At 66.9% G+C, this 110784-nt stretch carries 113 protein-coding genes, 1 tRNA gene, 1 pseudogene and 1 riboswitch (2 of these 116 running past the window's edge); of the genes and pseudogenes, 66 read left to right on the top strand and 49 right to left on the bottom strand.

Annotation, left to right across the window (positions count from 1 at the left end; all coding sequences use genetic code 11):
- The 6 genes from KB874_RS10980 to KB874_RS10955 all read left to right on the top strand — a co-directional run.
- Positions 1–1118, top strand: partial view of a 1-acyl-sn-glycerol-3-phosphate acyltransferase gene (locus KB874_RS10980; RefSeq protein WP_212536627.1) — the 3' portion only. It extends 229 nt beyond the left edge of the window; only the last 1118 of its 1347 coding nucleotides appear in the window; the start codon falls outside the window, past its left edge; its stop codon occupies positions 1116–1118.
- Positions 1119–1282: 164 nt separating this feature from the next.
- Positions 1283–2569: a crotonyl-CoA carboxylase/reductase gene (gene ccrA / locus KB874_RS10975; RefSeq protein WP_212536626.1), complete on the top strand. Its 1287-nt coding sequence runs from the start codon at positions 1283–1285 to the stop codon at positions 2567–2569.
- Positions 2570–2944: 375 nt separating this feature from the next.
- The gene (locus KB874_RS10970) at positions 2945–3664 is read left to right on the top strand and encodes a helix-turn-helix transcriptional regulator (RefSeq protein WP_428849246.1); all 720 of its coding nucleotides are present in this window, start codon (positions 2945–2947) and stop codon (positions 3662–3664) included.
- Positions 3665–3770: 106 nt separating this feature from the next.
- The gene (locus KB874_RS10965; protein WP_212536624.1) at positions 3771–4418 is read left to right on the top strand and encodes an acyl-homoserine-lactone synthase; all 648 of its coding nucleotides are present in this window, start codon (positions 3771–3773) and stop codon (positions 4416–4418) included.
- A gap of 181 nt (positions 4419–4599) precedes the next feature.
- Positions 4600–6126 (top strand): ATP-dependent DNA helicase, encoded by a 1527-nt coding sequence (locus KB874_RS10960; RefSeq protein ID WP_212536623.1) that lies wholly within the window; start codon positions 4600–4602, stop codon positions 6124–6126.
- Complete coding sequence (locus KB874_RS10955) at positions 6123–6848, top strand: SDR family oxidoreductase (RefSeq protein ID WP_212536622.1); 726 nt, start codon at positions 6123–6125, stop codon at positions 6846–6848. Before KB874_RS10960 ends, KB874_RS10955 begins: the two co-directional genes overlap by 4 nt.
- A 6-nt stretch (positions 6849–6854) precedes the next feature.
- Here the strand turns inward: KB874_RS10955 and KB874_RS10950 are convergent, their stop codons facing one another.
- Complete coding sequence (locus KB874_RS10950) at positions 6855–7895, bottom strand: aldo/keto reductase (protein ID WP_212536621.1); 1041 nt, start codon at positions 7893–7895, stop codon at positions 6855–6857.
- Between the two features lie 109 nt (positions 7896–8004).
- On the opposite strand from KB874_RS10950, the gene KB874_RS10945 reads away from it, so the two are divergent.
- The gene (locus KB874_RS10945) at positions 8005–8634 is read left to right on the top strand and encodes an ImuA family protein (RefSeq protein ID WP_212536620.1); all 630 of its coding nucleotides are present in this window, start codon (positions 8005–8007) and stop codon (positions 8632–8634) included.
- A 9-nt stretch (positions 8635–8643) separates the two neighbouring features.
- Here the strand turns inward: KB874_RS10945 and KB874_RS10940 are convergent, their stop codons facing one another.
- The 4 genes from KB874_RS10940 to KB874_RS10925 all read right to left on the bottom strand — a co-directional run bounded on the left by KB874_RS10940 (position 8644) and on the right by KB874_RS10925 (position 14826).
- The gene (locus KB874_RS10940) at positions 8644–9873 is read right to left on the bottom strand and encodes an MFS transporter (protein WP_212536619.1); all 1230 of its coding nucleotides are present in this window, start codon (positions 9871–9873) and stop codon (positions 8644–8646) included.
- A gap of 76 nt (positions 9874–9949) precedes the next feature.
- Complete coding sequence (locus tag KB874_RS10935; RefSeq protein ID WP_212536618.1) at positions 9950–11410, bottom strand: calcium-binding protein; 1461 nt, start codon at positions 11408–11410, stop codon at positions 9950–9952.
- 27 nt (positions 11411–11437) lie between these two features.
- Entirely contained in the window at positions 11438–12994 is a 1557-nt protein-coding gene (locus KB874_RS23150; RefSeq protein WP_212536617.1) for a calcium-binding protein, read from the bottom strand.
- Between the two features lie 185 nt (positions 12995–13179).
- Positions 13180–14826 (bottom strand): calcium-binding protein, encoded by a 1647-nt coding sequence (locus KB874_RS10925; protein WP_212536616.1) that lies wholly within the window; start codon positions 14824–14826, stop codon positions 13180–13182.
- Positions 14827–15089: 263 nt separating this feature from the next.
- On the opposite strand from KB874_RS10925, the gene metG reads away from it, so the two are divergent.
- Entirely contained in the window at positions 15090–16799 is a 1710-nt protein-coding gene (metG, locus tag KB874_RS10920) for a methionine--tRNA ligase (RefSeq protein WP_212536615.1), read from the top strand.
- A 305-nt stretch (positions 16800–17104) separates the two neighbouring features.
- On the opposite strand, the gene KB874_RS10915 is transcribed toward metG, so the two are convergent.
- The gene (locus tag KB874_RS10915; RefSeq protein WP_212536614.1) at positions 17105–17962 is read right to left on the bottom strand and encodes a helix-turn-helix domain-containing protein; all 858 of its coding nucleotides are present in this window, start codon (positions 17960–17962) and stop codon (positions 17105–17107) included.
- A gap of 98 nt (positions 17963–18060) precedes the next feature.
- On the opposite strand from KB874_RS10915, the gene KB874_RS10910 reads away from it, so the two are divergent.
- The gene (locus tag KB874_RS10910; RefSeq protein WP_212536613.1) at positions 18061–18975 is read left to right on the top strand and encodes a fatty acid desaturase; all 915 of its coding nucleotides are present in this window, start codon (positions 18061–18063) and stop codon (positions 18973–18975) included.
- A gap of 123 nt (positions 18976–19098) precedes the next feature.
- Entirely contained in the window at positions 19099–19998 is a 900-nt protein-coding gene (locus KB874_RS10905) for a DMT family transporter (RefSeq protein ID WP_212536612.1), read from the top strand.
- 24 nt (positions 19999–20022) lie between these two features.
- Here the strand turns inward: KB874_RS10905 and KB874_RS10900 are convergent, their stop codons facing one another.
- The gene (locus KB874_RS10900; protein ID WP_212536611.1) at positions 20023–20439 is read right to left on the bottom strand and encodes a (R)-mandelonitrile lyase; all 417 of its coding nucleotides are present in this window, start codon (positions 20437–20439) and stop codon (positions 20023–20025) included.
- Positions 20440–20597: 158 nt separating this feature from the next.
- Between KB874_RS10900 and KB874_RS10895 the strand changes: the two genes are divergently transcribed.
- Both KB874_RS10895 and KB874_RS10890 read left to right on the top strand, forming a co-directional pair.
- Positions 20598–22556 (top strand): bifunctional 2',3'-cyclic-nucleotide 2'-phosphodiesterase/3'-nucleotidase, encoded by a 1959-nt coding sequence (locus KB874_RS10895; RefSeq protein ID WP_212536610.1) that lies wholly within the window; start codon positions 20598–20600, stop codon positions 22554–22556.
- Between the two features lie 124 nt (positions 22557–22680).
- The gene (locus tag KB874_RS10890) at positions 22681–23484 is read left to right on the top strand and encodes a lipid II flippase family protein (RefSeq protein ID WP_212536609.1); all 804 of its coding nucleotides are present in this window, start codon (positions 22681–22683) and stop codon (positions 23482–23484) included.
- An 18-nt stretch (positions 23485–23502) separates the two neighbouring features.
- Here KB874_RS10890 and KB874_RS10885 read toward each other — a convergent pair whose 3' ends face one another.
- The 3 genes from KB874_RS10885 to KB874_RS10875 all read right to left on the bottom strand — a co-directional run bounded on the left by KB874_RS10885 (position 23503) and on the right by KB874_RS10875 (position 25995).
- Positions 23503–24474: an MBL fold metallo-hydrolase gene (locus KB874_RS10885; RefSeq protein ID WP_212536608.1), complete on the bottom strand. Its 972-nt coding sequence runs from the start codon at positions 24472–24474 to the stop codon at positions 23503–23505.
- Positions 24475–24640: 166 nt separating this feature from the next.
- The gene (locus KB874_RS10880; RefSeq protein ID WP_212536607.1) at positions 24641–25243 is read right to left on the bottom strand and encodes an MlaC/ttg2D family ABC transporter substrate-binding protein; all 603 of its coding nucleotides are present in this window, start codon (positions 25241–25243) and stop codon (positions 24641–24643) included.
- Positions 25243–25995, bottom strand: coding sequence for an MlaA family lipoprotein (locus KB874_RS10875; RefSeq protein ID WP_212536606.1), 753 nt, complete (start codon positions 25993–25995; stop codon positions 25243–25245). The genes KB874_RS10880 and KB874_RS10875 overlap by 1 nt, the downstream gene beginning before the upstream one ends.
- Before the next feature lie 236 nt (positions 25996–26231).
- On the opposite strand from KB874_RS10875, the gene KB874_RS10870 reads away from it, so the two are divergent.
- The 6 genes from KB874_RS10870 to KB874_RS10845 all read left to right on the top strand — a co-directional run bounded on the left by KB874_RS10870 (position 26232) and on the right by KB874_RS10845 (position 32176).
- Complete coding sequence (locus KB874_RS10870; RefSeq protein WP_212536605.1) at positions 26232–27965, top strand: type I secretion system permease/ATPase; 1734 nt, start codon at positions 26232–26234, stop codon at positions 27963–27965.
- Positions 27962–29266, top strand: a complete 1305-nt coding sequence (locus KB874_RS10865) for an HlyD family type I secretion periplasmic adaptor subunit (RefSeq protein WP_212536604.1) — start codon at positions 27962–27964, stop codon at positions 29264–29266. Before KB874_RS10870 ends, KB874_RS10865 begins: the two co-directional genes overlap by 4 nt.
- Positions 29267–29447: 181 nt before the next feature.
- Positions 29448–29912, top strand: coding sequence for a RidA family protein (locus KB874_RS10860; RefSeq protein WP_212536603.1), 465 nt, complete (start codon positions 29448–29450; stop codon positions 29910–29912).
- The gene (locus KB874_RS10855) at positions 29912–30655 is read left to right on the top strand and encodes a glycerophosphodiester phosphodiesterase family protein (RefSeq protein WP_212536602.1); all 744 of its coding nucleotides are present in this window, start codon (positions 29912–29914) and stop codon (positions 30653–30655) included. The genes KB874_RS10860 and KB874_RS10855 overlap by 1 nt, the downstream gene beginning before the upstream one ends.
- Before the next feature lie 34 nt (positions 30656–30689).
- Positions 30690–31889: a GNAT family N-acetyltransferase gene (locus KB874_RS10850; protein WP_212536601.1), complete on the top strand. Its 1200-nt coding sequence runs from the start codon at positions 30690–30692 to the stop codon at positions 31887–31889.
- Entirely contained in the window at positions 31886–32176 is a 291-nt protein-coding gene (locus tag KB874_RS10845) for a 4a-hydroxytetrahydrobiopterin dehydratase (protein WP_212536600.1), read from the top strand. Before KB874_RS10850 ends, KB874_RS10845 begins: the two co-directional genes overlap by 4 nt.
- 136 nt (positions 32177–32312) lie before the next feature.
- Here KB874_RS10845 and KB874_RS10840 read toward each other — a convergent pair whose 3' ends face one another.
- Complete coding sequence (locus KB874_RS10840) at positions 32313–32804, bottom strand: peroxiredoxin (protein WP_212536599.1); 492 nt, start codon at positions 32802–32804, stop codon at positions 32313–32315.
- Positions 32805–32886: 82 nt separating this feature from the next.
- Here KB874_RS10840 and KB874_RS10835 point away from each other — a divergent pair, with 82 nt between their 5' ends.
- The 6 genes from KB874_RS10835 to ppk2 all read left to right on the top strand — a co-directional run bounded on the left by KB874_RS10835 (position 32887) and on the right by ppk2 (position 39837).
- Positions 32887–34095: an NAD(P)/FAD-dependent oxidoreductase gene (locus KB874_RS10835; protein ID WP_212536598.1), complete on the top strand. Its 1209-nt coding sequence runs from the start codon at positions 32887–32889 to the stop codon at positions 34093–34095.
- A gap of 10 nt (positions 34096–34105) precedes the next feature.
- Positions 34106–34663 (top strand): 16S rRNA (guanine(966)-N(2))-methyltransferase RsmD, encoded by a 558-nt coding sequence (rsmD, locus tag KB874_RS10830; protein ID WP_212536597.1) that lies wholly within the window; start codon positions 34106–34108, stop codon positions 34661–34663.
- 89 nt (positions 34664–34752) lie between these two features.
- Entirely contained in the window at positions 34753–35562 is an 810-nt protein-coding gene (gene map / locus KB874_RS10825; protein WP_212536596.1) for a type I methionyl aminopeptidase, read from the top strand.
- Positions 35563–35681: 119 nt separating this feature from the next.
- Entirely contained in the window at positions 35682–36851 is a 1170-nt protein-coding gene (locus KB874_RS10820) for an MFS transporter (protein ID WP_212536595.1), read from the top strand.
- 134 nt (positions 36852–36985) lie between these two features.
- Positions 36986–38650: a peptidoglycan-binding domain-containing protein gene (locus KB874_RS10815; RefSeq protein ID WP_212536594.1), complete on the top strand. Its 1665-nt coding sequence runs from the start codon at positions 36986–36988 to the stop codon at positions 38648–38650.
- Between the two features lie 197 nt (positions 38651–38847).
- A complete protein-coding gene (gene ppk2 / locus KB874_RS10810) occupies positions 38848–39837 on the top strand; it encodes a polyphosphate kinase 2 (protein ID WP_212536593.1) in 990 nt (329 codons plus the stop codon).
- 57 nt (positions 39838–39894) lie between these two features.
- Here ppk2 and KB874_RS10805 read toward each other — a convergent pair whose 3' ends face one another.
- Positions 39895–40536 (bottom strand): TIGR02453 family protein, encoded by a 642-nt coding sequence (locus KB874_RS10805; protein WP_212536592.1) that lies wholly within the window; start codon positions 40534–40536, stop codon positions 39895–39897.
- A 120-nt stretch (positions 40537–40656) separates the two neighbouring features.
- On the opposite strand from KB874_RS10805, the gene KB874_RS10800 reads away from it, so the two are divergent.
- From KB874_RS10800 to argF, 11 genes are all read left to right on the top strand, one after another.
- Positions 40657–41280 carry a DUF1007 family protein gene (locus KB874_RS10800; RefSeq protein WP_212536591.1) on the top strand — a complete coding sequence of 208 codons (624 nt, stop codon included), beginning with the start codon at positions 40657–40659 and terminating at the stop codon, positions 41278–41280.
- Positions 41265–42179, top strand: coding sequence for a nickel/cobalt transporter (locus KB874_RS10795; protein ID WP_212536590.1), 915 nt, complete (start codon positions 41265–41267; stop codon positions 42177–42179). The genes KB874_RS10800 and KB874_RS10795 overlap by 16 nt, the downstream gene beginning before the upstream one ends.
- A 169-nt stretch (positions 42180–42348) precedes the next feature.
- Positions 42349–43716: an MATE family efflux transporter gene (locus KB874_RS10790; RefSeq protein ID WP_212536589.1), complete on the top strand. Its 1368-nt coding sequence runs from the start codon at positions 42349–42351 to the stop codon at positions 43714–43716.
- Between the two features lie 58 nt (positions 43717–43774).
- Positions 43775–44872 (top strand): redox-regulated ATPase YchF, encoded by a 1098-nt coding sequence (gene ychF / locus KB874_RS10785; protein ID WP_212536588.1) that lies wholly within the window; start codon positions 43775–43777, stop codon positions 44870–44872.
- Between the two features lie 386 nt (positions 44873–45258).
- Entirely contained in the window at positions 45259–46542 is a 1284-nt protein-coding gene (urtA, locus tag KB874_RS10780) for an urea ABC transporter substrate-binding protein (RefSeq protein ID WP_212536587.1), read from the top strand.
- A gap of 96 nt (positions 46543–46638) precedes the next feature.
- Positions 46639–48585, top strand: coding sequence for an urea ABC transporter permease subunit UrtB (urtB, locus tag KB874_RS10775; protein WP_212536586.1), 1947 nt, complete (start codon positions 46639–46641; stop codon positions 48583–48585).
- A 3-nt stretch (positions 48586–48588) separates the two neighbouring features.
- Positions 48589–49866 (top strand): ABC transporter permease subunit, encoded by a 1278-nt coding sequence (locus KB874_RS10770; protein ID WP_212536585.1) that lies wholly within the window; start codon positions 48589–48591, stop codon positions 49864–49866.
- Positions 49863–50603 (top strand): urea ABC transporter ATP-binding protein UrtD, encoded by a 741-nt coding sequence (gene urtD / locus KB874_RS10765; protein WP_212536584.1) that lies wholly within the window; start codon positions 49863–49865, stop codon positions 50601–50603. The genes KB874_RS10770 and urtD overlap by 4 nt, the downstream gene beginning before the upstream one ends.
- A gap of 1 nt (position 50604) precedes the next feature.
- Positions 50605–51300 carry an urea ABC transporter ATP-binding subunit UrtE gene (urtE, locus tag KB874_RS10760; protein ID WP_212536583.1) on the top strand — a complete coding sequence of 232 codons (696 nt, stop codon included), beginning with the start codon at positions 50605–50607 and terminating at the stop codon, positions 51298–51300.
- A 190-nt stretch (positions 51301–51490) separates the two neighbouring features.
- Positions 51491–52672 (top strand): aspartate aminotransferase family protein, encoded by a 1182-nt coding sequence (locus KB874_RS10755; RefSeq protein WP_212536582.1) that lies wholly within the window; start codon positions 51491–51493, stop codon positions 52670–52672.
- Between the two features lie 75 nt (positions 52673–52747).
- Positions 52748–53674 (top strand): ornithine carbamoyltransferase, encoded by a 927-nt coding sequence (gene argF, locus KB874_RS10750; RefSeq protein WP_212536581.1) that lies wholly within the window; start codon positions 52748–52750, stop codon positions 53672–53674.
- Between the two features lie 70 nt (positions 53675–53744).
- Here argF and hrpB read toward each other — a convergent pair whose 3' ends face one another.
- Complete coding sequence (gene hrpB, locus KB874_RS10745) at positions 53745–56189, bottom strand: ATP-dependent helicase HrpB (protein WP_212536580.1); 2445 nt, start codon at positions 56187–56189, stop codon at positions 53745–53747.
- 322 nt (positions 56190–56511) lie between these two features.
- Between hrpB and KB874_RS10740 the strand changes: the two genes are divergently transcribed.
- From KB874_RS10740 to KB874_RS10720, 5 genes are all read left to right on the top strand, one after another.
- Positions 56512–57267 (top strand): VPLPA-CTERM sorting domain-containing protein, encoded by a 756-nt coding sequence (locus KB874_RS10740; protein ID WP_212536579.1) that lies wholly within the window; start codon positions 56512–56514, stop codon positions 57265–57267.
- 85 nt (positions 57268–57352) lie between these two features.
- The gene (gene meaB, locus KB874_RS10735; RefSeq protein ID WP_212536578.1) at positions 57353–58354 is read left to right on the top strand and encodes a methylmalonyl Co-A mutase-associated GTPase MeaB; all 1002 of its coding nucleotides are present in this window, start codon (positions 57353–57355) and stop codon (positions 58352–58354) included.
- 118 nt (positions 58355–58472) lie between these two features.
- Positions 58473–58760, top strand: coding sequence for a 50S ribosomal protein L28 (rpmB, locus tag KB874_RS10730; RefSeq protein ID WP_212536577.1), 288 nt, complete (start codon positions 58473–58475; stop codon positions 58758–58760).
- A gap of 104 nt (positions 58761–58864) precedes the next feature.
- A complete protein-coding gene (locus tag KB874_RS10725; RefSeq protein WP_212536576.1) occupies positions 58865–59215 on the top strand; it encodes a hypothetical protein in 351 nt (116 codons plus the stop codon).
- Positions 59216–59257: 42 nt separating this feature from the next.
- Positions 59258–59743, top strand: a complete 486-nt coding sequence (locus KB874_RS10720) for a copper chaperone PCu(A)C (protein WP_212536575.1) — start codon at positions 59258–59260, stop codon at positions 59741–59743.
- A 20-nt stretch (positions 59744–59763) separates the two neighbouring features.
- Here KB874_RS10720 and KB874_RS10715 read toward each other — a convergent pair whose 3' ends face one another.
- Entirely contained in the window at positions 59764–60465 is a 702-nt protein-coding gene (locus KB874_RS10715; RefSeq protein ID WP_212536574.1) for an NAD-dependent deacylase, read from the bottom strand.
- Positions 60466–60504: 39 nt separating this feature from the next.
- Here KB874_RS10715 and KB874_RS10710 point away from each other — a divergent pair, with 39 nt between their 5' ends.
- Positions 60505–60957 carry a low molecular weight protein-tyrosine-phosphatase gene (locus KB874_RS10710; protein ID WP_212536573.1) on the top strand — a complete coding sequence of 151 codons (453 nt, stop codon included), beginning with the start codon at positions 60505–60507 and terminating at the stop codon, positions 60955–60957.
- Here KB874_RS10710 and KB874_RS10705 read toward each other — a convergent pair.
- The gene (locus KB874_RS10705; RefSeq protein WP_212536572.1) at positions 60942–61127 is read right to left on the bottom strand and encodes a CTP synthetase; all 186 of its coding nucleotides are present in this window, start codon (positions 61125–61127) and stop codon (positions 60942–60944) included. The genes KB874_RS10710 and KB874_RS10705 overlap by 16 nt on opposite strands.
- A 74-nt stretch (positions 61128–61201) precedes the next feature.
- Positions 61202–61687, bottom strand: coding sequence for a cytochrome b (locus tag KB874_RS10700; RefSeq protein ID WP_212536571.1), 486 nt, complete (start codon positions 61685–61687; stop codon positions 61202–61204).
- A gap of 116 nt (positions 61688–61803) precedes the next feature.
- Between KB874_RS10700 and KB874_RS10695 the strand changes: the two genes are divergently transcribed.
- The 5 genes from KB874_RS10695 (at position 61804) to KB874_RS10675 (ending at position 65919) form a co-directional block, all read left to right on the top strand.
- Positions 61804–62691, top strand: coding sequence for a DUF1353 domain-containing protein (locus tag KB874_RS10695; RefSeq protein ID WP_212536570.1), 888 nt, complete (start codon positions 61804–61806; stop codon positions 62689–62691).
- Between the two features lie 73 nt (positions 62692–62764).
- Positions 62765–64570, top strand: coding sequence for a translation elongation factor 4 (gene lepA / locus KB874_RS10690; RefSeq protein ID WP_212536569.1), 1806 nt, complete (start codon positions 62765–62767; stop codon positions 64568–64570).
- Positions 64571–64696: 126 nt separating this feature from the next.
- The gene (locus KB874_RS10685; RefSeq protein WP_212536568.1) at positions 64697–64939 is read left to right on the top strand and encodes a DUF4160 domain-containing protein; all 243 of its coding nucleotides are present in this window, start codon (positions 64697–64699) and stop codon (positions 64937–64939) included.
- Positions 64920–65153 carry a DUF2442 domain-containing protein gene (locus KB874_RS10680; RefSeq protein ID WP_212536567.1) on the top strand — a complete coding sequence of 78 codons (234 nt, stop codon included), beginning with the start codon at positions 64920–64922 and terminating at the stop codon, positions 65151–65153. Before KB874_RS10685 ends, KB874_RS10680 begins: the two co-directional genes overlap by 20 nt.
- 22 nt (positions 65154–65175) lie before the next feature.
- On the top strand, positions 65176–65919 hold the full coding sequence (locus KB874_RS10675) for a hypothetical protein (protein WP_212536566.1): 744 nt from the start codon (positions 65176–65178) through the stop codon (positions 65917–65919).
- Between the two features lie 35 nt (positions 65920–65954).
- Here the strand turns inward: KB874_RS10675 and KB874_RS10670 are convergent, their stop codons facing one another.
- The 3 genes from KB874_RS10670 to putA all read right to left on the bottom strand — a co-directional run bounded on the left by KB874_RS10670 (position 65955) and on the right by putA (position 70553).
- Positions 65955–66230: a hypothetical protein gene (locus KB874_RS10670; RefSeq protein ID WP_212536565.1), complete on the bottom strand. Its 276-nt coding sequence runs from the start codon at positions 66228–66230 to the stop codon at positions 65955–65957.
- A 74-nt stretch (positions 66231–66304) separates the two neighbouring features.
- Positions 66305–67045, bottom strand: a complete 741-nt coding sequence (locus tag KB874_RS10665; RefSeq protein WP_212536564.1) for a rhomboid family intramembrane serine protease — start codon at positions 67043–67045, stop codon at positions 66305–66307.
- A gap of 79 nt (positions 67046–67124) precedes the next feature.
- The gene (gene putA, locus KB874_RS10660; RefSeq protein WP_212536563.1) at positions 67125–70553 is read right to left on the bottom strand and encodes a bifunctional proline dehydrogenase/L-glutamate gamma-semialdehyde dehydrogenase PutA; all 3429 of its coding nucleotides are present in this window, start codon (positions 70551–70553) and stop codon (positions 67125–67127) included.
- Between the two features lie 110 nt (positions 70554–70663).
- On the opposite strand from putA, the gene KB874_RS10655 reads away from it, so the two are divergent.
- The 3 genes from KB874_RS10655 to KB874_RS10645 all read left to right on the top strand — a co-directional run bounded on the left by KB874_RS10655 (position 70664) and on the right by KB874_RS10645 (position 71849).
- Complete coding sequence (locus KB874_RS10655; protein WP_249200415.1) at positions 70664–71134, top strand: Lrp/AsnC family transcriptional regulator; 471 nt, start codon at positions 70664–70666, stop codon at positions 71132–71134.
- A 39-nt stretch (positions 71135–71173) separates the two neighbouring features.
- Positions 71174–71719, top strand: coding sequence for a tetratricopeptide repeat protein (locus KB874_RS10650; RefSeq protein ID WP_212536561.1), 546 nt, complete (start codon positions 71174–71176; stop codon positions 71717–71719).
- Positions 71720–71763: 44 nt separating this feature from the next.
- Positions 71764–71849: transfer RNA gene (locus KB874_RS10645), tRNA-Leu, on the top strand.
- Between the two features lie 328 nt (positions 71850–72177).
- On the opposite strand, the pseudogene KB874_RS10640 reads toward KB874_RS10645, so the two are convergent.
- The 3 genes and pseudogenes from KB874_RS10640 to KB874_RS10630 form a co-directional block, all read right to left on the bottom strand.
- Positions 72178–72899: pseudogene (locus KB874_RS10640) on the bottom strand (IS5 family transposase); the annotation flags it as partial.
- Between the two features lie 428 nt (positions 72900–73327).
- Positions 73328–73630: a hypothetical protein gene (locus tag KB874_RS10635; RefSeq protein WP_212536560.1), complete on the bottom strand. Its 303-nt coding sequence runs from the start codon at positions 73628–73630 to the stop codon at positions 73328–73330.
- A gap of 11 nt (positions 73631–73641) precedes the next feature.
- Positions 73642–74229, bottom strand: coding sequence for an OmpA family protein (locus KB874_RS10630; RefSeq protein WP_212536559.1), 588 nt, complete (start codon positions 74227–74229; stop codon positions 73642–73644).
- A 391-nt stretch (positions 74230–74620) separates the two neighbouring features.
- On the opposite strand from KB874_RS10630, the gene KB874_RS10625 reads away from it, so the two are divergent.
- Positions 74621–74974, top strand: coding sequence for a hypothetical protein (locus tag KB874_RS10625; RefSeq protein WP_212536558.1), 354 nt, complete (start codon positions 74621–74623; stop codon positions 74972–74974).
- Positions 74975–74996: 22 nt separating this feature from the next.
- Here the strand turns inward: KB874_RS10625 and miaB are convergent, their stop codons facing one another.
- A complete protein-coding gene (gene miaB, locus KB874_RS10620; protein WP_212536557.1) occupies positions 74997–76304 on the bottom strand; it encodes a tRNA (N6-isopentenyl adenosine(37)-C2)-methylthiotransferase MiaB in 1308 nt (435 codons plus the stop codon).
- A 120-nt stretch (positions 76305–76424) separates the two neighbouring features.
- On the opposite strand from miaB, the gene KB874_RS10615 reads away from it, so the two are divergent.
- Positions 76425–77294 carry a glycosyltransferase family protein gene (locus KB874_RS10615; RefSeq protein ID WP_212536556.1) on the top strand — a complete coding sequence of 290 codons (870 nt, stop codon included), beginning with the start codon at positions 76425–76427 and terminating at the stop codon, positions 77292–77294.
- A 6-nt stretch (positions 77295–77300) separates the two neighbouring features.
- Here the strand turns inward: KB874_RS10615 and KB874_RS10610 are convergent, their stop codons facing one another.
- The 6 genes from KB874_RS10610 to fabB all read right to left on the bottom strand — a co-directional run bounded on the left by KB874_RS10610 (position 77301) and on the right by fabB (position 81797).
- Positions 77301–77903 (bottom strand): DedA family protein, encoded by a 603-nt coding sequence (locus KB874_RS10610; RefSeq protein WP_212536555.1) that lies wholly within the window; start codon positions 77901–77903, stop codon positions 77301–77303.
- Positions 77900–78244 carry a hypothetical protein gene (locus KB874_RS10605; protein ID WP_212536554.1) on the bottom strand — a complete coding sequence of 115 codons (345 nt, stop codon included), beginning with the start codon at positions 78242–78244 and terminating at the stop codon, positions 77900–77902. Before KB874_RS10605 ends, KB874_RS10610 begins: the two co-directional genes overlap by 4 nt.
- Positions 78245–78302: 58 nt before the next feature.
- A complete protein-coding gene (locus KB874_RS10600) occupies positions 78303–78611 on the bottom strand; it encodes a hypothetical protein (protein WP_212536553.1) in 309 nt (102 codons plus the stop codon).
- Positions 78612–78619: 8 nt separating this feature from the next.
- A complete protein-coding gene (locus KB874_RS10595; RefSeq protein ID WP_212536552.1) occupies positions 78620–79411 on the bottom strand; it encodes an enoyl-ACP reductase FabI in 792 nt (263 codons plus the stop codon).
- 177 nt (positions 79412–79588) lie between these two features.
- A complete protein-coding gene (locus KB874_RS10590) occupies positions 79589–80407 on the bottom strand; it encodes an isocitrate lyase/PEP mutase family protein (protein WP_212536551.1) in 819 nt (272 codons plus the stop codon).
- Positions 80408–80567: 160 nt separating this feature from the next.
- Positions 80568–81797 carry a beta-ketoacyl-ACP synthase I gene (gene fabB / locus KB874_RS10585; protein WP_212536550.1) on the bottom strand — a complete coding sequence of 410 codons (1230 nt, stop codon included), beginning with the start codon at positions 81795–81797 and terminating at the stop codon, positions 80568–80570.
- Between the two features lie 223 nt (positions 81798–82020).
- Here fabB and KB874_RS10580 point away from each other — a divergent pair, with 223 nt between their 5' ends.
- Complete coding sequence (locus KB874_RS10580; RefSeq protein WP_212536549.1) at positions 82021–82182, top strand: hypothetical protein; 162 nt, start codon at positions 82021–82023, stop codon at positions 82180–82182.
- A gap of 18 nt (positions 82183–82200) precedes the next feature.
- Here the strand turns inward: KB874_RS10580 and fabA are convergent, their stop codons facing one another.
- Positions 82201–82710 carry a bifunctional 3-hydroxydecanoyl-ACP dehydratase/trans-2-decenoyl-ACP isomerase gene (fabA, locus tag KB874_RS10575; RefSeq protein WP_212536548.1) on the bottom strand — a complete coding sequence of 170 codons (510 nt, stop codon included), beginning with the start codon at positions 82708–82710 and terminating at the stop codon, positions 82201–82203.
- Positions 82711–82879: 169 nt separating this feature from the next.
- Between fabA and irr the strand changes: the two genes are divergently transcribed.
- Complete coding sequence (irr, locus tag KB874_RS10570) at positions 82880–83302, top strand: Fur family transcriptional regulator Irr (protein WP_212536547.1); 423 nt, start codon at positions 82880–82882, stop codon at positions 83300–83302.
- A gap of 132 nt (positions 83303–83434) precedes the next feature.
- On the opposite strand, the gene KB874_RS10565 is transcribed toward irr, so the two are convergent.
- The gene (locus KB874_RS10565) at positions 83435–83710 is read right to left on the bottom strand and encodes an adenylyltransferase/cytidyltransferase family protein (protein WP_212536546.1); all 276 of its coding nucleotides are present in this window, start codon (positions 83708–83710) and stop codon (positions 83435–83437) included.
- Positions 83711–83718: 8 nt separating this feature from the next.
- Positions 83719–84093, bottom strand: coding sequence for a hypothetical protein (locus tag KB874_RS10560; protein ID WP_212536545.1), 375 nt, complete (start codon positions 84091–84093; stop codon positions 83719–83721).
- A 60-nt stretch (positions 84094–84153) separates the two neighbouring features.
- Between KB874_RS10560 and KB874_RS10555 the strand changes: the two genes are divergently transcribed.
- The gene (locus KB874_RS10555; protein WP_212536544.1) at positions 84154–84807 is read left to right on the top strand and encodes a LicD family protein; all 654 of its coding nucleotides are present in this window, start codon (positions 84154–84156) and stop codon (positions 84805–84807) included.
- Here the strand turns inward: KB874_RS10555 and KB874_RS10550 are convergent.
- Both KB874_RS10550 and KB874_RS10545 read right to left on the bottom strand, forming a co-directional pair.
- Positions 84789–85064 (bottom strand): PqqD family protein, encoded by a 276-nt coding sequence (locus tag KB874_RS10550; RefSeq protein ID WP_212536543.1) that lies wholly within the window; start codon positions 85062–85064, stop codon positions 84789–84791. The genes KB874_RS10555 and KB874_RS10550 overlap by 19 nt on opposite strands.
- Entirely contained in the window at positions 85057–85644 is a 588-nt protein-coding gene (locus KB874_RS10545) for a hypothetical protein (protein ID WP_212536542.1), read from the bottom strand. Before KB874_RS10545 ends, KB874_RS10550 begins: the two co-directional genes overlap by 8 nt.
- A 191-nt stretch (positions 85645–85835) precedes the next feature.
- On the opposite strand from KB874_RS10545, the gene KB874_RS10540 reads away from it, so the two are divergent.
- The 6 genes from KB874_RS10540 (at position 85836) to metK (ending at position 92757) form a co-directional block, all read left to right on the top strand.
- The gene (locus KB874_RS10540) at positions 85836–86804 is read left to right on the top strand and encodes a PhoH family protein (RefSeq protein WP_212536541.1); all 969 of its coding nucleotides are present in this window, start codon (positions 85836–85838) and stop codon (positions 86802–86804) included.
- Between the two features lie 142 nt (positions 86805–86946).
- Positions 86947–88416 carry a PIG-L family deacetylase gene (locus KB874_RS10535; RefSeq protein ID WP_212536540.1) on the top strand — a complete coding sequence of 490 codons (1470 nt, stop codon included), beginning with the start codon at positions 86947–86949 and terminating at the stop codon, positions 88414–88416.
- A gap of 43 nt (positions 88417–88459) precedes the next feature.
- The gene (gene ybeY, locus KB874_RS10530) at positions 88460–88966 is read left to right on the top strand and encodes an rRNA maturation RNase YbeY (protein ID WP_212536539.1); all 507 of its coding nucleotides are present in this window, start codon (positions 88460–88462) and stop codon (positions 88964–88966) included.
- 226 nt (positions 88967–89192) lie between these two features.
- Positions 89193–89996 (top strand): hemolysin family protein, encoded by an 804-nt coding sequence (locus tag KB874_RS10525; protein WP_428849241.1) that lies wholly within the window; start codon positions 89193–89195, stop codon positions 89994–89996.
- Between the two features lie 73 nt (positions 89997–90069).
- Positions 90070–91500 carry an apolipoprotein N-acyltransferase gene (lnt, locus tag KB874_RS10520; protein ID WP_212536926.1) on the top strand — a complete coding sequence of 477 codons (1431 nt, stop codon included), beginning with the start codon at positions 90070–90072 and terminating at the stop codon, positions 91498–91500.
- Between the two features lie 39 nt (positions 91501–91539).
- A riboswitch (SAM-SAH riboswitch) is annotated at positions 91540–91587 on the top strand.
- Positions 91588–91590: 3 nt separating this feature from the next.
- Complete coding sequence (metK, locus tag KB874_RS10515; RefSeq protein ID WP_212536537.1) at positions 91591–92757, top strand: methionine adenosyltransferase; 1167 nt, start codon at positions 91591–91593, stop codon at positions 92755–92757.
- A gap of 66 nt (positions 92758–92823) precedes the next feature.
- Here the strand turns inward: metK and KB874_RS10510 are convergent, their stop codons facing one another.
- The 4 genes from KB874_RS10510 to rpsA form a co-directional block, all read right to left on the bottom strand.
- Positions 92824–93492, bottom strand: a complete 669-nt coding sequence (locus KB874_RS10510) for a phosphoribosylanthranilate isomerase (protein WP_212536536.1) — start codon at positions 93490–93492, stop codon at positions 92824–92826.
- An 85-nt stretch (positions 93493–93577) separates the two neighbouring features.
- Positions 93578–93937: a lipopolysaccharide assembly protein LapA domain-containing protein gene (locus KB874_RS10505; protein WP_212536535.1), complete on the bottom strand. Its 360-nt coding sequence runs from the start codon at positions 93935–93937 to the stop codon at positions 93578–93580.
- A 1-nt stretch (position 93938) separates the two neighbouring features.
- Complete coding sequence (gene ihfB / locus KB874_RS10500; protein WP_212536925.1) at positions 93939–94223, bottom strand: integration host factor subunit beta; 285 nt, start codon at positions 94221–94223, stop codon at positions 93939–93941.
- A gap of 1601 nt (positions 94224–95824) precedes the next feature.
- Positions 95825–97510, bottom strand: coding sequence for a 30S ribosomal protein S1 (gene rpsA, locus KB874_RS10495; protein WP_346346545.1), 1686 nt, complete (start codon positions 97508–97510; stop codon positions 95825–95827).
- Positions 97511–97788: 278 nt separating this feature from the next.
- Between rpsA and KB874_RS10490 the strand changes: the two genes are divergently transcribed.
- Positions 97789–98388: a hypothetical protein gene (locus KB874_RS10490; protein WP_212536533.1), complete on the top strand. Its 600-nt coding sequence runs from the start codon at positions 97789–97791 to the stop codon at positions 98386–98388.
- A 6-nt stretch (positions 98389–98394) separates the two neighbouring features.
- On the opposite strand, the gene KB874_RS10485 is transcribed toward KB874_RS10490, so the two are convergent.
- From KB874_RS10485 to aroA, 3 genes are all read right to left on the bottom strand, one after another.
- Positions 98395–99390, bottom strand: coding sequence for an aldo/keto reductase (locus KB874_RS10485; protein ID WP_212536532.1), 996 nt, complete (start codon positions 99388–99390; stop codon positions 98395–98397).
- Positions 99391–99444: 54 nt separating this feature from the next.
- Positions 99445–100053, bottom strand: coding sequence for a (d)CMP kinase (locus KB874_RS10480; protein ID WP_212536531.1), 609 nt, complete (start codon positions 100051–100053; stop codon positions 99445–99447).
- A gap of 64 nt (positions 100054–100117) precedes the next feature.
- Complete coding sequence (gene aroA / locus KB874_RS10475; RefSeq protein WP_212536530.1) at positions 100118–101467, bottom strand: 3-phosphoshikimate 1-carboxyvinyltransferase; 1350 nt, start codon at positions 101465–101467, stop codon at positions 100118–100120.
- Positions 101468–101664: 197 nt separating this feature from the next.
- Between aroA and KB874_RS10470 the strand changes: the two genes are divergently transcribed.
- Positions 101665–101976: a CBU_0592 family membrane protein gene (locus KB874_RS10470; protein WP_212536529.1), complete on the top strand. Its 312-nt coding sequence runs from the start codon at positions 101665–101667 to the stop codon at positions 101974–101976.
- Positions 101977–101985: 9 nt separating this feature from the next.
- On the opposite strand, the gene trmB is transcribed toward KB874_RS10470, so the two are convergent.
- From trmB to KB874_RS10435, 7 genes are read right to left on the bottom strand one after another with little or no spacing between them, the layout of a single operon-like run.
- A complete protein-coding gene (gene trmB, locus KB874_RS10465) occupies positions 101986–102699 on the bottom strand; it encodes a tRNA (guanine(46)-N(7))-methyltransferase TrmB (protein WP_212536528.1) in 714 nt (237 codons plus the stop codon).
- 42 nt (positions 102700–102741) lie between these two features.
- On the bottom strand, positions 102742–103284 hold the full coding sequence (locus KB874_RS10460) for a histidine phosphatase family protein (protein ID WP_249200413.1): 543 nt from the start codon (positions 103282–103284) through the stop codon (positions 102742–102744).
- Positions 103281–104027, bottom strand: coding sequence for a dienelactone hydrolase family protein (locus KB874_RS10455; RefSeq protein WP_212536527.1), 747 nt, complete (start codon positions 104025–104027; stop codon positions 103281–103283). Before KB874_RS10455 ends, KB874_RS10460 begins: the two co-directional genes overlap by 4 nt.
- A 60-nt stretch (positions 104028–104087) precedes the next feature.
- Positions 104088–104426: an arsenate reductase (glutaredoxin) gene (gene arsC / locus KB874_RS10450; protein ID WP_428849245.1), complete on the bottom strand. Its 339-nt coding sequence runs from the start codon at positions 104424–104426 to the stop codon at positions 104088–104090.
- Entirely contained in the window at positions 104423–105481 is a 1059-nt protein-coding gene (locus KB874_RS10445) for a quinone-dependent dihydroorotate dehydrogenase (protein WP_212536525.1), read from the bottom strand. The genes arsC and KB874_RS10445 overlap by 4 nt, the downstream gene beginning before the upstream one ends.
- Positions 105478–105906, bottom strand: a complete 429-nt coding sequence (locus KB874_RS10440; protein WP_212536524.1) for a DUF1330 domain-containing protein — start codon at positions 105904–105906, stop codon at positions 105478–105480. Before KB874_RS10440 ends, KB874_RS10445 begins: the two co-directional genes overlap by 4 nt.
- Positions 105903–106241 carry a DUF952 domain-containing protein gene (locus KB874_RS10435; RefSeq protein ID WP_212536523.1) on the bottom strand — a complete coding sequence of 113 codons (339 nt, stop codon included), beginning with the start codon at positions 106239–106241 and terminating at the stop codon, positions 105903–105905. The genes KB874_RS10440 and KB874_RS10435 overlap by 4 nt, the downstream gene beginning before the upstream one ends.
- Positions 106242–106396: 155 nt before the next feature.
- On the opposite strand from KB874_RS10435, the gene KB874_RS10430 reads away from it, so the two are divergent.
- The 4 genes from KB874_RS10430 (at position 106397) to KB874_RS10415 (ending at position 110285) form a co-directional block, all read left to right on the top strand.
- A complete protein-coding gene (locus tag KB874_RS10430; protein WP_249200411.1) occupies positions 106397–107953 on the top strand; it encodes a bifunctional metallophosphatase/5'-nucleotidase in 1557 nt (518 codons plus the stop codon).
- Between the two features lie 145 nt (positions 107954–108098).
- Positions 108099–108398 (top strand): DnaJ family domain-containing protein, encoded by a 300-nt coding sequence (locus KB874_RS10425; protein ID WP_212536522.1) that lies wholly within the window; start codon positions 108099–108101, stop codon positions 108396–108398.
- Between the two features lie 31 nt (positions 108399–108429).
- Complete coding sequence (locus KB874_RS10420) at positions 108430–109626, top strand: class I SAM-dependent methyltransferase (protein ID WP_212536521.1); 1197 nt, start codon at positions 108430–108432, stop codon at positions 109624–109626.
- Positions 109626–110285, top strand: coding sequence for an SOS response-associated peptidase (locus KB874_RS10415; RefSeq protein WP_212536520.1), 660 nt, complete (start codon positions 109626–109628; stop codon positions 110283–110285). The genes KB874_RS10420 and KB874_RS10415 overlap by 1 nt, the downstream gene beginning before the upstream one ends.
- A 149-nt stretch (positions 110286–110434) precedes the next feature.
- Here the strand turns inward: KB874_RS10415 and KB874_RS10410 are convergent, their stop codons facing one another.
- Positions 110435–110784, bottom strand: the 3' portion of a protein-coding gene (locus KB874_RS10410) for an NHL repeat-containing protein (RefSeq protein WP_212536519.1). 421 nt of this gene lie beyond the right edge of the window; 350 of the gene's 771 nt are visible here — the last part of the coding sequence; the start codon falls outside the window, past its right edge; it ends in the stop codon at positions 110435–110437.

The following is a 110784-nucleotide window of genomic DNA, read 5'->3' as shown; positions in this document are numbered from 1 at the left end:
CGCGCGCCATCGTCGACCATGCCCGCGAGACCGGCGTGCGAGAGGACGTCGCCTTTCAGCGGGCCCGGCGTTATGCGCGCGAGATCGTGCCCTCCTTCTCGGCCTATGCCTATTTCTCCTGGGGGGTCTGGGCCTCTCGGAAACTGTCGAACGCCCTCTATCGCGTGCGGCTGGGCCATCACTCGGCCGACCTCGAAGGGATCGACAAGACGGCGACCGTTGTCTTTGTCATGAACCATCGCTCGAACATGGATTACGTGCTGGTCACGCACCTGGCTGCCGATCGCTCGGCGCTGAGCTATGCGGTCGGGGAATGGGCGCATGTCTGGCCGCTGTCGCGGCTTATCCGGTCGATGGGGGCCTACTTCATCCGCCGCCGCTATGGTGGGAGTCTCTATCGCCGGGTGCTGCGCCGCTACGTGCAGATGGCCACCAGCGGCGGCGTCACGCAGGCGATCTTTCCCGAGGGCAGGCTCAGCCTTGACGGGGCGCTGGCGCCGGCGAAACTCGGCCTGCTCAGCTACATGACAGAGGCTTTCGACCCGTCGGTGCGCGACGTTGTCTTTGTCCCCGTGGCGATCAACTATGACCGCGTGCTCGAGGACAGCGTGCTGGTGGCGGCGGGGCAATCGGGTGGGCGACGGTTCGACGCGCGCATCAGCCATGTCATGGCGGCGGTCCTTCGGCAGGCCTGGCTGCGCGTGACGGGCCGGTTCCATCGCTTTGGCTATGCCGCGGTCAGCTTTGGCAAACCGCTGTCGTTGCGCGAACATCCTCGCCTGGTCGAAGATCCCGAGTCGCTGGCCGACGCGCTGATGGCGCGGATCGCGGTTGTCGTGCCGGTGCTGCCGGTGCCACTGGTCGCCTGGCTGCTGGTGCAGGGCGACGGCGCGCAGGACCGCGCAACGCTGGAACGCGGCTTTTCCGCCGCGCTTGACCGACTGGACGGCGCCCATGTGCACCTGGCCCGCAACAGCCGCGACTACTCGGTCGAGGTCGGCCTGCGCACGCTGACCGAACGCGGGCTGGTGACCGAGGGGCCGGATGGCTTTGCCATCGCGCCGAACCACGAGGCGCTGGTCGGCTATTACGCGAACTCGATCCGCCATCTTCTGTGACTTTGCGGCCGCAGCGAGGGTTTCTGCGGGCGCTCGGTTATAAAATTTCAAAACACTGCGCAATCCGGTTGCAATGTTACCGAAAGCCGCGTAATTCGAGGGTCAGACCCGCCGATGCTGCGATGCAGAGCGGGAATCGTGACCCTCAAGATGCGGAGGCCATCATGGCACTGGACCAGCAGACGGGCATCGCCCAATACGACGCGCCGGAGAAAGACCTCTACGAAATCGGCGAGATGCCGCCCCTCGGCTACGTGCCGAAGAAGATGTATGCTTGGGCAATCCGCCGCGAGCGTCATGGCGAGCCCGAGACCTCGTTCCAGGTCGAGGTGGTCGACACCTGGGAGATCGACAGCCACGAGGTGCTGGTCCTCGTGATGGCGGCAGGCGTCAACTACAACGGCGTCTGGGCGGGTCTGGGCAAGCCGATCAGCCCCTTCGACGGTCATGGGGCGCCCTATCATATTGCCGGGTCCGACGCTTCCGGGATCGTCTGGAAGGTGGGTGACAAGGTCAAGCGCTGGAAGGTCGGCGACGAGGTCGTCATCCACTGCAACCAGGACGATGGCGACGACGAGGAATGCAACGGCGGCGACCCGATGTTCTCGCCCACCCAGCGGATCTGGGGCTACGAGACGCCGGACGGCTCCTTTGCGCAGTTCACCCGCGTGCAGGCGCAGCAGCTGATGCCGCGCCCCAAGCACCTGACCTGGGAAGAGGCCGCGTGCTACACGCTGACGCTGGCCACCGCCTACCGGATGCTGTTCGGCCACCACCCGCACGAACTCAAGCCCGGCCAGAACGTGCTGGTCTGGGGCGCCTCGGGCGGCCTCGGCTCCTACGCGATCCAGCTGGCCAATACAGCCGGCGCCAACGCGATCGGCGTCATCTCGGATGAGAGCAAGCGCCAGTTCGTGCTGGACCAGGGCGCCAAGGGCGTCATCAACCGCAAGGACTTCAACTGCTGGGGGCAGATGCCAACGGTTAACAGCCCCGAGTATAACGAATGGCTGAAAGAGGCCCGCAAGTTCGGCAAGGCGATCTGGGACATCACCGGCAAGGGCGTCAGCGTCGACATGGTGTTCGAGCATCCCGGCGAGGCAACCTTTCCGGTCTCGACCCTGGTGGTCAAGAAGGGCGGGATCGTCGTGATCTGCGCCGGCACCAGCGGCTTCAACTGCACCTTCGACGTCCGTTACATGTGGATGCACCAGAAGCGTCTCCAGGGGTCGCACTTCGCCAACCTGAAGCAGGCGGCCTCGGCCAACCGGCTGATGATCGAGCGTCGTCTCGACCCCTGCATGTCCGAGGTCTTTCCCTGGGCCGAGATCCCGGCCGCACATACCAAGATGCTGCGCAACGAACACAAGCCCGGCAACATGGCCGTGCTGGTGCAGGCGCCGCGCACCGGCCTGCGGACCTTCGAGGACGCGCTCGAGGCCCGCGGCTGATCCCTGCGGCCCGCCCGGACCGACTTCCTTCCGACGCCCGCGAATCGGCCTGCCGCCGTCGCGGGCGTCGTCACGTCAGCCCCGTACCGTTGCGCAACGGGGGGTTGCAAAATCTGCCCTCGCTATTTCTGGGGAGTTAAAACACGTGAATATCGGAGCCTCATCGATGCGTGCTAGAGTTGTTTTAACGATGCATTAACCACTCTTAAGCGAGGTTGACGATGGGACATGACTGGATACTGGACGTACTGGCCGACCTGCAGACCTTCGCGCGTGCCAACGGGATGCCGACCCTGGCCGCGCAGCTGAGCGACGCGTCCTTCGTCGCGCGGGCGGAAATCGCGTCCAAGGCCGAGGGTGACGGTTTTGGGATATTTGGCGCAGGCGCCGCAGCTGGACGGGCTGATCGAACATTTGGAATCCGCTGAGGGGCTGGGCGACCTGCAAGCCGCCATCACCGGATTGCGTGACCAGTATGGCGTGAACCACATCGTCTATCACTGGGTCAACGCCGCCGGGGATCAATACGGATGCGGCACCTACGACCAGGTCTGGGTCGATCGCTATCTCGAAAAGGGATACCTGCGCATCGATCCGGTCATCCAGGGCTGTTACCAGCGCTTTCACCCGGTTGACTGGAAACGCCTCGACTGGAGCAGCAAGGCCGCGCGGGCCTTCTTGCAGGACGCGATCGACCACGGGGTCGGGAACCAGGGGTTTTCGATTCCGATCCGGGGGCCGAACGGGCAGTTCGCACTGTTCACGGTCAGCCACAACGCCACCGACGAGGAATGGGAGGACTTTGCCGAAGCCAATCGCCGCGACCTGATCCTCGTGGCGCACTACTTCAACCAGAAGGCGCTAGAACTGGAACCGGGGCGCAAACCCGAAACGGCCCAGTCGCTTTCCCCGCGAGAGATCGAGGCGATGACGCTGCTGGCCATCGGCTACAGCAGGGCCCAGGCGGCAGAGACGCTGGCGATCTCGGAACACACGCTGCGGGTCTATGTCGAAAGCGCGCGGTTCAAGCTGGGAGCGCTGAACACCACCCACGCCGTCGCCCGGGCGATCAGCCGGGGGCTGGTCGTGGTGTAAATTCGGTAAACGTGTTCTGAACGGGTCGCGCGACCCGCGCAGAACGCGTTAACCGTCGTGGCGTCACCTTGAGTGCATCAAGACTTGCACACGAGGGATGACCACCATGATCCGCTTCATCTACGGCCACGACCTGCACAAGTTCCCCCGCCTTGCGGACTCGATGTTCCGCGACCGCGCCGACCAGTTCAAGACCCGCCTCGGCTGGGCCGTGACGGTGGACGCGCAGGGCTACGAGCGCGACGAATACGACGCCGAGAACCCGCTTTATGTCATCTGGGAAAACGCCGACGGCACGCATGGCGGCTCTATGCGGTTGCTGCCCACGACCGGGCGCACCATGGTGAACGACCATTTCATCCACCTGACCGACGGCGTGCGCATCCAGTCGCCTCTGATCTGGGAATGCACCCGCTTCTGCCTGTCCCGCGAAGCCAAGCCCGGCGTCGCCGCCGCACTGATGCTGGCGGGCGGCGAGGTGATGCGCCAGTTCGGGGTCGAGCATTATGTCGGCGTCTTCGATGCGCGCATGGTCCGCATCTACAACCGCATCGGCTCCTGCCCCGAGATCCTGGGAAGCCAGGGCGAAGGCCGCGAGCGGATCAGCGTCGGCCTGTGGGAATTCAATGCCGAGGCCCAGGCGCGTGTCGCCAAGGCCGCAGGCATCGCGGCTGAGATGTCGGCGCGCTGGTTCGCGCTGTCCTTTGACCGCACCCAGCCCTTCGCCGCCGCCCCCGAGGCCGTGGCCGCCTGAGCGCGTTTTCGGGTTTCGGGCCGCCTGCGCGGCCCGACCCGCGCGGCCCTGCCGGCCGCGGAAAAGGGCTCTGCCCCTCGCTTGGCCCGTCAGCCAATTCACTCCCCGGGACATTTTCGGTCAGAAGAAACAGATCCTGTTTGCGCTGGAAGCTCGTCGGTCGCGCGTCTAGTCTGCGCGCATGAACGCGCCCGCCCTGACATTCTCCGACGACCAGGCCACCGCCTATGACACGGTGGCCGAGCTGTTGCGCGGTGCGGGTGTCGACCTTGAAGAGGGCCTGTGCCTGCCTGCCTCCGAGGGCGTAAGCCGCGTGATGGCGCTGATGGGCAAGGCCGGATCGGGCAAGACCATGCTTCTGGCGGCGCTATACAAGGCGCTGGAGGAAGCGGGGGTCGAGACCGTCTCGGGAGATTACGAAAGCCGCAGGCGGCGCGAGAGGCGGACGCTGGCGATCCTTGCGCCGACGAACAAGGCGGCCTCTGTGCTGCGGCTGCGCGGCGTGCCGGCGACCACGATCCACCGCATCCTTTATACCCCGGTCTACGATCCGCAATATGAGCGCATCGCCGAATGGCTGATGGGCAACGATGAGAGACCCGAGATCGAGGGGCTGACCGACGAGGCGCTGGCCCGCGCGCAGGCAAGCTTCGAGCTGCACAAGTCGGTCCCGGCGGCGCTGGCGGCGGCAGGTCTGCGCGGCAGCGACTTCATCACCGGCTGGAAGCGGCGGGAAGAGCCCTTGGACATCGGCTTTGTCGACGAGGCGTCGATGCTGGACGACCGCCAGTATGACGACCTGCGCGAGATCTTTCCGACGCTGGTCCTGTTCGGCGATCCGGCGCAGCTTGCGCCAGTGAACCAGTCGGGCCAGATGGTGTTCGACCGGATGAAGGAGGGCGAGCGGCGCGAATTGCATCGCATCCACCGACAAGCCGCGGACAACCCGATTCTCGACCTCGCCCACGCGCTGGCCGACCCGTCGCTGGGCTTCGAGGAATTCGAGCGCATGGTCGAGGATCGCGCGCGCCAGGACGACCGCGTGGTCTGGGCGCAGCGGGTCGAGGTCGACCTGATGGCGCGCTCGCCGGTCCTGGTCTGGCGCAATGCCACGCGAATCCGGCTGATTCAGGCCTTTCGGGCCGTGCACAGCGCGCCCGAGGACGCGCTTCTGCCCGGAGAGCCGCTGATCTGCGACGGGATCGAACTGCCGCTAAAGCACCGCAAGAAGCGGCTCGACCTCGAGGCGCGCGGCCTCATCAAGGGGGCGCAGGTGGTCTACCTCGGTCCCGGGCGCAAGCCCGGGTTCTCACGGCTGTTCGTCATGGGCGCGCCGGAGCCGCAGGTTTCTGCCGCGTCCATCGTCAAGATCGAGAAACCCGACGAGGAAGAACCCTTCATCCCGTATGCCGCCCGCATGGGGGCGACGTTCCTGCACGGCGCGGCGGTGACGATCCACAAGGCGCAAGGCAGCCAGTGGGAGGATGTGCAGGTCTTTGCCCCCGACCTTTACGCCGCCGCCCGCGCCGGGCGCAACGAGGCGGGCCAACCGCTTTGGAAACGGCTCGCCTACGTGGCGATCACCCGGGCGCAGACGCGGCTGCACTGGGTGGTGCGGAACCGGCTGTCGAAACCGACCGGCCCCCTGCGCATCGACGATCTGGGCGGCGTGCCGTCGCCGCTGTCGCTGGAAGGAGAGATGGAATGAACATCCTGATCACGGGCGCGTCCTCGGGCATCGGCCGGGCGGTCGCCGCGCATCTGCTGGACAAGGGCTGGGAGGTCGGGCTGCTGGCCCGCAGCCGTGACGCGCTGGAGGATCTTGCGAATGGGCGCGACAAGGCGCTTGTGCTAGAGGCCGACGTGACCGACCCGGCGGCGGTCGAGGCGGCCTTTGACGCCCATGTGGCGCGGTTCGGACGGATCGACGTGCTGTTCAACAACGCCGGCATCTTCGGCAAGGCCGCGCCCATCGACGAAATCGACCTCGACACCTGGCACCAGGTGGTTTCGGTCAACCTCAACGGCATGTTCTACTGCGCCCGCGCGGCGTTCGCCCGGATGCGGCGGCAGGCCCCGCAGGGCGGGCGGATCATCAACAACGGGTCGATCAGCGCGCATGTGCCGCGCGACGGCTCGGTCTGTTACACCACGACCAAGCACGCGATCACCGGCATGACGCGCACGCTCAGCCTCGATGGCCGGGCGTTCAACATCGCCTGCGGGCAGATCGACATCGGCAATGCCCGCACGCCGATGGTCGAGGACCAGATCTATCGCGCCAATGCCTCGGGCAAGAATCCCGATGCCACGATGGACGTCAGGAACGTGGCCGAGGCCGTCGAGTTCATGGCGACCCGTGACCTCGAGGCCAACGTGCAGTTCATGACCGTCATGGCGACGACCATGCCCTACATCGGACGGGGCTGAACCGCCTCAGTAGGGCATCGGATGCGCCTTGTGCGCGTCGTCGATGTCCTTGAGCAGGTCCTCGGTCAGGGTGACGTCCACCGCGCCCAGCAGGTGCTCCAACTGCGCCAGCGTCGTCGCGCCGAAGATCGAAGAGGCAACGAAAGGCCGGCGCGCCGACCACGCCAGCGCCATATGCACCGGGTCGAGCCCGTGCTTGGCCGCCACGCCCAGGTAGGCGTCGACCGCCGGGAACACGCGCTCGGTCTTGCGGCCGCCCATCGTGTCGTTGAGCGACATGCGCGAGCCTTCGGGCACCGCATCGCCTTGGTATTTCCCCGTCAGAAACCCCGCACCCAGCGGCGAGAAGGGCAGCAGGCCCACATCCTCGTTCACCATCATCTCGGCCAGGTCGGTATCGGCCAGGCGGCAGAGCAGCGAGTATTCGTTCTGGATCGAGGCGACGCGCGGTCCGCCCGTTTCCGCGGCAAGGCGCAGCCATTCCATCGTCCCCCAGGCGGATTCGTTCGACAGGCCGAAGGCGCGGATCGTGCCGCGTTCGACCTCGCGGCTCAGCGCGCCCAGGCAGTCGGCCATGTTCTGGCGCACTGCCGCCGGGTCCTGCCCGGACGGGTCGTAGCGCCAGTTCTTGCGGAACATGTAGCTGCCGCGGTTCGGCCAGTGGAACTGGTACAGGTCGATCGTCTCGGTCCTGAGCCGCTTCAGCGAGCCCTCGACGGTGCCGGGGATGCTTTCGGCGGTGATTGGCGCGCCGTCGCGGGCGAAACTGCCCTCGCCGGAATGCTTGGTGGCAAGGATCCAGTCGCCCCGGCGCCCTGTGCGGGCGAACCAGTCGCCCAGGATCGTCTCGCTCAGGCCGATGGTTTCCTTGCGGATTGGGTTCACCGGATACATCTCGGCGCAATCCATGAAATTGATGCCCGCCTCAAAGGCCCGCTCGATCTGGGCGTGGGCGTCCTCAGGTGGGGTCTGGTTGCCGAAGGTCATGGTGCCGAGGCACAGTTCCGAGACGGTGATGCCGGTGCGGCCGAGAGGGTTCATGCGCATGGTGGGGCCTGTCCTGTCGCTTGCGGTCCGGGTTCTCTTGCCCCGTCGGGGCCGGGATGGCAAGGGCAGGGGGCTTGAGAACATAAAGGGAACATTTTAACCTGCCTGCATGAGTCGCCCCGATCCCCGCCTTGGCCGTCACCACCACGCGCCGCCGCCCGCGCTGACCCTCTGGCACGAGGTTGCGCTGCCGCTGGCGCGCGCGCACGAGATCTGCGGACGGGCGCGGCGCACGCTGGCGCTGCACCTGGCGGGGGCCGGGGCAGGGGGCGGGCCGGTGCTGTGGATCGCGCCGCGGCACGGGGCGGATGCGCTGAACCCCGAGGGCGTGGTGGGCTTGATGCCGCCGCAGGACATCCTGTTCGTCGCGGCAACCCGCCCCGAAGATGTGCTCTGGACCGCCGAGGAGGCGCTGCGGAGCGGTGTCGTGCCGGTGGTGGTGGCGGATCTGCCGGGCCCGCCGGGCATGGTGCCGGTGCGGCGCCTGCACCTTGCGGCCGAGGCCGGGCTGACCGAGGGGCGCTGCCGCCCGCTCTGCCTGCTGCTGACGCCGGGCGAGGGCGGCGCGCCTGGAATCGAGACGCGCTGGCGGATGGAGCCCGCGCATGGCCCGGGACGGACGCGCTGGCGGGTCGAGCGGCTGCGCGCCCGCATGGCGCCGCCGCGCGGCTGGTGGCTGGAACAGGGACGGCTGGAGCCGGGCGCGGGCCTGACCGACGAGGCCGTGCAGGCGGGGTAGACCCGCGCCCTACGGCTCGTCCCGGTCGCGGAACCGGCTCATCAGCCGGCCGACGATGAAGCTGGTGCGTGGTGCGTAGACATAGGGCGTGCGTTCGGACGCCGAGGGGCGCATCCGCATCCGCACCAGGCCGAACAGGATCAGCGCGACATGCCCCGCCCCGATCATCGCGAACAGCGCCGGCGGCCCATAGGCGTCGATCAGCAGCGATGCGATCCAGGGCGCAGCGATGGCGCCCACCGCGTACCAGAACATCAGCGCAGCCGACAGCGCCACGCGTTCGGAGGTTTCGGCGAAGTCATGCGCGTGGGCGGCGGAAATCGAGTAGATCGGAAAGGTCGTCAGCCCGAAGAACGCCGCCAGCGCCATGATCCCGGTCGTCGACAGGCCGCTGGCCAGCCCGGTCGCAAGGCAACTGACGATCGCCGCCACCGACAGCCAGATCAGCACCAGCCGCCGGTCGAACCGGTCGGCCAGCCACCCGACGGGCAACTGGCTGACCGCCCCGCCCGCCACGTAGGCCGCCAGGAACAGCGCGATTTGCGACACTTCCAGCCCGACCTCGGTGCCATAGACCGGCCCCACCATGCGGAACGACGCGCCCGATAGGGCCGAGACCAGAACCCCCGCCACCGCCAGCGGCGACATGCGCCAGGCCAGGCGCGGCTCCAGCCGGGGGGCGTCCGGCACCTCGGGCGGGGTGATCCGCGTCAGCGTCAGCGGCAACAGCGCCGCGCAGCAGACCAGCGCCAGCGCCGTGTATGAGGCATAATGCGCGGGTTCCAGCACGCCGATCACAAGCTGCGCCACCAGCGAGGCCGAGATGTCGGCGACCCGGTAGGCGCCCATCGCCCGGCCGCGCGTCTGGTTCGTGACCTTGGCCTGTAACCAGGCCTCGATCACCGTGTAGCAGCCGGCGATGCAGACCCCTTGCATCATCCGCAGCCCGGCCCAGGCATAGGGGTCGGCGATCAGGATATGCCCGAGGATGCCCATGGTTCCCAGCGCGGTAAAGGCGGCAAAGGCGCGCGACGGCCCGACCGACCCCATCAGCCGCGGCGCCCACCAGCAGCCCAGGAAGAACCCCAGGAAATGCCCCGAACCCAGCAGGCCGATCTCAGCCGTGGTAAACCCCAGCGCGAAACCGGACAGCGCGTCGAGCGGCCCGACCCCGCCCGACGAAAGTTGCAGCAGGATCACCGAGACGAAGAGCGAGGCGAAGGAGACGACCAGCGACATGCCCCGGGATTAGCCCGTGCCGCGCGTCCTGCCTAGCCCCGGAAGCGACGGCCCGGGTCGTTTCCCGGGCCAAATCTCAAAAGATGAAGTCCGTCGCATCCAGCTGCGCCAGCGCGAACCCATCCAGCGTGATCGTGCCGGCTATGCCCAGTGCTGCGAGGTTGATGACCGTCTGCGTCGCATCGCCTGTGATCGCGCCTGCGCCGGTCAGGGTTGCAAAATCGGCAATCCCGAAGGTCGACAGGTCCAGCCGGTCGGCGTTGTTCTGCAAGTCCGTGATCACGTCGTCACCCATGCCGCGCCGGAAGACAAAGATGTCGTTGCCGCCGCCTGAAGTCATCGTGTCGTCGCCTGCGCCGCCATCCAGCCTGTCCCAGCCAGCGCCATTGGAGGTGTCGATCACGTCGTCGCCACGCCCGCCAAAGATCGTGTCGCCGCCACCCGCTCCGGTGCGGATCGTGTCGTCGCCGTCGCCGCCGTGGATGGTATCCCGGCCAAAGCTGTCGCTGATATCGTCATTCCCATCGCCGCCGAACATCAGGTCGTTGCCCGCGTTGCCGCGCAGCGTGTCATCGCCCGCGCCGCCATGGACCAAGTCGTTTCCGTCACCGCCCTCGATCTGATCGTTGCCCGCGCCTCCATAGATGACATCGTCTCCCGCGCCGCCGCTCAGCGTGTCGTCTCCGCCGCGTCCCGCGAGGAAGTCGTTGCCCTCTTCACCAAAGAACTGGTCCTCCGCCGCCGCGCCGCGCAGGAAGTCGAACCCCGTCCCTCCTTGCACGCTTCCGACGACAAGCCCTGCGCCGCTTGCATCAAAGCGATCGTCGCCCCCGCCCAGCAGGACGTTTCCGATCACTGTCCCGGTGTTGGTCACGTGGTCCCCCGAAGCACCGCCCAGGATGGCATTCCGGCCCGCCTCGATCGTGCCGGAGTTGGACAGCCGCAGGCTCTCGGGCGTCTCGCCGCCCGGGATCGCCGAACCGTCTATGCCGTCCTGCCGCCCGCTGATCGTGCCCGAGTTGAACACCTGCGAGCTTCGCTCGAGCCGGATCACCGCGCCGATCAGCGCGGTCATCTGGCCGCTGTTCGAAACAAAGGCATCCAGCCCCTCCATGCGGAGGGCGGCGACCGGAAGGGTCGTGGGCGAATTGTACAGGCCGGTCAGCGTGCCGGTGTTGATGAACCGGCTGTTTTCGCCGGCCAGCCTGGGCGCTCCTCCGCTGATCGTGCCATGGTTGGTCAAGACGCTGTGGGCACCTTCACAGACCACTGAGAGGAACACGCCAGGTGTCGCGATCTGCCCGGTCTGCCCGACGACGATTGAAACGTTTGGCACGGAATACGTTGTGATCGCGTTGCCCCCCGTGGCGGCGAGGGTGCCGTTGACATGGATCATCGGGGCGCCGTTCGTGCTTGGCGTGACCCAGATCGGGGCGTTCGAAAAATGATGAAGGACACCTTCCAGAAGAAAGTACTCATCTGCCGCGGACAGGGTGATCCGTTCGTTCGTTATGGTGCTGACAACAATAACCGCCATGCTCTGTTCCTTTCCGAGACCCGCTCGTCAAAAGATGAAATCCGCCGCGTTCATCAGCGCGGCGTCGAACCCGTCCAGCGTGATCGTCCCGGCGATGCCGAGGGCGGCAAAGCTGATCACCGTCTGCGTGGCGTCGCCAGAGATCGCCCCCGCGCCGCTCAGGACCGCGAAATTGGCGATGCCCAGCGCCGAAAGGTCCAGCCGGTCGGTGTCGTTGGCGAAATCGGTGATCACGTCATTGCCCATGTTCCGGCGGAACAGGAAGGTGTCGGTGCCGCCGCCGCTGGTCATCGTGTCGTCACCCGCGCCGCCGTCGATCACGTCCCAGCCGACGCCGTTGCTGGAATCGATCACGTCGTCGCCGCGCCCGCCGAACAGCGCATCGCCGCCGCCGGCACCGGCAAGGATCGTGTCGTCTCCATCGCCGCCGAACACCCGGTCTCGCCCAATGCCCGCCTCGATCCGGTCGTTGCCCGCGCCGCCCGAAAGCGTGTCGTCGCCAGCCCCGCCCAGCAAGGTGTCGTCATCGGCATCGCCGAACAGCGCGTCGTTGCCATCGCCGCCGTCGATCCCGTCCGCCCCGCCGCCGCCCGAGATCGCGTCGTTGCCGAGGCCGCCGTTCAGCGCGTCGCTGCCCTCGCCGCCGAACAGCGTGTCGTCGCCATCATCGCCCGACAGCGTGTCTGCCCCGTCGCCCCCCGACAGCCAGTCGTTGCCGATGCCACCCAGCAGCCGGTCGTCTCCCGTCCCGCCATGCGCCGTGTCGGTCCCGTCGCCGCCCGACAGGCTGTCGTTGCCGTCGCCGCCCCAGAGGATGTCGTTGCCCGCTCCTCCCTCCAGCGTGTCGTCGCCGCCGCGTCCCGACAGGCTGTCGTTGTTCGCGCCGCCCAGGAACAGGTCTTCGCCCGATCCGCCCAGCAGCGTGTCGTTGCCCACGCCGCCATCCACTGTGCCATGGACCACTCCGGCCCCCGTCGCCGTGTAGCGATCATTGCCGCCGTTCAGCAGCACCGCACCGGTGATCGTGCCCGAGTTGAGCACGATGTCCCCGTCCAGCCCGCCCGTGATGGCGTTGCGGCCCGCCACGATGACGCCGGTATTGGTCAGCCGCAGGATCGAGTCGCCGATGATGTCGAAGATGCCAGAGCCGTCGATGGCATCCTGCCGTCCGCTGATCGTGCCGGTGTTGATCACCTCCGAGGCTTCCGCCAGCCTTATCGCCGCCTGCGAGGCGCTGGTTATCACGCCGGTGTTCTGGACGAAGGCGTTCTTCCCCGTCATGAGCAGGGCGGCAACGTCATCGGTGCCTGAACCGATTGTGCTGACTGCAAAGGTTCCGCTCAGCGTTCCGTTGTTGATGAACCGGTTGTTGTCCCCGCTCAGGTCGGTCGTTCCGCCAACAATCGTTCCGTGGTTGGTCAATGTCGTGTTGGTGCCGGCCCGGTAGATCGGAAAGCTGGTATCTGGTGACCGGATTGAGCCGGTCGGGCCCACGAAGATGGTGATATTGGGCTGAAAGTTCAGCCACAGGGCCCAGGTAGCGAACGCAGCCAGCGTGCCGTAGACGTCGATGCCGATCGGCAAGGTGCCTGTTCCGGCGACGGTAACCGTGCCTCCGTTGCGAGCGTGGAGGACACCTTCGAGAAGATGATATCCTTCGTCCGCCGCCAGTATTATCTGAGTTGTAGTCTGGGTTGAAATGATGAATGTCGCCATGCCCTAGATCCATTTGATGGAAGTCTGATTATTTGCCTGCGAGACTGCTCTCGTCAGAAGATGAAATCCGCCGCGTTCATCAGTGCCCGGTCGAACCCGTCCAGCGTGATCGTGCCGTCGATCCCCAGCGCGGCGAAGTTGATCACCGTCTGCGTGGCGTCGCCAGAGATCGCCCCCGCGCCGGTCAGCACCGCGTAGCTGGCGATCCCCAGCGCCGAGATGTCCAGCCGGTCGAAATTGTTGGCGAAGTCGGTGATCACGTCGTGACCCATGCCGCGCCGGAAGACGAAGACATCGTTGCCGCCCCCGCTGGTCATCGTGTCGTCGCCCGCGCCGCCCTCCAGCCTGTCCCAGCCGGCCCCGTTGCTGGTGTCCAGCACGTCGTCGCCACGCCCGCCGAACAGCGTGTCTCCGCCTCCCGCGCCGGCGGTCATCGTGTCGTCGCCGTCGCCGCCCCACAGCGTGTCGCGCCCGGTGCCCGCCTCGATCAGGTCGTCGCCGCCGCCGCCGCGCAGCGCATCGTCCCCGTTGCCACCGCGCACCGTGTCGTTATCCGCGCCCCCGTGGACATTGTCGTTGCCGTCCCCGCCCTCGACAATGTCCTCGCCCGCGCCGCCGTAGATCGCGTCATCGCCGGCCCCGCCGTTCAGCGTGTCGTCGCCGCCGCGACCCGAGAGGAAGTCACTGTCGTCCTCGCCGAAGAAGCTGTCGTCTGCAGCCGACCCGCGCAGGAAATCGAACCCGAGTCCCCCGAACACACTGCCGACCACCAGACCGCCGCCGCTGGCGTCGTAGCGGTCGTCGCCCGCCCCAAGATCGACGGTCCCGTCGATCTGGCCGCTGTTGGTCACGACGTCGGTCCCTTCCGCCAGCCGGATCGTGCCCAGGATATGGCCCGCGTTGACCACCGTCTCGGCCCCGAGGCCGCCGCGCACCGCCAGCCCCGGTGCCGCGATGGTGCCGCCCGCCATGTTGTCGAGCCGCCCCGACTGAATCGCCGTGGTGCTCAGCAGCACGGCTGCATGGGTTTCGCCCATGGAGCCGGTCTGGATCACCCCGCTGTTGATGATCCGGTTGGCGTCTCCCAGCATCCCGACACCGAAGCTTTCTTCGTTGGGCGAAGTGATGGACCCGCTGTTCGACACGAAGCTGTTGCTGCCACGGATCGACACACCCGTGTTGCCGAAGGCGCCCAGTATGGTGCTCGCGCCCCCGGGGCTGTCAGACGCGGCAATGGTGCCGGAGTTGCTCACACGCACCGAGTCGGCGACCATCAGCACACCGTGGTTTCGCACGGCCATGGTGCCGCTGTTCGACACCGTCAGGTCGGCGCGGGCGGTCTCGAAAAAGCCGGAAACGACACCGTTTCTGGCCGAGATCGACCCGGCATTCGTGACGGAACCGTTGTTCAGGGCCAGGACGATTGCCGCGTTGTCGGACGATGTCACAACGCCGCTGCTGCCAACTGAAATGGCGCCGACCGTGTCGGTGCCGTTGAGCGTCCCCAGCCGGATCGCGGCGCCGAAGGCCGCAACATAGCCGTCGACCTGGATGACGTTGGCGAAACCGGTCGCTTCGACGGCATTGTCGCCCGAAGACAGCAATTGCCCGGTCCGCGCGACCAGAAGCGTATCGTTGCCATCCAGTGTCGCCGCGACACCGGAGACGTTGAGGGTGCTGGTGATGAAGGTCGTGGTCATGGGAAAAGGCTCCGGACTTGGCCGCCGTCAAGGGACGGGCGGACCGGGACGATGCAGTTACGGAAGATTTCTCTGATGAAAGCGGAAATGAAGACGATAGCCCCCGGCGCCAGGGGCCAATTCCCCTGACCGCTGGAAAATCATTTCTCCCGAAATCGATTTTCCGCAAGATTCGTTCTGCGGAAGGTGCGTTTTTCCTGACCTCTGGCCTAAGCCCGCGCGCTGCGATAAGTCGGCACAAAGTTCGACAAGGGACCAGACAGATGGCTCGGCACCTGATCACCTCGGCGATCCCCTACATCAACGGGATCAAGCACCTCGGCAACCTGGTGGGTTCGCAACTGCCGGCGGACCTCTATGCCCGCTACCTGCGCCAGCGCGGCCACGAAGTGCTGTTCCTCTGCGCCACTGACGAGCACGGCACACCCGCCGAACTGGCCGCCGCCAAGGCGGGCAAGCCGGTGGCCGAGTATTGCGCCGAAATGTGGGGCGTGCAGGCGAAACTGGCCGAAGGCTTTCGCCTGTCCTTCGACCATTTCGGGCGGTCGTCCTCGGAACAGAACAAGCGGCTGACCCAGCATTTCGCCAAGGTTCTGGATGACAATGGCCTGATCCGCGAAGTCTCTGAAAAACAAATGTATTCCCACGCGGACGGGCGTTTCCTGCCCGACCGCTACATCGAGGGCACCTGCCCGAATTGCGGCTTTGACTCTGCGCGCGGCGACCAGTGCGACAATTGCACGAAACAGCTCGACCCGGTCGACCTGATCAACCCGCATTCCACCATCTCCGGCTCCACCGACCTGGAAATGCGCGAGACCAAGCACCTCTACCTGCGCCAGTCCGTGATGAAGGACCAGATCGAGGAATGGATCGACACGCGCGAGGGCTGGCCGGTGCTGACCACCTCGATCGCCAAGAAATGGCTGAACGACGGGGACGGGTTGCAGGACCGCGGCATCACCCGCGACCTCGACTGGGGCGTGCCGGTGCAGAAGGGCGACGCGCCCTGGCCGGGGATGGAAGGCAAGGTCTTCTACGTCTGGTTCGACGCGCCCATCGAATACATCGCCTGTGCGCAGGAATGGGTTGACGCGGGCAAGGGCGACAACTGGGAACGCTGGTGGCGCACCGACAAGGGCGCCGCGGACGTCCGCTATACGCAGTTCATGGGCAAGGACAACGTGCCCTTCCACACCCTGTCCTTCCCCGTGACCATCCTCGGCTCGAACGAGCCGTGGAAGCTGGTCGACTACATCAAGTCCTTCAACTACCTCAATTATGACGGCGGCCAGTTCAGCACCTCGCGCGGGCGCGGCGTGTTCATGGACCAGGCCCTGGAGATCCTGCCAGCGGACTACTGGCGCTGGTGGCTGCTGTCCCACGCGCCGGAATCCTCGGACGCCGAATTCACCTGGGAGAATTTCCAGACCTCGGTGAACAAGGACCTGGCCGACGTGCTGGGCAACTTCGCCTCTCGCGTGACCAAGTTCTGCCGGTCCAAGTTCTCCGAGGCGGTGCCCGAGGGCGGCGCCTATGGCCCGCTTGAGGAAAAGTTCATCGCCGACCTGACCGCGAAGATCCGCGAATACGAGGCCCACATGGAGGCGATCGAGGTCCGCAAGGCCGCCGCCGCGCTGCGCGCCGCCTGGGTGCTTGGCAACGAATACCTGCAAGAGGCGGCGCCCTGGTCGACCTTCAAGACCGACCCGGACACGGCGGCGATGCAGATCCGCCTCGGCCTGAACCTGATCGCGCTTTACGCCGTGATCTCGGAACCCTTCATCCCCGACGCCTGCGCCGACCTGCGGAGCTGCCTGAACGCGGGGGCCGACTGGCCCGACGACGTGCCTGCGGCGTTGGAACGGCTGGCGCCGGGCCATGCCTTCACGGTGCCCGAAGTGACCTTCCGCAAGATCACCGATGCAGAGCGCGAGGAATGGCAGGCGCGGTTTGCCGGGGTGCGGACCTGAACCATCCGAAGTCGCGCCGCACTCTGATGTCTCGGGCAATTCGAGATTGATGTTTGCCCGGGCGACCAGCCCGGGCCGCGCCCGTCCGGCGCGGGCGCGCGTTTCGGCCTGTAACTGTCCACCGGACAGTTCCCGTGACGGCCTCCACCCCTCCCCCCGGGAGGGCGCATTGGTGGTGTCATGCGACGCTCACGCGACATACGGAGCTGCGAAATAAACCGCTGACCACAAGCGTTCCGAAGCGCTCACCCACGGTCAGGCGCGGCCCTTCGCGCGCTTGGCTTGCGAAGGATTTTGGCAGCCCGTCATATCAGCGCGCGCAGCGTCTCCAGATGCGCGGGCAGGGCGCGGGCCGAGACGCTCGCCTCCTTCACCAGCTGGTCGAAATGGGCCGCGATGGCGTCGATCCGGACGCTGTCGCGGAACACCAGGTAGTTCCGCCCCAGATAGACCGCCGCCAGCAGCGGCCCGAACACCGTGACCGGCGCGGAATAGAGGCGGCGCGCGTCGAACAGGTAAACCCGGAGGCGAGGATAGAAATCCCCGGTCAGGTCGATCAGCCGGTCGATCTGCGCCCCGCGCACCTCGGGCGGCAATCCACGCCAGTATCCCTCGCCGCGCGCGAAACTCTCCAACTCGAAGACCGGCATGGCCATCTCGTATTGCGAGCGCGAGCCGCGCATCCAGTCCAGCCGCTGTTCCGCAAGGTCGATGGCCTGCGCCGAGGAACGGCCGAGGTGCGGCCCGTATTCCCAGTCGAGAACCGCGCGCGTCTTGAGCATGTCGGGCAGTGTCGCGGGCACGTGGCGGATGCGATAGCCCTCGGCCTCGCGGTGCCAGTCGACGATCTGCCGGTCGGCCATGGCGCGGTTGGCCTCTGTCATCGACAGGGCGTTGGCCACCAGGTCCTGCGCCCGTTCGGGCCGGTCCGACAGGCCTAGCAGCCAGTCGGTGGACACGCCCAGTGCCGCCGCGCAGGCGGCCACCAGGTGCGCCCCGGGCAGGCGCGCCCCTTCGTCGCGCAACAACTGCGACAGGGTCGAGCGATCCACCCCCGCCGCGCGGGCCAGTGCGGTGCGATTGCTTCCGGCCTTCGCCATGGCCTCGACCAGGCGGGTTCGGAACAGGGCGGCGCGGGCGGTCTTGTCGATATTCTGGCTCATGGCGTGATAATAATCACGTATAGGTGATTTTGTTAACAATATTCCGAATGCCGCACCTGTGGCCTGGCGCGCTATCAAGGAGGCATCCTTGCAGGGAGATGGATTTGAACGCGCATCGACGCAGGCCCTGGGCCATCGAGTGGCCGACGCTGGTCATGCTGGTGTCGTGCTACGCGCTCTGGGGCCTCGCAACGACGGCGGCTTCGGCTCTGTGGCTGCCGCTGGGCATGGTGCTGACCGCCATCGCTGCCGCGCTGCATTCCTCGCTGACCCACGAGGCGCTGCACGGCCATCCGTTCCGGTCGCGTTTCTGGAACGCCGCGCTGGTCTTTCCGGCGCTGTCGGTGGCGGTGCCCTATTTGCGGTTCAAGGACACCCACCTCGCGCATCACCACGATTCGATCCTGACCGATCCCTATGACGACCCGGAATCGAACTATCTCGATCCGGCAGTTTGGGGTCGCCTGCCGCGCTGGCGGCAGTGGCTGCTACGGACCAACAACACGCTCGCCGGGCGCATGGTCCTTGGTCCGGCCATCGGCACGTGGACCTTTGTCGCGGGCGACCTGAATGCCATCCGCGCGGGCGACCGGCGCGTCGCGCTGGGCTGGGCGCTGCACCTGCCTGCGCTGGCGCTGGTGGCGTGGTGGATCGGGACGGTCGGGCAGATGCCGGTCTGGGCCTGGCTGCTGGCCTCCTACGCAGGGCTGTCGCTGCTCAAGATCCGCACCTTCCTCGAACACCGCGCCCATCTCGAGGCGCGGGGACGCACCGTGGTGATCGAGGATCGCGGGCCACTGGCCTGGCTCTTTCTCAACAACAACCTTCACGCGGTGCATCACATGCACGCCGCCGTGCCGTGGTATCGCCTGCCCGCGCTCTACCGCCAGAACCGGGATCGTTACCTGCGCCGCAACGAGGGATACCGCTATCCGTCCTACGCCGAGGTCTTCCGGCGGCACCTGTGGCGGGCGAAAGACCCGGTGCCGCATCCGCTCTGGCCGCAGGGCTGACGGCGGGTGGGCAGGGGGCTCTGCCCCCGCCGCGCTTCGCGCGGCTCCCCCGGAGTTTTTCGGGCAAGATGAAGGGGCAGCGTTGCGCTTTACGGCATCCTCGGCACGGTATAGCGCGAGGCCATGGACCTCTGGATCGCCGCGACGCTTGCCGCCGCCTTCTTTCAGACGCTGCGCTTCATGCTGCAAAAGGTGCTAGCCGGCGGCCGCCTGTCGGCGACGGGCAGCACGTTCGCGCGCTTTGCCTATGCGCAACCCGGTGTCTGGGCGCTGCTGGTGGGATATCTGTGGTGGCGCGGCGCGGAGTTTCCGCCGCTGGCGCCGGCGTTCTGGCTCTGGGGGCTGGCGGGCGGGATCGGGCAGATCCTGGCGACGGTCTGCGTTGTGCTGCTGTTCTCGCAGCGCAACTTCGCCGTGGGCATCACGCTGAAGAAGACCGAGGTGATCCAGACCGCCCTGGTCGGCTGGCTTCTGCTGGGCGAGGCGGTCAGCCCGGGCGGCGGGGCGGCCATCGGCATCGGGCTGCTGGGCGTGCTGGCACTGTCGCAGACGCCGGGCGGCGTGCCGGGTTGGCGGGCGTTGCGCAGCCGGGCAGTGGGGCTGGGCCTGCTGTCGGGGCTGTTCTTTGCGTTGGCGGGCGTGGGCTATCGCGCGGCGACGCTGAGCGTGGGGTCCGACGACCCGCTGATGCGGGCGATCACGGCGCTGGCCTTTGTCACGCTGATGCAATGCCTGGTGATGCTGCCGTGGCTGGCCTGGCGCGAGCCGGGGCAACTGGCCGCGATCTGGCGAGCGCGGCGCGTGGCGGTCTGGCTGGGCGTTACCTCGCTCGCCGGCAGCCTGGGCTGGTTCACCGCGTTCACGCTGCAGACCGCGGCCTATGTCTATGCGCTGGGACAGGTGGAACTGCTGTTCTCGCTCCTGGCCTCGGTGCTGTTCTTTCGCGAAAGGGTCACGGCGCGCGAACTGGGCGGGATCGGCCTGCTGGGCCTGTCGATCCTGGTGCTGGTGCTGGTCGCCTGAGCGCGGCGCAACCGCCGCCCGGGGTCAGGCGCCCTGCGCCGCCCGTCGCCCGGCGTAATCCGCGTCCGAGACCTGTTCCAGCCAGTCTGCCGCCGAGCCGTCGACCGCCTCCTGGATCGCCAGGTGCGCCATGCCGACTTCCGGTGCCGCGCCGTGCCAGTGCTTCTCGCCGGGTGCGAAGCGGCAGGTGTCGCCGGGGCGCAGTTCCTCGACCGGGCCGCCGGCGCGCTGCGCCAGGCAAAGGCCCGACAGGATGTGGATCGTCTGGCCCAGCGGATGCATGTGCCAGGCGGTGCGTGCGCCGGGCTCGAACGTCACGATCACCGCGTTCACCCGGCTGGGATCCTGCGAGGACGCGATCGGGTCCATCCGGACGGCGCCGGTGAAATAGTCAGGGTTGGGGCGTTGGGAGGGGCGGCTGCCCGCGCGGTGAATCTCCATGACCGTTCCTTTGATGGTTCGAGGGCAGAGTGCCCTGCCTTGCGGTGGTATGCCAGCCCGGTCGGATAGGCTGGACCGACGGCCGCCTTCGGGTGCTACACTGTCGGCACACGCGTGAGGCGAGGGATTCGTTCGCCTTAGTCAGAAGGACACCTGCCATGCCCGATTTCCGTATCGACCGCCGCGCCTTCCTCGCCGGCACCGCCAGCCTGATCGCCCTGCACCCGTACTCGGCCCGCGCGGCCGCCGGCCAGGCGCATCTGCGCATCATGGAGACGACCGACCTGCACGTGCATGTCTTTCCCTACGATTATTACAGCGACAAGCCGGTGGACACGGTGGGCCTGGCCCGCACCGCCGCCCATGTCGCCGCCGTCAGGGCCGAGGCGACGAACACGCTGCTGCTGGACAATGGCGATTTCCTGCAGGGCAACCCGATGGGCGACTACATTGCCTACGAGCGCGGGATGAAGGAAGGCGACATGCATCCGGTCATCGCCGCGATGAACACGCTGGGCTTCGACGCCGCCACCATCGGCAACCACGAGTTCAACTACGGGCTGGATTTCCTGATGAAATCCGCCGGCGGGGCGCAATTCCCCATCGTGCTGGCCAACATCGCCAAGACCCAGGGCGCCAACCCGCGCGAGGACGAGACGCTGTTCAAGCCCTATGTCATCCTCGACCGGACGCTGACCGACGGCGACGGCAACAGCCACCCGATCCGCGTCGGCATCATCGGCTTTACGCCGCCGCAGGTGATGAACTGGGACCGCAAGCACCTCGAGGGCAACGTGACCGCCCGCGACATCGTCGAGACGGCGCAGGCCTATGTCCCCGAGATGCGCGAGCAGGGCGCCGAGATCATCATCGCGCTCAGCCATTCCGGCATCGGCTCGGCCCAGTACGAGGCGGGGATGGAGAATGCCAGTGTGCCGCTGGCGGCCGTGGACGGGATCGATGCGCTGATGACCGGGCATTCGCACCTCGTCTTCCCGTCCGAGACCTACAAGGATTACGCCGCCGTCGACATCGCCGCCGGCACGATCCACGGCAAGCCCGCCGTCATGGGCGGCTTCTGGGGCTCGCACCTTGGCGTGATCGACCTGCTGCTGGAGCGGGACGGCAACACCTGGCGTGTCGTGACGACCGAGTCGACCACCCGCCCCATCTCCAAGCGGAACGAGGACCGGTCCATCACCGCGCTGGTGGAAAGCGATGCCGCCGTGCTGGCCTCGGTGCAGAAGGAGCACGACGAGACGCTGGCCTATGTCCGCCGCGCCGTGGGCAAGACCGCCGCGCCGCTTTATTCTTATTTCGCGCTGGTGGCCGACGATCCCTCTGTCCAGATCGTGTCGAACGCGCAGACCTGGTACATCGCCCAGATGATGATGGGCACCCCGCACGAAGGGCTGCCGATCCTCTCGGCGGCGGCGCCCTTCAAGGCGGGTGGCCGGGGCGGGCCGGACTATTACACCGACGTGCCCGTTGGCGACGTGGCCATCAAGAACGTGGCCGACCTTTATCTTTACCCCAACACGGTGCGCGCGGTGCGCGTGACCGGCGCGCAGGTCAAGGACTGGCTGGAGCGCAGCGCGGGCATGTTCAACCAGGTCACGCCCGGCGAGGCCGACCAGGTCCTGCTGAACCCGGATTTCCCGTCCTACAATTTCGACGTGATCGATGGCGTGACCTACAGGATCGATCTCAGCCAGCCGTCGAGATTCGATGCCAAGGGCGGCCCGCTGAACCCCGACGCCAGCCGCATCGTCGACCTGCGCTATAACGGCGAGCCGATCGACCCGGCGGCCGAGTTCATCATTGCCACCAACAACTATCGCGCCAGCGGTGGCGGCAGCTTCCCCGGCACCGGCGACACCATCGTGTTTGAGGCGCCGGACACCAACCGCGACGTTATCGTGCGCTACATCGTCGAGCAGGGCACAATCGACCCCAAGGCCGACGCCAACTGGGGCTTTGCCTCGCTGCCCGGCACGTCGGTCCTGTTCGACACCGGGCCCAAGGCACGCGACTACATGGCCGACGTGCCAGGGTTGAGCATCGAGGAGGCGGGCGAGGGGCCGGACGGGTTCGTGCGGTTCCGCATCACGCTGTAAGTGTGGCGGGGGCGGCGCAGACCGGCGCCGCCCCCTTCGTCACTCTCGCGTGTCCCGTGTCGATTGTCGTGGCGCGCGCGCCGGGCGCGTGCCATGACCGCGCCGAAAAACAAGGGCGTCCGCTGTGGACCCGCAACTGACCGCCATCCTCGCGCTGACCTTCGTCATCCACCTGATCGGAACGCTGGCCTATGCGTTCCGCATCGCGGGGGTGCGCACAGGGCATATCGCGCTGGCCTTTTCGCTGTTCAACAGCCTTGTCCTGATCTCGCGCCTGTCCAATGCCTTCCAGGGGTCGCTGCTGGCCAAACGGGTCGAACTGGCGATTTCCGAGGCAACGACGCAGGCGTTGCGCCACGATTTCACGCTGATCCTGCTGTCGGCCTCGGCGGCCACGCTGCTGGGCGGGCTGCTGCTCCCGAGTTTCCAGCGCATGGCGACGCTGGCCGTGGCGCATTTCCATCGCCGCCGGTCGATGGCGCGGCTGATGCTGCGCACGCTGTCGCCCGCGGGCGCGGCGGCGGTCCTGCGCTCGGCAGCTTTGCCGGGTTATGCGACTCTGCGCGGGGCGTTCCGCGTGGCCGACCTGCCGATGATCGTGATCGGACTGAACTTTGCCGCTTCGGCGCTTTGGACGGTGGGCGTGTTGTCGTCGATCTATGCCGGCATCCTGACGCCCGAACTGCGCGTCACAGCGGCCTCGCTGTCGGCGCTGGTGAACGGGGCGGCGACCATCGTGATGTTCGTCATGATCGACCCCTACGTTGCCGCCGTCACAGACGATGCCGCCGCCGGGCGCACCAGCGACGGGCGCCTGCGGCGGCTGATCTTCTGGCTGGTTGCCGGCCGGCTTGCGGGCACGTTGGCCGCGCAGGCCCTTCTGGTGCCCGGGGCGATGGTCATCGCCTGGGTCGCCGCGGCGCTGTAACCCGCCGCGGCGCGCGTCTCACCACTGCCAGAGGGCCGGGACGAAACGATAGGCGTCACCGTCGCGCATGACATGGCCCACGCCCGGGAAGGGGAAGTGATAGCCCAGCACCGCCATCCGGTCGGTCGCTGCCATGTCCAGCAGGCGGCGGCGGGTGGCCACGGTCTGAGCGCCGTCCATGTCGAAATTGTTGAACCAGTCCGGCTGGGCAAAGTTCATGTAGGCATGGCTCATGGAATCGCCCAGCGCGATCAGCTGCTGGCCGTTCGATTCCACCACCACCGCCATGTGGCCTGGCGTGTGACCGGGTGTGTCGATCACTCGGATGCCCGGCGCGACCTCCTGCTCGTTCTCCAGCAGCGTCCACTCTCCGCCCTCGACATTCAGCGAGTTCACCGCGCCGACGACGAATTGCTGCATCTCGGTCGGCACGCTGGAGGCCAGCCCGTCCTGCATCCAGAAGGCGTGTTCGGCCCCGCCGATGAACAGCTGCGCGTCGGGCAGGATCGATTCGTCGAAATCGTCGCGGATGCCCCAGACATGGTCCGGGTGGGCATGGGTGATGACCACATGCGTGATCGAGGCCGGGTCGATTCCCGCCGCTTCCAGGTTGGTCAGCAATTCGCCCGCAGTCGGCATGAACCGGTTGCCCGATCCCACGTCGATCAGCACCTTGGCGTCGCCCAGCTCGATCACCAGGTGGTTGGTGTGCGAGTAATTCGTCTCGGTCGACAGGAAATACTGCGCCAGGAAGGCCTTGACCTCTTCGGGGTCGGCGTTGATTCCCAGCCCGTTCGCCGGGATTTCCAGCCGCCCGTCCGAGACGCAGGTCAGCGTCGCCTCGCCCAGGGTAAAGCGGAAATGCGTCGGGTTGCCGGCGGCGCCGGGGGCGCCCAGGACTTGCGCGCGGGCGGCCACGGGCAGCGTCAGCGCTGGCATGACGGCGGCCATGCGCAGGATGTCGCGGCGGCTGGGTCTGACGATGGACATGGGGCTCCTCCCTGACGGTCCCTGAATTCAACTATTCGAATGCGACAGTATCATCCGGCTGCGCGAATGCCAGAGCCTTCGCGAAGGCGCGCCTCGGTCCTCGATATCTCCCGGCGGCATGACTCGCGACATGATTGCCTCCGCGTGCGCTTCGACGGCTGACGCCTCAGCCCGTCTTGCGCAACTGCGCGATCATCGCGTCGATGTCACCCCGGTTGCGGTCCAGCAAGGCGCCGATTTCCGAGCGTTCGGTCAGCAGCATGTTCACCCCCTCGATGAACATGTTGAACATCCGGCCCGAGTTCTGCCCGATATGGAAGGACACCTCGAAGGGCGCCTCGCCGCGCAGGTAGGCGGTGGTCACGACCTCGAATGCGTTGCGGATCGGGCGCGATCCTGTCACCTCCAGCCGGCCGCCGATGAATTCGTGGAACCGCTTGCCATACTTGCGCGCGATGTAGCCGGAAAATGCGTCGGTGAACGCCTTTTTCTGCGCCGCACTCGCGCGCCGCCCGTCGGCCCCCAGAGCGTAGGCGGCGATGGTGGGCAGGTCGGCGTAGCGCCGAAATATCCCCTCGAAGTCGCGGATCATCGACGACACGCTCTTGCCAGAGGCGATCACGCGGTTGATTTCGGCCACCAGGTTGCGCACCAGCGATTCCGCCTGGGCGGCGGTGGCGGCGCGCGCACCGGTGGGCAGCGCGGCCCCCAGCCCCAGCGCGGCGGCGCCCAACAGCGCGGCGCGGCGGGTCAGCATGAGGTTCGGCATCAGAAACCCTCCGTATCGATGGCGTCGGGATCGATATAGGCGTCCCCGTCCGCCTCGGTAGTGTCGCCCAGGTCGAACCGGCTGTTCTGAAGGTAGATCAGGCGCAACTGCGAATAGCTGTCGATGCTCTCATACAGGACCGAATCCACCGCGCCCTCGTAGCGCGCCCGGTCGATCACCTTGGCGGTGACGACCGACCCCGTCTTCCACCGACGCTGAACCGGGGTCAGAACGTAATCCAGCGGATTCAGGAACAGGTCCACCGCCCGGCCGACGCTGTCGCGCTCGGTCGAGGGGCCAAAGACCGGCAGCACCACGTAGCCGCCCTCGGGCAGGCCCCAGACATAGAGCGTCTCGCCAAAGGTGCTTTCGTCCTGCGGCAGGCCGATATCCTTGGCAAGGTCGAACAGCCCGCCCAGGCCCAGCGTGGCGTTGACCGCAAAGCGCAGCGTGTTGCGCGCCGCCCGGCCCAGCCGGACCTGCAGAACCTGGTTCACCACCGTCTTGGGCAGTGACACCGTGTCGGCGAAATTCACCACCATCTGCTGCACTTCAGGCGGCACCGCCTGCGTCGCGTCGCCCGCGCCCGAGATTAGCGTCCGGTCGACCGCCAGGTTGAATTCGTGCACCCGGCGGTTCGCGGCCTCGTTGGGATCCCAGACGCCGTCGGGCGCCTCGCCGGGGCCAGGCACCGAACAGCCGGCCAGTGCGGCAGCCAGAACCAGAGGAAAAAACGCAGTTGCAGCCCTCATGGCAGCGGGCCCCCTTCAATTCGTTCTCGAAACCGGGCGATCTTCCGCTTGTGACTGGTCAAGACCGCTTCGATTTGCATTTACTTAAGACCGTTCTGCAAGATACCCAATTATCGCGCCGGGTTTCGACCTCTTTGTGGCACTTTCGCGACAGCGTGGGAAAGACACGCTTTGCCACTGCGGTCGCATCACGGTAAGACCGTCCCCGAGGACCAGATCATGAGGCAAAAAGCCCGATGAGCACAGACCGCTTCCAGAAGGGAAGGGACGAGTTGCGCGCAGCCCGCCGCAAGTCGCGCCCCTATTACTGGTTCGTCGCCATCTTCAGCTTCTTCGTGAACGTGCTGATGCTGACCGGGCCGCTCTACATGCTGCAGGTCTATGACCGGGTGTTGGGATCGCGCTCCGAGGCGACGCTGATCGCGCTCTCGGTGCTGGTGATCTTCCTCTACGGGATGATGGGCATTCTCGACTATGTGCGCGGGCGCATCATGGGGCGGGTCGCCGCGCGCTTCCAGTCGGCGCTGGACCTGCGGGTGTTCGACGCCGTCGTGCGCCGCGCCGCGGTCAAGCCCGACGAACTGGCCCAGACCGGCCTGCGCGACCTTGAATCGGTGCAGCGCCTGATGTCCTCGCCGGTGCTGATGGCCTTCTTCGACATCCCGATGACGCCCTTCTTCATCCTGGGCATCTTCATCTTCCACCCGTGGCTGGGCTACCTGGCGCTGGCGGGCGGCGCGGTCCTGATCGTCGTGACGCTGGTCAACCAGGCGGTCACGCGCAATCCGACGCTGAAATCCAACATCGCCGTCATGCAGGCCGAGCGGACCTCGGACCAGATCCGCAACGAGGCCGAGATGGTGCATGCGCTGGGCATGCGCGGCGCCGCCTTCCGACGCTGGTTCGCCGCCCGGCGCGAGGCGCTGGCCGGCCAGATCGGTTCCAGCGACCTGACCGGGACCTTCACGACCATCACCAAGACCTTCCGCCTGCTGCTGCAATCGGCGATGCTGGGCCTTGGTGCCTACCTGGTGCTGCTCAACGAACTGACGCCGGGCGCGATGATCGCGGGCTCGATCCTGATGGGACGGGCGCTGGCCCCGATCGAGATGGCAATCGGCCAGTGGGCGCTGGTGGAACGCGCGCGCAAGGGCTGGGACAGCCTGGCGCAGCTGCTGACCGAGGTGCCCGAAGAGCCCGAGCGCACCGCCCTGCCGAAACCTGCCGCGCGCCTCGAGGTCCAACAGCTGACCGTCGTGCCGCCGGGCGAACAGCAGGCGGCACTGCGCCTGGTCACTTTCAATCTCGAACCGGGGCAGGGGCTGGGCGTGATCGGGTCCTCGGGCGCGGGCAAGTCCACGCTGGCGCGCGCCATCACCGGTGTCTGGCGGCCGGCGGGTGGCAAGATCCGGCTGGACGGCGCCTCGCTCGATCAATACGGGCCGGACGTTCTGGGCAGCCATATCGGCTACCTGCCGCAGCGCGTGACCCTGTTCGACGGCACAATCGCCGAGAACATCGCGCGCCTGTCGCCCAATCCCGACCCGGAAAAGATCGTCGAGGCCGCACGCAAGGCCGATGCGCACGAGATGATCCTGAAACTGCCCAACGGCTACGACACGAGGGTGACGGCCACCGGCGGGCGGCTGTCGGGCGGCCAGATGCAGCGTATCGGACTGGCGCGCGCGATGTATGGCGACCCGACGATCCTGGTCCTGGACGAGCCCAACTCGAACCTCGACAACGAGGGCTCCGAGGCAGTGAACCGCGCCATCAGGGGCTTCAAGGCGGCGGGCAAGTCGGTCATCATCATGGCCCACCGCCCTGCCGCCATCAAGGAATGCGACCTGCTGCTGATGCTGGAAAACGGTGGCCGCGTGGCCTTTGGCCCCAAGGAAGAGGTGCTGGCGAAAGTGGTCCAGAACCATCAGCAGATCGCGCAGAGCGCGGGCCCCGGAGGCGTGCGATGACCAACAAACCCGATTTCCCGCTGCGCACGCCGATGATTGTCGGCCTGCTGGCGCTGACCGTCCTTGTCGGCGGTTTTGGCGGCTGGGCGGCGACGACGAACATCTCGGGCGCGATCGTGGCCTCCGGCCAGATCGAGGTCGAACGCAACCGCCAGGTGGTGCAGCATCCCGATGGCGGCGTCGTTGCCGAGATCGTGGTCGACGAGGGCGACACGGTGCAGGCGGGCGACGTGCTGATCCGGCTGGACCCGACCCTGCTGCTGTCCGAACTGACCATCGTCGAGGGCCAGTATTTCGAACTGGTTGCGCGCCGCGCGCGCCTGTCGGCGGAACGCGATGGCCTCGACGGGATCACCTTCGCCCCGGAACTGCTCGAACGCGCGCAGGCCGACCCAGAGGTGGCCGACCTGGTCGAGGGCCAGCGCAACCTGTTCGTTGCCCGCCGCGATTCGGTGAACCGCGAGATCGAGCAACTGGCCAAGCGCTCGGACCAGATCGTCGACCAGGTCCGCGGGATCGAGGCGCAGCAAACCGCGCTGACCGAACAGCTTGCGCTGATCGAAAAGGAACTGGCCGACCAGCAATCGCTGCTGGACCGCGGGCTGACCCAGGCGCAGCGCGTCCTGGCGCTGCAACGCGAGGAGGCACGGCTGTCGGGCCAGGTGGGCGAACTCACCGCGCAAAAGGCGCAGGCCGAGGGCCGAATCACCGAGATCGACATCGAGATCCTGAAACTCGACACCCGCCGCCGCGAAGAGGCGATCACCACCCTGCGCGACCTGCAATTCCGCGAACGGGAACTTGCCGAACAGCGCCGCGCGATCCACGAGCGGCTAACCCGCCTGGACATCACGGCCCCCGTCAGCGGCGTGATCTACGGGCTGACGGTCTTTGCCCCGCGCAGCGTGGTTCGTCCCGCCGACCCGGTGCTGTTCATCGTCCCGCAGGACCGCCCGCTTGTCATCGCCGTGCAGGTGCCGACGATTCATATCGACCAGCTTTTCGTGCAGCAGGAAGTCGCGTTGCGCTTTTCCGCGCTCGATCAGCGCCAGACACCCGAATTGTTCGGCCGCGTCGTGCAGATCTCCGCCGACGCCTTCGAGGATCAGGCCAGCCGCGCCCGCTACTACCGGGCCGAGATCGTGCTGTCCGACGGCCAGATCGATCGCCTGCCGACCGGCGTCGTGCTGATTCCCGGCATGCCGGTCGAGGCCTTCATCCGCACCGCCGACCGCACGCCGCTGGCCTACCTGGTGAAACCCTTTACCGACTATTTCGCCAAGGCCTTTCGCGAGAGCTGAAACGGGCGGCGATCCATCGGTGTGCCTGACGGCACGCTCTTCCGCCTCGGCCCCCTCCCTGTCCCTCCCCCGTGACCGAGGGAGGGCAGCGCGTGGCAGGCCCACCCCGCCTGACCTGCGCTCGCCCCTTTTCATTCCCGCCGCCGCTGCCTAGCCTGCGCGCGACCAACGGAGGATTCCCATGACCAACGCCATCGAGACCCGCCTTGCCGAACTCGGCATCACCCTGCCCGGCGCGCCCGCCCCGGCAGCGAACTACGTGCCCTTTGTCCGTTCCGGTGACCTGCTGTTCGTGTCGGGCCAGGTCAGCATGAAGGACGGCGCCTTCGTCACCGGCAAGGTCGGCGCCGACATGACCGTCGAGGATGGCGCCGCCGCCGCCCGCGCCTGCGCGCTGAGCCTGCTGGCGCAGGTCCGCGCCGCCTGCGAGGGCGACCTGTCGCGCCTCAAGCGGGTGGTGAAGCTGACCGGCTTCGTCAACTCCACCACCGATTTCACCGATCAGCCGAAGGTCATCAACGGCGCGTCCGACGTGCTGGTCGAAATCCTCGGCGATGCCGGGCGGCACTCGCGCTCGGCCGTGTCGGCGGGCGCGCTGCCATTCGATGTCGCCGTCGAGATCGAAGGCATATTCGAGATCGCCTGATGCTGCCCGCCGCCTTCCTGGCCCGCCCTATCGCGCACCGCGCCCTGCATGGCACGGCCGGGCCCGAGAACTCGCGCGACGCGATCCGCGCCGCCGTCGAGGCGGGCTATGGCATCGAGATCGACCTCCAGCCCTCGCGCGACGGGCAGGCGATGGTGTTCCACGACTACGATCTCGGCCGCCTGACCGGCGAGAAAGGCCCGATCCGACAGCGCGACGCCGCCGCGCTGGCCGGACTCGCGCTGAAAGGCACAGGCGACGGTATCCCGACCCTGCCCGAGGTGCTTGGCCTAGTCGCCGGCCGTGTGCCCCTGCTGATCGAGCTCAAGGACCAGCACGGCTCGATGGGCGAGACCGATGGCACGCTGGAAACCGCGACCGCCGCGGCTCTGGAGGGGTATGACGGCCCTGTCGCGGTCATGTCCTTCAACCCGCATATGGTCGCCCGTATGGCCGGCCTCCTGCCCGGCCTGCCGCGCGGCCTGACCACCTGCGCCTATCCCGCCAAGGACTGGCTGACCCTGCCGCGCGCTGTCCGCACCCACCTTGCGCGGATCCCCGATTTCGACCGCACCGGGGCCAGTTTCGTCAGCCATCAGCACACCGACCTCTCCAGCCAGCCCGTAGCAGCGCTCAAGGCGCGTGGCGTGCCGGTGCTGTGCTGGACGATCCGTACGCCCGACCAGGCCGGGACGGCGCGCCGCGTGGCCGACCAGATCACCTTCGAGGGCTTTGCGGCTTGAACCGCGCCGCGCGCGCGCCAGATTGCCCCTCGTGATGACAGAACCCCGCCGCGCGCCCAAAATCGAGGTTTCGCTTCTCACCTCTCTGTCGCAGATCGCGGTCGAGGAGTGGGATGCCTGCGCCTGCCCCGAGGCCGCCGATGGCACCCGCCCCGTCGACCCGTTCACCACGCATCGCTTCCTGAAGGCGCTGGAGGACAGCCGTTCGGTCGGCACCGGCACCGGCTGGTCGCCGCGCCACCTGGTGGCAAGTCAGGACGGGCAGGTGATCGCCGTCGCGCCGATGTATGTCAAAAGCCACAGCCAAGGCGAATACATCTTCGATCACAACTGGGCCCACGCCTATGAACGCGCGGGCGGGCGGTATTACCCGAAACTCCAGCTCGCCGTGCCTTTCACCCCCGCGACGGGGCGGCGCTTCCTGACTCGTCCGGGTTTCGAGGCCGAGGGCATGGCGGCGCTGGTTCAGGGCGCGGTCCAATTCGCATCCGAAAGTGGGGTCAGTTCGCTTCACGCCACCTTCTGCACGGAAGCCGAGGCGATCGCCGGGGACAGTATGGGCCTGATGCGCCGGGTCACCCAGCAGTACCACTGGCGCAACGCGGGCTACGCCGATTTCGATGCCTTCCTCGCCAGCCTCAGCTCGCGCAAGCGCAAGGCGATCCGCAAGGAGCGCGCCACGGCGCAGGCTTTCGGCGGTGAGATCGTACAGCTGACCGGCGACGCGATCCGCGCCGAGCACTGGGACAGTTTCTGGACCTTCTACCAGGACACCGGCGCGCGGAAATGGGGCACGCCCTATCTCACCCGTGCCTTCTTCGAGATCGCGCAGGAGCGGCTGCGCGACGACATCCTGCTGGTCCTGTGCCGCCGCGACGGACGCGACGTGGCTGGCGCCTTGAACCTGGTCGGGCGGCAGGCGCTGTTCGGCCGCTACTGGGGCTGCATCGAACATCACGACTGCCTGCATTTCGAAACCTGCTATTATCAGGCTATCGACTATGCCATCGCGCAGGGATTGAAGCGGGTCGAGGCCGGGGCTCAGGGCGACCACAAGCTGGCCCGCGGCTATCTGCCGGTGCAGACCCACTCGCTGCACTGGATCGGCGATCCGGGCTTTGGCCGCGCGGTGGCGCGCTATCTGGAGGCGGAACGCGCCGCGGTGGACGAGGATATCGAGATCCTCACCGCCTACGGCCCCTTCCGCAAGGACAGGCAGGAGGAACAGGAATGACCGAGAAACTGTCGGACACCGCGCGCAAGACCGTGCTGGCGCCGCTGCTGGAGAATGGCTGGTCCATGGTCGAGGGCCGTGACGCCATCACCAAGACCTACACCTTCGCCGATTTCACCGAGGCTTTCGCCTGGATGACCCGCGCGGCGCTCTGGGCCGAGAAGTGGAACCACCACCCGGAATGGTTCAATGTCTACAAGACGGTCGAGGTGACTCTCTCGACGCATGACGTGGGCGGGCTGTCGGCACTGGATGCCAAGCTGGCGCGCAAGCTCGACACGCTCTAGGGGGCTCTGCCCCCAGCCCCTGTGGGGCTTCCCCCGGAGTTTGTCCGGCAAGATGAAGAGGAACCGGTTCACCCTTCATCTTGCCCCTAAACTCCGGGGGCTGGGGGGCTGGCCCCCCACGGCGCGAGGACAGGATTCAGCCCATCGCCGCGAGCAGCGCCTCGCCGCCGGAGACATCGCAGACGCCGGGGTTTTCCTCGGCCTGGAGGATCGTGATCACGCCGTCCTCGACCAGCATCGCGTAACGCTTGGAGCGGTCGTAGAGACCGACAGGCGGGGCGGTGAAATCCATGCCGACCGCCTTGGTGAATTCTGCCGCCGGGTCGCCCAGCATAGTGATTCCCGCCGCGGTGGCACCGGTCGATTCGCCCCAGGCGCCCATGACGAAGGGATCATTCACCGACAGGCAGATCACGTCGTCCACGCCCTTGTCGGCGAACTGCGCCCGGGTGCGGATGAAACTGGGCACGTGGGCCGTGGTGCAGGTGCCGGTATAGGCGCCGGGCAGGGCGAAGATCACCACCTTGCGGCCCTTGACCAGCTCTCCGAGGGCCACCTGTTCCGGCCCCTTGTCGCCCAACCGTGCCAGAGTCGCCTCGGGCAGCCGGTCTCCTGTCGAAATCGTCATGGTCGCATCCTTCCCTGCAATTGCGTTTCCCATGATCCCGACTATAGGTTGCGCGCAGGGAAGGGAAACGGGGGGAACGCAGATGACCGGCATTGTCGTGGTCGGAGGCGGTCAGGCGGCGGCATCCCTGGTGGCGCGGCTGCGCAGTCGTGGATTCGACGGCGCCATCACCCTGATCGGGAACGAGCCGGTGCCCCCCTACCAGCGTCCTCCGCTGTCCAAGGGCTATCTGCTGGGCGAGATGGCGCGCGAGCGGCTGTATCTGCGGCCCGACAGTTACTATGCGGAGCAGGACATCGACCTGCACCTGGCGCAGCCCGTAACCGGCATCGACCGGGCGGCCCGCACGGTGACCGCGGGCGGGCAGGACATCGCCTATGACAAGCTCGCGCTCTGCACCGGGTCTGTGCCGCGACGCCTGCCTGCGGCGATCGGCGGCGACCTGAGCGGCGTCCACGTGGTGCGCACGCTGGCCGATGTCGACGCGATGGCGCCGGACTGCCAGCCGGGGCGGCGGGTGCTGATCGTGGGCGGCGGCTATATCGGGCTCGAGGCGGCGGCGGTCTGCGCGAAACTGGGCATGCGCGTCACCCTGATCGAGGCCGCGCCGCGCATCCTGCAACGGGTCGCGTCAGAGCAGACCTCGGAGTATTTCCGCGCCCTGCACAAGGCGCATGGCGTCGACCTGCGCGAGGGGGTGGGCCTAACCCGCCTGCTCGGAGAGACCCATGTGACCGGGGCCGAACTGACCGACGGCACGACCCTGGATGTCGATCTTTGCATCGTCGGCATCGGCATCGCGCCCGCCACCGCATTGGCCGAGGCGGCGGGGCTCACGATCGACAACGGCATTGCGGTGGACGCGCAGGGCCGAACCTCGGACCCGGCGATCTGGGCGGCGGGCGACTGCGCCGCGTTCCCGCATCAGGGCGGGAGGATGCGGCTCGAATCCGTAGGCAACGCCATCGACATGGGAGAGCTTGTGGCCGACACCATGCTGGGCGACGACCGCGCCTATGTGCCGAAACCCTGGTTCTGGTCCGACCAGTATGACGTCAAGCTCCAGATCGCGGGTCTTTCGACCGGATATGACCAGGTGGTGACGCGCAAGGGCGCAGACGGCGCCGTTTCCTTCTGGTACTACGCGACCGGGCGCCTGATTGCGCTGGACGCGATGAACGAAAGCCGATCCTACATGGTCGCCAAGCGCCTGATAGAGGCCGGCCGCAGCGCCGACCCGCAGGCGGTGGCCGACCCTGCCACAGAACTCAAATCCCTTCTCAAAGGATGAGGCCCAAACCGTGAGAATAGTCGCTGGAGAATTCCGAGGCCGTCGCCTCGTCGAGGTGGGCAAGGGCGACGAGGGCGCGCATTTGCGCCCCACCACCGACCGCGTCCGCGAGGCGCTGATGGGCACGCTGTCTGGCGGGCGCTATGGCGACCCGTTCGAGGGGGCGCATGTGCTCGACCTGTTTGCCGGGACCGGCGCGCTGGGGCTCGAGGCGCTGTCGCGCGGGGCGAGCCACGTCACTTTCGTCGATGACGGGCGCATCGCGCAGACGCTGATCCGCCAGAACGTCGCTGCCTTGCAGGTCACAGAGCGCGTGCGCCTGCTGACCCGCTCGGCGCTGAAACTGCCGCCGACCGACGATCCGGCGCACCTAGTCTTTCTCGATCCGCCCTATGGCAAGGGTCTTGGGGCCAAGGCGCTGGCCTCGGCCGAGGCGGGCGGCTGGCTGGCCTCCGAGTCGCTGATCGTCTGGGAGGAAAGCGCCCCGCAGGAGCCGCCGCCCGGATTCATCCTCATCGAACATCGCAGCTATGGCGACACGGTTGTCACCCTGCTTCAGGCGCCGTGACCCCGGTTGCGCCGCGCTGCGGCGCCGGGTGACTGGAAAAGCGGCACGGATCGGTTTAAGTGTCGGAAAACAACACCGGAGACCGGCTCTTGAACCATGACACGGGCGGTCGTCAGACACGCGACGGCATCCGCATCTACCAGACCGAGGATTTCGCCGGCATGCACAGGGCCGGCGAGCTGGCCGCGCGCATCCTCGACGAGGTCGCGCCGCTTGTCGTTGTCGGCCAGACCACCGAGGCGCTTGACGATTTCATCCGCACGCGCGTCGAGGAGGCCGGCGCGACCAGCGCGACGATCGGCTACAAGGGCTATCAGCATGCCTCCTGCATCTCGGTCAACCACGTGGTCTGCCATGGCATTCCCGGCCCCAAGACGCTGAAGGACGGCGACATCCTGAACATTGACGTGACGGTGATCGTCGATGGATGGTTTGGCGATACCTCGCGCATGTATGTGGCGGGAAAACTCAGCCGCAAGGCCGAGCGCCTGATCGAGGTCACGCATGACGCGCTGATGCGCGGCATCGAGGCGGTCAGGCCGGGCAACACCTTCGGCGACATCGGCTATGCCATCCAGACCTTTGTCGAGGCGAACCGCATGTCGGTAGTGCGCGATTTCTGTGGCCACGGTCTGGGCCGGGTGTTCCACGCACCGCCCAACGTGCTGCATTACGGCCGCCCCGGCACCGGGCCTGTGCTGGAAGAGGGGATGTTCTTCACCATCGAGCCGATGGTGAACCTCGGTCGCCCGGAAACCAAGGTGCTGGCCGACGAATGGACCGCCGTGACCCGCGACAAGAGCCTGTCGGCGCAGTTCGAGCATTCGGTGGGCGTGACCCCGGACGGGGTCGACATCTTTACCCTGTCGCCGGCCGGCATGTTCCACCCGACCTACTGAGCTGATCCGCTGTCGGGCGGTGAGAGGATTTCCCGAAGCAGGGAAGCCCCTTTCCCGTGGCGCCAACCGCCCGGTGGTCTAGCTTGGACCGCAGATCCGACCCGAAGGAACCGCCTTTCATGACCACCGGCGCGCCGCGCGGCGTCTTCCTGATCCTCTCGATCTGCAATTTCGTGATCGGCATGGGCGCCTTCGCCCTGATCGGCATGGTCGAGCCTCTGGCAGAAGGGCTGGGCGTGCCGGTCACGGCGGCGGCCTCGCTGCTGACGGTCTACGCGGTGGGGTTCGCGATTTCCTCGCCGGTGCTGGTGGCGCTGACCGGCCGGATGGGGCGGCGGCGGGTGCTGGCGCTGGGCATGGCGGTGTTCGGGGTTACGACCCTTGCGGCGGCGGCAGCGCCGGACCTTGCGGTGCTCTATCCGCTGCGGGTTCTGGCGGCGATGGGGGCGGGACTGGTGACACCGGTGACGCTGGCCATCGCCGCCGCGCTGGCCCCGCCCGAGGGGCGCGGCCGCGCGCTGTCCGCGGTGTTCTTCGGGCTGACGGTCAGCCAGGTGCTGGGCGTGCCGGCGGGGGGCTGGCTGGCCTACACGTTCGGGTGGCGGGTGGTCTTTGTCCTGGTGGCGGTGCTGGTCGCCCCCTGCATCTGGCTGGTCTGGACGCGGGTGCCGGCCGGGTTGCGCTTTGCCCCGGTGTCGCTGCGCGATCTGGGCCGGACCCTGCTGGACGGGGTGGCGATGGCGACGGTCGGCTTTACCGTGGTCTTCATCGGCGCGATCTATGCGTTGTATACCTACCTGTCGCCGCTGCTGTCGCAGACCATGGGGTTCGGCCGCGACGGGGTGGCGCTGGCGCTGCTGGTCTTCGGGCTGGGCGCGCCGCTGGGCAACCTGGTCGGCGGGTGGATGGCCGACCGGCTGGGCGCGGAGCGCAGCCTGACCGGGGTCTGCCTGGTGCAGGTCGCGGTGCTGCCGCTGTTTGCGCTGCTGCCCCTGCCGGTGGCGGGATTGTTCGGGCTGATCTTTGTCTGGTCGCTGGTGGGGTGGGCGTTTTCGCCCAGCCAGCAGCTGCGGCTGGTGCAACTGGACCCGGCGCGGGCGCCGGTGCTGATGTCGCTGCATGCGGCGTCGATCTATGTCGGTATCGCCGCCGGGTCGGCGGCGGGCGGTGTCGTGGTGGCGCTGGCAGGGCTGTCGATGACCGGGCCGGCGGCGGGGGCGCTGGCGCTGGCGGCGCTGGGCGTGCTGCTGTGGTCGCATCGCGCGGCGGCGCTGCGGCGGGCCGGCTGACGGCGCTCGTCCCGGCCGCTGGCCGGAACCTCGCCCCGCCCGCCGTCCCATGCTGCTCGTTTCGCGGCGAAACCCGCGCCGCTATCGCATAACAGCACGGGTTGCATTAACCTTGGGGCAAATGGAGGTGTGCGATGACCCGAAGACTGGCCCTTACCCTGACCGGCGCCCTGCTGGGCACCGCCTCGCCTTTGGTGGCGGACGGCGACGCGCTGGTGATCGCCAATGCGCGCGCCTCGGGTTTTGACACGCTGTTCTCCGGCGCCCGGCTGGGCGCGGCGGCGACGTCGCTGCGCAATGCGGGGCTGTCCGTGGCGGAGCGGACCGGGGCCGACGCAGCCGGCATGCGGGCCGCTTTCGCCGAATTCGTCGCCGGGCTGGCGCCGGGCGACGATCCGGTGATCGTGCTGCTGTCGGGAGACGTGGTGCACGGGGCGGCGGGGGCCTGGCTGCTGCCCGCCGGGATGCAGGCGCCCGACGCCGCGCGCGCCATGACCGAGGGCCTGTCGCTGGACGCCGTCCTGTCGGTGCTGGCCGGCTATCCCGGCCGTGCCGTCCTGCTGCTGGGCGAGGGTGACGCGGATCTCGGTGCCGAACCCTTTCTGCGCGCGGGTCCCGGCGCGCTGGACATCCCGCAGGGCGTAACGGTGCTGCGCGGCCCCGCCGTTGACGTTGCGCGTCTTGCGGTGGGCGATCTGGCACAGCCCGACCTCCGCCTGATCGAGGCCGCGCGACGCCGGGAACTGACGGTCGAGGGTTATGCTCCCGACGACCTGGTCCTGCTGCGCGCAGCAGATGTGGTCATCGCGCCGCCGCAGCCGCTGCCACCACCGCAGCCGCAGGCGGATGAACTGGCCTGGGCAATCGCGCAACGCACCGACTCGCCCGAGGGCTACCGGTCCTACCTGGACCGCTTTCCCGGCGGCCTGCATGCCGACGCGGCGCGGCAGCGGCTGGCGGCGATCGAGGCCGATCCCTTCTTCCGCGAGCGCCGCGCCGAGGAGGCGCTTGGCCTCGACCGCGAGGCGCGGCGCGACATCCAGCGCGACCTGACCCTGCTGGGCTACAGCACGCGCGGGATCGACGGCATCTTTGGCCGGGGCACGCGCAGCGCCATCGACCGCTGGCAGGCGGACAACGGACTGCCGCGAAGCTCTTTCCTCGACCGGGCGCAGGTCGATCGGCTGGACCGGCAGGCGGCGCAGCGGGCCGACGAGCTAGAGGAAGAGGCGCGGATCAAGCGCGAGGAAACCGAGCGGCGCGACCGAATAGCGTGGGAGTCCGTCACCGGCCCCAACGACGAAAGCGGGCTGCGTCGCTACCTTCAGCAATTCCCCGACGGCCTGTTTGCCGACCGTGCGGCGGAACTGCTGGCCGAGATCGAGGCGCGCCGCGCCGACCGCGCTGCCGAACGCGACCGCCGCGCCTGGGCGCAGGCCGAGGCGGCGGGAACCGAGGCGGCCTATCGCGCCTACCTGGCCGAATTCCCGGACGGTGCGTTCCGCCGCGACGCCGAGGACCGCCTGCGCCGCCTGACCCGGCCCGACCCCGAGGAGGATGCACGCGCCGCGGCCCGCCGCGCCGAAGAGGCGCTGAACCTCAACGCGATCACCCGCCGGCTGGTCGAGGCGCGACTGGATCAACTGGGACTCAGGCCGGGCGATGTGGACGGGCGCTTTGACGATCGCACGCGCCGCGCCATCCGCCGGTTCCAGCAGGATCGCGGACTGGTTGCGACAGGCTATCTCGACCAGGACACGGTGGTGCGGCTGCTGGCGGTAGGCATCCTGCGGCAATGAGAGAAAAGGTCAGCCTGCCTGACGCAATGTTTCGCGCGCGAAACATTGCGTTCATTTGAAACGATTCTTTTCACGAATCGGCAATATGTCCTGCCTGACTCCTGCTGCGGCGCGCAGCGTCCGGTTTGAGCCATCTCAAGGCGCAGAGGCGCAAGACCTGTCATAATTCTTTTGTATTCAAAAAAGAGGGACGCGGCATGGCACCGGATGGACAGGCTGAAAAGATCGTGAATGGCAAGGCGGCAACGGACTTGGACGCAACGCTACCGGACGTTGCGCCCGAGAAGCGCGACACCAAGGCCTCGGAGGATCAGACTCCTTCCCGGCACCATGCGCCGACCCCGGACGAGATCCACCGCGCCTTCGAGACGGGGAAATATCCCTATGACACGCGTATGTCGCGCCGGTCCTACGAAAAGCAGAAGGCGCAGCTTCAGGCCGAGTTGCTCAAGGTGCAGATCTGGGCGCAGGAGACGGGACAGAAATTCGTCCTGATCTTCGAGGGCCGCGATGCCGCCGGCAAGGGCGGAACGATCAAGCGCTTTACCGAGCACCTGAATCCGAGAGCGGCGCGGGTCGTGGCGCTGAACAAGCCCTCGGACGTGGAGCGCGGCCAATGGTATTTCCAGCGCTACATCCAGCACCTGCCCACCGCTGGCGAGATCGTCCTGTATGACCGTTCGTGGTACAACCGCGCGGGCGTCGAACGGGTCATGGGGTTCTGCGAGCCCAACGACTATCTCGAATTCATGCGCCAGGTGCCCGACCTGGAGCGGATGCTGGTCCGGTCGGGAATCCACCTGTGCAAATACTGGTTCTCGGTCACCCAGGAAGAGCAGCGCCGCCGCTTTGACAGCCGCGAGACCGATCCGCTGAAACAGTGGAAGCTGAGCCCGATCGACAAGGCGAGCCTCGACAAGTGGGAGGATTACACCGAGGCAAAGGAAGCGATGTTCTTCTACACCGACACCGCCGACGCGCCCTGGACGGTGGTCAAGTCCGACGACAAGAAGCGCGCGCGGCTGAACTGCATGCGGCATTTCCTGTCGACGATCGACTATCCCGGCAAGGATCACCGGATCGCCAAGGCGCCCGATCCGCTGATCGTTGGTGGCGCGGGGCATGTGATCCACCGGTCCGACCATATCCTTGGCAAGGCTCTTCATCCCGACACGCGTCGGGTCTGAGCCGGCCCGGCGTGGCGCGCCTTGGGGAGGGGTGCGCCACGTCCGGATACTCGGCGGTCACCGCAGGTCGCCGAGAGTGTCCATCAGCGGCGCCATCCCGGCGAAGGTGTCGAGCAGAGCGGCGCGCGGATCGGCCTGAAGCGCGGCGTCCAGGCCGTCCTGCCAGACGACCAGCCCCTTGCGCATCAACAGGTCGGCACGCGGGTGATCGGCGGGACAGGGTTGGGGGGGATGCTTGAGTTCGGGGGAGGGGATTCGCCATCCGCCCTCGGCAAGGAGCCGCGCCACTTTCTCGCCAGGAACGCCTGCGACGGTCTCACGCCAGGCGGCCAGTTGGGTGGGTTCAAAGCCCCTGATGCCGGCCCCGGCGGTCGCATAGTCGGGCGACAGACCGAACATCCACGCCCGCCCGTCGGCCAGAGACCACATCAGGTGCAGGTGGACGTGATAGGGCGTCTTGTCCTCGGAAAAGCGGATGTCGCGATGCGGACGAAAGAGTTTCGTGCGAACCATTTCGCCGAACCGGGCCCGCAACACTGGTGCGATGTCGGCCAGCAGCCGTTCGGCGGGGCGTTTCAGGCGGGCGTCGTAGCGCGCCTTGTTGGCTTCGAACCAGCTGCGGTCGTTGTTCCGCGCCAACTCCGACAGGAAGGCGCGGGCATCGGCGTAAAGGGCGCCGGTCTCGACAGGATCTGGCATGGGCACTTCTGTTCCCGATGACGCTGGGGAAGCCTAGCACGAAACCGCCGGTGCCGCGCCTGCTTCTTGCGGCGCGGGCCGGGATCGCTACATCTTTCAGCGATCGACAGGAGGAGTGCCATGATCCGAAGCGCCTGCGCTGCCCTCGCCGCCTGCTTCTGTGGGCCGGTCGCCGCCCATCCGCACATCTTCGTAGACAGCGCGTTGCGGGTCGTGGTCGAGGACGGCCTCGCGGTGGCGGTCGAGCTGACCTGGACCTGGGACGATTTCTTTTCGCTGCTGATCTTCGAGGACATGGGGCTGGACCCCGATGCCGATGGTGTGCTGACCCCGCAGGAGTTGGTGACGCTGCGGGGCTTCGACCTGGTGGAATGGCCGCCTGGGTTCGAGGGCGATCTCTACGCCTGGTCGGAGGGGCGCAAGATCGAGATGGGCTTTCCCGAGGCGACGGGCATTTCGGTCGAGGCCGGGCGCATCGTGTCGAGCCACCGCCGCAGCCTGCCCGCCGTGCCTGCCTCCGCGCTTGAGCTGAAGCAATACGATCCCACCTTTTACGTCGCCTATTCGCTGCGCGACGCCATCGCCTCTGGCGGGTGCGAGGTGCGGGTGGCGCCACATGATCCGCAGGCGGCGGAGAAAGTGCTGGAGAAGGCCCTGGAGGAGACGCCCGAGGACATGTTCGCCGAGATCCAGCTTGGCGAGCACTATGCCGATACAGTGCGCCTGCGATGCGACGCGTCCTGATCGTGGCCGCGGCGGCGGTCGTCGCCCTGGCGGCCTGGCTGTGGCTGCTGGGCGGGGACGGGCAGGTCGCGGTCTGGGCGGCCGAGGGCCAGCGCGCGGCGCAGAACGCCATGGCGCAGGGTCTGCGCGCTCTGCGGGCGGGCGACCCGGGCGCGTTGACGGCGCTGCTGACGGTGTGTTTCGGCTATGGCTTCTTTCATGCTGCGGGGCCGGGCCACGGCAAGCTGCTGATCGGCGGTTATGGCGTGGCGCAGGCGGTGCCCTTGGCGCGGCTGTCGGGTCTGGCGCTGGCGTCGAGCCTTGCGCAGGCGGGCAGCGCTGTGGCGCTGGTCTATGGCGCGCTGTGGCTGCTGGGCTGGGGCCGCTCCGAGATGGAGGGGCTGGCCGAGGCGTGGCTTGCGCCTCTGTCCCACGCGGCGATCGCGGCGATTGGGCTGTGGCTGGTGGCGCGGGGCGCGCGCCGGCTGTGGGGGGCGCGGGTGGTTCATCACAAGGCGCATGATCATGGACATTCCGGCGATGGGATCTGCGAGAGTTGCGGCCACGCGCATGGACCGACGGTCGAAGAGGCCGCCTCGGTCCGCAATTGGCGGGATGCGGCGCTCTTGATCGGCGCAGTGGCGATCCGGCCCTGCACCGGGGCGCTGTTCCTGCTGATCCTGACCTGGCGCATGGACTTGGTCTGGCAGGGGATCGCCGGGACGGTGGCGATGGCGCTGGGAACCGCTTCGGTCACGCTGGCGGTGGCAGTGGCGGCGGTATCTTTCCGTGAAGGTGCGCTGGCGCGGCTGGTCTCGGGCGGCGGTCCGGGCGCGCTGCGCGGCGCGGCGCTGGTCGAGATGCTGGCGGGCGGCGTGGTGGCGGCGCTGGCGGTGCAGTTGCTGTTGCGCGCGATGTGAGGCGGGGTCCGGGGGCTCTGCCCTCGTCGCGTGTGCTGCGCTTTCTCGAGGTATTCGTGGCTAAGAGAGGCCTTGGGGCCGGGATAGGTTCCTCCTTGCCGAGGTGTCGCGTCTGGGCTTGTGACGGCGGCGCCGGTTGCTTATGGCTCGGCTTATGACGGCATTGGCAATGACATTCGGCGGCCACCTGCGGGCGGTCCTGGCGCTTGGCCTGCCCCTCGTGGGCGGGCACCTGGCGCAATTCGCCATCGGCCTGACCGACACGATCATGGTGGGCTGGTACGGCGTGCCGGAACTGGCGGCGCTGACGCTGTCGGCGTCGTATTTCTTTACGCTCTACATCCTGGGATCGGGCTTTGCCTGGGCGATCATGCCGATGGTGGCGACCTTTGCCGCGCGGGGCGACGAGGTGATGATCCGCCGGTCGACGCGCATGGCGCTATGGCTGTCGATCCTCTATTTCGCGGCGGTCCTGCCGCTATTGCTGTTCGCCGGGCCGATCCTTCGGACGTTGGGGCAGGATCCCGAGATCGCCGCGCTGGCCGGGCGCTACCTGCGGCTCGTGGGCTGGGGGATGCTGCCGGCGCTGGGCGTGATGGTGCTGAAGAACTACCTCGCCGGGCTGGAGCACACGCGCGCGGTGCTGTGGATCACGGTCGCGGGGGCGGTGGCGAACGGACTGGCGAATTACGCGCTGATCTTCGGCAACTGGGGGATGCCCGAACTGGGGATCGAGGGGGCGGCGCTGGCCTCGGTCGTGGCGAACGCCGTCATGCTGGGCTGCGTTCTGGCCTACGCGCTACGGCGGCTGCCCGAGCACCGGCTGATGGTGCGCTTCTGGCGGCCCGACTGGGAGATGTTCGCCCGGGTGTTTTCGCTGGGTCTGCCGATAGGGCTGACGGCGCTGGCCGAGGTGGCGCTGTTCGCGGCGTCCTCGGTGATGATGGGCTGGCTGGGCACGGTGACGCTGGCGGCGCATGGGGTGGCGATCCAGATCGCATCGGCGGCCTTCATGTTGCAATTGGGCCTGTCGAATGCGGCGACCGTGCGGGCGGGAAACGCGCTGGGGCGGGGCGATGCGCGGCACCTGGTCATGGGGGCGCGGGCGGCGCTGCTGCTGGGCGCGCTGGGCGTGGCGCTGTCGGTCTTGGCCTTTCTCGGGGCACCGGAATTCCTGCTGGGTGCCTTCGTGGGCTCGGACGAGCCAGCGCGCGACGCGATCCTTGCGACAGGCACGGGCCTTCTGGCGATGGCGGCTCTGTTCCAACTGGGTGACGCGGCGCAGGTCATCCATCTGGGCCTATTGCGCGGTTTGCAGGATACGCGGGTGCCGATGGTGATGGCGGCGCTGGCCTATTGGGGTGTCGGCATGCCCGCCGCCTGGGTCTGCGCCTTTCCGCTGGGGCTGGGCGGGATCGGCGTCTGGCTGGGCCTCAGCATCGGGCTGGCGGTCGCGGCGCTGGGCCTCGGCTGGCGGTTCTGGACGAAGGGCGCGGCCATGCTGGGCGCGCAGGCGGGGGGCGCGGTGCGGGCCTGAGGCTTGCGCCCGGGCCGCGCGCGCCGTAAGGGGGCGCATTGCCACAAGGAGAGGTGTCATGGGCTTCAAGATGGGGATCGTGGGTCTGCCCAACGTGGGCAAGTCGACGCTGTTCAACGCGCTGACGCGGACGGCGGCGGCGCAGGCGGCGAATTTCCCCTTCTGCACGATCGAGCCCAATGTGGGCGAGGTCGCGGTGCCCGATCTGCGGCTCGACCGGCTGGCGAAGATCGCGCAGTCGCGGCAGGTGATCCCGACGCGCATGACCTTTGTCGACATCGCCGGGCTGGTGAAGGGTGCCAGCAAGGGTGAGGGGCTGGGCAACCAGTTCCTCGCCAATATCCGCGAGGTCGACGCCATCGCCCATGTGCTGCGTTGCTTCGAGGATGACGACGTCACCCATGTTGAGGGGCGCGTCGATCCGGTGGCCGATGCCGACACGATCGAGACGGAATTGATCATCGCCGACATGGAATCGCTGGAAAAGCGCCTTCAGAACATCGTGCGCAAGGTGCGCGGCGGCGACAAGGAGGCGATCCAGCAGGAGCGCCTGATGAAACAGGCGCTGGCCGTGCTGGAAACGGGCCAGCCGGCGCGGGTCGTAAAGGTGGATGCCGAGGACGCCAAGGCCTGGCGGATGTTGCAGCTGCTGACCTCCAAGCCGGTGCTGTATGTCTGCAACGTCGACGAATCCGAGGCGGCAAGCGGCAACGCCCATTCCGAGGCGGTGGCGAAGATGGCCGCGGCGCAGGGCAACAGCCACGTGGTGATCTCGGCCAAGATCGAGGAAGAGATCAGCCAGCTGGACCCGGACGAGGCCGAGATGTTCCTGTCGGAACTGGGGTTGGAGGAGGCCGGGCTCGACCGTCTGATCAAGGCGGGATACGAGTTGCTGGGGCTTCAGACCTATTTCACCGTGGGGCCAAAGGAGGCGCGCGCCTGGACGATCCGCAAGGGCACGCTGGCGCCGCAGGCGGCGGGCGTGATCCACGGCGATTTCGAGAAGGGCTTCATCCGGGCCGAGACCATCGCCTATGACGATTACGTCTCTCTGAACGGCGAGCAGGGGGCGAAGGACGCGGGCAAGATGCGGTCCGAGGGCAAGACCTATCTCGTGCAGGACGGCGACGTCATGCACTTCCTGTTCAACACCTGAAAACGCCCGGGTGATTCCGGTCAGGGTGCCCGTGCTGCGGCGCAGCGCGGGTTTCGGTCGTTTTTGCACCGCTACGCTTAATTGTTCAGCCGCTCACCGCCCGATTTCCGGGCAGTGCTGAGTGGTGTGCCTAATATTAGGTCAAATTTTACCGCTCGGCTGGCGGGACTGGCGAATTGCCTGCGATTCCCGCGCCTCACCCCGTCTTAATCCCGTTGCGGCGGTCGCATAGGCGACGTCGATGCCGCGCGGGGGCCGGTCCTGGCAGACGTTTGACCCCCGCACGACTGCAACAAGATTGCTGCGGCGCGGGACGTAGCACGGGCTTGGCCTGTGTCAAAGCCCTGGAACCCATGCGCCGTGGCCCCATGAGGGGGACTCCCGGAATGACTTCGAAACTTCTCGCCACGCTGCCCGCCGCCGCCCTGCTGCTTTCGGCCACGTCGGCGCTGGCACAGGATTGCCCGATCAAGGTCGGCGTCCTGCACTCGCTGTCGGGCACCATGGCGATCTCGGAAACGACGCTGAAGGACACGGTCGAGATGCTGGTCGCCCAGCAGAACGAAAAGGGCGGCCTGCTCGGCTGCCAGCTGGAGGCGGTCGTTGTCGACCCGGCCTCGGACTGGCCGCTCTTCGCAGAAAAGGCACGCGAGTTGCTGACCGTGCACAATGTCGACGTAATCTTCGGCAACTGGACTTCGGTGTCGCGCAAGTCCGTGCTGCCGGTGATCGAGGAACTGAACGGCCTGCTGTTCTACCCCGTGCAATACGAGGGCGAGGAAAGCTCCAAGAACGTGTTCTACACCGGCGCCGCGCCGAACCAGCAGGCGATCCCGGCCACCGACTATTTCCTCGAGGAACTGGGGGTCGAGAAATTCGCCCTGCTCGGCACCGACTATGTCTATCCGCGCACCACGAACAACATCCTCGAAAGCTACCTGATCTCCAAGGGCATCGCGAAAGAGGACATCTTCGTGAACTACACGCCCTTCGGCCATTCCGACTGGTCGACCATCGTCTCGGACGTGGTGGCGCTGGGCGCGGACGGCAAGCAGGTGGGCGTGATCAGCACGATCAACGGCGACGCCAATATCGGCTTCTACAAGGAACTGGCGGCGCAGGGCGTTTCGGCCGACGACATCCCCGTCGTGGCCTTCTCGGTCGGTGAAGAGGAACTCTCGGGTCTCGACACGTCGAACCTCGTCGGCCACCTGGCCGCCTGGAACTACTTCATGTCCGCCGACACGCCGGAAAACGCGTCGTTCATCGAGGCGTGGCATGCCTATATCGGCAACACCGACCGCGTGACCAACGACCCGATGGAGGCGCATTACATCGGCTTCAACATGTGGGTGAACGCGGCCACCGCCGCCGGCTCCACCGACGTCGACGCCGTGCGCATGGCGATGTATGGCCAGACCTTCCCGAACCTGACGGGCGGCATGGCCGAGATGCTGCCGAACCACCACCTGTCCAAGCCGGTGCTGATCGGCGAGATCCGCGCCGATGGCCAGTTCGACATCATCAGCCAGACCGACCCGGTGCCGGGCGACGCCTGGACCGACTTCCTGCCGGAATCGGCCGTGCTGACCTCGGACTGGAAGGACCTGGGCTGCGGCATGTACAACACGCAGACCTCGACCTGCGTGCAGATCAAGTCGAACTACTGAGCTGACGGGGACGCGGGCCGCCTTGGCGGGTCCGCGTCCTTCGCGCCCCGGCCCCGGGCCGGGGCCTCCTCTCCATTCCCCCCGGAAAGTGACTGGATGCTTCGCGCCCTTGTGCTGTCCTTTCTGCTGCTGACCGGGCTGATTGCGCCGGCCACAGCGCAGACCGACCTTCAGACCATTCTCCAGACCCATGCCGCCGAGGTCGAAAGCCCGGGCCGCCAGTCCGTCGGCATCGTGCTGAACGACCTGGCCGCCAGCGGCCTGCCCGGCGTCGCGGCCTTTCTCGAGGCCTGGCAGGGGCGCGAGGTCGTGCGCAACGCGCAGGACGGGCTGTTCTACCGGCAGGGCCGTGCCCAGGGCAACGACGTGCCGCTGCTGGACATCGCGACCGGCGCGCCCGCGGGCACAGCGCCGAAATCCGCGCTGACCGAAAGCCGCCCCAATGGCGGTGTCCGGCGCGAGATCGCCAGCGCGCTGGTGCGCTTCCAGCTGTCCGATCCCGATATCGCCAAGCGCAGCGCCGCGGTCGATTCCATCGCCCGCAGCCCCGACCCAGAACAGGTGGCGCTGCTGGCCGAGAGCATCGACGACGAACCCGACCCGGCGCTGAAGATGCGCAAGGAACAGCTGGCGCTGATGCTGACCGCCCGCTTCGGCGAGACGACCGAGGCCCGCGTCGAGGCGATCGAGGCGCTGGCGGGCAGCCTGAGCCTGGACGTGCGCGCGACGCTGAACCAGATCCTGACGACGACCGATGGCGTCGCCGCCGAGGCGCCGCAGGCCAACATCGCCCGGCTGCGCGAACCCGGCATCGATATGCCGTTGTTCACCGCCTATCGCGAACTGGTCGACGCGGGCCTTGCCCCGCCGCGCGTTCCGCCCGCCCAGCTCAAGGAGGCGTTGGCGCAGCATGTCGAGGGCGGCACGGTCGCGGGCATTCCGCTGGCCCAGCTGTCCGATCCCGCCCGCCGCGAGGAAGCTTACCAGGCGCTGGCGGCGCAGGGCCTCGTGGCCCCCACGGTGCCCGAGGCGGATTTCAACCGCGCGCTGGAAGCCCATGTCTTCTACAGCGCCTATGCCGAGACCGACCCGGCCGTGACGGATGCCGCGCGTCGCACGCTGGACGCGATCCAGACCAAGGTGGGGGTCAACCAGACAGCCGACATCGCGCTGGACGCGCTCAGCCTCGCCTCGATCTACTTCCTCGCCGCCATCGGGCTTGCCATCACCTTCGGCGTGATGGGCGTCATAAACATGGCCCATGGCGAGTTCATCATGATGGGCGCCTACACGGGCTATGTGGTGCAGCTGTTCATCCCGAACTACACGCTGTCGCTGGTCGTGGCGCTGCCGCTGGCCTTTGCTGTGACCTTTGCCGCGGGCGTGGCGATGGAGCGGCTGGTGATCCGGTGGCTGTATCACCGCCCGCTGGAAACGCTGCTCGCGACCTTCGGCATCTCCATCGCGCTGCAACAGCTGGCCAAGAACATCTTCGGCACGCAGGCCCGCCCGCTGACCTCGCCGGGCTGGCTGGATGGTGCGCTGGTGATCAATGAGGTGATCCAGATCAGCTATATCCGCATCGCGATCTTCGTCCTCGCGCTGATCTTCCTTGGGCTGATCCTGTTCGCGCTGAACCGCACGCGGCTGGGACTCGAGGTGCGGGCGGTCACGCAGAACCCCGGCATGGCGGCCAGCATGGGCATCGACCCGGACCGCATCAACATGCTGACCTTCGGTCTGGGGTCCGGCATCGCGGGCATCGCGGGCGTCGCCATCGGGCTTTACGCCAAGGTCACCTCCGAGATGGGGCAGGACTATATCGTGCAAAGCTTCATGACCGTGGTCGTGGGCGGTGTCGGCAATGTCTGGGGCACGCTGGCGGGGGCCACGCTGATCGGCGGGCTGCAAAAGGGGATCGAGTGGTTCAACCCGTCCAACACGCTGGCGGCGCAGACCTACATGATCCTGTTCATCATCCTGTTCATCCAGTTCCGCCCCAAGGGCATCGTCGCCCTCAAGGGCCGCGCGGCGGGGGATTGAGCGATGACCTTTACCGCCACCAATGCGCGCCCTGCGCCCCGCCGCAGTTTCATCGCGCAGAATCCGTCCGTCCTGTGGTTCCTGCTGGCGCTGGCCGTCTTTACCCTGGGCGTCACGCTGCTGTCCGAGGCGACGGGGACCGGGTTCCTGTCCACCTCCTTCGTCAAGACGCTGGGCAAGACGCTGTGCCTCTGCCTGGTCGCCATCGCGATGGACGTGGTCTGGGGCTATTGCGGCATTCTCAGCCTGGGTCACATGGCCTTTTTCGGCATCGGCGGCTACGCCATCGGCATGTGGCTGATGTATGCCCGGACCGAGATCATCGTGACCCGCTCGCTGATGGCCGCGCCCATTCCGCCCACCGAGCAGGAGATCGTCGACTCCATCGGCACGCAGATATTCGGCGTGGTGGGCAGTTCGGAATTCCCGCTGATCTGGTCCTTCGCCGACTCGTTGTTCCTGCAACTGCTCATGGTCATCGCGGTGCCGGGGCTGCTGGCGCTGGTCTTTGGCTGGCTCGCCTTTCGCAGCCGCGTGACCGGCGTCTACCTGTCGATCCTGACGCAGGCGATGACGCTGGCGCTGTCGCTGTACCTGTTCCAGAACGACTCGGGCCTGCGCGGCAACAATGGCCTCTCGGGTCTTCAGAACATCCCGGGACTGGAGGAGATGGGGCAGGCGACGCTGTCGATCGTCTTCTTCTGGGCTTCGGCGCTGGCGTTGGGGATGGGTTACGTGATGTTTGCCTGGGTCGTCTCGGGCAAGATGGGCAGCGTGATCCGCGGCATCCGTGACAACGAGGCGCGGGTGCGGTTCCTGGGCTATCCCGTAGAGAGGTTCAAGCTGTTCGTCTTTACCCTGACGGCGGTGGTCGCGGCCATCGCGGGCGCGCTCTATTACCCGCAGGCGGGCATCATCAACCCGGCCGAAATCGCGCCCATCGCCTCAATCTACCTGGCGGTCTGGGTGGCCATTGGCGGGCGCGGGCGGCTGTATGGCGCGGCGATCGGCGCGGCCTTCGTCTCGCTCCTGTCGTCGTGGTTCACCGGCGGCGGCGCGCCGGACATCAACCTGGGCTTCTACCGCATCCAGTGGACGGACTGGTGGCTGATCCTGCTGGGCCTGTCCTTTGTCGCGGTCACGCTGTTCGCGCCCAAGGGCATCGGCGGCCTGTTCGACCTGCTGTCGCATCGCCACGCACCCGACCGGGTGGGCGATTACGGCCCCGACAAGGGCGCCCTGCGGGCCGAGGAAGGCTCTGAACCGGAGGAGGCCAAATGAGCACGCTGCTGGAACTCTCCGGCGTCTCGGTCAGCTTTGACGGGTTCAAGGCGATCAACAACCTGTCCTTCCAGATCGGCGAACCCGAGATGCGCGCCATTATCGGCCCGAATGGCGCGGGCAAGACGACCTTCATGGACATCATCACCGGCAAGACCCGGCCCGACGAAGGCCGCGTCCTGTGGGGCGAAAAGGGCGTCTCGCTGCTGTCCATGTCCGAAAGCCAGATCGCCCAGGCGGGCATCGGGCGGAAGTTCCAGAAACCAACCGTGTTCGAGGCGCAGACCGTGCGCGAGAACCTGGCCATGGCGCTGAAGAACAAGCGCGGGCCCTTCGACGTGCTGTTCTATCGCAAGAGCGCCGAGGGTGCGGCCCGGATCGACGCCATCGCCGAGGAAATCGGCCTGACCTCGGACCTGGCCCGCCCTGCGGGCGAACTCAGCCACGGGCAGAAGCAATGGCTGGAAATCGGGATGCTGCTGGCGCAGGATCCGCGCCTGCTGCTGGTGGACGAGCCCGCAGCAGGAATGACGCCCTCTGAGCGCGAGCACACGACCGACCTGTTGAAGCGCGCGGCGCAGACACGCGCGGTGGTGGTGGTGGAGCATGACATGGAATTCGTCCGTCGGCTCGACTGCAAGGTGACGGTGCTGCACGAAGGGTCCGTGCTGGCCGAGGGGCGGCTGGATCACGTGACACAGAACAAGGACGTCATCGACGTCTACCTGGGGCGATAAGATGCTGGAAGTCCGCGACCTCACCCTGAAATACGGCCAGAGCCAGATCCTGCACGGCATCTCCCTGAAGGCGGAACCGGGCAAGGTGACCTGTGTCATGGGCACGAACGGCGTGGGCAAGACCTCGCTGCTCAAGGCCATCGCCGGGCGGCACCCGTTCGCGGCGGGGTCCATCACGCTGGATGGCCGCGACCTGGGCCACCCCACGGCCTTCGCCGCCGCCAAGGCGGGCATCGCCTATGTCCCGCAGGGGCGCGAGGTGTTCCCGCTGCTGACGGTCGAGGAAAATCTCGAGGCCGGGTTCGCCTGCCTGCCCAAGGCCGAGCACACCATTCCCGACCGCATCTTCGACCTGTTCCCGATCCTCAAGGACTTCTTGCAGCGCCGGGGCGGCGACCTGTCGGGCGGGCAGCAGCAACAGCTGGCCATCGCCCGCGCGCTGATCACCCGGCCCCGCGTGTTGCTGCTGGATGAGCCGACCGAGGGCATCCAGCCCAACATCATCAAGCAGATCGGCAAGGTGATCGAGCTGCTGCGCGACGAGGGCGAGATCGCCGTCATCCTGGTGGAACAGTATTTCGACTTTGCCGTGGGGCTGGCCGACCGGGTGGCAGTCATGGACCGGGGCGCGGTCAGCTATCGCACCGAACAGGCCCGCGAGGACCGTGACAGGCTGCTTCAGGCGGTGTCGATCTGACAAACCGCTTGGCAAGCTGCCCTGCGCGCCCTAAGAGGCGGACATGACACAGGCCATGCGACTCCGACGACCCTGACTCGCCCTGCGACCCTTCAAGGGGTCGCAATTGCTCCTGTCTGCCTTCCACACAGCTTGACTTGCCCCGGTGCGCTTGCCACCAATCGGGCTCTCATTCCTCGAGGACGTTCCCATGATCCCCTCCGTTCTGCCGACCTATTCCCGCGCACCGCTGCATTTCGTCAAAGGCGAAGGCAGCTGGCTGATCGAGGAGGACGGGCGCCGATTCCTCGACCTCGGCTCCGGCATCGCGGTGAACGCGCTGGGGCATGCCCATCCAGACCTGGTCAAGGCGCTGACCGACCAGGCGCAGATGCTGTGGCATGTCTCGAACCTCTACGAGATCCCGCAGCAGCAGGCGCTGGCCGACAAGCTGGTGGCGGCGACCTTTGCCGACACGGTGTTCTTCACCAACTCGGGGACCGAAAGCTGCGAACTGGCGGTCAAGATGGCGCGGAAATACTGGTATGACAAAGGCCACCCTGAAAAGACCGAGATCATCACCTTTTCCGGGTCGTTCCACGGACGGTCGTCGGCGGGCATCGCCGCGGCCGGGTCCGAGAAGATGACCAAGGGCTTCGCGCCGCTCCTGCCGGGATTCAAGCACCTGGCGTGGGGCGACCACGAGGCGCTTTATGCCGCCTTCGACGAGACCACCGCCGCCGTGCTGGTGGAACCCGTGCAGGGTGAGGGCGGCATCCGTCCGATGCCCGACCAGTGCCTCAAGGGCCTGCGCGCGCTTTGCGACGAGAAGGGCGTGCTGCTGATCCTCGACGAGGTGCAATGCGGCATGGGCCGGACCGGGCGCCTCTTTGCCCATGAATGGGCGGGCATCGCGCCCGATATCATGATGGTCGCCAAGGGCATTGGCGGCGGTTTCCCCCTCGGCGCGGTTCTGGCCACCGAAGAGGCGGCCTCGGGCATGACGCCCGGCACCCATGGCTCGACCTATGGCGGCAACCCGCTGGCCTGCGCCGTGGGCTGCGCGGTGATGGATCACGTGGCCGATCCCGACTTCCTCGCCGGCGTGAACCGCCGTGCGGGCCATTTGCGGCAGAAACTCGAAGGTCTGGTCGCCGACCATCCGGATATCTTCGAGTCCGTGCGCGGCTCCGGTATGATGCTGGGCCTGAAATGCAAGGTCGCGCCGGCGGATTTCGTCAAGGCGGGCTATGCCGCGCAGGTCATCACCGTGCCCGCCGCCGACAACGTGGTGCGCCTGCTGCCGCCGCTGACCCTGTCGGAGGACGAGATCGCCGAGGCGCTGGTGCGCCTCGACAAGGCCGCCACTGCGCTCGAGGCACACCCGGCCTGATCTTCATCTTGCCAAACAAAACTCCGGGGCCCGGGGCAGAGCCCCGGTCCGACCCCGCCACGAAAGACCCGACCGATGAACCACTTCCTCGACATCCACAAGACCGACAAGGACCAGCTTCGGTTGATCATCGACAGCGCGAAGGCGATGAAGACTGCCCGCGACGGCCAGCCCAAGGCTGCGACGGATCACGATCTGCCGCTGAAGGATCGCATGGTCGCGCTGATCTTCGAGAAGCCGTCGACCCGGACGCGCACCTCCTTCGACGTGGGCGTGCGCCAGATGGGCGGGCAGACCATGGTGCTTTCGGGCAGTGACATGCAGCTGGGCCATGGCGAGACTATCGCCGACACCGCGCGCGTCATGAGCCGCTATGTCGACATGATCATGATCCGCACCTTCGACGAGTCGGTGCTGGAGGAGATGGCCGAATACGCCACCGTCCCTGTGATCAATGGCCTGACGGACCGCACCCATCCCTGCCAGATCATGGCCGACGTGCTGACCTACGAAGAGCATCGCGGCCCGATCGCGGGCAAGAAGGTGGTCTGGTGCGGTGACGGCAACAATGTCTGCGCCTCCTTCCTGCACGCGGCGGGGCAGTTCGGGTTCGACCTGACCTTTACCGGGCCGGTGCAGCTGGATCCCGAGATGGAATTCGTGGGTTTTGCCCGCAACCAGGGGGTCGCCGTCACGATCGAGCGTGACCCGACAAAGGCAGTCGAGGGCGCCGACCTGGTCGTGACCGACACCTGGATCAGCATGCATGACGCGCAATCGGCGCGCGAGCGGCGGCACAACATGCTGCGGCCCTACCAGGTGAACGCGCGGCTGATGGAACGCGCCAAGCCCGATGCGCTGTTCATGCATTGCCTGCCCGCGCATCGCGAGGAGGAGGTCACGTCCGAGGTGATGGACGGTCCGAACTCTGTCATCTGGGACGAGGCCGAGAACCGGCTCCATGCCCAGAAGGCCATCATGCGCTGGTGCCTGGGCGCCTGATGGCGCGCTTCCGGACGCCCCGGCTGCGGGCCCTTTGGCCCCGCAGCGGCCCGCCCTCCAGCCGCGCCGGTCACGTGCCGCGCGGCTTGGCGCGCAGGGTCGGGTCTGCCTCGCGCGGGTCCTCGGGCCAGGGATGGCGCGGGTAACGCGCCCGCATCTCCTTGCGCACCTCGGCATAGGACCCGTCCCAGAAGCCCGGCAGATCCATCGTGGTCTGGACCGGGCGTTGGGCGGGCGAGAGCAGCGTGACCTTGAGCGGCGTGCTGCCCACCATCGGGTGGCTGCGCTGGCCGAACATCTCTTGCAGGCGGAGCGCGATTTCCGGGTGTTCGCCGGAGTAGTCGATGGGGATCTGGCGGCCGAGCGGGGTGGTGAACTGGCTCGGTGCGACCTCGTCCAGCGCTTGCATCTGTCCCCAGTCGAGCTGTGCGCGCAGGGCGGGCAGAAGGTCGAACCGCTTCCAGTCGTCGGCGCTGCGGACGCCGCCGAGGAAGGGCAGCAACCAATCCTCGGCGGTCTCTATCAGTGCGCTGTCGGACATGTCTGGCAGGTTGAGCCCGGCCTGTCGGCCGATTTGCACTCGCGCGATGAAGCGGCGGGCGGCGTCGGAGGGCATCAGTCCAAGCTCGCGCACGCCGTCCAGCATGGCGCGGGCGATGGTCTCGGGCGGGGCGTCGGACCAGACCCGGTCGTCGAGCGCGATGGCACCCAAGCGCTCCTGTCGGCGCGCCGTCACACGGCGGTCGCGGCGCGACCATTCACAGATTTCAACCCAGCCCAGCTGGTCGGAAAACAGCGCGCGCAGGGCGCTTTCGGCGATGGGGATGGCCTGGCGGATGCGGGCCTCGCGCGGGTCGCCGTCGGTGTCGGTGACGACGATTAGCCGTTGGCCTGCTAGCGTGTCGGCGGCGTCCATCACCGCGCCCTTGCCGCCCGAAAGCTGGAACCGGGGGGCGTCGCCCTTGCGCCTGAGGCCGATCCGGTCGGGATAGGCCAGCGCGGCCTGTTCGGCGGCGCTGTGGTCCGCGTTCTGTGTTTTGACAATTCTGCCAAGGCGTTGTGCCTCGGAGCGGATGCGATCAACGGCGCTGCGATTGAGCGCGGCGGCGTGCGTCTGGGCAAAGCGTTTCGGGTCGCGGATCGCCTCAAGACGAAGGGACAGATCTGTGGAAGATCCTGTGAGCGGATCGCGTTCGGACAAGAGTGAGGCCAGGTTTGCTGCCTCTGGCCCCGAAATCGCCAGCATATGTGCAAGCCTTGGATGCAGCGGAAGGCGCGCCAGAAGGCGTCCGTGATCGGTGATCCGGTCGCTTTTGTCCAAGGCGCCCAGCAAGCGCAGAAGCGCGCGGGATTCTGTGAAAACGCCCGGGTTGGGTGGCGTAAGAAACGGCAGAGCCTGTGGATCGGCGCCCCAAAGCGCCAGTTCCAACGCCAGGGGCGCCAGGTCTGCCGTCTCGATTTCCGCTGGTGGATAAGGGCTTAGGGCGCCTTCCTCACCTTTTGTCCAAAGTCTGTAAGCGGTGCCGGGGGCGACGCGGCCCGCCCGGCCCGACCGCTGGGTCGCCTCGGCGCGGGTGACTTTCTCGGTCACGAGGCGGCTCATGCCCGAGCCGGGATCGAAGCGGGCACGCCGGGCTCGGCCGGCATCGACGACCACGCGGATATCCTCGATGGTCAGCGAGGTCTCGGCGATGGAGGTGGACAACACGACCTTGCGCGCGCCGCCCGTCTCCGGGCGGATCGCGGCGCGCTGGGCCTCGAATGGCATGGCACCAAACAGCGGGCGGATCACGCAATCGGCCGGCAGGCGGCCCGACAGCGCGGCCTGCACACGGCGGATCTCTCCTTCGCCGGGCAGGAAGGCGAGGATGCCGCCCTTGGTTTCGGTCGCGGCCTGCACGATCAGGTCCGCCATGGCGGCCTCCCAGCGGGCCCCGCGCGGCAGGGGGGCGGGCAACCAGCGGGTCTCGACCGGAAAGCTGCGGCCCTCGGAGGTGACGATGGGCGCCTGCATCAGGTCGGCCACCGGATTGGCGTCGAGCGTGGCGGACATGGCCAGCAGCATCAGGTCGTCGCGTAGCGCGCCCGCGATCTCGAGGCAGAGCGCAAGACCGAGGTCGGCGTTGAGCGAGCGTTCGTGGAACTCGTCGAAGATCACCGCACCGATGCCGGGCAGGTCCGGGTCGGACTGGATCATCCGGGTCAGGATGCCCTCGGTCACGACCTCGATCCGCGTGGCCTTCGAGACGCGGCTTTCGCCCCGGATGCGGTAGCCAACGGTCTGGCCGGGCTCTTCTCCCAGGGTCTCGGCCATGCGGGCGGCGGCGGCGCGGGCGGCGAGGCGGCGCGGTTCCAGCATCAGGATGCGGCCCGGCGTCAGGCGAGCCTCCAGCATCGCCAGCGGCACTCGGGTGGTCTTGCCCGCGCCGGGGGGCGCCTGGAGCACGGCGCGGCCGGCGCGCCGCAACGCGGCGATCAGGTCGGGCAGGGCATCGTCGATGGGCAGGCGAGTCATGGCGCGCCTTATGCGGCAGGGCGCGGCGTTTGGGAAGCGGGGGCGTCCTGCCCCTCTCTCGGCAGAGGGCGCGCAACACTTGGCGCAAGGGTTTGCCTTGTCGGGAGCGGGTGAGGATCGTCGCTGCATGAGTTGTACCGCTAGGGTAATCCCCCGGTCTCCGGCGCGGAAAACACTGTCTGCCGTTCCCGAAGAAGCCACCATCACTTTCCGGTCTGGTCCGGCATGCATAGGGCCTTGCGCGGATAGATTGCCGTTTCTGCTTTGCCGTGTATGTGCCCTGCTGCTACGCTGGGGCATTCTCTTTTCGGGAGGCATTGCGATGATGAAGCATTTTCTTCTGACTGCTGCGTTTGTTCTGTCCGGCCTGGGGGCGGCCCATGCGTCGACGGTGAGGTTGGATGGAGTGGGTGATCTGGGACCCGAGATACCGTTGAACGACGGCAGTGGGCTTTGGCTCGACGTCGAGGACGGGTTTTCTTTCCTGACCTGCGATTACTATTGCGGAGACTGGGGCGATGACGTGATCACGGTTGCCGCGACGAACAGCACGCGCCAGTCCGAGATAAAGTCGGTTTCCGGCCTTCGATTCGACCTGATTTCAGCGGATCTTTCTGCCTATAGCAGGTATTATCGCTCTGGTCCGACTGCTTCGCCTGATCCCGATAACTGGGTGGAGTACTGGAATTGGGCATACCACGAGAGCCTGACTTATCTTAACCTCGCCGTGTTTGGGTATCGAGAAGGCGCCGTTGTGGCGTCTCACGAGATGTCCCTTGAGAGTGCGGCACAGCTTCGGTTTCAGCCGACGTTTCGTAACCTCGACTCAGTCGCCTTCGTCTCTCGCATTCCTGATGCACCAGTACTTTTCTGGGGGCCAACCGACCCCAATCAGCAATATTGCGACCGTTACAGCAGTAACTATGCCTGCTCCATGGTGCGGATCGATGAGGTAACCTTGCGGGTGCGCGACGGTGATCTGACGCCGATTCCGCTGCCTGCCGGGCTGCCGCTTGCCCTGACCAGCCTCGGGCTCTTGATGGCTGTAGGCAAACGGCGCCGGAAAGACGCGGCCTAGACGGTCCGCAGGGAAAGACCGCCATTTTCGGATGCGGCAGCGTGCCGGGCTGGACTTTTGCGCCTGTCCGGGGAATGAACCGCGCATGGATATCGACGATCTTGCATCCCGCATCCGGGCGGGCGAACGCCGTGCGCTGGCCCGCGCGATCACGCTGGTGGAAAGCGGGCGGGCGGACCATCGCGCGCAGGCGACTGCACTCTTGGAAGCGTTGAAGGGCCATGGCCGCGAGGCGCTGCGCGTCGGCCTGTCAGGGACGCCGGGCGTAGGCAAGTCGACCTTCATCGAGGCTTTCGGCCTGATGCTGACCGGGCAGGGGCTGCGGGTGGCGGTGCTGGCGGTCGATCCCAGTTCGGCGCGCTCGGGCGGGTCGATCCTGGGGGACAAGACGCGGATGGAGCGACTGTCGCGCGATCCGCAAGCCTTCATCCGGCCCTCGCCTTCGCAATCTCAGTTGGGCGGTGTCGCGCGGCGCACCCGCGAGGCAGCGGAACTGTGCGAGGCGGCGGGTTTCGACGTGGTGCTGATCGAGACGGTGGGCGTGGGCCAGTCCGAGACCATGGTGGCCGAGATGTCGGACCTGTTCCTTTTGCTGCTGGCGCCGGCCGGGGGCGACGAGTTGCAAGGGGTCAAGCGCGGCATCATGGAGATGGCCGACATCCTGCTGGTCAACAAGGCCGATGGCGATCTCAAGACGACCGCGATCCGCACCTGCGCCGATTACGCGGGGGCGTTGCGGCTGCTGCGCAAGCGGCCACAGGACCCGGAGGGCTTTCCCAAGGCGCTGACCGTCTCGGCGATCGAACAGGAGGGGTTGGCGCGCGCCTGGGAGGAGATGCAGTCGCTGGCCGACTGGCGGCGCGCGCAGGGGCATTTCGCCGGGCGCCGGGCCGAACAGGCGCGGCACTGGTTCGAGGCCGAGGTGCGCGAGGGCCTGCTGGCGCGGCTGCGGCGCGAGCCGGTGCGGGGCGCGATGGCCGCTCTGGGGGCGCAGGTCGAGGCCGGGGCGATCACGCCGTCGGCCGCCGCGGACGAGCTTTTGTCGGAGTATCTGCAACTGGATCGCGGCGCGCGCGAAGAGGCTTGACGGCGCAAAGGGCCGAGTCTATCAGGCGCAGACCAGATTCAGGGCGCCCTGCGGCGCCCTTTGACATTGGCGGGATGAGTGGCAGTCGCTGACCCGTCGGACGGATGAGGATGAACCCATGTCGCGTGTTTGCGAACTGACCGGAAAAGGCCCCATGGTTGGCAACAATGTCAGCCACGCCAACAACAAGACCAAGCGGCGTTTTCTGCCGAACCTGAACGATGTGACGCTTCAGTCGGAAACGCTGGGCCGTGGCGTCAAGCTGCGGATCTCGGCGCACGCACTGCGCTCGGTCGATCACCGCGGCGGGCTCGACAAGTTCCTGGCCAAGGCCAAGGACAACGAGCTGTCCGACCGCGCGCTGAAGGTCAAGAAAGAAATCATGCAGGCGCAGGCCCAGGCCTGAGACCGCACGGGTTTTCGGAACGATGCAGCCCCGTGGCCTTTCCGGCACGGGGCTGTTTCCTTTTGTCGCTTTGTATCCGGCGCGGCGGTTCCTAGATTGACGCCATGACACGGCTGTTCCGCGGATATCTTGCGCTCTTCCTGGCGCTGGCCCTGACCCTGACCGGTCATCAGGCGGCCTTTGCGCGCGGGTCTTTGCCCGCCGTGGGCGAGGCGGTGATCTGCATCGGCCAGACCGTTGTGACGGTGCGGGTCGACGCCAATGGTCAGCCTGTCACGGCGACCCATCTTTGCCCCGATATCGCCGCCACGCTGTTCGTGGCCGAGGCGGGCGGTTTTGCCGCCACGGCGCCGGTTGCCGCCTGGGTGCCGCTGGACCCTCCGCTGATCCCGGTCCTCTCGGCCGCGCTGGCGGATGTGGCGCCGCAGGCGCGGGGGCCGCCCCGGGTCGTCTGAACTCTTTCCTTTTCAGACAACCCGATATCGAGGACTAACGACATGAAGAAGATCCTGCTTGCAGGCGCCGCGGCGCTTGCCCTTGCTGTGCCCGCGATGGCCGATGTGACCATCGAGGACGCCTATGCCCGCAGTGCCATGCCCGGCGCGCCCAGTGGCGCCGCCTTCATGGTGATCGCCAATACCGGCGCCGAGGACGATCGCCTTGTCGAGGCGCGCTCGGACATCGCCGCGCGGGTCGAACTGCACACCCACATGGACATGGGCGGTGGTGTGATGAAGATGACCGAGGTCGAGGAAGGCTTTGTCATTCCGGCCGGTGGCAGCCATGCGCTGGCGCGCGGCGGCGACCACGTGATGTTCATGGGGCTCAAGCAACCGCTGGTCCAGGGCGAGGCCGTGACGGTCACGCTGGTCTTCGAGAAGGCCGGTGAGATGGTCGTCGAGATCCCGGTCGACCTGGAACGCCAAGACGGTCATGGCGGCATAATGCAGAAGGGCCATGGCATGTTGAAAAGCGGCAGCTGAGGCTGGCGCAGGGGCGGGGGTTACCCCGCCCATTCCTTGAGCAGCGCATCGACCCAGGCAGGCACGATGGTCGTGGCCGGACCGATGCGGCGCTCGTGAAACGCTCGAGACACCTCGGACGGTTCCAGGTTCAGTTCCACCGTTTGTGCCCCGGCAAGCCGCGCCTCCTGCACGAACGCGGCGGCTGGCCAGACCTGGCCCGAGGTGCCGATCGCGGCGAAAAGGGCGCAATCCTCGAGGTGCTGCGCGATCTCGTCCATGAAATAGGGCATCTCTCCGAACCAGACCACGTCGGGGCGGGTCGCCTTCGCGGTGCAGGCGGGGCAGGGATCGTGGGGCGCCATCGTCTGAGGTGCGGTCCAGCGGTGGCCGCAGGCATGGCAAAGCGCGCGCGCCAGTTCGCCGTGCATGTGGATCACGGTCGATCCCGCCTTTTCGTGCAGACCGTCCACGTTCTGCGTCACGATCACGACCGCGCCAGGCCAGCCCTGCTGCAACCGGGCCAGTGCCCGATGCGCGGCGTTGGGCTCTGCGCCTGCGGCCTGCGTGCGGCGGGCGTTGTAGAAATCGTGCACCAGCGCCGGATTGCGGGCGAATCCCTCGGGCGTTGCGACATCCTCGAGCGGGTGGCGCGTCCAGAGCCCGTCCTTGTCGCGGAAGGTGCCCAGCCCGCTTTCGGCGGACAGGCCCGCGCCGGTCAGGATCACGATCTTGTCCACCATGGCCTTGTCCCCGGCTTTCCGCCCGGCTAGGTCCGGGTCATGGCACAGAGTATCCTCTTCGTCTGTCTGGGCAATATCTGCCGCTCGCCCTCGGCCGAGGGGGTGACGCGTGCGCTGGCGGCGCGGCGGGGGCTGGACCTGCGCCTGGACAGCGCGGGCACCGGCGACTGGCACGTGGGCAAGCCGCCTTACGGGCCGATGCAGGCGGCGGCGCTGGTGCGGGGCTATGACCTGTCAGGCCTGCGCGCGCGGCAGGTAAGCCGGGCCGATTTCGACCGCTTCGACCTGATCCTTGCGATGGACGCGCAGAACATGGCCGACTTGCGGCGCCTGGCACCCGGCAGGGACGCGCAACTGCGGCTGTTCACCGATTTCGCGCCCGAGACCGGCATGACCGAGGTGCCCGACCCCTATTTCACCCGGGATTTCACGGGGGCGCTGGACCTGATCGAGCTTTGCGCGGCGGGCCTGCTGGATCAGGCCGGGCCGTAGAGCTGCCGCGCCACGTACCATGCGACCGGCAGCGAGACGATGAAACCCGCGGCAGCGGCGACCAGGATCGGCGTCAGCGTGCCGTATCCGGCAACCAGAACCGCGATGATTGCGGTGCCCGCCAGTGTGGTGGAAATCAGCGAATAGAGTATCCCGGCAAGACGAAGCATCGAATCCTCCTGCAAGTCTGCATTGCGATTGGAAGATATATGCCAGATTCAATATACGAATGCCTTGATCTGCATCAGTCGCGTGGGGCAGGGCGCCTCATTCGGTCGATCAGATTGGTTTTCCAGACGAACTGGTGCACCGCGACCGCCGCCACGTGCAGCACAATAAGCGCCAGCAGGGCGGTCGTCAGCACCTCGTGCGCGTCAGCAGCGCTGCGGTTCAGCCGGAACCAGGCCACCGCGCCGCTGACCGGGATGATCGCCAGCAGCACATAGAAGGCCCAGTGCGCCAGGTCGGACAGCTTGCGCAGCTTTTCCGGCTCTGCCTCTGGCGGCGGCGGTGCGCCATGGGTCAGGCGCAGCGCCAGCCGCCACAGGGTGAAGGCGAAGACCAGGAAGCCCAGGAAGACATGCAGGGCGACTAGCGGGGTAAACCCGGTCTCGCCGCCGCGCACCGCGTCGCGAAACGCGGTCGAGATGCCCTCGTTCAGCAAAAATTGCAGCGCCACCAGCGCCATCACCGTCCAGTGCAGGACGATCTGCGATTTCGTGTATCCCATGGGCGCCTCTCTTTTTCCTCTCGATAATGCCAGCGGGAAAAGGCGCTCGATTCTTGATCGGATCGGGCGACTCCCGTAACGCTTGTGTCAGTATTGATGCTCGAACGGATAATGACATGAAACCGATTGCCACAGTCGCTGCCCTTGCCACGATCCTTGCCGGTTGCGCGGCGGTTCCGCAGGAACGGGGGCCGACCTGCGATGCCCTGCCCGCCGGGGGATGCCGCTTCGACAGCACGCCGCTGCGCGTCCTGCCGCAGCCGGTCGTCCTGCCACGCCGCGCCTGGACCTTCTTTCCCACCGCGCAGGAACTGAACTTCATCGACGGGCGGGGGCAGGTCTGGACCGCGCCGCAGGGCACGCTGACCGATGGCGCCTCGATCCCGCGGATCTTCGTCTCGCTTCTGGGCGATCCGACAGAGCCGGAATACATCAATGCCGCCGCCATGCACGACGCCTATTGCGGCGTCGGCAACGAGGCCGGTCCGAAATTCCGCAGCGCGCCGTGGGAAGAGGTGCATGTCATGTTCTATGACGGGCTTATCGCATCCGGTGCGCGCCCGGTCGTGGCCAAGACGATGTTCGCGGCGGTCTGGCTGGGCGGGCCGCGCTGGCGGACCAGCCGCACGCTGGATCACGTACCCGAGGCGCAACTGCGCCAGGCGATGCGCGAAACCCGGGATTTCATCGCGCGCGGCGGTCCTGCTGCGCCGGGACGTGTCGATGCGGGGCTGGGCGCCGTCGTCTCGACCCAGGGCCGCGTGCGCGGCGGTGAGGGGCCGTCCTTTGCCGTTCTGCTGGCCTATCTGCGCCAGCAGGAGCGGGCGCTGCTGCGGGCCTATCCGCAGCCGCCCCGTGGCGACGATCTGCCCGAGGAAACACCCGAAGAGGAGGTCTTCGAGGAGGGGGATCCAAACGGCGACCCGGCCACCGGCCCCTTGATCGACCCGGAAACGGGCCTGCCGTTGACAGCCGGGCAGCAGAACGCCGCGGCGCAGTTGTGATCCGGCTGCGGAGCGGGCCGGAACCGCATCTGCCACCTTGACCAAAGCCCGGTTCCAAAGCATATCGCGAGGCATGAGCACACCCTTGTCCCGCATCCGCAATTTTTCCATCGTCGCCCATATCGACCACGGGAAATCCACCCTGGCCGACAGGCTGATCCAGTTGACCGGCACCGTCGCGGAACGCGACATGAAAGAGCAGATGCTCGACGCGATGGATATCGAGCGCGAGCGTGGCATCACCATCAAGGCCAACACCGTCCGGATCGAATATCCGGCGAAGGACGGCCAGACCTACATCCTGAACCTGATCGACACGCCCGGCCACGTGGACTTTGCCTACGAGGTCAGCCGCTCGATGCGCGCGGTCGAGGGATCCCTGCTGGTGGTGGACGCCACGCAGGGGGTCGAGGCGCAGACGCTGGCCAACGTCTATACCGCCATCGACGCCAATCACGAGATCGTGCCGGTCCTGAACAAGATCGACCTGCCCGCCGCCGAGCCCGAGCGCGTCAAGGAGCAGATCGAGGATGTCATCGGCATCGACGCCTCCGAGGCCTGCCTGATCTCGGCCAAGACCGGCATCGGCATTCCCGACGTGCTCGAGGCCATCGTCAAGCGCCTGCCGCCGCCGCATTCCGGCGACCCGGACGCGCCGCTCAAGGCGATGCTGGTGGACAGCTGGTATGACAGCTATCTCGGCGTCGTCGTGCTGGTGCGGATCATGGACGGCACCCTGCGCAAGGGCGACAACATCCGCATGATGCGCACGGGCGGCAAGTACGGCGTCGACAAGCTGGCGGTGCTGAAACCGGCCATGACCGACGTCAAGGAACTGGGCCCGGGCGAGATCGGCGTCTTCACCGGCTCGATCAAGCAGGTGCGCGACACCCGCGTCGGCGACACGATCACCCATGACAAACGCCCCGCCGACAAGGCGCTGCCGGGCTTCAAGCCCTCGGTGCCCGTGGTCTTCTGCGGGCTCTTCCCGGTCGACGCGAACGAGTTCGAGGATCTGCGCGACGCGATCGAGAAGCTGGCGCTGAACGACGCCTCCTTCACCTACGAGATGGAGACCTCGGCCGCCCTCGGCTTCGGCTTCCGCTGTGGCTTCCTCGGCCTGCTGCACCTCGAGGTCGTGCGCGACCGGCTGGAGCGTGAATACGATATCGACCTGATCACCACCGCCCCCTCGGTGGTCTATCACCTGTTCCTCAAGGACGGCACGCAGCTGGAGTTGCACAACCCTGCCGACATGCCGGACCTGTCCACGGTCGACCATATCGAGGAGCCGCGGATCAAGGCGACGATCCTCGTGCCCGACGAATACCTCGGCGACGTGCTGAAACTCTGCCAGGACCGCCGGGGCATCCAGCTGGACCTGACCTATGCCGGACCTCGGGCGATGGTGGTCTATGACCTGCCGCTGAACGAGGTGGTGTTCGACTTCTACGACCGGCTGAAGTCGGTGACCAAGGGCTATGCCTCGTTCGACTACCAGATGGAGGGGTATCGCGAGGACAACCTCGTCAAGATGCAGGTGCTGGTGAACGACGAGCCGGTGGACGCGCTGTCGATGATGGTGCACCGCGACCGGGCCGAGATGCGCGGCCGCGCGATGTGCGAAAAGCTCAAGGACCTGATCCCGCGCCACATGTTCAAGATCCCGATCCAGGCGGCCATCGGCGGCAAGGTGATCGCGCGCGAGACGCTGTCGGCGCTGCGCAAGGACGTGACCGCCAAGTGCTATGGCGGCGACGCGACGCGGAAGAAGAAGCTGCTGGAAAAGCAGAAGGCCGGCAAGAAGAAGATGCGCCAGTTCGGCAAGGTCGAGATCCCGCAGGAGGCGTTTATTTCCGCTCTCAAAATGGATTCTTGATCCATTTTGAGAGTGAGTGGGCGAAAGCGTTTTTTGCGAAGCAAAACAACGCGTGCCCACACCCTCTCCATGCTTGGTGCCTCCATCCCTGATGACAAGCGCTACGCCCCGCGCTAACCTGTTGGCATGCCGACGGTCTTCCGCCATGCCGGGTTCCGGTTCTTCTTCTACTCCAACGAGGGCGATCCGCGCGAACCGGTGCATGTTCATGTCATGAAGGACGGCGGCGAAGCGAAATTCTGGGTCCGCCCCGTCGCCCTGGCACGCAGCCACGGGTTCGACGCCAAGACCCTCAAGGCGTTGGCGCAAATCGTTGCGACGCGTGCGGCAGAGATCGAGGAGGCCTGGCATGACCATTTCCGCCACTGACGTCCGCTTTGACGAAGCGACGATGTGGGTGTCGCTGTCCGACGGCCGCATCCTCGGCGTGCCGCTGACATGGTTTCCGCGCTTGCTGAACGCGCAGCCAGAGGCGCTGGGTGGCGTCGAGATCACGCCCTTTGGCCTGCATTGGGAGGCGCTGGACGAGGATATCTCGGTGCCCGCGCTGCTGGCGGGGCAGGGTGGGGTCGAGGCGGCTTGATTTGTCTAGTTGAGGTTTTCTTTTGATCGAAGATCGGAAAGCCGGAACCTCTTTGTTTGAGTCCTATCGGTCCAAGTTTATCCACAACTGCTCTGGGCCATTGCCACAGCACGTTTCTCTATTAGACAGTCTTTTCTCCGAATTCTCTGATGCGCTTGATGATGCAGAGCATCTTACTTCGGCGAGGTTGCTTCACATAGCGTTCGGGAGTTGGCGCAGTTCCGTTATGCTCACGTTGAGTGGTGCAGCAGCTCAGGTTCCAACCTTGCTGCGGCACTGCATTGAGTGCGCCTTCTATGCATATTTGTTCTCAAAAGATAAGGAATGGGAGGCTTTGTGGTGGGATCGCGAAGTTGACCAAAATGCAAAGAGAAAACTTCGAGCCGGGAGGGAGGGGCCGTTATCAGCGGCGCGAAACGCCTTGGGCAAAGAGGACAAACAACTTCTTGATAGGGTAAATTCAACAATCGACATGTTAATCGATTACGGCGCTCACCCAAATATCTTTCAGCTTGTATCAGCTTCTGAAGATGAAAGAGGTGATGATCGGCTGACCTACAAGACTTTCCTTCTTGGCCAAGATGAGGAACGAGTCAGGTGCTTTGTGAAAACGGGCGTAACTGGCATTGATGTTTTGTCGATCTTGGATCGCATTTGGCCCATTCGATTTGGCGCTTGCCGTGGGCACGAGATCATCACCGAGGCTGCAGGACAACTGGGTCTCTATATTCAAGCCAATCGTCCATTCGAGAAGCGGCAGGCCTGATAAGCACTCAAATTACGGTGCTATCCCACTCCCCTTCACTCACTTCCCCTCACCGCCTCCGGATGATCCGCCAGGAAGTGATGCAGCACGGCATATAACTCCCGCGCGTGCTCCACGTTGTCCGCATGCAGCGCCGCGCGGATGTCCTCGCAGATCATCTGCTGCACCTTTTGCGGCCCGTGGTGGATGTGCATCAGGTAATCCCCCAGCGCGGCGGCATCGAGGTCGGGCAGGTGTTCGTGCTCGGCCAGCGCGGCGACCTCGGCCTCGGTCAGGTCGGTCATTCCGACGATATCCTCGACGGTGATCATGGGCGTTCCTCCTCCGTGATCCAGCCAGCATGGCAGGGGCCGGGGGCGCGCGCCTTGATCCGGATCAGATCGGCCTAGCGGCGGCGCGGCACGCGCGGGACGCGGGTGACGGAATAGCGTGCCTCGGGGTGTGGCGGGTGGCCCCGGGTGCGCGCCCAGAAGCCCGCTCCGCCCAGCCGCGACCACAGCGGCAGTGTCAGCGCGACCCCGGCCACGAACCCGCCCGCATGCGCCCAGTAGGCCACGCCCCCCGCATCTGCCGGTGTGGCCAGTCCGCCGAAGATCTGCATCCCGAACCACGCCGCCAGCACGATCCAGGCGGGGGCCGGGATGATCCGCACGATCACGACGAAGAACAGCAGGATATCCACCCTCGCCCGCGGGAACAGCAGCAGGTAACCGCCCATCACCCCGGCAATGGCCCCCGATGCGCCGACCATCGGGATGCGCGACGATGGTTCGGCCAGGTATTGCGCCATGCCCGCCGCCAGCCCGCAGGCCAGGTAGAAGCCGAGATAGGGCAGGTGGCCCATCTCGTCCTCCATGTTGTCGCCGAAGATGAACAGGAACAGCATGTTGCCCGCCAGGTGCATCAACCCGCCGTGCAGGAACATCGAGGTGAGAAAGCCGCTATAGCCCTGTCCGTTGCTGACCAGCGCCGGGACAAGGGCGTAATCGGCGTAGAAGGCGAGCAGCGCGCGGGGGTTTGCCTCGAGCCCCCATGTCAGCAGGAAGACCGCGACGTTGATCGCGATCAGCGCATAGGTGACGACGGGCACGCGGCCCGAGGGGTTGTGATCTCGGATCGGGAACATGCGGCTAGAGTTAGGCCCGCGCGGGTCCGTCGTAAAGGCGCGACAGGGTGCAGGGCGGGGTTCTGCCCCGCCCCGCCGGTCACTCGGCCCCGGCCAGCAGCGCGGCGTTGCCGCCCGCCGCCGTGGTGTCGATGCAGACATGGCGTTCCGCCCGCGCATGGCCCGTATCCGGCGCCCCGGTGATGAGCGTCAGGATCGGCCCCTTGCGGGATGCCAACGCCGTCCGCAGGGCGCGCGCCGTGGCTTCGTCGCCCCACCAGAGCGCGGCGGAGAAGCCGGTCAGCGTTTCCAGCGCCTGCGGAGGCAGGGCGCCGCCCGCCGCGACGGCGCGGCCGCCCAGCACACGGATCGCGTGGGCCTGCGCCTCGGCGGCCTCTGCGCCCGGACCAAGGCACAGGACCGGGGCACGGGCATGCGTCACATACTGGTTCGCCTCGCCGGTCGGGCCGGGCAGGTCGGTGCGCCGGATGTCCTCGCCGCCCGGTGCCTGGTCGATCAGGCGTTGCACGGTGGCCGGATCGGCCTGCGCGCCCCATGCCCCGCCCATCAAAAGCGTCTCGTGCCGCCGGAAGCGGTCGACATAAAGCGGCCCGCCGGCCTTGGGCCCGGTGCCAGACAGACCCTCGCCACCGAAGGGCTGGCTGCCGACGATGGCGCCTATCTGGTTGCGGTTGACGTAGATGTTGCCGGCGTGGATCGCCTCGGAGACATGCTGCACCCGGTCGTCGATCCGGGTCTGCAGCCCGAAGGTTAGGCCGTAGCCGGTAGCGTTGATCGCGGCGATGACCTTGTCGATCTGCGTGGCCTTGAAGGTGGCGACATGCAGGACGGGGCCGAAGATCTCGCGCGTCATCTGGTCGATGCCCGAGACGCGGATCAGCGTGGGCGCGACGAAATGGCCGCGGTCGGGCGTCGGGAAGGTCTTGATGACGCGGCCTTCGGACGCCGCCTGCTCGATATGGGCGACGATGCCCGCCTTGGCCTCGGCGTCGATCACCGGGCCAAGGTCGCAGGACAGTTCCCAGGGATCGCCCACCAGCAGCGCCTCCATCGCGCCGGTCAGCATCTTCAGCAGGTCCTCGGCGATGTCCTCCTGCACGTAAAGGCAGCGCAGGGCGGAACAGCGCTGGCCTGCGGATTGAAAGGCGCTTTCGACGATGGCCTGCACGGCCTGTTCGGGCAGGGCGGTGCTGTCGACGATCATCGCGTTGAGCCCACCGGTTTCCGCGATCAGCGGCGCGCCGGGGGCGAGGTGTTTGGCCATGGTGCGGTGGATGATCTGCGCCGTCTCGGTCGAGCCGGTGAAGGCCATGCCCCCCACCGTGGGGTTCGAGGTCAGCGCCGCACCCACCTCGCCTGCGCCGGGAAGGGATTGCAGGGCGGTGCGGGGCACGCCCGCCTCGTGCAGCCATTCGACCGCGCGATGGGCGATCAGCGGCGTCTGCTCGGCGGGTTTGGCCAGAACGGCGTTACCCGCAGCCAGTGCAGCCGCGACCTGCCCGGTGAAGATGGCCAGCGGGAAGTTCCACGGGCTGATGCAGGCGAAGATGCCGAGTGCTGCCCCTCCCTCCGTCCGCGCCGCGTAGTAGCGCAGGAAGTCCACCGCCTCGCGCAGTTCCGCCACGGCGTCGAGCATGGTCTTGCCTGCCTCGCGGTGCAGTAGGGCAAAGACCTCGCCCGCATTGGCCTCGAACAGGTCGGCGGCGCGGTTCAGGATTACGGTGCGTTCCGCGGCGCTGGCCTGCCATGGGCGGGCTGCGCTGGCGGCGGCCGCGACGGTTTCTGGCACGGCCCACCTGACTTGGCCCACGGTATCGGACAGGCGGGCGGGGTTTGCCACGGGGTCCGACGGGCCCTGTGGCGCCTCGACGGCGGTCAGTGGTGCAGCCTGCCATTCATGTGTGGCAAAGAAACCGCGCCCGGTTTCCACCGCCTCGCGCTGTGCCCGGTCGCGCAAATCGACCCCGTGCGAGTTGGGCCGTTCCGGCAGGAACAGCCCGGTGCCCGGCGTGATCGGCCAGGCGCCCTGTTCCAGTGTTTCGAACGGGTCAGCGGCGACGACCTCTGGCGGCACCTCCTCGTCGACGATCTGGTTCACGAAGCTGGAGTTCGCCCCGTTCTCCAGCAGGCGGCGCACCAGGTAGGCCAGCAGGTCGCGATGCGCGCCCACGGGGGCGTAGATGCGGCAACGCGTGCCCTCGCGCCCCTTGACGATCTCGTGCAGCGTCTCGCCCATGCCGTGCAGGCGCTGGAATTCATAGCTCGCCGGATCGGCCCCCATGTGCAGGATTGCCGCCACCGTATGCGCGTTGTGCGTGGCGAATTGCGGATAGATGCGGTCGGTCATGCCCAGCAGCTTGCGGGCGTTGGCCATGTAAGAGATGTCGGTCGCCGCCTTGGACGTGAACACCGGGAAGCCCGCCATGCCCGCCACTTGGGCGCGCTTGATCTCGGTGTCCCAGTAGGCACCCTTGACCAGCCGCACCATGATCTTGCGGTCGAGCCGCGAGGCCAGGTCGTGCAGCCAGTCGATGACCGGCGCGGCGCGCAGCCCGTAGGCCTGTACTACCACGCCGAACCCGTCCCAGCCGGCAAGCGACGGTTCCGACAGGACGGCCTCGATCACGTCCAGCGAGATCGCCAGCCGGTCGGCCTCTTCGGCGTCGATGTTCAGCCCGATGCCGGCGCTGCGCGCCAACTGGCAGAGCGTGCGCAGGCGCGGCACCAGTTCGTCCATAACGGTGGCGCGTTGCAGGTCGTCATAACGCGCATGCAGTGCCGACAGCTTGACCGAGATGCCGGGATTGGTGCGGATGTCGTTGCCGCGCGCGGCTTCGGCGATGGCGCCGATGGCGCGGCTGTAGGACAGGTGATAACGGCGGGCATCGGCCTCTGTGCGCGCGGCCTCGCCCAGCATGTCGTAGCTGTAGGTGTAGCCCTTGGCCTCTTGCGCCGAGCCGCGCTTCATCGCCGCCTGGATCGTCTCGCCGAGCACGAATTGCGCGCCCATCTCCTTCATGGCGCGGCCGACGGCGGTGCGGATCACCGGCTCTCCCAGCCGCTTGATCGCGGCGCGCAGGTGGCCCACGGGCCCCGGCTGTTCATCCGCCAGGACCTTGCCCGTCAGCATCAGCGCCCAGGTCGAGGCGTTGACCAGCGGCGAGGTGGAATGGCCCATGTGGCGGCCCCAGTCGCTGGGCGCTATCTTGTCCTCGATCAGCGCGTCGATCGTGTCGGCGTCGGGCACCCGCAGCAGCGCCTCTGCGAGGCACATCAGCGCGATGCCCTCGTCGGTGGACAGGCCATATTCGGCCAGGAACACCTCCATCAGGCCTGGGCGCGTGGCGCCGCGGATGTCGCGCACGAGGCCCGCGGCGCGGGTCACGATGGTGGCGCGATCGGCCTCTGACAGCTGTGCGGCGTCGCGCAGCCGGGCGACGATGGCGGCCTCGTCGGCATAGAGGTCGCCATCGATGAGAGAGCGCAGTTCTGCGGTGTCCTTGGGCATGTCATTCTCCGGAATTTGCGCTAGTATATCGGTCAGATGACAGCCGGTCTTCCCGATGATCGGGTTCGATCCGCGCCTTTCGCCTGAAGATGAGGGAAACCACGGTGCAAATGGACGGTGATGACTTTGACCGTTTCGACCAGGCGATTCTGACCACGCTCGCCGAGGAGGGGCGCATCTCGATCACCGAACTGGCGCGCCGGATCGGCCTGTCGAAATCGCCCACCCAGGCGCGGCTGCGGCGGCTGGAGGAAAACGGCGTGATCCGCGGCTACCGTGCCATCCTCGACCCGATCCGCCTTGGACTGGATCACGTCGCTTTCGTCGAGATAAAGATGACCGATACGGGCGAACGGTCGCTGGCGGCCTTCAACGACGCCGTGGCCCGCATCCCCGAAATCGAGCAGGCGCACCTGATCGCCGGGAACTTCGACTATCTGTTGAAGGTGCGCACCGCCGACATGCGCAGCTATCGCCTCGTGCTGGCGGAAAAGATCTCGACGCTGCCGGGCGTGTCTTCGACCTCGACCTACGTGGCGATGGAAGCGGTCAAGGAAGACGGTCTCGCCGACGTGACTTGACGCGCGCGGGCTTCGCACCAAAATTGCTGCATGCGTCACATGGTCCTCACCGCTTTGATCTGCCTGACCCCCGCCCTGGCGCAAGCCGAAGGCTGCCCCGCCGCACCCGACCACGGCGCCGATCAGGACGCCCTGTTGTCCGAGCTGGCGCAGGTCGGGTCCGAGGGCGAGGCGCAGGTCATCAACAACCAGCTGTGGGACCTTTGGGACAATGCGCCCGACGAACCCAGCCAGGCGATGCTGGACCAGGGGATGCGGGCGCGGTCGTCCTATGATTATCTACAGGCGATGGACAGGTTCGAGGCGCTTGTGAACTACTGCCCGTTCTACGCCGAGGGCTACAACCAGCGCGCTTTCGTCAATTTCCTGACCGGAGATTTCGAGGCTGCGCTGCCCGACCTTGACCGCGCGCTGGACATCAACCCGCGCCACGTGGGCGCGCTGTCGGGCAAGGCGCTGACGCTGCACGCGCTGGGCCGCGACGCCGAGGCGCTGATCGCGCTCGACGCCGCGCTGAAGCTGAACCCCTGGCTGGGCGAACGTCACCTTCGCCCGGTGCTGCTGCAAGCCACCGAAAAGCTCTGATCCGGTTTACATCGCCGCGGCTTCGGCTATCGTCGCGTCCGCTGGCCCGCGTGGTGGAATGGTAGACACAGGGGACTTAAAATCCCCAGCCCCTGGTGGCGTGCGAGTTCGAGTCTCGCCGCGGGCACCACTTCGGAATCCATCCCTCCGAAGTGCCGTAGCACCTTGAAAGGGTAGGTGGTTTCTGCGGTTCGAACACCCGTTTTTCGACTGACCGCCAAAGGTTTCGAAAACACTAGCTTAAGTACAGTCCGCCGCACCTCAATATCACATTTTTTCATACTTCATAAGGGCTTGATAGAAATCGCATGGAGAGTTCGAACATTTCCTCGAACGAGTGCGCTGGGCTGGGGACTTCTGCGATGGAAGCCTTCGTGACCGCCTTTTCCTGCTCAAGTTCAGAGATGCGGCGCTCGTATGCTACAATCAGCTTTGTGTTGCTCTCGGCCTGAACTAATGGCGTCACGCTCTATGATGGCGGTGTGGCAGCGGCGCGTGTCGTAGGCGCCGTCCACTGCCCGGCAGGCGATTGCGAAGCAATCTGCCGAGAGGGGCGGTGACGGTGCCGATCGGTTCGTCCGCCGGGATCTGGCCGAGCAGGTCCGGCAGCACGGGGCTGTCGCTGTCGCGGCTTGGGGTGAATTCGACGGCGCGGATGTCGGATGTGGCCGGGTCCATGGCGAGATGCACCTTGCGCCATTGGCGGCGGCCCTGCACCCCGTGTTTGCGGGCCTGCCATTCGCCATCGCCGAGGAACTTGATCCCGGTGCTGTCCACTGCCCGGCAGGGCATTGCGCAGCAATGTCCCGAGAGGGGATCAGCAGGTTGAACGGCCCGTCGGCACGGCGATAGGGAACCTGCACGGCCAGGGGCTTCTGCCTGCGGCACAGGGTGGAAAAGTCCGGAACCGGCCAGTCCAGCCCCGCCCCGCTAACCGGAGCAGGCTGGCCACCATCCCGGCGGTCTGGCGTAACGGCAGTTTGAAGAGAACCTTGACCGACAAGCAGAACTGTATGGCCGCATCGGAGAAAACCGGCGGACGCCCGGGCCGACCGTCACGCGGCGCGCGCCATGTCATCTCTCCGTCGACCCAGATCAGCAGCGATCCCCGCTTCCGCAGCGACGCGTTGTAGCCGGACCAGTTCGTCGTACGATAGCGCGCGGGAGACGCCTCGCTCATGCAGCACGTCTACCGACATGGCTTCGTGAAGTGAATCCTCTGTCGTCATACTTCTGAAACAACGCCTGTCACTGTGCTCATGGGATGTCTCGACTTGTTTCCGGGCCCGTGCGCCCTGTGTTCCAAACCGGGTCCGCGCCTGTCAATGAAAGACCGGCCGCGTGCCCCCCCCGGGGCTCCTGTCAAACACTTGTCCGGATTACGGATTCTTCCAGCTCGCGAAGGGTTTCCCGCGACGCGACAACGCCGGTGCGGGCCATGGAGTGCTGGGGCCAGAAGGACGTTCGCCGAACCGGAGTGCCGATGCCGGTCTTGCAGTGGGATCGAGCGGTTCGGGTCACCGGGATTGTCCGGCCTGTCGGTCGTGGTTCACATGTTGACGCCCGCCCCGGTTTCCCGGAGCGGGCGGTATCGCGCCGTGACCGGCGTCAGAGCGGGTCGCCGATGATCGACGTCGCGCCGCCCTTGAAGTCGCCGGTGGCGATGGTCGGTGGGGCGATCCCCGAGCAGACCGGCTTGCCATACTTGTCGAGCCGCTGAGACAGGTAACCCTCGACGCCGTCGTCGATGATCCAGTGGTCGCAGCCGTTCGGATCGACCCAGATCCCGGCCTTCATCGTGCTCAGGTCGTCGCTGTCGATGCCGCGGTCGATGCTCTTGTCCGGGCCGATTTCACAGCCGGCCAGCAGGGCGCCGGCACACAGCATGAGGGCGAGTTTGCGAATGGTCATGTGACTTCCCCTCAGCGGACGCAGATGATTTCGACGCGGCGGTTCTTCGCCATGCCGTTCGCGGTGGCGTTGGAGGCCACCGGCCAGCGTTCGCCGTAGCCGCGCACGTCGGCGATGCGCGCGCCCACGGATTTCGCAACCGAGGCGACGGCCAGCGCGCGATTGTAGCTGAGGCGCAGGTTGTATTCGTCGGACGCCCGGCTGTCGGTGTGGCCGGTGATGATGAACGAGGTGGCCTGCGCTTGGCGGAAGAACTCGGCCAGACGTGCCTTGCCCGCGCTCGAGATGGCGTATTTATCGGTGGCAAAGAACTGGTCGGTGTTCATCACGCCGCAGGTGTTGCCTCTGCGGCAGACGGGAATGCCGTTGCGGTCGGTATGCGGGCTCATGTAGCCTTCTGCGCCGTCGTCCATCACCCAGTGCTCGCAGCCGTCGGGATCGACCCAGATGCCGGGAATATACTGTTCGCCGCGAACGATGCGGGTGTTCTGCATGGAAATGAATGGCGATGCGCCGGCGTCCTGGTCGGCCCGGACAGGCGCAGTGCTGCCCAGTCCCGTCGCGACGGCCAGAGCAAGCGCGATAAAGGCTTTGGTCATGCGTGTTGCCACAACCCTGTCCCTTCGATTGTTGTTATCCCCCGCACGGCACCAGAATCGGCAGCGGTCCCGTGCAAATTCACTGTAATCAAGAGATTAACAGCTAAAATGCATGAGGAAAGTAAAAAGGCCGCTTTCGCGGGCCGTGTCCTGCTGTCCCCTGCACACGGAATGCGGAAAGAATCCGTGTGATGGCCGAAACGATTTCGCCATTGCCCGCGCATTGTCGCGCGGTGTGAAACCCACGCAGACGGCTCTTTGCCGGAACCCGCTTCGCGCGTATCATCGCGATCGCTCGTGGGGGCGAGCAGAGATCTTCTGGCAGAACGCTTGGAGCTTTGCCCTCGCGGTTCATGCTCCTGACCGGACCCAATTTGAAGGGATTTGCCATATGAAGACCATTTCCGCGCTTGCCGCCCTGACGCTGGGCCTCGCCGCGCCCGCCTTTGCGGACGGCGCCAACAACAAGCACCATCACGACCCGCTGACGAAGGCGCATGTGCACGAACAGACGGTCATCACCGTCAGTTGTTTCCGCGGCCCGTGGAACGACGTGATCTGGGATCGCCCGAATTCCAACTTCGTCGACAGCCTGGTGAACGCGGGTTACACGTTCGAGACCGCCCACGCGATCGCCGAACGGGTCTGCCGCGACGACAAGCTGGTGGGCAACCCCGAGGCATTGAAGGCCACGATGGAGCGGATCTTTCGCGACGGCGCCTCGCACCGGAACGCCAATCACTGACGCCTGACGCGGGCGGGCTGGCTCAGGCCAGTTCGCCGCGCAGCGAGTTCGGGCCGCTTTCGACGATCCGCACCCGGCGCAGATCGCCCGCAGAGACACCCTCGGCCTGCACATGGACCGCGTGCAGGTATTCCGACTTGCCCACCATTTGGCCGGTCATGCGGCCGGGCTTTTCGAACAGCACGGTGACGACCCGCCCCACCATCGCATCCTGAAGCGCGCGCTGCTGGCGCGTCAGCAGCGCCTGGAGGCGGTGCAGGCGGTCGTCCTTGACGGCCTCGGTCAGTTGGTCGCGCTCGGCCGCGGGGGTGCCGGGACGGGGCGAATACTTGAATGAAAAGGCGCTGCCGTATTCCACCCGCTCGATCAGGTCGAGCGTCAAAGCGAAATCCTCGTCTGTTTCCTCGGGAAAGCCAACGATGAAATCGCCCGACAGGTGCAGGTCGGGGCGCACCGCGCGCAGCCGGTCGATCAGCCGGAAATAGTCGTCGCGGGTGTGCTGGCGGTTCATCCGTTTCAGGATGCGGTCGCTGCCGGCCTGCACGGGCAGGTGCAGGTAGGGCATCAGTTTCTCGCAATCGCCATGCGCCGCGATCAGGTCGTCGTCCATGTCGTTCGGATGCGAGGTGGTAAAGCGGATGCGCGCAAGACCGTCGATCGCGGCCAGGCCGCGGATCAGCCCGCCAAGCCCGCGCTCATGCCCGTGATAGGCGTTCACGTTCTGGCCCAGCAGCGTGATCTCGCGCACGCCGCGTTCCACCAGGTCGCGGGCCTCGGACAGGATGCGCGCGGCGGGGCGGGAGACCTCGGCGCCGCGGGTATAGGGAACCACGCAGAAGGCGCAGAACTTGTCGCAGCCTTCCTGCACGGTCAGGAAGGCGCTGGGGCCGCGTTTCGCCTTGGGCCGGCTGGCCAGGTGCTCGAACTTGTCCTCTTCGGGAAACTCGGTATCCAGCGCCTTTTCGCCCGCCTGTGCCCGTGCCGTCAGCTCGGGCAGGCGGTGATAGCTTTGCGGGCCGACGACCAGGTCGACCATCGGCTGGCGGCGCATGATCTCTTCGCCCTCGGCCTGTGCGACGCAGCCCGCCACGCCGATCTTGAGGTCGGGTTTCGCGGCCTTCAGCCCCTTGTAGCGGCCAAGTTCCGAATAGACCTTTTCCGCCGCCTTTTCCCGGATATGACAGGTGTTCAGCAGGATCATGTCCGCGTCGTCGGGACTGTCGGTGGCAACATAACCCTGACTGCCCATGGCCTCCGCCATGCGCTCGCTGTCGTAGACGTTCATCTGGCAGCCGTAGGTCTTGATGAACAGCTTTTTCGGCGCGGTCATGGGCGTGCCTCCGGGGTCTGGTTCAGGGGCGGGCTTTAGCGCGAATCCGGGCCTTGTTGCAATGCACGAGATTTTCACCCAACCTGTGCGAAAACCGCGCCGCAACCGGCGGAGGCAGGCATGCGCTACTCGAACATCGCCGATTTCCTCAGCCGCGGGCGCGGCACGCTGGCGCGCGGCCCCGTCGCGATGATCTTTGCGGAGGATGCGGTCGAACTCGACACCACGATCCGCCATCACCGGCAACTGGGCTTTCCCACGGTCCTCGTCTTCGCCGATCCCGGCTGGAGCGCGCCCGATGATCTCGAGGATCGGATCCACCGCATCGAGGCCGACCCAAGGCGGGAAGGCTGTGTCGCCGATGCCGTCAGCCGCATAGCGCAGGCCGCGCCGGGCCAGTGGATGTATTACTGCTACAACGCCGAATACCTGTTCTATCCGTTCTGCGAGACGCGCTCGGTCCCCGAATTGCTGGCCTTTCATGCCGAGGAACGGCGCGACGCGATGCTGACCTACGTCATCGATCTGTATGCGGGCGATCTTGGGCAGTTCCCGGACGGCGTCTCGCTGGACGACACCCATATCGACACGGTGGGTTACTATGCGCAGGTGCGCGAAGACCAGCAGCGGAACTGGGCGCCAAAGGAACGGCAACTGGATTTCTACGGCGGGTTGCGCTGGCGGTTCGAGGAATTCGTGCCGTGGGAGCGGCGGCGCATCGACCGGATCGGGCTGTTCCGCGCGAAAAAGGGGCTGACGCTGCGCGATGATCACACGTTTTCGGACGAGGAATACAACACCTATGCCTGCCAGTGGCACAACAACCTGACGGCGGCCGTCGCGTCCTTTCGCACCGCCAAGGCGCTCAAGGCCAATCCCGGCTCGCGCTGGGAGATCGGCGATTTCCGCTGGCACAAGTCCGCGCCGTTCGAGTGGCATTCGCGCCAGTTGCTGGACCTCGGGCTGATCGAGGCGGGCCAGTGGTTCTGAGGCGGTTCAGGCAGTGCGGTGGTTGTTCGCGCGGCGACGGAACAGGGCGACGCCCAACAGCACCGTGACCGCGCCTGCGGCCAACAGCCCGGCGAGATTGCTGGCAATGTCGGCGATCAGCGCGATCTGGCTGCCAAAGGCAAAGCCCAGGCCGACGTAGATCGTGACCCAGGTCGCCTCTCCGGTCACGCTGCCAAGGGTAAATCGCGACCAGGCCAGGCCCATCGCCCCGCCGATGAAGTTGACATACGGTCCCAGCGGGCTGAACAGCCAGCGCGTCAGGAAGACCGCCGAGACCGCGCGCCGATGCAGCATCTCGGCAGCGCGCTCGACCGTGGACGCGACCCGCGCCCGCCGCTTCAGCCGTGCGACCAGAGGCGTGCCGCCATGCCGCCCGATGGCATAGCCCGCCTGGTCGCCCGCGATGGCCCCTGCATAGGCCGCGCCTGCCGTGCCCGCCAGCGACAGGTCGCCCGAGGCGGCAAAGGCGCCCGCCGCCAGCATCATCAGCGAGGATGGGATCGGCAGTGCAAGGCAGGATAGAAAGGTCGCCAGCAGCACCACCCAGCCGCCGTAATGGGGCACCATGGCAAAGAGCGTGTCCGTCATGGGCGGTCGGCCCGATGCGCGGCGATCGTGGCCTCGAGCGTGGCGATCAGGTTGGCCACCGGCACCCCGCGCTCTTCTGCGATCTCATCCAGGGTCAGGCGGCGGCCGTCAGTCCGTGGCTCCAGGTCCAGCGCCTCGGCCACTGTCTCTCTCGGCAGGTCCCAGCTATGCGCCACGTAGCCCGGCGACATCCAGCCCTCGATCGGCTGTTCGCGATGCGTGGGGTCGGCCCAGAACAGCGTGAACAGCACCAGCCGTACCGCGAAGAAGACCGTGACCGCAACCGCCAGGAAAAAGGCGGCGGTCAGGATGGGGCGGCGCGTGAGGCGGGACAGTGGCATGGGGCCTGATTAGAGGGGTCGAAGGCGCGCGCCAATGCGCCTTTGCAGCGCAGGTGGCCTAGGCCGCCGCGAAGGTGCAGAGCCCGGCATGACCATCCGTCGCCTGCTCCAGCGCGCCCGCGCGGAACAGCGCGTGCACGTAAAGCGGCGCCCCGACAGGACCATAGGCATAGCTGAGGCAGGACTGGTCCCAGTCGGCGGGGTTGCGTTCGAACCCGCTTTCGGGACCGAACAGGCCAAAGGCGTCGTTTTCCGTCATGCCGGGGCGCAGCCTGTCGGCCATGCCGTCGCCACTGCGTGTTGCGGTCGTGGGCGGTTGCGCCTGGCACGCGGCAAGCGTCAGCAGCAAGGGCAGGGCGCGCCACATTCCACCGGTCACAGGTTCTCGAACTGCGGCATGCCCAGCACGTGATAGCCGCTGTCGACCTGGATTACCTCGCCGGTGGTGCAGGCACCCACGTCCGAGCACAGCCAGACCGCCGTGCCGCCCACCGCCTCGAGCGTGGCGTTGTGGCCCAGCGGCGCGTTCTTGTCGGTGTGGCGATAGCTTGCCCGCGCGCCGCCGATGGCCGCGCCGGCAAGGGTCTTCATCATGCCGGGGCTGATCGCGTTGACGCGGATGCCGTCGCGGCCGAGGTCGTTGGCCAAGTAGCGCGTGGCGGACTCCAGCGCCGCCTTGGCCACGCCCATGATGTTGTAATTGGGAATGACCCGCTGGCTGCCGAGATAGGACATGGTCAGCAGCGTTCCGCCCTTTTCCTTCATCAGGGGATGCGCCCGGCGCGCCACGTCGATGAAGGAATAGACCGAGATGTCCATCGAGGTCTTGAAGTTGTCCCGGGTTGTGTTGAGGATCCGGCCCGTCAACTCGTTCTTGTCGGAATAGGCGATGGCGTGGACAAGGAAATCGAGACTGTCCCAGCGCGCGGCCAGTGCTTCGAAGGCGCGGTCGAGCGAGGCGTCGTCGGTGACGTCCACATCCACCAGGAAATCCGACCCTACGGAGACCGCCAGAGGCTCCACCCGCTTGCCAAAGGCGTCGCCCTGGTAGGTAAAGGCCAGTTCTGCCCCGGCGTCATGGCAGGCCTTCGCGATGCCCCAGGCGATCGAGCGTTCGTTCGCCACGCCCATGACAAGCCCGCGCTTGCCTTCCAGAGAAATGGTCATGTGCCCCTCCGACCGTTTCGGAATACCTGACCGGAACCGGCGGGGAGGTCAAGTTACCGGCTGTGTTCTCCTGTCCCGCGGCCGCAGGCCAGGTCCGTAGAATCCCGGCCTCGTGTTGGGTCGCCACCGTGTTCATCGCGCATGGCTGCAATGCGGACAAAGTGGATGTTCGACGATTTAACCCTGCGGTTCGTTGTTCAACATGGCTTCGACTTCAACCGCATTCGCGGCCTCCTTCAAGATCGTGAAATCGCCCCTTTCCAGAATTGCCTTGGTGCCTTCGATAGTAACCTTTTGCGTGACGCGCGCGAGTCCGCCGCCAATCGAAATCCGGGCGGCGCCAAGCGTTCCTATCTCCTGGGCCGTCAGGTCTCGCATACTGCCTGCCGCAAGAACGTTGACCGGTACCCCGGTGGCGGCCAGCGCACTGGTCGTTTCCGCATCGACGAGCGGCGCGTAGAGCACATCGGCACCCGCTTCGGCGAAAGCCTGGCAACGGCGCAGTGCTTCGGTCTGATCATAGTTGCGGAGCAGCCAGCCATCAGCGCGGGCCGTCAGCAAGATGCCCGCAGCACGGGCGGCCGCGACTGCCGCTACTATCCGTTCCAGAGCTAGGTCGAAGGAATACGAGTTCTTGGTTGGAACGGCAGTGTCCTCGATTGAAACGCCGGCAAGACCCGCCGCTGCAGCCATGCGAACGGTCTCGGCCACAGTCGCCGGACTGTCACCAAATCCATTCTCAAAATCACCGTTTACCGGGACATCAACCGCAGCGCAGAGATCGGCAGCATGCTTCAGGGCAACCTCGCGCGTAACCTGTCCGCCATCGATCAAACCCAGCGTGAAACCATGCCCGGAAGATGTTGTCGCCAGTGCCTTGGCACCCAGCCGCGCCATGATCTTCGCAGACCCGATGTCCCATGGGTTCGGCATTACGACCGGGTTGCCACGAACGTGCAGGGCACGGAAACGCTCGATAAGGTTCTCTCGGTTCACACAAAGGCCCTCTCTCCAATTGGTAACAGGTTCGGCGAGGATAGCCGACGATCTATGAAAGACGCAGCGGATTTCAGAATAGGCTCCAAGCCGTCTTTCGCCGCATCATCGGCGAAAGACGGCCTCAAGCGTCAGGCACGAACCCGTAGCTACGCGCGCGTCATTCCCGGAACTTCGAAAGCACCATCGACCCGTTCGTTCCTCCGAAGCCGAAGGAATTGGTCATCACACTGTCCAGCCCAGCATTGTCGACCCTGGTGGTTGCGATCTCCTCGGGTTTCAGGGCGGGGTCCAGCGTTTCGACATTGATCGACGGGATGATGAAATCGTGTTCAAGCGCCAGCAGGCAATAGATCGCCTCCTGCGCGCCGGTCGCGCCCTGGCTGTGGCCGGTCATCGACTTGGTCGAGCTGACGGGCGGCGTGGCGCCGTCGCCGAAGACGCGCCGCACCGCCTCGATCTCGCCCACGTCGCCGACCGGGGTCGAGGTGCCATGCGCGTTGATGTAGCTGACCTTGCGCCCCTCGGGGAGGGTCGACAGGGCAAGGCGCATCGCCCGCTCGCCGCCCTCGCCACTGGGCGCGACCATGTCGGCGCCGTCGCTGGTCGCACCGTAGCCGGTCACTTCGGCGTAGATCTTCGCGCCGCGCGCCTTGGCGTGCTCAAGCTCCTCCAGCACGACGATGCCGCCGCCGCCCGAGATCACGAACCCGTCGCGGTCCTTGTCGAAGGCGCGGCTGGCGCGCTCGGGCGTGTCGTTGAATTTCGACGACATGGCGCCCATCGCGTCGAACAGGCAGGACAGCGTCCAGTCCAGTTCCTCGCCGCCCCCGGCGAACATCACGTCCTGCTTGCCCATCATGATCTGTTCCGCCGCGTTGCCGATGCAATGCAGCGAGGTCGAGCAGGCCGAGGTGATCGAATAGTTGATCCCCTTGATCTTGAACGCGGTGGACAGGTTCGCGCTGACCGTCGAGCACATGCATTTCGGCACGGCGAAGGGGCCGATCCGCTTGGTCGCGCCGCTGTTCAGCACCGTCTGGTGCGCTGTCAGCATCGCGCTGGTCGACGGCCCGCCGGAGCCCGCGACAAGGCCGGTGCGCGGGTTGACGATGTCGGCCTCGTCCAGCCCGCTGTCCGCGATGGCCTGCTGCATGGCGATATGCGCATAGGCCGCGCCCGGCCCCATGAAGCGCAGCGTGCGCTTGTCGACATGCGCGGCCACGTCGATCTTCAGTGTGCCGGCGATCTGGCTGCGAAAGCCGTGTTCCTTCATCTCTTCGCTGGCGGTGATGCCGGACCGGCCCGCCTTGAGCGAGGCAAGCACTTCCTCGGCATTGTTGCCGATGCTCGAGACGATACCGAGACCTGTGACGACGACGCGACGCATTTGGGTTCCCTTCATTGGCTGGGGTCGTGTGTAGGCCAAGGCTGCGGTCAGGTGCAAGACGGGTGACGGCGCCGGTTCGCGTGACCGGACGGCGCCCCGCGGTGTTGAGGCATGTCAAGGAAAGCTGTTGCTTGGGCGGTTAGCGTTGACGGGCGCCTGAAGCGGTCCGCGACCTGCGATCCCGAATGCAAACGGCGCGTCAGAGCGGAAAGGAGCCTGAACCATGAAACCCGTCGCTACGTTGATCCTGCTGGCCAGCCTGTTTGGCCTCGCCGCCTGCGAGGATCCCGCGCCGACCACCTATCCGCTATCCGGCGAGCCCTGCGCGGCCGACGATCCGGTCCAGGAGATGGATATCGGGGATTGCGCCCCACCCAGTCCGTAGAGAGGTGATGCGTCGCTCTCAGCTTTCGCTGAGCGCGACCTTCATGTCCTTGACGATGTAGATCACCTCGCCATCGGCCTCGACGATGCCATCGGCCACACCCATGGTCAGCCGCCGCGTCTGCAACGCCTTGGTGAAATCCACCTTGTAGGTCAGCATCCTGCGGTCCGGGCGCACCATGCCGGTCAGCTTGACCTCGCCCACACCCAGCGCATAGCCGCGCCCCTGCCAGCCGCGCCAGCCCAGGTTGAAGCCGGTCAGCTGCCACAGCCCGTCCAGTCCCAGACAGCCCGGCATGATCGGGTTGCCCGGGAAATGGCACTCGAAGAACCACAGGTCGGGCGTGATGTCGAACTCGGCCACGACGTGGCCCTTGCCGTGCAGGCCACCGTCCCCGGAAATTTCCGTGATGCGGTCCATCATCAGCATGGGCGGCGCGGGCAGTTGCGCGTTGCCAGGGCCGAACAGCTCGCCGCGCGCGCATTTCAACAGGTCTTCCTTGCCGAAGCTGGTCGGATAGTCGGCCATGCGGACGCGCCCCTTTGTCGTCTGTGCAGTTACCGGCGCCCCTTAGCACCGGGCCGCCGCGCCTTGCAAGGGGCGCGGGCGTGCGGCGCCCGGCCGGGTGTCAGAGGGTTTTCGTTTGAAAAGCGCCCCCCTGCCGCACTATATGTATCTTCAAGGGAAGGGATGGCGCATGACGATACGGGCCGAAGCGATCGAACGGGGGCAGGCATGGCTGGCACGGGCGGACCTGCGCCCGACGCGGCAGCGCCTGACGCTGGCTGCGCTGCTGATTGGTGACGGGCGCGATCGTCACGTCACAGCCGAAAGCCTGTTCGCCGCCGCCAAGGCGCGCGGCGAAAGCGTGTCGCTCGCCACGGTCTACAACACTCTCAAGGCATTCTGCGATGCTGGGTTGATGCAGGAGGTCACGGTGGACGGGTCGAAAAGCTATTTCGACACCAATACCCGCGAGCACCCGCATTTCTACTGGGAGGATGACGCCCGCCTGACGGATGCGCCCGCCGACCAGCTGGAAATCACCCGCCTGCCGGACGTGCCCGAAGGGGCCGAGATCGCCAGCGTCGACGTGGTCATCCGCCTGCGCCGCAAGTAGCGCCTAGAGGCCGTCGCGTGCCCGGATGCGGGCGATGATGGTCGAGGTGTTGATCCCCTGGTGATAGGGGATGCGCCGCATGATGCCGCGTTCGATGGGAATGCGATACAAGTCGTCCCTGCCTGTTCCTGCTTAGACCACGAGGCCGATGGCATGCTCGTCGAGCAGTTCGGCGGTGATACCGGGCCTATGCGGAAGCGGCAGAACGTGCGCGGCGATTCCCGTCGCGCGCACGGTTTCCATCCGTTCCTCAAGGGTCAGGATCGGGCGGCGCTTGTAGCTGGCGGTATCGTCATCCGGCGTTACGCCGACGAGGAGCCGGTCGCCCATCGCCCGCGCCTCGTGCAGAAGCCGCATGTGGTTCATGGGAAGAAGGTCGAAGACGCCTTCGGTGAAGACGGTCAGCAAGTCGGACCTCAGCCGAAGCCACGCCCGGACGGGAAGGGCAGGCCGGGTGAGAGGGACGCCTTCTGGCTCTGGCTCTGCGCCACGTCATGGACGGGGTTGCGGCCGGTTCCCCTGCCACGGCCGCGCTCTCCCGGAGGGGCCGGGCGGCGATCGGGACCATTGCCCGCCGCGCCGGGAACCTCGGGCTGGCCATCGTTGCCGGGATCGCCGCTTTGCGCGCCACCGCCGCCCGTGTCGGGATCCGACGTGCTTTGCTCCTGCGCCCCGGCGCTTGTCGCAACGCTGAGCGTCGCCACCATGGGCAGCGCATAGATCGCGCCGCCGGCAAGCACCTGCGTCAGCAGGCGTCGCCGCTTCGTGTCGAGTTCCGGTATGTCGGCCAAGGAAACCTCCCCAATACGGCAAACTCTATCATCACCGCGCGCATTGGATGGCGAAATGTCATGACGACCGATCTCCATGCCTCGAGCCCCGAACGGGTGGATCACTATGGCCGCCCCTCTCGCTGGTTCATGGATTATCCCTCCGATTATCTCGATGCTTCGGTGCACGAGGCGAAGGCAATCGAGTTGGCATCCCGGATTGAGTTTGGGCTCGACCTGTTCCTCGTCTGGGGGTCTCTGCTGGGCGCGGTGCGGGGCGGCGACCTGATCCCGCACGATTTTGACATCGACATGGCCTATGTCAGCCGCGCCCGCTCGGCGCAGGGCGTGCTGCGCGAGCGGGCGGTGGTTCTTGCGCATTTCCAGCGGTTTGGCCGTGTGCTGGACGGGCATTCGCCGGGTCGCTTCATGCTGCGCGGGATCGGCGGGCCGGGCGACCGGTTCGACCATGGGATCGAGATCTATACCTGCTTCGTGACGCAGGGACTGTTCTATGCCTACCCAACCCTGCCCGGCACATTGCCAAGCCGCGCGATTCGGCCCTTCCGTCAGGTCGCGTTGCACGGTGTGTCGTTCAATGCGCCAAAAAGGTCGGAGGCGTTCCTCGACCAAGCGATCGGGCCGGACTGGCGGGTGCCGCGCCTGCCGAAGGACCACAAGGAGCGCACGGGCCGCTTTCCCTGTTTCGACTTCCTTTATCCGCCCGGCGGCTGAACCAGCCCCCGGTCCCGCAGCAGCGCGATGGCCCGTTCCACGTCGGCCAGGGGCGGCTCTGCCAGGCCGAATTCTGGCGCCAGGGCACCGGCCAGCGCGGCAAGATCGCGGCTGCCATCTGCGTGCAGCCAGACGGCGGCGGCGGTCTGGTTGAGGTAATGCACCGACCCGTCGGGCCCTGCGATGTGCGCGCCGCCCGGTCCCGGTTGCAGGTGCAGCCCCGGCGTCGCAAGGGGGTGGCCGGCGCGGTCACTCATCGCGGGTCACCGCGCGGCGCGAGGCCTGAAGCCCCTTCTGGAACCCGTCAGCGTCGCCGTAGTCCATGAATTGCGCGTATTGGCGGTGCGGGTGGCGCACCGGCCCGGCATGCTTGATCGGGCACCAGAAGGCCTCGGTCCGGGCGCCGATCTCGCGGACATAGGAGATCAGTCCGTTGCAATAGCCGCAATAGACGCAGTTCAGCTTCTGCACCGCGTTGAGATAGGCCAGCATGTGGCGGTCGATGCGGATATGGTCGGCGCGCCTTACGCGCGGGATGCCGTAGGCGCGAAAGCAGATTGCCTGGTAGACCGTCACGAACAGGTCGAGCAGCGCGAAGGGCAGGATCAGGCTGTAGATCACCGGCGCGGTGACGACATGGGCGAACTTCGTCTGCGACAGGAAGACGCGCAGCGAGACGCGCAGCGCGCGGTGGCGTGCCTGCGCCTCGGCGGTGAACCGCGCCCGCCGCCCGCGCATCTCGTATTCGAAGGTCTGCCGCCGTTCTGCGATGGCCTGTTCCAGCTCGTCGCCCAGGGCATCGATCCGGGCAAGGATGCTGTCGATCGGGCGGGTCATGGCGGCTCCTGTCCTGTGCCTGCGGTCCAGACTAGGGCGCGGGGGGCCGCGCAGGCAACAGCGGCCTGCAGGTTGCATCGCCCGGCGATCCGGCGCGGGACCACGAAAGCGCCGCGAAAATCACCACAAGACTTGCGACTCTCTCCGCAGCTTGGCACCATCCCTGTACCATAGACCGGAGGAACAGCGGCTTGACCACAGCGACCCTGACCGACGCGATCCTCGAATTCCCCGACAACCGGCTGCTGATCGACCTGTGTGGGGAGTATGACCGAAACCTGACGGATATCGAGACGCGCACCGGGGTCCAGATCCTGCGCCGCGGCAACCAGCTGGCGATCCACGGTTTGCCCGAGGCACAGGCCGAGGCGACAGAGGTTCTGCGTGCCCTGTATGAACGGCTGGAGCACGGGCGCGAGGTGGGCCGGGGCGAGATCGACCGCCATTTCCGCATGGCCGAGGAAGAAGCGGGAAACGACGACCAACTCGAGATGTTCTCGGGCGGCGAGGTCGAGATCAAGACGCGCAAGAAGCTGGTCGAACCCCGCACCGAGGCGCAGAAGGCCTATGTGCGCGCGCTGTTCGCCAAGGAACTGGCCTTTGGCATCGGGCCTGCGGGCACCGGCAAGACCTACCTCGCGGTGGCGGTCGGAGTGAACATGCTGATCAACGGCCAGGTCGACAAGATCATCCTCAGCCGTCCCGCCGTCGAGGCGGGCGAAAAGCTGGGCTATCTGCCCGGCGACATGAAGGAAAAGGTCGATCCCTACATGCAGCCGCTCTACGACGCGCTGAACGATTTCCTGCCGGGCAAGCAGCTGGCGCGGATGATCGAGGAAAAGACCGTCGAGATCGCGCCGCTGGCATTCATGCGGGGGCGGACGCTGTCCAATGCCTTCGTCGTGCTGGACGAGGCGCAGAACGCCACTTCGATGCAGATGAAGATGTTCCTGACCCGCCTGGGCGAGGGCTCGCGCATGGTCATCACCGGCGACCGCACGCAGATCGACCTGCCGCGCGGCGTTCCCTCGGGACTGGCCGATGCGGAACGGCTGCTGAGCCACATTCCCGACATCGCCTTCAACTACTTCACCGCCAAGGACGTCGTGCGCCATCCGCTGGTCGCCAAGATCATCGAGGCCTACGAGGCCGAGGCCTGAGGCCGGTCAACGCAGTGTTTCCCGCGGCTGGCACAATTCCTGCGCGAGTCATGCCTCACCCGTGATAGGGTGACGCAAGGGCAACCTGCCCGGCACGTGCCGTGGCGGGAACCTTTTGCGTGAAACCTTGGGATTGCGCACCATGCCAGACCTCGTCTCCGGCGGAGCCATGACGATCGTCGCCCACCAGGACGACGACATCCTGTTCATGAACCCCGACATCCTGCACAGCATCGAGGCGGGGGTGGCCAACACCACCGTCTTCGTCACCGCGGGCGATGCCGGGGCGGGGGCTGCCTACTGGCTGGGGCGCGAATTCGGGGCCAAGGCCGCCTACGCCCTGATGGCCGGAGTGTCGGACTGGATCGACGAGACCGTGACGCTGGACCTGGGCGGCCGTGTCGTGCAAGTGGCGTCGTCCTATCTCGCCAGCGCACCGGACATCCGGCTCTATTTCCTGCGGCTGCCCGATGGCGGTGGCGATCTGCCGGAGGACCTGGCGCAGCAACTGGCGCGGCTGGATATCGGCGACCTGGCCACGGTATCCGCGCTCGACGGCAGCGCGACCTATTCCCGGCAGGACCTGGTCGGGGCGCTGGCCGCGCTGATGGCTCTGCACGAACCCGCCACGCTGCGCCTGCCGGTGCACGATGGCCCGACCGCCGCCGCCGAGCACACCGACCACCGCCGCGTGTCGATCTTCGCCGAAGAGGCGCTGGGCCTGCATGATGGCGGGCTGGTGAGCGTGACGCGCTATGTCCATTACGACAGCCGGCTGATGCCCGAGAACCTGTCGCCCGAGGATGCGGCCCGCAGCCTTGAAATCATGCAGGCCTACGCGGCGCACGATCCGGGCACGGTCGATGCGACGGGCACCCTGCTGGACGTCTACGAAAGCTGGACCGCCCGGCAATACGTGGCCGAAAGCTTTACCCTGGATACCGACGATGACGGCCCGCCACCTGCGAGGCCCGATCCGGCATGGCCCGGCCCGGGCGCGTGGGAATTCGGCCTGATGGGCGAGGATGCCGCGCTGTTCCACATCGGCTCGGCCACCGGCGCGGTGATGCCGCAAGCCTGGTTCGTGCCGTCGCTGGAGGACGCCTGGGACAGCGATGGCGACCATGTCTACGAGGTGACGCGGCTTGCGAAACCTTCAGGTGGAGGCGAGGTTCTGGCGCAGGCGCTGGTGTTTCGAACAACCGCCGAAGGAGTGCTGTCCTTTGTCTCGGGCATCGATCTGGGGCCGGGCGGGGGTGGGGCCGATCCGGGTGGCTGGACCGCCGAGGACGTTTTCTACAGCCTTGCGGGCCCCGACGCACTGCTGTTCACCGTCGATGCCGCCAGCGGCGCCGTGGCGCCTCAGCCCTGGTTCACGCCCGGCCCGAATGCCTGGGACCGGGACGGCGACCATCTCTACGAGATTCTGCGCTTTGCCACGCCACTCGACGGTGGCCCGGCGCTGGCCGAAACGCTGGTCTTCGAAACCATGCCGGGCGGCGGCTTCGTGCAATGGACCGAGGGCCTGCCGCCGGTCCATATCATTGCTGCCGCCGCGGGCATGGCGCTGACCGCCCCGCCCGACGAGACGCTTGTGGACCTCGGGCCCTGACCGCTGTATCGGCGCGGTAGGCAAGCCCCGGAAAGGACAGTCGATGCCGGTCGAGACGATTCTCGAGGACGAACGCTGGCAGGCGGCGGACCTGGCTGGCCTTGCAGATCGTGCCGCCGACGCGGCCCTGCGCCATCTCGGGCTGGACTCTGCGGGTTACGAGATCGCCCTGCTGGGCTGCGATGATGCCCGCATCGCCGTGCTGAACGCCGATTTCCGGGACAAGCCGCAGCCCACCAACGTTCTGTCCTGGCCGGACGAGGATCTGTCCGCCGAAGACCCCGGCGACACACCCCTGCCGCCGGAACCGGGCGACCCGGACGACCCGCAACCGCTGGGCGACATCGCCATCGCCTGGGACACCTGTGCGCGGGAAGCCGCCGACCAGGGCAAGCCGATGGGCGATCATGTGACGCATCTGCTGGTGCACGGGGTTTTACATTTGCTGGGCTATGACCATATTCAGGATGCAGATGCCTCTTTGATGGAGGGGCTGGAGGTCGAAATACTTGGCAATCTCGGCCTGCGTGACCCATATAGGGAAGATTAGGGGCCACGAGCCTCGCATTTGGTAAGGATCGATGGGCGATAACGACGGCTCGTCTACGGCGGCGCAGAGCGCGCGCGCGAATGGGCAGACTCATTTGAACGGCCATGTCGCCGCCGCTGGCGCGCGTGGCATTTTTGGACGCATGCTGGGCTGGTTCGGAGGCGGCAAGCCCGCCACCGTGGCCGGAGGTCCAGCGCCAACCGCGACGGCCGCGCCGTCTCACGGCATGATCAACCTGCGCAGGATGCGGGTCGAGGACGTGGCGATCCCCAAGGCCGACATCGTTTCGGTGCCGCTGACCATTACCAAGGATGACCTTGCGACCGTGTTCCGCGAGACCGGCCTGACCCGCGTTCCGGTGTATGACGGCACGCTCGACACGCCTGTGGGTCTTGCGCATCTTAAGGATTTCGCGCTGACCCACGGTTTCAACGGCAGCACCCAGCGCTTCAACCTGAAGAAGATGCTGCGTCCGCTGCTGTTCGTGCCGCCCTCGATGCCGATCGGCGTCTTGCTGCAGAAGATGCAGACCGAACGCCGCCACATGGCGCTGGTGATCGACGAATATGGCGGTGTCGACGGGCTGGTCACGATCGAGGACCTGATCGAACAGGTCATCGGCGAGATCGAGGACGAGCACGACACCGACGAGGGCCAGTTCTGGACCCGCGAAAAGACCGGCTGCTACCTTGCGCAGGCCAAGACCCCGCTGGAGGAGTTCGAGGCCGAGCTGGGAATGCAGCTGACCGACCACGACGACATCGACGGCGAAGAGATCGACACGCTGGGCGGGCTGGTCTTCATGTTGGCCGGTCACGTTCCCGCGCGGGGCGAGGTCGTGCCGCATCCGGCCGGTTTCGATTTCGAGGTGGTGGATGCCGATCCGCGCCGGATCAAGCGTCTGCGCGTCCGCCTGCCGGGCTCGACCGCGGCTCCGGTTCGCGCCGCCGCCACCCCGGCAGCCGCTGCGCCCCAACCGCAGACTCAGCAGCCACCGCCTGCCCCCCCGGCCGAGGCGGCGCGTGGCTGACACCGCGCGTGCGGCGCGGGTTCTCGGGCTGCGCCGGGCGCGTCTGCCGCTGGCGCTGGGCGCCGGGCTGCTCATGGCGCTGGGCGTCCCGCCGCTGGACCTGTGGCCCCTCGCGCTGGCAGGCTTGGTTGGCGCCTTTCTCCTTTTCGCCCTGTCGCCGCCGGGCACGCGTGCCAGCACTGGGTGGATGGTGGGTATCGGCTATTTCGGTGCCGGCCTGAACTGGATCGTCGAGCCCTTCATGGTCGATGCGCCGCTGACCGGCTGGATGGCGCCTTTTGCGCTCGTCGGCATGGCTGCAGGGCTGGCGTTGTTCTGGGCGCTGGCCTTCTGGCTGGCGGGGCGCGCGCGGCACGGGCTGGCGGCGCTGGCCGTGGCCTGGGCCGCGGTGGAACTGGTCCGCGCCTACGTGCTGACCGGTTTTCCCTGGGGATTGGTGGGCTACCTGTGGCTGGAAAGCCCGGCGATCCAATGGGTCTCGGTCATCGGGCCGCACGGGCTGACGCTGGCCACGCTGGTGCTGGCCGCCTGCCTCGCGGGCGCGCTGCGCATGGCCTCGCTCAGGCAGGCGGGGCTGGCGACGGCGCTGCTGGCGCTGTTGCTGGGGGGCGGTTGGGCGCTGACACCCCCGATGCAGGACCTGTCGGGCCGGCCGGTGGTCCGCCTCGTGCAGCCCAACGCCCCGCAGCGCGAGAAATGGGATCCGGCGATGGTCCCTGTCTTCTTCGAGCGCCAGGTCGCCGCCACCGAGGCCGCGCCGGGCCCGCTTGGTCCGCCCGCGCTGGTGGTCTGGCCGGAAACCGCCGTCCCGGTCCTGCTGCACCGCGCCGCCGACGCGCTGGCGGTGGTCAGCGATGTGGCGGGCGACACACCCGTGATCCTCGGCATCCAGCGGGGCGAGGGTGGCCTGTATTACAACTCGCTCGCCCTGATCGACGGCACCGGCGCGCTGGCGGCGGTCTATGACAAGCACCACCTCGTGCCCTTCGGCGAATACATGCCCGCCCCCGCCCTGTGGCGGCGGATCGAGATTGGCGGCCTCGCTGCCCGCGCCGAAGGCGGCTACAGCCCCGGTCCGGGGCCGCGGCTGCTGGATCTGGGGCCGCTGGGCCGGGCGCTCCCGCTGATCTGCTACGAGGCGGTGTTTCCGCAGGACGTGAATGCCGCGCCCGCGCGCCCGGACTGGTTGCTGCAACTGACTAACGACGCCTGGTTCGGCTCCTGGTCCGGCCCCTACCAGCACCTGGCGCAGGCGCGTATCCGCGCCATCGAGCAGGGTCTGCCCCTGCTGCGCGCGGCCAATACCGGCGTCTCGGCGGTGATCGATGGCGCCGGGCGCGTGCTGGACGCGCTGCCACTGAATACGGCAGGACACCTGGACGTGCCGTTGCCCGCGCCTGCCCGCGAAACAATATACGCGTATTCGGGTGATCTGTTGGCGCTTCTGGCGCTGATCGCAGCGGCCATACCCCTGGTTTTGGCCCCGCGCAGAGAAAGGCGTTGACCCCTTGTGCGCCCACCTCTAGACGAGTCCGAACATAGCATCCCGTCACAACGGCTTCCTGGCGTGACGGTTGACATTAATGGAGCGCTTATGTCCCGACAGAACTACATTTTCACCTCCGAAAGCGTTTCGGAGGGCCATCCCGACAAGGTTTGCGACCGCATTTCCGACGCCGTGCTTGACGCGTTCCTCGCAGAAGAAGCCACCGCCCGCGTCGCCTGCGAGACTTTCGCCACGACTGGCATGGTCGTCATCGGCGGCGAGGTCGGCCTGTCCGACAAGGATACGCTGAAGCGCTACATGGGGTCGATCTCCGAGATCGCCCGCGACTGCATCAAGGACATCGGTTACGAGCAGGACAAGTTCCACTGGAACACCTGCCACGTCCTCAACCTGCTGCACGAGCAATCCGCGCATATCGCGCAGGGCGTCGACAAGGACGGGGCGGGCGATCAGGGCATCATGTTCGGCTATGCCGTCAACGAGACGCCCGAACTGATGCCGGCACCGATCCAGTATTCCCACGCCATCCTGCGCCGCCTGGCCGAGGTGCGCAAATCCGGCGCCGAACCGACACTTCGCCCGGACGCGAAATCGCAGCTGTCCGTCCGCTACTTGGATGGCAAGCCCGTGGGCGTGACGTCCATCGTGCTGTCGACCCAGCACGAGAGCGAGGACCAGAGCAGCGACGACATCCGCCGCATCGTCGAACCGTATATCCGCGAGGTCCTGCCCGCCGGCTGGATCACCGAAGAGACCGAATGGTGGGTGAACCCGACCGGGACCTTCGTGATCGGCGGGCCGGATGGCGACGCTGGCCTGACGGGCCGCAAGATCATCGTCGACACCTATGGAGGTGCTGCGCCGCATGGTGGCGGTGCGTTCTCGGGCAAGGATCCGACTAAGGTGGACCGCTCGGCCGCCTATGCCGCGCGCTATGTCGCCAAGAACGTGGTGGCGGCCGGGCTGGCTGACCGCTGCACGGTGCAGCTGAGCTATGCCATCGGCGTGGCCAAACCGCTGTCGATCTACGTCGATACCCACGGCACCGGCCAGATTGACGACGCCGCCATCGAGGCCGCGATCCCGCGCGTGATCGACCTCAGCCCGCGCGGCATCCGCGAGGCGCTGCAACTCAACAAGCCGATTTACCAGCGCACCGCCGCCTACGGCCATTTCGGCCGCGAGCCCGAGGCCGATGGCGGCTTCAGCTGGGAAAAGACGGACCTGGTCGAGGCGTTGAAGAAGTCGATCTGACCCGGTCACTGCTGGAAACGCAAAAGGCGCCCCAAGGGGCGCCTTTTTTCGTCCTGACGGCACCTGTCAGCCACGCAGCTTCGGCACCGCACGCGCGCCCTGCGCCGCCTGCACGAAGGCCGCGATACGCGCGGCATCCTTCAGCCCCGGCGCAGATTCGACCCCTGATGACACGTCCACCTGCCGCGCACCGGTCATCGCCACGGCCTCGGCCACGGTCTCCGGCGTCAGGCCGCCGGCCAGCATCCACGGTTTCGCCCAGCGTTTCCCCGCGATCAGCCGCCAGTCAAAGGCCAGCCCATTGCCGCCGGGCAGGTCGGCGCCCTTCGGCGGCTTGGCGTCGATCAGGATCTGGTCGGCCACCTGTGCGTAAAGGCCGATACTTGGCAGGTCGGCCTCCTCGGCCACGCCCACCGCCTTCATCACCGGCAGGCCGTAGCGCGCCCGCACCGCCTGCACCCGTTCGGGCGTCTCGTGCCCGTGCAACTGGAGCATGTCCAGGGGCACCGCCCGGGTGATCGCGTCCAGTGTCGCATCATCGGCGTCGACCACCAGCGCCACTTTGGCCAGGCCCGGCGGCGCCAGAAGCGCCAGCGTGCGCGCCTGTTCGGGCGTCACGTTGCGCGGGCTTTTCGGGAAGAAGACAAACCCGGCATAGGCCGCGCCCGCCGCGGCGACGGCTGCGACATCCTCGGCCCGCGTCAGGCCGCAAATCTTGACCCGCACGTCCTGCATGACGCGTCCCCTGCTTCTCTGGTTCAGAAATTCCGCGGGGAAGTCCCGAAAGGAAAGGGGCAAAGCCCCCATGCCGCGCCCGTTGTCAGCTCGCCTGGTCGAGCAGGGCCAGGACCTCGTCCTTGTCCTTGTCGCGCTCTGCCTGGGTCTTCTTCAGCTCGCGCTGAAGCGTCTTGACCTCGGCCTGCTTGCGCGCGGCCTCGGCGCGGTGCTTGTACTCGCGCAGCCATTCCCAGACGAAGCCGATCAGCAGACCCGCGACGATGCCGATGAACACCACCAGGAACAGCGGCATCTCGATCGAGACAGCCATCCAACCGAGCCCCGGGATGGCAGCCAACCCCTCGGGCAGGCTGCTCAGCGTCACCGTCTGGCGATTCGCCAGGGCCACCGACACCAGCACGATGGCCAAGGCGGCGAGGAAGGCATAGCGGATATAGCGCATGTCACTCTTTTCCGTTCAGGCGGTCGCGCAGCAGCTTGCCGGTCTTGAAGAAAGGCACATGCTTTTCCTCCACCTCGACCGACTCTCCCGTCCGCGGGTTGCGGCCTGTGCGCGCGTCGCGCTTCTTGACCGAGAAGGCCCCGAAGCCCCGCAACTCGACCCGATCGCCCCGGGCCATGGCGTCGATGATTTCCTCGAAGATCGTGTTCACGATTCTCTCGACATCTCTCTGGTAGAGATGCGGGTTCTCATCCGCAATCTTCTGGATCAATTCCGATCTGATCATCTCACATCCCCCTGATCGACGTCTTTTTGCGTCGTCCCTAGGGGTGACTATACGCGCGGGCCTCGAAAACGGAAACATGGAATGCGTTGGAAAAGCCAAGTTTAGCAGCGGTTTGCGCGGCTTTGGGCAGGCTTTGCTCGGCTTTGTGGCGCTTGCGGACAGTGCCGCGCCGCAGAAAAGCCGCCACGCGGCATGGCGCGATTCGCGGCGGGTACCGGTCAGGCCAGGCCCGCCAAGGGGGGGGCGTTCGGCGATCCGCGGGCGGCGCAGCGCCAGCATACGGCGCGCCTCGTCGGCTCGGCCGAGGCGCAGCAGGACCAGAACCAGCGTCAGTTCCAGCAGGTCGCGCTGCGCGCGGGACCCTCCGATGCGCTCGCTTTCAGCCAGCACCGGCAGCAGCGCCTCCAGCGCGCTGCCCCAGTCCTGCCGGGCCACCGCGGCCCAGGCGCGGGCCACCGGGCGCACCAGGTCGGCGGCAAAGCCCCGGTCGGCCTCGGCCAGCCGGGCCAGCCGCTCGCCCTCTCCGGCCATGGCATGGGCGAGGGCCGCATGCATGTCGGCGAAACTCTGGCCCGGCGTGGCGAAATGCCTTGCGGCATAGTCGCTGAGCGCGGCCCAGCGTTCTGGTCCGACCGGGACCCCCGCGACCTCGGCCCGGAACAGCAGCGACGCGCTGTCGGTGAGCACATTGATCGGCAGGCTGTGCCCGGCGCCGGGCCCGATGGCATCGTCGAACAGCGCCCACATCGCGGGCGCGTCGTCATCGGCCAAAGCCCAAAGCGCGCAGTGCCACGCCAGGTGCCCATGCAGCACGCTGCGTCGGTCATACTCCGCCAGCCACCCGGACAGGTAGGCGCGGCCCTCGGCGGTCTCTCCGGCCTCGTAATGCGCGTGCGCCTTGAAATGTGCGCCATTCGCGTTGCGCGGGTTCACCGCCAGCGACCGCGCCATCAGTGTCTGGCTTTCGCCGATCCGCCCGACCTCGCACAGCGACAGCGCATGCATGGACTGCATCCACCAGTCCTCGCCGTAATGCGGCAGCAGCCAGGCGGTATAGGCCAGCAGCGCCGCCTCGCGTCCGACCTCGCCGGAAAAGCCGATCAGCCCGAAGACATTGGTGCAAAGCTGCGCGGCCATCGCGTCGCGGGGATGCTCGCGGACATGCTCGGCGACGATGGCACGGGTCTCGGCAGGGCGGCCCGCCAGCAGGGCGGCCATCGCGGCGATATGGCGGGTCTCGCGCGCATCGCCGCCCAGCGCCTGCGCCTCGGCCAGTGCGGCGCGCGCGCCCGCCATGTCGCCGCCCATCATCCGCGCCCGTGCCCGCCCGGCATGGCCCAGCGCAAAGCCGGGATCGGCCTCGACCGCTTCGGCAAAACCGGCCTCGGCGCCGTAGTTGCCACCGAGGAACAGGGTCACCGCCCGGTCATGCGCGTCACGTGCGGCGGCGCTTTCGGTGCTCAGGCGGTTGCCGTACAGGTCTGTCTGGGGCATGGCGGGCTCCTTTTGGGTCAACCCTGACACGCGGCGACAACGCAGGCCAAACGAAAAAGGCCCGGCGCGGGGCCGGGCCTTTTCCAGATGTCATCCGATCCGTGGGATCATTCGCCGCGCTTGAGCGCCGCACCCAGGATGTCGCCCAGCGAGGCACCGGAATCCGACGAGCCGAACTGCTCGACCGCTTCCTTCTCCTCGGCGATCTCGCGCGCCTTGATCGACAGGCCCAGACGGCGGGTCTTGCTGTCGATGTTGGTCACGCGGACGTCGACATGGTCGCCGACCGAGAACCGCTCGGGGCGCTGCTCGGAGCGGTCACGCGACAGGTCGGAGCGGCGGATGAAGGACTTCATGCCCTCGTATTCCACCTCGATGCCGCCATCCTCGATCGCCGTCACGGTGACGGTGACGATCGAGCCACGCTTCACGCCGCCGACGGCGTCGGCGAACTTGTCGCCGCCCAGGGCCTTGATCGAGAGCGAGATACGCTCTTTCTCGATGTCGACCTCGGAAACGACGGCCTTGACCACGTCACCTTTGCGGTATTCCTGGATGGCTTCCTCGCCGCGCTGATCCCAGGACAGGTCCGACAGGTGGACCATGCCGTCGATCTCGCCCGGCAGGCCGATGAACAGACCGAATTCGGTGATGTTCTTGACCTCGCCCTCGACCACGGTGCCCTCGGGATGCGTTTCCGCAAAGACTTCCCACGGGTTGCGCTGTGTCTGCTTCAGGCCCAGCGACACGCGGCGCTTGGCGCCGTCGATCTCGAGAACCATGACGTCCACTTCCTGCGAGGTCGACACGATCTTGCCGGGATGCACGTTCTTCTTGGTCCAGGACATCTCCGAGACGTGGACCAGACCCTCGACACCCGGCTCCAGCTCGACGAAGGCGCCGTAATCGGTGATGTTGGTCACGCGGCCCTGGTGGACCGAGTTCAGCGGATACTTGACGCCGACCAGATCCCACGGATCTTCCTGGAGCTGCTTCATGCCCAGACTGATGCGGTGGGTGTCCTTGTTGATCTTGATGACCTGGACCTTGACGGTCTCGCCGATCGACAGGATCTCGGACGGGTGGTTGACGCGGCGCCATGCCATGTCGGTGACGTGCAGCAGGCCGTCAACGCCACCCAGGTCGACGAAGGCGCCGTACTCGGTGATGTTCTTGACCACGCCGTCCACGGCCTGACCCTCGGTCAGGTTCGAGATGACCTCGGCGCGCTGCTCGGCGCGGCTCTCTTCGAGGATCGCGCGGCGCGAAACCACGATGTTGCCGCGGCGGCGGTCCATCTTGAGGATCTGGAACGGCTGCTTGAGACCCATCAGCGGGCCGGCATCGCGCACGGGGCGCACATCGACCTGGCTGCCGGGCAGGAAGGCCACGGCGCCGCCGAGATCGACGGTAAAGCCGCCCTTGACCCGGCCAAAGATCGCGCCCTCGACGCGGGCGTCGTCGGCATAGGCCTTTTCCAGGCGGTCCCAGGCTTCTTCACGGCGCGCCATCTCGCGGCTGATCACGGCCTCGCCACGGGCGTTTTCCGCCGCGCGCAGGTAGACCTCGACCTCGTCGCCGACCTTGACGTCCGGCTGTTCGCCGGGTTCTGCGAATTCCTTGAGCTCGACGCGGCCTTCCATCTTGTAGCCGACGTCGATGATGGCCTGGCCCGCTTCGATCGCGATGACCTTGCCCTTGACGACCGTGCCCTCATCGGGCGTGTCCATTTCGAGGCTCTCGTTCAGGAGCGCTTCGAATTCTTCCATGCTAGTGTTTGCCATGTGGCGTATATCGTCCTTTTCATCGGTTTTCTGGCCATGCGGTTGTCTCCGCCGGTCTTGCGAAATTGGTCACTCGGGCGACCCGCAAAGCAAAGAGGGCCGGTGGATGCCCGACCCTGCTCGATCTCTCTGGCTTGCGGCGTTTACGCCTTCTCGACGCGCGGGCTATAGACCTTGCGGCTCCGCGGATCAAGCCCTCATGGGCCGGGGCGACGGTGGCATGGATCGGACCTCTCGGGTTTGATCCAGTTCAAGGCGCAAATACCGGGACATAGTCGTATTGAGAGATGACCCTCTTCTACATCGACCCCAAGGCGTGCCGTGCTGCTCTGCCTGCCGGTTATCAAGTCGTCCTGATGCCCTCGATGACGCTGGCCTTCCTTGTCGGGGCTGCGCTGGACTTCGTCTTCATGGGCAGCGCGGACCCTACAGCAGGCGTTCCGGGGCAACCTGTGTCAGCCTTTCTGCCCTTCTTTCTGTTTCCTCCCATCTTTCTGCTGATGGCGTTTTCCCTCGTCTTTGCAAGGCCGAGGTTGGGTCGATCGCTGGAGACCGGGTTCGTCGGTTATGGCGCGGCCGTCGTGACGGGCCTCGGTATGGGTTTCGCCATCGCCCTCGTTCCGGCCGCATTCGGCCTGCTGCTCGTTGCACCAGAGGCGGTGCAGGCCGACGCGAGGCTCGTGCTGGCCGGGGCGATCCACGGCGCCGTCGTCTATGGCATGCCATCCGCCGTGTTGGTCTGGGCACGGCTGCAAACCACATTTCCCGAGATTTCGGCCACGATGCTGGGCGAACGCTGGTATTTGCGCCCGCTTATGACACTCTTGCCTTTCGGTCTGATACCGTTTTGGCAGATGTTTTTCTGGCCGTATTTCATGACGGTCTGAGGCGGTTCAGCAATACCGCTCCGGCCCGACCCACTGATCGTCTGAGTAGCGGTCGCCATGGGCCCAGCCCACCGGCAGGATACGGTTGATCTCGGCAAGATCCGCGTCCGACAGAGTGATCTGTGTGCCGCGCACCAGATCGGCGAAATGCGCGGTCGAGCGCGTGCCGGGGATCGGCAGCACATGGTCGCCGCGCGACAGGCACCAGGCGATGGCGATGGCGGCGGCCGGCTCTCCCCGTTCGCGGGCAAAGGCGCGGAATGCGTCGGTGATCCGGAGGTTCTCGGACAGGTTCGGTTCAATGAAGCGCGGATTGGTCTTGAGGAAGGGCAGGGTGGGGATGACCTCGGCCGGCAAGGGCGTGTCGGTCAGAAGCGACCGTCCCACCGGCGAAAAGGCCACCAGCGCCACCCCCAGTTCGGCGCAGGCCTGCACCAGGCCAAGCTCCGGAAAGCGCGTCGCCAGCGAGTATTCCGACTGCACCGCCGCCACGGGATGCACCGCGTGGGCGCGCCGCAGGGTGCTGGGCGCGATCTCGGAAAAGCCGATGGCGCGCGTCTTGCCCTTCTCGACCAGCCGCGCCAGTCCGCCCGCGATCTCCTCGATCGGCATTCCCGCATCCCGCCGGTGGACGTAGTAGAGATCGACGCAGTCCAGCCCCAGTCGCGCCAGCGAGGCGTCCAGCGACGCCTCCATGAACGCGGGCGAGTTGTCATAGGGGGTGCGCCCGGTCTTGCCGCCGCGGTTGATCCCGCCTTTGGTGGCGATGTGCATCGCGTCCCGCGCGCCGGGGTTCGCCTTCAGCCAGGCGCCGATGGCCTCTTCCGACCGGCCCATGCCGTAGACGCTTGCCGTGTCGACATGGGTCACGCCCGCCTCGCGCGCCGCGTCGAGAATGGCAAAGGAATTCGCCTCGGTCGTGGGTCCGTAGAAATCCGCGAAGGACATGGCCCCAACGCCCAGGCAGGACACGACCTGCCCGCCAACCGTTACTGTCCGCATGATGAATTTCCCTTCGTTCCGACCGGGCGAAGGGTAACGGCGCAACAGCCGGGGTCAAGCGCGGCGGGAATCCACCACGGCGCGCGCCGCCGCCAGGGCCTCGTCGATGCTCATGGTCGTGGTGTCCAGCCGCACCGCGTCCGGCGCGGGGCGCAGGGGCGCATCCGATCGCTCCATGTCGCGCCGGTCACGGGCCTGGACGTCGGCCAGCACCTCGGCATAATCGCTGGCGATCCCGCGCTCCAGCAATTCCGCGTGCCGACGCCGCGCCCGCGTCTCGGCATTTGCGGTCACGAACAGCTTCACCTCGGCCTCGGGGCAGATGACGGTGCCGATATCCCGCCCGTCCAGAACCGCGCCGCCCGAGCGCCGGGCAAAGGCGCGCTGGAAATCCAGCAGCGCCGCGCGCACCTCGGGGATGACCGCCACTTTCGATGCCGCCTGCGCCACCTCGGGCGTGCGCAACGCGTCGCCGTCCAGCGCCTCGGCGCGCAGGGCTTTCGCGGCCTCCAGCGGATCGACGCCCTCCATCATCCGCGCGCCCACCGCCCGATAGAGCAGCCCGGTATCCAGATGCGCAAAGCCGTATTCGGCTGCCAGAAGGCGCGAGATCGTGCCCTTGCCGCTGGCCGCGGGCCCGTCGATCGCGATGGTGAATGCCATAAGACCCTCTCGTGATGCTGGACCGCCTGTCTAGCGCGAAGCCCGGCTCAGGAAAACCCGCCCCTCAGCCCGCATCGCGCTCGATCCGCGCGCCAAGCTCCGCCATCAGCGCCTCAAAGACCGGAAAGGACGTGGCGATCGGACCGCCATCGTCCACCCGCATCGGCTGGTTCGAGGCCAGGCCCATGACCAGAAACGACATGGCGATGCGGTGATCGAGATGCGTCTTGACCGTGACGCCACCCTTGACCCGGCCAAAGCCCTCGCCATGCACGGTCCACCAATCCTCGCCCTCGTCCACCGCGATCCCCGCGGCGCGCAGGCCGGTGGCCATGGCGTCGATGCGGTCGGATTCCTTGACCCGCAATTCCTTGACGCCCGGCATGTGCGTCTTGCCCTCGGCAAAAGCCGCGACCACCGACAGCACCGGGTATTCGTCGATCATGCTGGCGGCACGCTCGGCGGGCACCTCGATCCCCTTGAGGTTCGGAGAGAAGCGCGCGCGAAGGTCGGCGACAGGCTCGCCGCCTTCTTCGCGCATGTTCTCGAAGGTCAGGTCGGCACCCATGTCCTGCAGGGTAAAGAACAGGCCGGCCCGCGTCGGGTTCAGCCCGATATTCGGCACCAGCACGTCAGAGCCCTCGACGATCAGCGCGGCGCAGACCGGGAAGGCGGCTGAGGACGGGTCGCGCGGCACGACGATGCTCTGTGGTTTCAACTCGGGCCGGCCCTGAAGGGTGATGACATGGCCCTCGTCGGTGTCCTCGGTGGTAACGGTCGCGCCGAAACCCGCCAGCATCCGTTCCGAATGGTCGCGCGTCGCTTCGCGCTCGATCACAACGGTCTCGCCCGGCGCGTTCAGCCCGGCCAGCAGCACGGCGGATTTCACCTGCGCCGAGGGGACTGGCGTCGCGTAGCGCACCGGCAGCGGATCGGCCGCCCCGATGATGGTCAGCGGCAGACGCCCGCCGGACCGCCCGTAAGAGCGCGCGCCAAACAGCGCCAGCGGATCGGTGACCCGCGCCATCGGCCGCTTGTTTAGGCTGGCATCCCCGGTAAAGGTCGCGGCGATGGGCGAGGTCGCCATCGCCCCCATGATCAGCCGCACGCCGGTGCCGGAGTTGCCGCAGTCGATCACTTGCGACGGCTCGGCTAAGCCGCCCACGCCCACGCCGTGGATATGCCAGGTGTCGCCCGCCTTCTCGACTTGCGCGCCGAAGGCCTGCATTGCCTTGGCGGTGTCGAGCACGTCCTGGCCTTCCAGTAGCCCCGTCACGGTGGTCTCGCCCACCGCCATCGCGCCGAGAATGAGCGAGCGGTGCGAGATCGACTTGTCCCCGGGCACATGCGCCTCGCCTGTCAGCGGGCCGGAGCGACTGGCGGTCATCGGGACGGGGGTGCCATGGGCGGACATTCGGGGACTCCATGCTGCGTTCGCTGGCCTGATAGACCGGGCCAAGGCTCTCGTCCACCATTGGCAGGTGTCCGGTCGGCAAGTGCGACTTTCCTGACCTGCCGCGGCTTTGCCGGGATGTTATGATCATGGTGCTTTTGATACCTTGCGACCGCATTTCCGGTCGTGCCGGGCACTTACCTGCAAGGAGCTTTTCCGTGACGGTCTTTTACAGTTTCCCCGATTTCTACACCTTCATCGGCGTGATTGGCGCCTGCACCTACATCACCAATTACACCGCCCTGTCGTTCCGCAGGGTCGACCCGGACAGTATCCTGTATTTCTCGATCAATTCCTGCGCCGCATTCTGCGTCATGACGTCGATGCTGGCGCAGATGAACCTGCCATCGCTCATGATCCAGAGTTTCTACCTCACGGTCAGCCTGATGGCGGTCGTGTTGCGCCTGCTGCGTCGGCGGCGCGAACCGGACCGGGGCTGGTCGGGACGGATGCGGACAGAGCGCCGCTGACCGGCGGCATCAGGTCTTGCGGAAGGTCAGGTAATGCGGCGTGCGGCCTTCGCGCAGCGCCTTCTGCTCGTAGCGAGTCGACAGCCAATCGCCCCACGGCTGACGCCAGTCCTGCGGCCGCTCGGCCAGCCACTCGAACCCAGCCTTCGGCACCTCGATCAGCGTCTGGCGCACGTAGTCGGGGATGTCGGTCGCGACTCGGAACTCGGCCCCCGGCTTCATCACCCGCGCCAGCGGCTGAAGATGGTCGGGCGTCACAAAGCGGCGCTTGTGGTGCTTCTTCTTCGGCCAGGGATCGGGATACAGAAGGAACGCCTTGTCGATGCTCGCATCCGGCAGCACGTCGAACAGGTTGCGCACGTCGCCCGGATGCACGCGCAGGTTCGTGACCCCGGCCTCGCGGATCTTGCCCAGTAGCATCGCGACCGCGTTCATGAAGGGCTCGCAGCCGATGATGCCTACCTCCGGGTAGGTCGCCGCCTGGTGCACCATGTGCTCGCCGCCGCCGAACCCGATCTCCAGCCAGACCGGCGCACCGCCGAACAGCGCGGCCACGTCCAGCAGGTGCCGCTCGGGGTTCACGTCCCAGTCGACCGGGCCGGGCGACAGCCGGTCGAGATCCTCCTCGATATAGTCGACCTGCTTCGGGCGCAGGGTCTTGCCCCGGACGCGGCCATAGAAGTTGCGCCAGGGCGCGTCGGGATGCTTGTTGGACGTGGTCATGGCCGCGCCGTTTACCCGCGGCGCGGCCCGGGGGCAAGCCGATCAGGGATCGATCAGGATCGAGCCCAGCACCTCGAGCGTATCCCCTGCGCGGCGCACCACCAGAACTTCGCCCGACCGCGTGCTGCGCCCGGTCAGGGCCGAGATGTTGACCTGGTGCGTAACGATCATCGCCCGCCCCGAAAGCCCGTCGATCAAGTCCAGCGCCTGCGCGGTTCGGTCCTCGCGGTCGCTGAAATCGGCGAAGAACGAGTTGAAGGCGGGCACAGGTTGCACGGCGCCCAGCCCAAGCAATTCCGCCGTCTCGGCGCAGCGGCACCACTGACTCGACAGGACCGTGTCAAACGGGATGCCCCGGTCGCGGAACGCCTGACCGATGGCGCGCGCCTGCGCCCGACCCCGGTCGTCGAGGTTGCGCTGCGTGGCGCAATCCGTCACGTCGAACCCCGCCGGATCGCCCGTGCCGGGCGCCACGGCGTGGCGCATGATGGCGAAGGCTCCGGGCCGCTCCAGCGCGGCCCAGTCGTTCGCCAGCGCCAGCCCCGGCCAGACTAGGCCAAGGCACAGGATCAGCAGGCGGATCAAAGGCGTTCGTCGAGAAAGCCAAGCAGGCCGGACCAACTGCCTTCGTCGGCGGTCAGGTCATAGTCGTTCGAGCCCCAGACGGTAAAGCTGTGCCGCGCGCCGCCAAAGACCTGCGCGCCATGCGTTACGCCCGCCGCCTGCAACTGGTCCAGCAGCGAGGCAAGGTCGGCCATGCCCGAGACCGGGTCGGCCGAGCCGTGGAACAGCATCACGGGCGCGGTCGTCGCCGCGTAGTCCTGACCCTCGGGGGTGCCCAGCCCGCCGTGGAAGCTGACGAACCCGGCGAGGTCCGCGCCGGCGCGTGCCGCCTCCAGCACCGCTGCGCCGCCAAAGCAGTACCCCATCAGCACCAGGTCCGACGTCGCGCCGGTGATGTTGGCCGCTTCCATGATCGAGCCCATCAGGCGGGCGCGGAATTCCTCGCGGTCGCCGTAAAGCGCACCGGACAGGGCGCGGTTCTCGTCCACACTCGTCGGGTTCTCGTCGGCGCCGTAGACGTCGATGGCGAAGGCGGTGTAGCCCAGCGCGGCCAGCATGTCGGCGCGCTTTTCCTCGTAGGCGGTCATGCCGTCCCAGTCATGCACGATCAGGACGGTGCCCTTGGGCTCGATCGCGGTGTTGGTGGCGACATAGCCCTCATACTCGCGGTCGCCCACGGTGTAGCGGTGATACTCGCCCACCAGTTCCGCCTGCGCGGCGGTGGCGATCAGGGCCGTTGCGGCCAGAATGCTGCGGAAGATCATGTGCGTCGCTCCGTGTCGTTTGATCTACCCGACAAATAGAGCACACGCGCGCCGATCAAGTCAAAGCAGGTCCAGCACCCGTTCCGGCGGGCGTCCGATTACGGCGCGGTCGCCGTCGAACAGGATCGGGCGCTCGACCAGTTTCGGCGCCGCGGCCATCGCCGCCAGCAGCGCGGCGTCGCCGCTGTCGCGGGTCAGTCCCATCGCCTTGAACTCGGCTTCCTTGACGCGGACCATCTCGATCGCAGGAACACCAAGGGCACTCTGCGCCGCGCGCAACTCGTCGAGGCTGGGCGCGTCGTCCAGGTAGCGGCGGACCGTTGCCGCCACGCCGCGCTCTTCCAGCAGTGCCAGCGCGGCGCGGGATTTCGAACAGCGCGGATTGTGCCACAGGATCAAAGCCATCTGTCCCTCCCGCTGCCCACGGCCTGCGCCACAGTCTCGAACCCGTCGCGTGCGAGCAGCGCATCCAGCCCGTGCACGATCCGTGGCACGAGGCCGAGGCCCCCGTATACCAGCGCCGTGTAAAGCTGCACCGCCGATGCGCCCGCGCGGATTTTTTCATAGGCCTGTTCGGCCGATGCCACGCCGCCCACGCCGATCAGCGGCAGTTTCGCATCCGTCAGCTGCGACAGGCGCGCCAGCACGCGGGTCGATCTCTCGAACAGCGGCTGTCCCGAGAGGCCGCCGGCCTCGCCCTTTTGGCGCGAGGACAGGCCGTCGCGGGACAGCGTCGTGTTGGTGGCGATCACCCCCGCCACGCCCGAGGTCAGCGCGACCTCGGCCACGTCCTCCAGCCCGGCCGCGTCCAGATCGGGCGCGATCTTGAGGAACACCGGGATCGGCCGGGGCAGGGCGTCACGCGCCTCCATCACGCCGGCCAGCAAGGCGGCCAGCGCGTCCTTGCCTTGCAGGTCGCGCAGTTTCTCGGTGTTGGGTGAACTCACGTTCACCGTTGCGAAATCGAGATGCGGGCCGCAATGCTCCAGCACCTGTGCAAAGTCGCGGGCGCGGTCGGCGCTGGTCTTGTTGGCGCCCAGGTTCAGGCCCAGCACCATCGTCTTGGGCCGGTGCGCCAGCCGGTCGCCAATCGCGATCATGCCGTCATTGTTGAAGCCGAAGCGGTTGATTGCCGCCGCGTCCTCGGTCAGGCGGAACAGGCGCGGCTTCGGGTTGCCAGGCTGTGGAAAGGGCGTGGCCGCACCCACTTCGACAAAGCCAAAACCGGCGCGCGCCAGCGGATGCAGTGCCTCGGCGTTCTTGTCGAACCCGGCGGCCAGCCCCACGGGGTTGGTCAGGTCCAGACCCGCCACAGTGGTCCGCAGCCGGTCGGATGTGACCGTGCCGGGCAGCGGCGCCAACCCGTTGCGCAGTGCCCGCAGGGCCAGCCCATGCGCGTCCTCGGGGTCGAGCCGGTGCAGAAAGGCCAGCCCAGCGCGTTCCAGCAGTGTCATCCGAACACCTCCCCTGTCGCGGCGGGCGCGCAGCGGATCAGGCGCGAGGTCAGGACCGCCGCCTGCCGATGCACCACGGCGATTGCATAATCCGGGTCCTTGACCATCGCCATGAAGGCATGGGCCGAGGGATAGCGCGCTACAAAGACATGGTCCCAGCGCTCGTCCTGCGGCCCGATCAGCACCGTCCGATAGTCGCCCCGCCACAGGATCGCCCCGCCGACGCGCCGCAGCACCGGGGCGCTCTGCGCGCCGTAGCGGGTATAGGCCTCGGCCCCCGTCAACCCGGCCGCGTGCAGGTCGTGCCCCTCGGGATAGCTGGCGCGGTCACGCAGTCGCACGAGGTTCAGCATCTCGCAGGGCTCATCCCGGTCCAGCGCCTTGAAGGCGTCGAACTGGTCGCGCGTCGGGTCGACTTGTGTCATGCGAAGCCGTCCGGAAACCGGTGCGCACCATCCTCCAGCGGCAAGGGCTGGCACCAGGCGACATGCGCTAGCGTCATCGGTCCGTAATAGTGCGGAAACAGCGCGCCGCCGCGCGACGGCTCCCATTTCAGCGCGTCCGCCATCCGGTCGGTCTCGAACGCGGCAAGGAACAGCCCGTCCTCGCTGGCGAAGTGTTTCGCTGCCGTCTCGCGTGCCTGCCCGGCGGTCGAGAAATGGATATAGCCGTCGGCCATGTCCACGGGCGCACCGGCGGTCTCGCCTTCGGCGCGCAAGGCCTGCCATTCGGGGCCACGCAGTATCTTGTAGATCTCCATGGCCCCGGATGTGCCGCCCCGGGCCCGCCCGGTCAAGCGCCATTGTCACCCGGTTGTCATCGCTGCGCGCGAAGAACCCCGCGTCAGGCCTAGACTCGGGCCGACGCCCGAGTCACCATTGCACCACAACAACAAACCCGACAGAGAGGCCCCCCATGCGTTTCCTGATGACCACGGCTGCCATCGCGCTGATTGCCGGCGCCGCACAGGCCGAGTATTCGCTGACCATCCTGCACACCAATGATTTCCACGCCCGGTTCGAGCCGATCAGCAAGTATGATTCGGGTTGCTCGGCAGAGGACAACACGGCCGGTGAATGCTTTGGCGGCTCGGCCCGCCTGATGACCGCGATCGGCGAGGCCAAGGCGCGGACCAACAACTACATCCTCGTCGATGGCGGCGACCAGTTCCAGGGCACGCTGTTCTACACCTACTACAAGGGCAAGCTCGCCGCCGAGATGATGAACCAGATGGGCTACGACGCGATGACCGTGGGCAACCACGAATTCGACGACGGCCCCGAGGTGCTGCGCGGTTTCGTCGACGCGGTTCAATTCCCGGTGCTGATGTCGAACGCCGACCTCTCGGGCGAGGCCCTGCTGTCCGGCGCGATCCAGAAATCCGTGGTGATCGAGCGTGGCGGCGAGAAACTGGGCCTGATCGGCCTGACGCCGCAGGATACCGACGAACTGGCCAGCCCCGGCCCCAACGTGATCTTCACCGATCCGGTCGATGCCGTGCAGGCCGAGGTCGACAAGCTGACCGCCGAGGGCGTGAACAAGATCATCGTGCTGTCGCATTCGGGCCTGAACGTCGATAAGCGCGTGGCCGAGAACACCACCGGCGTCGACGTGATCGTGGGCGGTCATGACAACTCTCTGCTGTCGAACACGATCGAGGGCGCCAAGGGGCCCTATCCGGTGATGGTCGGCAACACCGCCATCGTGCAGGCCTATGCCTATGGCAAGTTCCTGGGCGAGTTGAACGTGACCTTCGACGACGCCGGCGTCGTGACCGCCGCCGTGGGCGAGCCCATCCTGATGGATGGCGGCGTCGCCGAGGAAGAGGCGACCAAGGCGCGCATCGCCGAGGCCGCCGCCCCGCTGGACGAGATCCGCAACAAGGTGGTCGCCGAGGCCGCCGAAGCCATCATCGGGTCCAAAGACGTGTGTCGAGCGGTGGAATGCCCGATGGGCAACCTCGTCGCCGACGCCATGCTGGCCCGGGTCAAGGACCAGGGCATCGAGATCGCCATCGCCAATGGCGGCGGTCTGCGCGCCTCGATCGACGCGGGTCCCGTCACGATGGGCGAGGTGCTGACGGTGCTGCCCTTCCAGAACACGCTGTCCACCTTCCAGGTGACTGGCGCGACCATCGTCGAGGCGTTGGAGAACGGCGTGAGCCAGATCGCCGATGGCGGTGGCCGTTTCCCGCAGGTCGCAGGCATCTCGTTCACCGTGAGTGCCGGGGCAGAGCCGGGCAGCCGGATCTCGGACGTGATGGTCCGCGACGCGCCGATCGATCCGGCAAAGGTCTATGGCGTCGTGTCCAACAACTTCGTGCGCAACGGCGGTGACGGCTACAAGATGTTCGTGGACGCGATGAACGCCTACGATTTCGGCCCCGACCTGGCCGACGTCACGGCGGAATTCCTCGCCGCGAATGCGCCCTACACGCCCTACACGGACGGCCGCATCAAGATGGCCGAGTAATCGGCCGCGCGAATGACAGGAGGGGCAGGGGGAAACCTCTGCCCCTTCATCTTGCCCGGGAAACTCCGGGGGAGTCGCGGCACGCGACGGGGGCAGAGCCCCCTCCGCGCTTGCCGCCGCAGCCCTCGACAGGCATCTTCGCGACATGGACCACCCGCTGATCGACCTCATCAACGCCCGCATCGCCGCTGCCGAACGCGACGGCGCCTTCGACAACCTGCCCGGCGCGGGCAAGCCGCTGCCGCCCTGTGACGATCCGGAAAACGCGGTGCTCCACCGGATCCTGAAGGATAACGGCGCGGTCCCCGAGGCTGTCGCGCTCAGCCACGAACTGGCCCGCCTGCGCGCCGAGTTGCGCGAGACGTCCGACCGCACCGAACGGGCCCGGCTGATCCGCGACATGGCCCTGTTCGAGGCGCGGCTCGATCTCGCCAAACGCGGCTGAGCATGGCATCACCGTCCGACAAGGAGCGTCCATGGTCAGCGTCACCGAGCAATACGAAGCCTACCCCTACCCGGAACGCGACCCGGCCGACGAAGTGCGCCGCCTCATCACCGGTTCGCCCTCGCATCCGCTGGAAATCGACCACTGGCTATACGTTGGCAAACGCGACTGGTCACACCCTTTCCGGGCACTGGTGGCCGGGGGCGGCACCGGCGACGGCCTGATCCAGCTGGCGCAGGTGCTGACCAGTGCGCGCGTACCGCACGAAATCACCTATGTCGACCTTTCCACCGCCGCCCGCGGGATCGCCGAGGCCCGCGCCGCCGCGCGCAACCTCACCGGCATCACCTTTCGCACCGGCTCGCTGCTGGACGCGCCCGATCTGGGGCGTTTCGATTACATCGACTGCTGCGGCGTACTGCATCACCTGCCCGACCCGCCCGAGGGCTTCCGCGCCCTGAGAGCGTCCCTTGCCGAGGGCGGCGGCCTGGGCTTCATGGTCTACGCCCCGTATGGCCGCTCTGGCGTCTACCCTTTGCAGGAGGCGTTCGGTGCATTGTACCGGGGCCTCGCCCCGCAAGACCGGCTGGCACGCGCAAAGGACATCGTCGCCGCTCTGTCTGAGGGCCACCCGTTCCGCGCCAACGTGAACCTTGGTGACCACCATGCCAGCGACGCAGGCTTCTACGACCTGCTGCTGCACGGGCAGGACCGCGCCTATTCCGTCCCTGACCTGCTCGACATGCTGGACCAGACCGGCTGGCGGCTGATGGGTTTCGCCACGCCTGCGCTTTACGACCTGTCGCGGATCACGACGCGGCCTGCGCACCTAACCGATGCGCAGGCGATGGCCGTCGCCGAGAAGCTGCGCGGCACGATCCGGGTGCACATCGCCTATGCCGTGCCGCAGGGCGATGCGCGCCAGCCCGCAAGAGGCGCCAACCGCGCGCTGGTCCCGCGTCTGCGCGGCGTGCAGGCGCGGGCACTGGCGCAGGCCGTTGCGCAGGACAAGCCCATCCCGGTTCGCCAGAAAGAGGCGCAGGCGATCCTGACCCTGCCGCGCAAGGCCGCGCCACTGATCGCCGCCATCGACGGGCGTCGCAGCCTTGCGCAGATCGCAACGGCGGCGCAGGTCGATCCGCTGGCTTTCGGTGCGCTCTGGGGGCCGGTGGAACGCGACCTCGTCGACTGGGGATTGATGCTCTATTCCGGCCTCGGGGCGCGCTGATGTGCGGCCGCTTTGCCATCACCCTGCCGCCCGACGCCATGGCGCAGCTTTTCGCGGCGCAGCCGGCCAACGACCTGCCCGATGTGCCGAATTACAACGTCTGCCCCACCAACCACATCCATGTGGTGCGCAGCGGGGATGGCACGCGCAGCCTCTCGGCGATGCGCTGGGGCTTCATCCCGCATTGGTACAAGGCACCCAATGACGGCCCGCTGCTGATCAACGCGCGGGCCGAAACGCTGGCCGAAAAGCCCGCCTTTCGCGCCGCCTGCCGCGAGCGGCGCTGCCTGATTCCGGCCAGCGGCTTCTACGAATGGACCAAGGACGAGGCGGGCAATCGCCTGCCCTGGTATATCCGTCCGGTGCAGGGCGACCTGCTGGCGTTTGCCGGGGTCTGGCAGGATTGGGAACGTGGCGACGAGGGGTTTCGCACCTGTGCGATCGTCACCTGCGCGGCCAACGAGTCGATGGCGCGCATCCACCACCGGATGCCCGTCATCCTGTCGCAAGACGACTGGGCGAAATGGCTGGGCGAAGAGGGCCACGGTGCCGCGACCCTGATGCACGCCCCGCCCGAGGACACGCTCGCCTTCCATCGTGTCGACCCCAAGGTGAACTCGAACCGCGCCGCCGGTCCCGAACTCGTCGAGCCGATCTAACGGCTTCGTCAGCGTCCCGTCGGCCTGCCTTTTCTTCTGGCGGCAAATACCCTGGGCGCGTCATTGTCGCGCCATTGATCCGAGAGACGATGCCCTGGGGGCAAGGCCCCCGGCAGATCGACGCGCGACCGCGCGGTGAAAACGGGGCTTCAGGAAAATGCGCAGGGCGGGCCGCGTTCCAGCGGTTCGTCGATGGTGATCTGGCTCGGCGCCCAGTCGAAGATGGCGATAGCATTGCCGCCGTCGAAGCCCACGAACAGCCGCCCCGTCTCGGGTTGCAGGGCCACGCCCTCGGCGTCGTATCCCCATTCCGACAGCGGCGTGACGCTCAGCACCCGCCCGTCCGGGGCCAGTTCGAACAGGGCGTTCAGCCCCTCGTTGTCATCCACCACAAGAAGGTTGCCCGAATAGAGATCACGGCTGATGCCCTGCGGTTCCACCATCGGCGGATCGAACCCGTCACCCCAAAGCTCCATCAGCACCGTCCCGTCCGGTGCGA

The organism is Thetidibacter halocola (assembly GCF_018224955.1).
Taxonomy (GTDB): domain Bacteria; phylum Pseudomonadota; class Alphaproteobacteria; order Rhodobacterales; family Rhodobacteraceae; genus Thetidibacter; species Thetidibacter halocola.
The sequence above is the reverse complement of the archived record's forward strand: the minus strand, read 5'-3'. Positions and strand labels throughout refer to the sequence as shown.

What these genes read in the sequence shown, in the direction of transcription:
- ccrA (WP_212536626.1), top strand. Translation starts at nt 1,283, where the DNA reads ATGGCACTGGACCAGCAGACGGGCATCGCCCAATACGACGCGCCGGAG.
- KB874_RS10965 (WP_212536624.1), top strand. Translation starts at nt 3,771, where the DNA reads ATGATCCGCTTCATCTACGGCCACGACCTGCACAAGTTCCCCCGCCTT.
- KB874_RS10960 (WP_212536623.1), top strand. Translation starts at nt 4,600, where the DNA reads ATGAACGCGCCCGCCCTGACATTCTCCGACGACCAGGCCACCGCCTAT.
- KB874_RS10955 (WP_212536622.1), top strand. Translation starts at nt 6,123, where the DNA reads ATGAACATCCTGATCACGGGCGCGTCCTCGGGCATCGGCCGGGCGGTC.
- KB874_RS10950 (WP_212536621.1), bottom strand. Translation starts at nt 7,895, where the DNA reads ATGCGCATGAACCCTCTCGGCCGCACCGGCATCACCGTCTCGGAACTG.
- KB874_RS10945 (WP_212536620.1), top strand. Translation starts at nt 8,005, where the DNA reads ATGAGTCGCCCCGATCCCCGCCTTGGCCGTCACCACCACGCGCCGCCG.
- KB874_RS10940 (WP_212536619.1), bottom strand. Translation starts at nt 9,873, where the DNA reads ATGTCGCTGGTCGTCTCCTTCGCCTCGCTCTTCGTCTCGGTGATCCTG.
- KB874_RS10935 (WP_212536618.1), bottom strand. Translation starts at nt 11,410, where the DNA reads ATGGCGGTTATTGTTGTCAGCACCATAACGAACGAACGGATCACCCTG.
- KB874_RS10925 (WP_212536616.1), bottom strand. Translation starts at nt 14,826, where the DNA reads ATGACCACGACCTTCATCACCAGCACCCTCAACGTCTCCGGTGTCGCG.
- metG (WP_212536615.1), top strand. Translation starts at nt 15,090, where the DNA reads ATGGCTCGGCACCTGATCACCTCGGCGATCCCCTACATCAACGGGATC.
- KB874_RS10915 (WP_212536614.1), bottom strand. Translation starts at nt 17,962, where the DNA reads ATGAGCCAGAATATCGACAAGACCGCCCGCGCCGCCCTGTTCCGAACC.
- KB874_RS10910 (WP_212536613.1), top strand. Translation starts at nt 18,061, where the DNA reads ATGGATTTGAACGCGCATCGACGCAGGCCCTGGGCCATCGAGTGGCCG.
- KB874_RS10905 (WP_212536612.1), top strand. Translation starts at nt 19,099, where the DNA reads ATGGACCTCTGGATCGCCGCGACGCTTGCCGCCGCCTTCTTTCAGACG.
- KB874_RS10900 (WP_212536611.1), bottom strand. Translation starts at nt 20,439, where the DNA reads ATGGAGATTCACCGCGCGGGCAGCCGCCCCTCCCAACGCCCCAACCCT.
- KB874_RS10895 (WP_212536610.1), top strand. Translation starts at nt 20,598, where the DNA reads ATGCCCGATTTCCGTATCGACCGCCGCGCCTTCCTCGCCGGCACCGCC.
- KB874_RS10885 (WP_212536608.1), bottom strand. Translation starts at nt 24,474, where the DNA reads ATGTCCATCGTCAGACCCAGCCGCCGCGACATCCTGCGCATGGCCGCC.
- KB874_RS10880 (WP_212536607.1), bottom strand. Translation starts at nt 25,243, where the DNA reads ATGCCGAACCTCATGCTGACCCGCCGCGCCGCGCTGTTGGGCGCCGCC.
- KB874_RS10875 (WP_212536606.1), bottom strand. Translation starts at nt 25,995, where the DNA reads ATGAGGGCTGCAACTGCGTTTTTTCCTCTGGTTCTGGCTGCCGCACTG.
- KB874_RS10870 (WP_212536605.1), top strand. Translation starts at nt 26,232, where the DNA reads ATGAGCACAGACCGCTTCCAGAAGGGAAGGGACGAGTTGCGCGCAGCC.
- KB874_RS10865 (WP_212536604.1), top strand. Translation starts at nt 27,962, where the DNA reads ATGACCAACAAACCCGATTTCCCGCTGCGCACGCCGATGATTGTCGGC.
- KB874_RS10860 (WP_212536603.1), top strand. Translation starts at nt 29,448, where the DNA reads ATGACCAACGCCATCGAGACCCGCCTTGCCGAACTCGGCATCACCCTG.
- KB874_RS10855 (WP_212536602.1), top strand. Translation starts at nt 29,912, where the DNA reads ATGCTGCCCGCCGCCTTCCTGGCCCGCCCTATCGCGCACCGCGCCCTG.
- KB874_RS10850 (WP_212536601.1), top strand. Translation starts at nt 30,690, where the DNA reads ATGACAGAACCCCGCCGCGCGCCCAAAATCGAGGTTTCGCTTCTCACC.
- KB874_RS10845 (WP_212536600.1), top strand. Translation starts at nt 31,886, where the DNA reads ATGACCGAGAAACTGTCGGACACCGCGCGCAAGACCGTGCTGGCGCCG.
- KB874_RS10840 (WP_212536599.1), bottom strand. Translation starts at nt 32,804, where the DNA reads ATGACGATTTCGACAGGAGACCGGCTGCCCGAGGCGACTCTGGCACGG.
- KB874_RS10835 (WP_212536598.1), top strand. Translation starts at nt 32,887, where the DNA reads ATGACCGGCATTGTCGTGGTCGGAGGCGGTCAGGCGGCGGCATCCCTG.
- KB874_RS10820 (WP_212536595.1), top strand. Translation starts at nt 35,682, where the DNA reads ATGACCACCGGCGCGCCGCGCGGCGTCTTCCTGATCCTCTCGATCTGC.
- KB874_RS10815 (WP_212536594.1), top strand. Translation starts at nt 36,986, where the DNA reads ATGACCCGAAGACTGGCCCTTACCCTGACCGGCGCCCTGCTGGGCACC.
- ppk2 (WP_212536593.1), top strand. Translation starts at nt 38,848, where the DNA reads ATGGCACCGGATGGACAGGCTGAAAAGATCGTGAATGGCAAGGCGGCA.
- KB874_RS10805 (WP_212536592.1), bottom strand. Translation starts at nt 40,536, where the DNA reads ATGCCAGATCCTGTCGAGACCGGCGCCCTTTACGCCGATGCCCGCGCC.
- KB874_RS10800 (WP_212536591.1), top strand. Translation starts at nt 40,657, where the DNA reads ATGATCCGAAGCGCCTGCGCTGCCCTCGCCGCCTGCTTCTGTGGGCCG.
- KB874_RS10795 (WP_212536590.1), top strand. Translation starts at nt 41,265, where the DNA reads ATGCGACGCGTCCTGATCGTGGCCGCGGCGGCGGTCGTCGCCCTGGCG.
- KB874_RS10790 (WP_212536589.1), top strand. Translation starts at nt 42,349, where the DNA reads ATGACATTCGGCGGCCACCTGCGGGCGGTCCTGGCGCTTGGCCTGCCC.
- ychF (WP_212536588.1), top strand. Translation starts at nt 43,775, where the DNA reads ATGGGCTTCAAGATGGGGATCGTGGGTCTGCCCAACGTGGGCAAGTCG.
- urtA (WP_212536587.1), top strand. Translation starts at nt 45,259, where the DNA reads ATGACTTCGAAACTTCTCGCCACGCTGCCCGCCGCCGCCCTGCTGCTT.
- urtB (WP_212536586.1), top strand. Translation starts at nt 46,639, where the DNA reads ATGCTTCGCGCCCTTGTGCTGTCCTTTCTGCTGCTGACCGGGCTGATT.
- KB874_RS10770 (WP_212536585.1), top strand. Translation starts at nt 48,589, where the DNA reads ATGACCTTTACCGCCACCAATGCGCGCCCTGCGCCCCGCCGCAGTTTC.
- urtD (WP_212536584.1), top strand. Translation starts at nt 49,863, where the DNA reads ATGAGCACGCTGCTGGAACTCTCCGGCGTCTCGGTCAGCTTTGACGGG.
- urtE (WP_212536583.1), top strand. Translation starts at nt 50,605, where the DNA reads ATGCTGGAAGTCCGCGACCTCACCCTGAAATACGGCCAGAGCCAGATC.
- KB874_RS10755 (WP_212536582.1), top strand. Translation starts at nt 51,491, where the DNA reads ATGATCCCCTCCGTTCTGCCGACCTATTCCCGCGCACCGCTGCATTTC.
- argF (WP_212536581.1), top strand. Translation starts at nt 52,748, where the DNA reads ATGAACCACTTCCTCGACATCCACAAGACCGACAAGGACCAGCTTCGG.
- hrpB (WP_212536580.1), bottom strand. Translation starts at nt 56,189, where the DNA reads ATGACTCGCCTGCCCATCGACGATGCCCTGCCCGACCTGATCGCCGCG.
- KB874_RS10740 (WP_212536579.1), top strand. Translation starts at nt 56,512, where the DNA reads ATGATGAAGCATTTTCTTCTGACTGCTGCGTTTGTTCTGTCCGGCCTG.
- meaB (WP_212536578.1), top strand. Translation starts at nt 57,353, where the DNA reads ATGGATATCGACGATCTTGCATCCCGCATCCGGGCGGGCGAACGCCGT.
- rpmB (WP_212536577.1), top strand. Translation starts at nt 58,473, where the DNA reads ATGTCGCGTGTTTGCGAACTGACCGGAAAAGGCCCCATGGTTGGCAAC.
- KB874_RS10725 (WP_212536576.1), top strand. Translation starts at nt 58,865, where the DNA reads ATGACACGGCTGTTCCGCGGATATCTTGCGCTCTTCCTGGCGCTGGCC.
- KB874_RS10720 (WP_212536575.1), top strand. Translation starts at nt 59,258, where the DNA reads ATGAAGAAGATCCTGCTTGCAGGCGCCGCGGCGCTTGCCCTTGCTGTG.
- KB874_RS10715 (WP_212536574.1), bottom strand. Translation starts at nt 60,465, where the DNA reads ATGGTGGACAAGATCGTGATCCTGACCGGCGCGGGCCTGTCCGCCGAA.
- KB874_RS10710 (WP_212536573.1), top strand. Translation starts at nt 60,505, where the DNA reads ATGGCACAGAGTATCCTCTTCGTCTGTCTGGGCAATATCTGCCGCTCG.
- KB874_RS10705 (WP_212536572.1), bottom strand. Translation starts at nt 61,127, where the DNA reads ATGCTTCGTCTTGCCGGGATACTCTATTCGCTGATTTCCACCACACTG.
- KB874_RS10700 (WP_212536571.1), bottom strand. Translation starts at nt 61,687, where the DNA reads ATGGGATACACGAAATCGCAGATCGTCCTGCACTGGACGGTGATGGCG.
- KB874_RS10695 (WP_212536570.1), top strand. Translation starts at nt 61,804, where the DNA reads ATGAAACCGATTGCCACAGTCGCTGCCCTTGCCACGATCCTTGCCGGT.
- lepA (WP_212536569.1), top strand. Translation starts at nt 62,765, where the DNA reads ATGAGCACACCCTTGTCCCGCATCCGCAATTTTTCCATCGTCGCCCAT.
- KB874_RS10685 (WP_212536568.1), top strand. Translation starts at nt 64,697, where the DNA reads ATGCCGACGGTCTTCCGCCATGCCGGGTTCCGGTTCTTCTTCTACTCC.
- KB874_RS10680 (WP_212536567.1), top strand. Translation starts at nt 64,920, where the DNA reads ATGACCATTTCCGCCACTGACGTCCGCTTTGACGAAGCGACGATGTGG.
- KB874_RS10670 (WP_212536565.1), bottom strand. Translation starts at nt 66,230, where the DNA reads ATGATCACCGTCGAGGATATCGTCGGAATGACCGACCTGACCGAGGCC.
- KB874_RS10665 (WP_212536564.1), bottom strand. Translation starts at nt 67,045, where the DNA reads ATGTTCCCGATCCGAGATCACAACCCCTCGGGCCGCGTGCCCGTCGTC.
- putA (WP_212536563.1), bottom strand. Translation starts at nt 70,553, where the DNA reads ATGCCCAAGGACACCGCAGAACTGCGCTCTCTCATCGATGGCGACCTC.
- KB874_RS10655 (WP_249200415.1), top strand. Translation starts at nt 70,664, where the DNA reads ATGGACGGTGATGACTTTGACCGTTTCGACCAGGCGATTCTGACCACG.
- KB874_RS10650 (WP_212536561.1), top strand. Translation starts at nt 71,174, where the DNA reads ATGGTCCTCACCGCTTTGATCTGCCTGACCCCCGCCCTGGCGCAAGCC.
- KB874_RS10635 (WP_212536560.1), bottom strand. Translation starts at nt 73,630, where the DNA reads ATGACCATTCGCAAACTCGCCCTCATGCTGTGTGCCGGCGCCCTGCTG.
- KB874_RS10630 (WP_212536559.1), bottom strand. Translation starts at nt 74,229, where the DNA reads ATGACCAAAGCCTTTATCGCGCTTGCTCTGGCCGTCGCGACGGGACTG.
- KB874_RS10625 (WP_212536558.1), top strand. Translation starts at nt 74,621, where the DNA reads ATGAAGACCATTTCCGCGCTTGCCGCCCTGACGCTGGGCCTCGCCGCG.
- miaB (WP_212536557.1), bottom strand. Translation starts at nt 76,304, where the DNA reads ATGACCGCGCCGAAAAAGCTGTTCATCAAGACCTACGGCTGCCAGATG.
- KB874_RS10615 (WP_212536556.1), top strand. Translation starts at nt 76,425, where the DNA reads ATGCGCTACTCGAACATCGCCGATTTCCTCAGCCGCGGGCGCGGCACG.
- KB874_RS10610 (WP_212536555.1), bottom strand. Translation starts at nt 77,903, where the DNA reads ATGACGGACACGCTCTTTGCCATGGTGCCCCATTACGGCGGCTGGGTG.
- KB874_RS10605 (WP_212536554.1), bottom strand. Translation starts at nt 78,244, where the DNA reads ATGCCACTGTCCCGCCTCACGCGCCGCCCCATCCTGACCGCCGCCTTT.
- KB874_RS10600 (WP_212536553.1), bottom strand. Translation starts at nt 78,611, where the DNA reads ATGTGGCGCGCCCTGCCCTTGCTGCTGACGCTTGCCGCGTGCCAGGCG.
- KB874_RS10595 (WP_212536552.1), bottom strand. Translation starts at nt 79,411, where the DNA reads ATGACCATTTCTCTGGAAGGCAAGCGCGGGCTTGTCATGGGCGTGGCG.
- fabB (WP_212536550.1), bottom strand. Translation starts at nt 81,797, where the DNA reads ATGCGTCGCGTCGTCGTCACAGGTCTCGGTATCGTCTCGAGCATCGGC.
- KB874_RS10580 (WP_212536549.1), top strand. Translation starts at nt 82,021, where the DNA reads ATGAAACCCGTCGCTACGTTGATCCTGCTGGCCAGCCTGTTTGGCCTC.
- fabA (WP_212536548.1), bottom strand. Translation starts at nt 82,710, where the DNA reads ATGGCCGACTATCCGACCAGCTTCGGCAAGGAAGACCTGTTGAAATGC.
- irr (WP_212536547.1), top strand. Translation starts at nt 82,880, where the DNA reads ATGACGATACGGGCCGAAGCGATCGAACGGGGGCAGGCATGGCTGGCA.
- KB874_RS10555 (WP_212536544.1), top strand. Translation starts at nt 84,154, where the DNA reads ATGACGACCGATCTCCATGCCTCGAGCCCCGAACGGGTGGATCACTAT.
- KB874_RS10550 (WP_212536543.1), bottom strand. Translation starts at nt 85,064, where the DNA reads ATGAGTGACCGCGCCGGCCACCCCCTTGCGACGCCGGGGCTGCACCTG.
- KB874_RS10545 (WP_212536542.1), bottom strand. Translation starts at nt 85,644, where the DNA reads ATGACCCGCCCGATCGACAGCATCCTTGCCCGGATCGATGCCCTGGGC.
- KB874_RS10535 (WP_212536540.1), top strand. Translation starts at nt 86,947, where the DNA reads ATGCCAGACCTCGTCTCCGGCGGAGCCATGACGATCGTCGCCCACCAG.
- ybeY (WP_212536539.1), top strand. Translation starts at nt 88,460, where the DNA reads ATGCCGGTCGAGACGATTCTCGAGGACGAACGCTGGCAGGCGGCGGAC.
- KB874_RS10525 (WP_428849241.1), top strand. Translation starts at nt 89,193, where the DNA reads ATGATCAACCTGCGCAGGATGCGGGTCGAGGACGTGGCGATCCCCAAG.
- lnt (WP_212536926.1), top strand. Translation starts at nt 90,070, where the DNA reads ATGGCGCTGGGCGTCCCGCCGCTGGACCTGTGGCCCCTCGCGCTGGCA.
- metK (WP_212536537.1), top strand. Translation starts at nt 91,591, where the DNA reads ATGTCCCGACAGAACTACATTTTCACCTCCGAAAGCGTTTCGGAGGGC.
- KB874_RS10510 (WP_212536536.1), bottom strand. Translation starts at nt 93,492, where the DNA reads ATGCAGGACGTGCGGGTCAAGATTTGCGGCCTGACGCGGGCCGAGGAT.
- KB874_RS10505 (WP_212536535.1), bottom strand. Translation starts at nt 93,937, where the DNA reads ATGCGCTATATCCGCTATGCCTTCCTCGCCGCCTTGGCCATCGTGCTG.
- ihfB (WP_212536925.1), bottom strand. Translation starts at nt 94,223, where the DNA reads ATGATCAGATCGGAATTGATCCAGAAGATTGCGGATGAGAACCCGCAT.
- KB874_RS10490 (WP_212536533.1), top strand. Translation starts at nt 97,789, where the DNA reads ATGACCCTCTTCTACATCGACCCCAAGGCGTGCCGTGCTGCTCTGCCT.
- KB874_RS10485 (WP_212536532.1), bottom strand. Translation starts at nt 99,390, where the DNA reads ATGCGGACAGTAACGGTTGGCGGGCAGGTCGTGTCCTGCCTGGGCGTT.
- KB874_RS10480 (WP_212536531.1), bottom strand. Translation starts at nt 100,053, where the DNA reads ATGGCATTCACCATCGCGATCGACGGGCCCGCGGCCAGCGGCAAGGGC.
- aroA (WP_212536530.1), bottom strand. Translation starts at nt 101,467, where the DNA reads ATGTCCGCCCATGGCACCCCCGTCCCGATGACCGCCAGTCGCTCCGGC.
- trmB (WP_212536528.1), bottom strand. Translation starts at nt 102,699, where the DNA reads ATGACCACGTCCAACAAGCATCCCGACGCGCCCTGGCGCAACTTCTAT.
- KB874_RS10455 (WP_212536527.1), bottom strand. Translation starts at nt 104,027, where the DNA reads ATGATCTTCCGCAGCATTCTGGCCGCAACGGCCCTGATCGCCACCGCC.
- KB874_RS10445 (WP_212536525.1), bottom strand. Translation starts at nt 105,481, where the DNA reads ATGACACTGCTGGAACGCGCTGGGCTGGCCTTTCTGCACCGGCTCGAC.
- KB874_RS10440 (WP_212536524.1), bottom strand. Translation starts at nt 105,906, where the DNA reads ATGACACAAGTCGACCCGACGCGCGACCAGTTCGACGCCTTCAAGGCG.
- KB874_RS10435 (WP_212536523.1), bottom strand. Translation starts at nt 106,241, where the DNA reads ATGGAGATCTACAAGATACTGCGTGGCCCCGAATGGCAGGCCTTGCGC.
- KB874_RS10430 (WP_249200411.1), top strand. Translation starts at nt 106,397, where the DNA reads ATGCGTTTCCTGATGACCACGGCTGCCATCGCGCTGATTGCCGGCGCC.
- KB874_RS10425 (WP_212536522.1), top strand. Translation starts at nt 108,099, where the DNA reads ATGGACCACCCGCTGATCGACCTCATCAACGCCCGCATCGCCGCTGCC.
- KB874_RS10420 (WP_212536521.1), top strand. Translation starts at nt 108,430, where the DNA reads ATGGTCAGCGTCACCGAGCAATACGAAGCCTACCCCTACCCGGAACGC.
- KB874_RS10415 (WP_212536520.1), top strand. Translation starts at nt 109,626, where the DNA reads ATGTGCGGCCGCTTTGCCATCACCCTGCCGCCCGACGCCATGGCGCAG.